Here is a 115,343-nt window from a genome sequence, read left to right as displayed (position 1 = left end):
GCCGAAACCGAACTGGCCGCCGTCGGTGAACCGGGTGGAGGCGTTGACCGCGACCGTCGTGGAGTCGACCAGCTGGGTGAATCGGCGGGCCGCCTGCTGCGAGGTCGTGACGATGGCCTCGGTGTGGCCGGAGGTCCACAGACGGATGTGCTCGACGGCCCTGTCGAGGGAGTCGACGACCGCCGCGGCGATGTCGTAGGACAGGTACTCCGTCTCCCAGTCCTCCGGGGTGGCCTCCACGACCGTCGCCTTGGAGTCCTTGGCGTACGCCAGAACCCGCTCGTCGGCGTGCACGGTCACTCCGGCCTCCGCGAGGGCGTCCAGGGCGCGCGGCAGGAACCGGGGGGCGATGTCCTGGTGGACGAGGAGCGTCTCGGCGGCGTTGCAGACGCTGACGCGGTGCGCCTTGGAGTTGATCAGGATGTCGATGGCCATGTCGAGGTCGGCGTTCGCGTCGACGTAGACGTGGCAGTTGCCGGTCCCGGTCTCGATGACCGGGACGATCGACTCGGTGACGACGGTCTGGATGAGGGAGGCGCCGCCGCGCGGGATGAGCACGTCGACCAGGCCGCGTGCCCGCATCAGCTCGCGCACGCTCTCGCGGCTCTCGCCGGGCACCAGCTGCACGGCGTCGGCGGGCAGCCCGGCCCCGCCCACGGCGTCGCGGAGCACCCGCACGAGCGCGCTGTTCGATTCGTACGCGGAGCCCGAGCCGCGCAGCAGCACCGCGTTGCCGGACTTCAGGCACAGCGCCGCCGCGTCCACCGTCACGTTCGGGCGGGCCTCGTAGATGATGCCGACCACGCCGAGCGGGACGCGGACCTGGCGCAGGTCGATGCCGTTCGGCAGGGTCGAGCCACGGACGATCTCGCCGACAGGGTCGGGCAGCGCGACGACGTCCCGCACGTCGGAGGCGATGGCCCGCACCCGCTCCGGCGTCAGCGTCAGCCGGTCGACGATGGCCTCGCTGGTGCCGGCCTCGCGGGCCTTGGCGATGTCCTTGGCGTTGGCCTCGACGATCTCGCTCGTACGGACCTCCAGGGCGTCCGCGATGGCGAGCAGCGCGTCGTCCTTCTCGGCCCGCGGCAGCGGGGCGAGGTCGGCGGCGGCGGCTTTGGCGCGGTAGGCGGCCTGGGTGACCGGGGACATGGCGTCGTACGGCGAAAGCGTGGTCATAAGGGAAGCGTAGTGCGCCGGACGGGTGCGTCCACCGGGCGTTCCACACCGCGAGACAGGGTCAAAAGGGATGAACCCCCACCGGCGTCGCCGGTGCCGGTCCGTAACCCTCGGCGATGCGCTGGTGGTAGGTCTCCCGGTCGATGACCTCCAGGCCGACGATCTCCCAGGGCGGGAGCTGGGCGGTCTGGCGGTGCTCGCCCCACAGGCGCAGGGCCACGGCGGCCGCGTCGTGCAGGTCGCGGGCCTCTTCCCAGTAGCGGATCTCCGCGTGGTCGTTGGCGTATCTGCTGGTCAGCAGAAAGGGGTGGTCGTGGGCCAGCTGTTCGAGGCCGCGCCGCACCTCCTTCAGCGGGGCCTCCTTGCCGGAGACGCTGAGGGTGACGTGCCACAGGCGCGGCAGGTCCTCCGGCTTCTCGTACCGGTCGCCGGCCGCGACGCTCGTCAGGGCACGCTCCTCGCCGGCCGCGCGCGAGGAGGTACCACCGGTACCGCCGCGGGCCGCCGACGCCCCAGGGCGCACTCGTCTCACGACGGCCTCCTTTACCCAATGGCCGAGCAGCGCTCGTGCTCGTGGTCTGCGGAACGTGTCCCTGAGACAAAGTTGAGCAGGCCGGGGGCGTCCGTGGGGCGGTTTTGCGGAACGTCCACCTGAGGGCGACGCCATTGCCGGGTCGTTCACCCCGTTTTCGGGTGAGCCGGGGCCCGACGGCGGGATTTTCAGGGGTGCAGGATCACCAGGTCGTCCCGGTGCACGACCTCGCGCTCGTACGCCGGTCCCAGCTCACGGGCGAGTTCCCGGGTGGAGCGGCCGATCAGCCGGGGGATCTCCTTGGCGTCGAAATTGACGAGTCCGCGGGCCACCGCGTTCCCCTCGCCGTCCCTCAGTTCGACCGGGTCGCCCGCGGTGAACTCGCCCTCGACGGAGGCGATTCCGGCCGGCAGCAGCGACTTGCGGCGGTCCACGACCGCCCGCACCGCCCCGTCGTCCAGGGTCAGCGAGCCCTGCGGGGTGGACGCGTGCTGGAGCCACAGCATCCGGTCGGCGGAGCGCTTGTCGGCGGGGTGGAAGTAGGTGCCGGTGTCGCCGCCGGTCAGCGCGTCGGCGGCGTGGATGGTGCTGGTGAGCACGACGGGGATGCCGGCGGCGGCCGCGATCCGGGCGGCCTCGACCTTGGTGACCATGCCGCCGGTGCCGACGCCGGCCTTGCCGGCGCTGCCGATGTCCACACCGGAGAGGTCGGCGGGCCCGCGCACCTCCGCTATCCGCGAGGTGCCCGGCTTGCTGGGGTCGCCGTCGTACACGCCGTCGATGTCGGAGAGCAGGACCAGCAGGTCGGCGTGGACGAGGTGGGCGACGAGCGCGGCGAGCCGGTCGTTGTCGCCGAAGCGGATCTCGTCCGTGGCGACGGTGTCGTTCTCGTTGACGATCGGGAGGGCGCCCATGGCGAGGAGTTTGTCGAGGGTGCGGGAGGCGTTGCGGTGGTGGGCGCGCCGGCTCATGTCGTCCGAGGTCAGCAGCACCTGGCCGACGCGGATGCCGTAGCGCGCGAAGGAGGCGGTGTAGCGGGCGACCAGCAGCCCTTGGCCGACGCTGGCGGCGGCCTGCTGCCGGGCCAGGTCCTTGGGGCGGCGGCGCAGCCCGAGCGGGGCGAGACCGGCGGCGATGGCACCGGAGGAGACGAGGACGATCTCCTTCTCCCCACCGCTGCGGCTCTTGGCGAGGACGTCGACGAGCGCGTCGACCCGGTCGGCGTCCAGTCCGCCGGAGGCCGTGGTCAGCGACGAGGAACCCACCTTGACGACGATCCTGCGGGCCTCGCTCACGGCCTGCCTTGCCCCTGCCACCTTGCGTTCCGTCCCCTCGCACCTCGGCTGCCTCGCAATCTACGCGAACGGGGTGGTGCGACGCGCGCCGGTCCACCCCCCGGACACGCTCCACGTCACTCTTTGCTCACGCTTCGCATACGGCAAAAAGGTTGTACGGGTTCCGTATAGAAATGAAACTCTGGCAAAACTTAGATTGACGTTCGTGTCGCACAACGTTCGCCCCTCAAAGCGCATCCTCCTCAGGTCGGGGAAGAGCCCCTACGACGTCGTCCCCATCGAGGAAGCCCTCCACCGGGACGTCATCGCCACCAACTCCGGCAACCTGATCTTCAGTGACGCCACCCACAAGATCCTTGAGACACCGGGGACCGAGATCGTCTCCAACAGGGTCAGGACCGAAGTGTCGGCGGCCGGGCAGATCAACGAGGAGTACGACGCCTTCGTCGTCCCGCTGGCGAACGCGTTCCGGCCGTCGTTCGAGACGGGGCTCAAGCGGCTCACCCGGCTGATCAACAAGCTGCGCATCCCGGTCGTGGTGGTCGGCGTCGGCGCGCAGTCCGGGCTCGACTACAACCCCGCGCGGCTCAAGCCCATGGAGCAGTCGGTACGCGAGTTCGTCTCGGCGGTGCTCGACCACAGCGCCTCGATCGGGGTGCGGGGCGAGTTCACCGAGAAGTACCTGAAGGACATGGGGTTCCGGGACGTCGAGGTGATCGGCTGCCCGTCGCTGTTCCTCTACGGCAAGGAACTCGCCGTGGAGAAGCGGGCGCCGGCGCTGACCGCGGAGTCCCGCATCGCGATCAACGGCTCGCACAACGCGGTGCAGAAACAGGGCCTGGACCGGATCATCCGCCGAACCCACGAGCGCTACCCATACCTGCGCTTCATAGGCCAGAACATCAGCGACGCACGGCAGTTGCACTGGCGGGACCTGTCGGACGCCAACGGCCGGGTCACGTCGATGCCCACGCACCCCGACCACCCGATGTACCGGGAGGACAAGGTCCGCGCCTACGTCGACCCGGTCACCTGGATCGACGACCTGCGCGCCTTCGACTTCTCCTTCGGCTCCCGCATCCACGGCAACATCGCCGCGCTGCTGGCGGGCACACCCGCGACCGTCCTGTGCGGCGACTCGCGGACGCTGGAACTGTGCCGCTACTTCGAGATCCCGCACCGCCTCATCAAGGGCCTGCCCGGCGACCTCGACCCGGCACAGCTGTACGAGGAGGCCGACTTCACCGGCCTGGTCAGCGGCCACCACGCGCGCTTCGAGCGGTTCACCGCCTTCCTCGACCGGAACGGCCTGGAGAACACCTTCACGCACGGCGACGGCGGCGCCGCCTTCGACGACCGCATGCGCGCCCTGTCCTTCCCGGCCGGCATCCGCCCCTGGAACGACACGGACCTGGCCTCGCTCACCTCCCGGTTCGGCTGGCTGAACGGCCGTATCGACGAACTGTCCAAGGACAACGCGAGGTTGGAGCGGGAGCTGGCCCGAACCGGTGTCAAGGTGACGGCGACCGCGGCCCCGGCCTCGGTGTACCGGCGGGCTCGGCGGATGGTGGGGCGGCCCATTCGGAAGGTGATGCAGTCGGGGCGGGGCTAGCGAGGGTCAGCGGTCACTCCAGGGGCTGCCGGACACGTGCGTGTCGTCCGGTGGTCGGCGGGCGTTAACCCGGGCGCACGACGTCCTGCGCCGACCTTGGAGTGACCGCAGTGTCTGAACCCCTCCCCCGCCGGCGGCTCGCCGGACTCTTCCTCGCCCGGTGGACGAACCCGACAGGGCTCCTGCTCCGCCGGCACGCGCCCCGCGCGCTGCTCACCGCCCTGTTCGCGGCCGCCTTCACCGTCCAGGCCGTCGGGGCGCTCCTGCCCCACCTGCCGCTGCTGCTCGCCGCGACCGTCGCCTCGGTGGCCGCGGAGGGCGTGCTGCACCGCTGGCAGCGCGGCATGGTGACGGTGCTCGCCAAGTCGCACGCCGACCTGACCGTGCGGCACGTCCTGCGCGACCTGCTGCTGGTCTTCGGGCTGCTGCGGCTGGGCGAGCAGGACCGGGAGACGGTCTACGCCCCGCTCGTCGCCGGTCTGCTCGCCTTCTACGCGCTGCACTGCGCGATCCAGGCGCTGTCCGTCCTGGTCCGCCGCACCCGCACCCTGCCGGTGGTCACCCGGAACATCGACGCCTCCGCGCTGCGCCTGTCCCCGGCCCCGCCCGTCCTGCTGCGCCGCCCCGGCCACCGCCTGCTGGTCTTCGGCCTGCCGTCCACGGCCGGCCTGCTGGCGACAGCCGCCACCGGCGACCTGCGCTGCGCGGCCCTGGGGATCGCGCTGTCCCTCGGGCTCGCGCTGATGGGCCTGTTCGACCTGCTCCTGTGGCTGCTGCCGAGCCGCCGTCCGGCGGGCGAGCAGGAGGTCCTCGACTGGTTCGACGCGTGGCTGGCCGAGTACAAGCCGACCGTCGGCCTCTACTTCTCCGGCGGCGCCTCCTCGGCGTACCAGGCGAACATGTGGCTGGAACCGCTCGCCGGGCTGGAGGGCCGTCCGCTGATCGTGCTGCGCGAACGCTTCATGGTGCAGAAGATCGCCGCGACCGACGTGCCGATCGTCTGCCTGCCGAAGGTGTCCACCCTGATGCGCCTGGAGCAGTCCACGCTCCAGGTCCTGATCCACCCCTCGAACTCCGGCAAGACCTCGCAGATCCTGCGCATCCCCACCCTCAAGCACACCTTCGTCAACCACGGCGAGAGCGACAAGCTGTCCTCCTGCAACCCCTACGCGAAGGCGTACGACGAGGTGTGGGTGGCCGGTCCGGCGGCGCGCGAGCGGTACGCGCTGGCCGAGGTCGGCGTCGAGGACAAGGACGTGGTGGAGATCGGCCGCCCGCAGCTGGACGCCGTACGGCCGTACGCGGGCCCGCCGACCGGGCCCCGCGGCGGAGCCGCTGATGGACACTTCACGACCGTGCTGTACGCGCCCACCTGGGAGGGCTGGGACGGCAACCCCGGCAACACCTCGGTGATCGAGGCCGGCGAGAACCTCGTGCGGGCGCTGCTGGCGGATCCGGGCGTACGGCTGCTCTACAAGCCGCACCCGCTGACGGGATCCGTCGACCCGCGCGCCGGCGAGGCGGACCTGCTCATCCGGGACCTGATCCGGGCGGCGAACCGGAGGCGAACCGGCGAGAGGCCCGCAGCGAACGGCGAACTCGTCGGCCTCACCAAGGAGTTGGACGCCCTCACCTCGATCGACTGCCGGTCCGGCGCCGACCAGGTCGAGCGGATGCTGCTGCAGTCCACGCCCGAGCCGGGGCGGGCCGAGGCGGTGGCGCGCGCGGCCAGGGCCTGGGACGAGGCGTACTGGGCCTCGCTGCCGGCGTGGGAGCACCAGGTCGTGACGGATGTCCGGCCCGCGCTGTACTCCTGCTTCAACCGGGCCGATCTGCTGATCAGCGATGTGTCGAGCGTGGTCAGCGACTTCCTGGCGAGCGGGAAGCCCTATGCGGTGGCCAACACCAGCGGGCTGCCTCAGGAGACGTTCCGGGAGATGTTCCCGACGGTGCGGGCGGCGACCGTGCTGGCGCCGGACGCGGGCGGGGTGCCGGGGCTGCTGGAGGCGGTACGGCATCCGGAGAAGGACGAACTGGTCGCGGCGCGGGCCGAGTTGAAGCGGCACCTGCTGGGGCCGGACGAACCGACGTCGCAGGAGCGGTTCAACGCGGCCGCGCAGGCACTGTGTGCGGCGGCGCGGGGGCATCGGATGCGGATGGCGGAACGGTCGGCGGCGGAACTTCCCGGGCAGCGGCTGGAAACGGCGACCCCCGTCACCGAGCCCAAGCGCAAGCCCGGATCCGAGCGCAGGCCCGAGACGGAGCCCGAGCCCGCCACACCGTCCCGGTGAGTTCCCCGCCGCGTCACGCCGCCGCGGCCCGCCCGCCCCGCGCCGCCCCGTCCCGCGCCGGCAGCGCCCGCCGTACCTTGCGCGCCGCCCGCTGCACGAACGTGCCGACGATGTCCTCGCGGTAACCCGGGAAGGTGCGGGCCTCGCGGGGGCCGGCGAGGTAGACCGAGTCGGGGATGCCGGCCGGGGCGTCGCGGAAGTGGGGGTAGGCGAGATAGAGGCGGCGGCCCTTCCTCTCCAGGACGGCCGACGCCTCCTTCTTCGCCCGGACGAACTCCACGACGTCCTCCAGGAGGTCCTGCCGCCCGGTGGCGACCAGGTGCAGCCGCAGCCGCTCGTGGACCCTGAGGCGGCGGGCGACGTCCTCGTTCCAGTACATCTGCGTCAGCGGCCGGGCCAGTTCCATCTTGTGCCGCCGGACCTCTTCGGTGTCCCTGAGGTACCTGGGGCCGAACTGCGGCAGCAGCGTGACGAGGAAGGGCCGGACCATCAGCACGTCCCGCTTCGGGCCGGGCGGGAGCAGGTCGGCTATCAGGGTCATCAGGGCGCGTGCGGAGTCGAAGCGCAGGACGTAACTCCCGCTCTTCGTCACGTGCTTGCCGTCCTCGCGGCCCACCAGGTAGTAGCAGGTGTGGTCGGCGACCACGGAGACGCCGTCGGCCCGCAGGTAGGCCTCCATCGTGAACAGCGCGTCCTCGCCCGTGAACAGGGACTCGTCGAAGCGCATGCTGTGGTGTTCCAGCAGGGAGCGGCGGAAGAGCTTCTGCGCGCTCAGCGTGAACTTGATGTTGGAGGAGAAGACGTCGGTACGGCCCACCGACGTGCCCCACATCGACTTCGGCGCGGACCGGTTGACGCCCTCGACCTTGCCGAGGACGACGTCCGTGCCGTTCTCGTCGGCCATGGCGACCATGCGCTGGAGCGCCTCGGGGCCGAGCCGGTCGTCGGCGTCGAGGAAGAAGACGTAGCGGCCTGCGGCCTTGCCGAGGCCGACGTTGCGCGGGCCGCTGGGGCCTCCGGAGTTGTCCTGCCGGATCACCGTGACCGGCATGGCCGCGCGGGCCGCGAACTCCTCCAGGTACTCCCCGGTGCCGTCCGTCGAACCGTCGTCGACCGCGATGACCTCGATGCGCGCGGGGTCGATGGTCTGGGCCTCGACGGACGCGAGGCAGTCGACCAGGTAGGGCATCGCTTCGTACGCCCCGATGATCACGCTCACATCAGGCTGCGTCAGGGTCACGCTTCCCCCTAGTCACTGACTATTTCCCCGTATCGCCTCATTGGCGACCTGATAGACGGACGGTCCGGGCAAGCGGTTGCCCTGGCACCCTGCTTTCGTGAGCCGAGTCACACGGTGAATCGACAGTAAGGAGAGGGAGAACAGCGAGTGGACGGAGGCGCACACCAGGGGATACGTAAAAGGGCCCGGTTTTCGAGGATCACTCCCTCGAAAACCGGGCCCCTTCCAGCGAAGGCGCTTCAGCCCACCGTCACGCCGTCAGCCCGTCCGCCTCGCCCGCCGGTGCCGCCCCGGGCGCCGGCACCGCGTTCGCGAGCTCCGCCTCGGCCTCCGCGGCCTCGGCGGCACCGGTCGCCGCCCGTGACTCCTGGCCGACGTTGCGCGTCTCGGCCTTGATGGCGAGGTTGGCCACCGCGGTGTTGAACTGCTCGATGGAGGTCGGCTCGTCCGGGCCCAGCAGGTACTGCTTCAGCTCGGTCCGGTCCGCGGCCAGCGGATCGGCGGCCGGGTCACGCACCGCGCCGAGGAGTTCGCCCAGCTCGGCCGCGCTGTTGGACAGGATCACCGCGGCGCGCACCGCCGTGTTCTGCCGCTTGAACTCCTCCACGCCCAGCTCGGCGGAGTCCGTGACCGCGTACGGCTTGCCGCTCGCGATGAAGTCGGAGACCACGCTGGAGATGTCGGAGACCATCGCGTCGGAGACGTTGAAGCAGTCGTACAGGCGCGGCTCGGCGCCGGTGACGACCCGGTGCTCCCAGGTGGGGAAGGAACGCCAGTACGCGTCGTTCCACTCGGCCCGCAGCCGGGCGATCTCCTCGTGCTTCTTGACGTCGACCAGGCCGTCACGGGTGGCCTCGGCCTCGTCGCCCTTCTCGCCGCCCTTGCCGACCAGCTCGGCGATCCGGGCCTCGATCCGGACCAGGTCCGCCTTGGCCTCGGCCTGTGCGGCCGCGTCGGTCGTGAAGCGCGGGTCGGCACCGCGCTGGGCGGCGGCCTTCGCCACCAGGGCGGTGATGCGCTGGTGGGCGGCCTTGGCCCGGGCGCTGACGGTGCCGGTGAAGGGGTGCGGCTTGTACAGCACACGGACCGGCGGGTCGGCCTTGACCAGCTTCTTCACGATGCTCTCGCCGGCCAGCAGGATGGAGGTGTTGCCGGGGTTGTCGTCCCAGCCCTCCCAGGTCGGCGCGTAGAGCACCGTGGGGCAGCGTCCGTCAGCGGCTCCGCCGCGGGGCCCCTCCGGCACGCCCTGCCAGGTCTGGATGGGCGCCAGCTGCGGGCGGCCGACCTCGACGATGTCCTCGTCGCGGACGCCGACGTCGGCGATGGCGTACCGGTCGCGGCCCGCGCGCCCCGCGGTCCACACCTCGTCGTACACCTTGCTGAACGGGTTGACGCTGGCCAGCTTGTCGCTGTCGCCGTGGCCGATGAAGACGTGCTTCATGGTCGGGACGCGCAGCAGGTGGATGTTCTTGCCGACGTTCGCCGCGTACAGCGCGACCCGCACGGTGGACAGGTCCATGTTCATCAGGTGCACCCCTCCGGGTACGCAGATGACGGGGACCGTACTGGGTGCCAGGTTCTGCAGTATGACGCGCTCGCGCAGGATGATCAGCGGCTTGGAGTCCAGCTGCTCCATGGTCTCCAGCCACATGTTGACCTGGTACGCCGAGTCCTTGGAGCCGGAGAAGTACAGCACCGTCTCCGGCCGGTACTCGCGCAGCCAGTCGTCGACCGCGTCCAGCACCTTCTCCGGGGTGGGAGGGGTCTGTCGGCCGCGGACGTACGGCAGCAGCGCGGCCACGTACAGGGAGCCCAGGACCAGGGTGACGCCGATGCCGATGAAACCGGCCAGGGCGGAGTCCAGGGCGGCGGAGACGAGTATGCCGACCACGGCCGCGAGGTCGAGGTGGAGCATCTTCTCGGCGGAGCGGTTCAGCAGGACCTGCGGCGGGGCGTCCGGGATGCGGATGCGCGAGGCCAGGTCGACGTTGCGGGTGGCGACCGGCATCCGGCGGCGGTTGCGGATCAGGGTGACCAGCGCGCCGTGCGGGGCCTGGAGGCCGTAGAACGCGATGAAGCAGGCGGTCGCCCCGTAGAAGACCAGGTCGTCCGAGAGGGACAGGCGGGCCAGCAGCAGGATCAGCAGAAGCTGTCTGATCAGGAAGCGGATCGACAGACCGGCCCGCACCTTGCTGAGGCGGTTGATCAGATAGCTGCCCTTGCGGTGCAGAAAGTGGTCCGCCAGGTACGTCACGGCGGTCGCGGCCGCGAAGGCGGGAACGCTCGGGACGAGCGCGGCCAGCATGAGGGTGGGGTAGCCCAGAATCATGAGGGCCGCCGCGGCCAGCTCTGCCGCGCTACCCACCCGGGCGACGCGAATAGCGGTGCTTATCACGGAGAAACCTGCTCTTGGAGGGGTGCCGGTTTGTGAAAGTCGAAAAAATCCGGAAAAAAGCTTGTGCACGGTCCGGTAATTTTACGGATTCAGGCCCCTGCGAATGCTCCGCGAACGAGCAGCCACAGAGGCCTGAATGACAGACGACTAATTGTCGGTGATTATGCCACGCCGTCCTGACGATCCAGGACACTGGCCAGCGCCTGCTCGAATCCGGAAGCCTGCCCGGCGGACGCCGTCGGGTCCTGCTGGCGGACGTCGATGACATGCCCGGTCAGCTCGGACAGCAGCACGTCGAGCGAGGTGCGGGCCACGGCCTCCGAGGAGAGCAGGCTGCCCGCGGGCTCCTGGCCGAAGGCCTTGGTGCGCATCGGCGTGGCGGTGCGCTCCGGGTTGACACAGTTGACGCGGATGCCCTCGCCGGCCCACTCGTCGGACAGGGCCTGGGTGAGGTTCACCATGGCGGCCTTGGTCGAGGAGTAGAGGCTGTACTCGGCGCGGCCGCGGGTGTAACTGCTGGAGGTGTAGAGCAGCAGCTGGCCCTTGGTCTCGGCGAGGTACTTGTACGACGAGCGGGCGATCTGCACCGGGGCCAGGTAGTTGACCTTCAGCGCTTCCTCGATGGTCGCGTTGTCGGTCTCCGCCAGCTTGCCGATGCGCAGCACGCCCGCGGTGTTGACGACGTAGTCGATGCGCCCGGTCTCGGCGTACGCCTTGGACAGCGCGTCGTCGACCTCCTCCGGGTTCTCGACGTGGGTGCCGGTGGTGGAGCGGCCCAGCGCGTACACCTTGGAGCCGTAGGACTCGGCGAGTTCGGCGATGTCCTTGCCGATGCCGTACGAACCGCCGAAGACGACGACGGTCTTGCCGGTGAGGAGTTCGCGGTAGAGCTCCTCACTCATCTGCTCGGGTGTGGCGGTGGAGGCCAGCTGGAACAGCTTGTCGGCGATGAAGACGTCGACCGGCTGAGTGACCTTCATGTTGTACTCGTCGCCCGCGACGACGTGGATCGGCACGTCGGGCAGGTACTTGAGCACCACCGAGCAGTCGTCCGTGGCCTGGAAGTTGGGGTCGCCGGCGGCGACCTCGTAGGCCCGGCGGATCGTGGACAGCTTGAAGGCCTGCGGGGTCTGGCCGCGGCGCAGTCGGGAGCGGTCCGGGATCTCCGTGATGAACTCGCCGTCCTCGCCGTGGGTGCGGGTCACGATGATGGTGTCCGCGGACGGGATGGCGACGTCGACGGCCTGGAAGCGCTCCAGGGCCGTGACGCAGTCGTCGATCACGCGCCGCGACAGCAGGGGGCGTACGGCGTCGTGGAACAGGACGTTCACGTCCTCGCCGTCGGCCAGCCCCTCGCCCAGGGCGGCGATGGCGCGCTCGGTCGTCTCGTTCCGCGTGGAGCCACCCTCGATGATCTTCGTGACCTTCCGGAATCCGGCCTTCGCGACGATCTTCTCGATGTCGGGCACGTAGCCCGGCGCCATCAGCACGATGATGTCGTCGATCGAGTCCGCCTTCTCGAAGGTGGTCAGGGTGTGCTCGATGACTGCCTTGCCGGCGATCTTCAGCAGCTGCTTGGGGATCGAAAGACCCACGCGCTGGCCGGTGCCACCGGCCAGGATCACTGCGGTGGTACGGGGCTTGGCTATGCGCTGTGACACAGGTGACCTACCTTGGGGCGACAGGGAACTTGGAAATGGTCCCACTTGTGGTTACCGCAGTGCAAGGTGAGCGCCGTCCACCGCATATGTGCGCGCAACCTGTCATTCACCTTGTACTCCCGGTGTTTGAGTGACACCCCTTCCGCGGAGCCCTCGAAATTGCTGTGAGTAACTCCACAGGGACTCAGCGGCGCCGTAGCCGCTTCAGACAACGATGCCCGAGTACCCGCACGAGTTCCTTCGACGACGTCTGGTGAACCGTACGCGCCTTGGCGGGCGCGCTGTGCCTGACCGGCGCCGCGGCGACCGCCGCGAGCGCACCGTACAGGGCCTGCGCCGCCACCTCGGGCGCGATCAACGGTTCCCCGGGCAGCACCTTGGCGGGCTGCGGCACGACGGACAACAGCGCAGGATCACCCAGGATGCGTACGCCCATTCCGCCGATCCGCCCCGCCATCTCGGCGCCGATCTCGGCGGCGGCCTCCACCGCCCACTGCGGAGTGCTGATCTTCACGTCCTGGGGACCGGGAGCGCACGCGTTCTTCATATGCATCACGGCGCCGTATCGGACGAGCTGCGAATAGAGCTCGTCCGGGAGGCCATTGCCGCGGAATTCCATATTAAGTTTCCGCAGCATTTCGGTCTCGGCGAGAGTAAGGGAACGGTTCGCCGCGTCCGGCACGGGCTGCAGGAGATTGTCGGGAAGTCCGAGGAGCTGCTCGAAGGTCCGCATCAGATGGCCCCGGTCGCGGTCGTCGACCACGACGACGGTGAGCCGCTCGGGGCCGGCCACCCGGGCCCAGCGTTCCACCAGCCGGTCGTGCCGGTGCCGGCGCCAGAAGCTGGGGTTGGGCTTCTCGTACGGGGCCTTCTTGAGCATGTGCTCGAGCCAGTTCTCGTAGCCCATGCGCAGGCCGTTCTGGACGTACTGCTGCCACTGCGAGGGCATGATCCTCGCCAGCGGGCGCAGGGTGATCAGGACGTGTACGCGCTCACCGCCGAGTTCCTCGACGACCCGGGCGATCGTCTCGTCGTCGGGCGCGTCGGCGAAGAACTCGCTGCTGATCACCGAGGTGCGTCTGCCGGTGGCCTTCACCTGGTCCACCAGGCGCTGCCAGTGCCGCTCGGTGGGCTGGGTGTTGCCGATCATGCCGGGGCGGGCGCACGCGGCCAGGACCGCTTCCATGGGGTGCCTGCTGTCGGCCGGGAAGACGACGCCGTGCTCGGGCATCGCGTCCTTGGCGGCGAACAGCGCGCCCTGGATCGAGGTCGTGCCGGTCTTGTGCGGGCCTATGTGCAGCAGCCGGGTGCCGGTGGGCAGCGGGGGGACTCCGGCGTTCACCGGAACGTCGTGTCTCGTACAGTCCGTCTCCATAGTCAGAGGACGGTAAGAGGGATTCCTGAGACTGCGCTGAGAGAGACCTGGGACCCGGATGAGTCCCCCGCGCCCCAGGCTCCCGTCCCGTTCGGGTCCAGGTCCAGGTCACACCAGCCGGACGCCGGGCCTGCCCGCCTCGACCCGCAGCTTGGCCAGCGTGCTGGGGGTGGCCTGCGGCTTCACCACCGTGTCGACGATTCTCACCTGCGCGTCGATGCCGTCGCGGCGGATGTCGAGCAGGTGGTAGCCGCGGTGGGCGTCGAGCAGCTTCCAGTGCGGGTTGTCCGCCATCCGCGGGTCCCACTCCTTGCGGAAGGCGGCCTGGTCCTGGTCGCCGTTGCTGGAGATGGAGGTGCCGACGAACTCGGCGCCGACGACCGCGGAGTCAGGGTTCGCGAAGTCCTCCTTGAGGTCGCTGATCATCGTCAGGTGCCGGTCGCCGGTGAGCACGACCGGGTTACTGACGCTCTTGAACTCCTTGAGGAACGCGTTGCGTTCGGCCTGGTAGCCGTCCCAGGCGTCGTAGAACCAGAGCTTGCCCTCGCCGACCTGGAGGTCGGTCTCGGCCATCATGATCTGCGAGGCGATCAGGTTCCAGCGGGCCGGCGAGTCGCGCAGCCCGTCGAGCAGCCACTGCTTCTGGTCGGCGCCGAGCATCGTCAGCGACGGGTCCTGGGCGCCGGCCTGGCTGGTGGCCTGGTCGCTGCGGAACTGCCGGGTGTCCAGCACGTTGAGCCGCGCCAGCCGCCCGAACTCCAGGCGGCGGTGCATCCGGATGTGCGGCCCGTTCGGTACGGCGCTCGCGCGCACCGGCATGTGCTCGTAGTACGCCTGGTAGGCCGCGGTCAGCCGGGCCACGAACGCGTCGTGCGGCTGCTTGGCCGGGTCCTGCGGGATCTCGCCGGCGAAGTCGTTGTCGACCTCGTGGTCGTCGAAGGTGACCACGAAGGGCGCGTTCGCGTGCATCTCGGCGAGGTCGGGGTCGGTGCGGTACTGGGCGTACCGGTTGCGGTACTGGGTGAGGCTGTACGGCTCGCCGGTGCCCTCGTGACGTCGTACGGCCGTCGCCGACGGCGTCGACTCGTAGATGTAGTCGCCGACGAAGAGGACCACGTCGGGGTCCTGGGCCAGCATGTCGGCGTACGGCGTGAAGTAGCCCTGCTGCCAGTTCTGGCAGGAGGCGAGCGCGATGCGCAGGGGGCCGCGGGAGGTGAGCGGGTGGGGCGCGGTGCGGGTGCGGCCGGTGGGCGAGAGCTGCGCACCGGCGCGGAAGCGGTACCAGTACGCCCGGCCCGGACGCAGACCTCGCACATCCACGTGAACGCTGTGCCCGTACTCGGGCCGGGCCTGGGCGGTACCCCGGCGTAGGACCTTTCTGAACCGGGCGTCCTCGGCGAGCTGCCACTCCACCGGCACCGCACGGTCCGGCATGCCGCCGCCGTTCAGCGGGTCCGGGGCGAGCCGCGTCCACAGCACGATGCCGCCCGGAAGCGGGTCGCCGGATGCCACACCGAGGCTGAACAGGCCGTCGGGCAGCGGCGTTTCGGCTGCTCGGGCGGTGTTCGGCAGCCACAGCTGGGCGGAGGCCGCGGCGCCGAGCACTGCGGCCCCGGCGGTCAGAAAGCGGCGTCGGTCGGGCGATACTGCTCCGGTCATCGGGCGAACTCCCCTGCCTCGCTGGCCTCTTGGACACTGGAAGCTCACGCCTTCGGTCGGTCCGCCCGCTGAACAGAGCCCTTCGCGTGCATGACAGGTGGGGAGACAACAGGAGACCCGTTACGACACGCAAACAACACGATGAACGCGGTCCGGTGGCAACGGGTCACGCCTGCCCTGGCGATGACGGTCGGTCAGTACGCGAACCCGGACCCGAGCCGCGCGTTCGCCGCCACCGTGCCGAGCGTGCCGGCGCCGAAGGTGAACGAACCGGTCGGCGTGATACCGGAGGACGTCGACCGGAACACCCACACCGATCCGGCGTTCGCGTTCTCGCCCGGCGCGCCGACGGCGAGTTCGGCCCGGCCGTCGTGGTTCGCGTCCACGAGACGAGTCGTACGGCCGAAGGCGTCGGAGTTCTCCGCCGCGCCCGGCACACCCGCCGTGTTCTGGCTGAACACCTGGGCGCCGGTGCCGGTCAGGCCCTTGGCGCCGCCGCGCAGGACGACCACGCTGCCGGCGCCGGTCAGCCCGCTGAAGTCCTCGCCGGGCACGCCCGCCGCGACGTCGTCGTAGCCGTCGCCGTCGACGTCGGCGATCGAGACGTCGGAGCCGAAGCCGTCGCCGAGTTCGGCGGCGCCCGGCACCGAGGCACTGTCCTGGTTGAGGTACGTCGGCCGCGTCCCGTCGGGGCCGGAGGCGGCGCCGGGGACGACGGCGACCCGGCCGCCCTTGGCGAGCGGGGTGGAGGCGTCGCTGTCGTAGCCGTCGAGGCGGCCCACGACGATGTCCTCGTACCCGTCGCCGTTCACGTCGCCGAGGTCGACGGACTCGCCGCCCTGCAGCCAGTGGCCGTTGCCGTCGAGGACCAGGGACGGCGGCGCGAGCCCGTCCGGGGTGCCCTGCCAGTAGGCGATGCGGCGGAAGTCGTACTCGTCGCCCTGGTTCGTGGTCCCCACGACGTCGTCGACGCCGTCGCCGTTCACGTCACCGGCGGCCAGGTCCAGGACGCGGGGGTCGGAGTCGTCGATCCGGACGAACTGCTCCCCGCCGTGCGAGGCGCCGTCCCGCCCGAAGGGGCCCTTGACGGCCCGGAGTCTCCAGTCGTTCGCCACGGCCACCACGTCGGACGCGCCATCGCCGTCGACATCGCCGACCGTCAGCGTCCCCCGGCTGCCGAGCCTGCCGTACGCGGCATCGCTGCTCGTGACCAGCGAGGAGCCCCCCGTCAGACCCTGGGCACTGCCCCACACGACCTGTACATAGCCGGAGTCGACGCCCCCGGTCGTCGTGTCCTCGCCGCCGACGCCGACGACCAGGTCCGCGTACCCGTCCTGGTCGAGGTCGGCGGTGGCCAGCGCGCTGCCGAACTCGTCGCCGGTCTCGGCGGCGCCCGGGATGCCGGTGGTGTTCTGGCTGAAGACCTGCCTGGACGAGGTGGTCAGGCCCTTCGCCGAGCCGTACAGCACGGCCACGTAGCCGGCCTTCGTCCTCCCGCCGACGCTCGCCTCGGGCGCGGCCACCGCGAGGTCCGGGTAGCCGTCGCCGTTGAAGTCGTCCCGCGACTCGGTGGTGGCGGGGCCGGCCGCCTGGGCCGTCGGGAGTGCGGTGCCGGTCGCGGCGAGCAGCGCGAGCGCGACCACAACGGTACGACGCAGGCTGCGCGGCAGGGGCTGGGGCACGGCGACTCCGGGAATCGAACGGGTAGTTGACTACCCGGTACGACTCGCCGGAGCGGACGTTGGTTGCCTCGCCTTGCCCTGCCGTTCGCCGGAACTTTCCCCGGAGTCACCCGTGCTGTGCACCGGCCGGGCGCCCAGGCGGGCCTAGAACGGCTCGAAGTCCTCGAACTCCTGCGTCGCCTCGTCCCGCTCCGCCTGCCGGTCCCGGCGCCGCTGCGCCGCGGGCCGCGGGGCCTCGAAGCGGTGGTCCTCACCGCGTCGGCCGAGCATCTCGGCACCGGCCATCGCCGTCGGCTCCCAGTCGAAGACGACCGCGTTGTCCTCGGGTCCGATGGCGACGCCGTCGCCGGACCGGGCCCCGGCCTTCATCAGCTGGTCCTCCACGCCGAGGCGGTTGAGCCGGTCCGCGAGATAGCCCACGGCCTCGTCGTTGCTGAAGTCGGTCTGCCGCACCCAGCGCTCGGGCTTCTCGCCCCGCACCCGGAACAGGCCGTCCTCCTCGAGCGTCACGGTGAAGCCGGCGTCGTCGACGGCCTTCGGCCGGATGACGATTCGCGTGGCCTCTTCCTTCGGCTTCGCGGCCCGGTGCGCGCCGACCATCTCCGCCAGCGCGAACGACAGCTCCTTCAGCCCCATGTGCGCCACCGCCGACACCGCGAAGACCCGGTAGCCCCGAGCCTCCAGGTCCGGCCGCACCATCTCGGCGAGGTCCTTGCCGTCCGGTACGTCGATCTTGTTGAGGACGACGATCCGCGGCCGGTTGTCGAGCCCGCCGTACTCCCGCAGCTCCGCCTCGATGATGTCGAGGTCGGAGATCGGGTCGCGGTCGGACTCCAGCGTCGCCGTGTCCAGCACGTGCACGAGCACGCTGCACCGCTCCACGTGCCGCAGGAACTCCAGGCCCAGGCCCTTGCCCTGGCTGGCGCCCGGGATGAGGCCCGGTACGTCGGCGACGGTGTAGACGGTCGAGCCGGCGGTGACCACGCCCAGGTTCGGCACCAGGGTGGTGAACGGGTAGTCCGCGATCTTCGGCTTGGCGGCCGACATCACGGAGATCAGCGAGGACTTCCCGGCGCTCGGGTAGCCGACCAGCGCCACGTCCGCGACGGTCTTCAGCTCCAGGACGATGTCCTGCATGTCCCCGGGCTCGCCGAGGAGCGCGAAACCGGGCGCCTTGCGCCGCGCGGACGCCAGCGCCGCGTTGCCGAGGCCGCCGCGGCCGCCCTGCGCGGCCACGTACGAGGTGCCGTGCCCGACCAGGTCGGCGAGCACGTTGCCCGCCCTGTCGAGGACGACGGTGCCGTCCGGCACCGGCAGGACCAGGTCCTGGCCGTCCTTGCCGGAACGGTTGCCGCCCTCGCCGGGCTTGCCGCTGGTGGCCTTGCGGTGCGGGGAGTGGTGGTAGTCGAGCAGCGTGGTCACGGACTGGTCGACGGTCAGGATGACGTCGCCGCCGCGCCCGCCGTTGCCGCCGTCCGGGCCGCCGAGCGGCTTGAACTTCTCCCGGTGTACGGAGGCACAGCCGTGACCTCCGCTACCCGCGGCGACGTGCAGCTCGACGCGGTCCACGAAGGTGGTCATTGGGGGTGCCTCCAGCACTTTGGAAATACGTACAGGTATGTCACTTGCGTAACAAGCGAAAGGCGGACCCGCTTCCCGTGAGGGAAGTGAGGTCCGCCTCGCGAAAGCTTCCGATCAGGCGACCGGAACGATGTTCACGACCTTGCGGCCACGGTGCGTACCGAACTCCACCGCACCGGGCTGCAGCGCGAACAGCGTGTCGTCGCCGCCACGGCCGACGCCCGCGCCGGGGTGGAAGTGGGTGCCGCGCTGGCGGACCAGGATCTCACCCGCGTTGACGACCTGACCGCCGAAGCGCTTCACGCCGAGCCGCTGGGCATTGGAGTCGCGCCCGTTCCGGGTGGACGATGCGCCCTTCTTGTGTGCCATGTCTCCTCAGTCCCTTACTTCGCAGCCGCGGGGATCTCAGTGACCTTGATCGCCGTGTACTGCTGGCGGTGGCCCTGACGACGGCGGTAGCCGGTCTTGTTCTTGTAGCGAAGGATGTCGATCTTCACACCCTTGTGGTGGTCCACGATCTCGGCCTGGACCTTGATGCCGGCCAGCACCCACGGGTCGCTGGTCACAGCTTCGCCGTCGACAACGAGCAGCGTAGAGAGCTCTACGGTGTCGCCAACCTTGGCGGTGGGAATCTTGTCAACCTCAACGATGTCGCCGACAGCAACCTTGTGCTGGCGACCACCGCTGCGCACGATGGCGTACACGCGGATCTCTCTCTCACTCGGGACGGACCCCCTGATGCCAGCCGCTCACACGGACCCGAAGGCCCGATGATCCGGATTGGACGAGCGGCCTCCCCTGCTCGGAGAGCAGGAGGTGGGGTGCTCAGGGGTGGGTGGGTACGGAGACACACCGAGGGTCAAGGTTACGGGCCGCCCCAGGCCCGGTCAAACCGGGCCCGCCCGCTCCAACGGGAGGAGCCACGCGGGTTTGCCGGAAACCCCTTCAGGTACCCAGAACCTCTGCGGATACTCTGTGACTCCGCCCATACACACAATGGCCACCGGCCATACACGCGACGGCCACCCCCTCAGGGCTTCCCGACAGGAGACAGGTAGCAGATGCCGACCAAGGTGAGCGTCATCATCCCGGTGTACAACCCGGGTAAGTACATAAAGCCTTGCATTGACTCACTTTTGAGGCAGACCCTGCCTGCCGACGAATTCGAAGTTCTCTTCGTCAATGACGGCTCGACCGATGACACTCCTGCAGAGCTGGACGCCCTCGCCAAGGAACATCCGCATTTCCGGGTGATTCACATACCGAATTCCGGCTGGCCCGGAAAACCGAGGAACATCGGCGTGGGCGAAGCCGCGGGTGAGTACGTCCAGTTCCTCGACCAGGACGACTACCTCGCCTCCGACGCGCTGCGCCGGATGTACGACATGGGCCACCGCAACGGCTCCGACATCGTCATCGGCAAGGTGGCCAGCAACTTCCGCGGTGTCCCGCACGGCGTCTTCCGCGTGGACCGGGAGAAGTGCAATCTCCAGAACGCCCCGCTGTACGACAGCCTCACCCCGCACAAGATGTTCCGTGCGGAATTCCTCCGCGAGAACAACATCGCCTATCCCGAGGGCAAGCGGCGCCTCGAGGACCAGCTGTACATGATGGAGGCGTATTTCCCCGCCAAGGTCGTCTCCATCCTCGGCAGCTACACCTGCTACTACTACTCGAAGCGCGACGACGGAAACAACGCGGGATCCGCCAAGATCGTCCCTTCCGGTTATTACGGAAACCTCCGCGAGGTTCTCGACGTCGTCGTCGCCAACACCGAGCCCGGGGAATTCCGGGACCTGCTGCTCCGCCGCTTCTACCGGGTCGAAATGCTCGGCCGACTCAGCGAGCCCTCGGTCCTCAAGTACGACGCGGCCTACCTCGACGAGATGGTCGACGCCGTGCAGCCGCTCGCCAAGGACTTCATGACGGACGGGGTGCACGACGGGCTCGGTGCGCTCAGCCGCATCCGGTCCACGCTGCTGCGCCGCGACGACCGTGAGGGTCTGGTGCGGATCGCCCGCTTCGCCACCTCCATCAAGGGCGCGGCCCGGCTGGAGGACGTCGCCTGGCGGCCCGACGGCAAGATGGACGTCACCGTCAGCGCCCGGCTGGTCCACGGCGAGAACGCCGAGCCGCTCAAGCTGCTGCGCCGCGACGACCGGCTCTTCCTGCACCCCGAGTACACCGAGGGCGTGCTGAAGGACGGCGAGCTCGTCGACGTCACGGACGAGATGGACGGCTTCAAGGGCGAGATGTCCCTGCGCAACCGCGAGACGGCCGTCGAGTGGCCCTGTCCCGCGGAGTACACCTCCACCGTCGAGGACCTGGGCGACGGCGCCTGCGAGGTCGTCCTGCGCGGCACCGGCCAGGTCAGCCCGCAGGGCGCCAAGGGCCGCGGGCCCGTCTCCCGCGGCTTCTGGGACATCTGGGTTCCGGTCCGCGGTCTCGGCGTGGTCCGCAAGGCCCGCCTGGGTGCCGACCGCGCCACGCACGTCGACGCCGACTGCCGCCCCGCGCTGCTCGGCTCCCCCGCCCGCCCGGTCATTCCGTACTTCACCGACCCGCACGGCAACCTCACCCTCGACGTCGCCCGCCGCGGCAAGAAGCTGGTGCCGTACCTCGAAGGCCACCCCGTGCTGCGGATGCCCGGCAGCCGGCCGGAACTGCGGCTCGACGTGTTCGCCCGCCCGAAGACCGCGCCGATGAAGACCCAGCTGATCCTGAGCTCCGGGGACGGCCGTACGTACACGCTGCCCGCCGAGGTCCGTCACGTGGCCGGCCGCGCCCACATAGCCCTCCCCCAGCGCCCGGTGGCCGTACCCGCCGGCCGCTGGAACCTTTCGGCCGCGCTGGACGGGGAGAAGAACCCGGCCCTTGCGCTCTGCGAGGTGACCGTCGACGGCAAGGGGCGGCTGCGGCTCGGCGACGACCTCCCCGTCGTGTCCCCCGAGGTCGTACAGCCGGAGCTGGCCAAGCGGCGCAAGGCGGCCCTGCGGCGCAGGCTGCGCGCCGTCGGTGGTCCGATCGTCCGCAGGCTTCCCTCGCCGGCCCGCAAGAAGATCCGCCGACTCGCGGCGAAGCTGGTCGGCTGACCGGCTCCGCACCCCGGACACTCAGTACGTACACGCACCACAGTAAGGATGTGATCACATGCGGGAGCTCGGCATCGCCGGCGCCTGGGTGCACGAACCGAAGGTCTTTCCAGACGCTCGCGGGAGCTTCCACGAGTGGTTCAAGGGGGCGGACTTCGCGGAGGCCACCGGCCACGGCCTGAACCTGGCCCAGGCCAACTGCTCGGTCTCCAGCCGCGGCACCCTGCGCGGCATCCACTTCGCCGACGTGCCGCCCAGCCAGGCCAAGTACGTCAAGTGCGTACGCGGCGCGGTCCTCGACGTCATCGTCGACATCCGCACGGGCTCGCCCACGTACAAGCAGTGGGAGGCCGTACGGCTGGACGACGTGGACCACCACTCCGTCTATCTCTCCGAGGGGCTCGGGCACGCCTTCATGGCGCTGACCGACGACGCGACCGTGGTCTACCTGTGCTCCGAGGGGTACGCCCCGCAGCGCGAGCACGGCATCCACCCGCTCGACCCCGACCTGGGCATCGAGTGGCCGGCGGGCATGACGCCCGTCCTGTCCGACAAGGACTCCGCGGCGCCGACGCTGGCCGAGGCCGAGGCTCAGGGCCTGCTGCCGTCGTACGAGGCGTGCCAGGCGTACGCGGCGCAGCTGCGCGGCTGAGAACGCCGAGCACGCTGAGCACGCTGAGCACGCTGAGAACAACGAGGAGGGGCCCCGCGGACGGATCCGCGGGGCCCCTGCTCGTGTCGTACGGAAAGATCAGCCGCCCAGCGACGCGATCTGGCCGCGCAGCTTCTCGAAGCCCGCGCGCGGGCGGCGCAGGTTCCGGGCGCGGACCAGGGCGGGCCAGAAGTCGGCCCCGAGCAGCGCCTCGGGCTGCACGGCGTTCTTGCGCACGAGCACCTCTTCGGGAACCGCCTGCGGGTCCGGGACGACGTACTCCTTGATGATGTCGTCGTAGTTCTGCTTGAGCACCGTGTTCTGCGGGTCGGCTCCGAAGACCACGGCGACACCGGTCGGCGCGGTGTCGATCTCGAGCACCGTCAGGTCGGGGCGGTACTTCCGCAGCACGGTCACCAGCTTGTAGACGTCGCCCGTCCAGAACTTGGTGTGCCGGTCGCGGGCCGCCTCGTCGACGTCGCGCGGCAGCATGTCGTCGAGGACGATCACGCTGGACCAGCGGGAGTGGCGCTCCACGTTCATGAAGTCGCGCAGCGCGTACTCGAAGAGGTGCATGCCGTCGATGAAGGACAGCTCGAGGGTGGGGTCGCCGCCCAGCATCCCCAGCGGGTCGCGGCGGGCGAGGGCGCGGAAGGGGTTGCGGCCGCGGCGCAGGTGGACCAGCGGGTCCTTGCGGGCGAAGAAGTCGTCACTGGTCGACTGGACCAGGTGGACGTCGCAGCTGATCGAGGTCACCACCTTGAAGGCGGGGTCGATCGCGACGGACGCGACGCGCGAAAGTGCCAGGCTGCGGCCGTCGTTGACGCCGATCTCCAGGTAGTTTCGCGGCCGGTAGATACGGTGCAGTCCACGCAGGAGTTCATGACGGTCCACTGAAGCGGCCTTTCGAGGGGTTGCGGCTGTCCTTGTTTCCCGCGAAGTTACTCATTCAAAGGCTCTGGCGTAAGCTTTCTCGGAAGTTCACCATAGGTTTACATACTCACCGGTAGGAAATCGGCCGTCATCCGACCAGCCTGAAGCCGTTCCCCCCGCCCGATATGTTCGGTCCGAGATCGACGTCGGCCTCCCTGAAGACCAGCGCCGGAGTGGGCTCGACCCCGTCCCGCCCGCCGAGCAGCACCCGGACCTCGCCCTCTCCCGGGCCCTCCACGGCGAGGTCGGCCGCTCGGTCCCCGTTCGTGTCCAGCATCGCGCCAAGGCCGCCGGGCAGGGACCGCGCCCCTTCGACCGTCAGGCCCCGGGCGCTCCCCTTCAGCAGGACGAGGCTGGTCGCGCCGTCCGGTTCCGTGCCGGTCACGACCGAGAACGCCATGTCCGCGTATCCGTCGGCATCCATGTCGCCGACCCCGACATCGAAGCCGAAGGTGCAGTAGGAGAAGGGGCCTTCAACCGGCAGTCCGGCGGTCTTCTCGGTGATGCGCGAGGGCTTGAGCTTCTCGCTCTGCCCCGAGGGGCCGCCGTACAGGACGCTCACGCGGCTGCCACCGTCCGGAGTCATCGGGTCGCCGCGCATCTCGCAGGCGAGTCCCGCCACGACGTCGGCGAAACCGTCCTTGTTCAGGTCCCCCGTCCGCAGCGGCGCGCCGTGGAAGTCCTTGCCCTGGTCGTCCTTCAGGCGCGGCCCCTTGGCCAGCTTCCCGTCGGCGGCGCCGCGGTACAGGAGGGTGGCGCCGGCGACGTACGACCCGTCCGCCAGGACGGCCCAGGTGACCAGGAGGTCGTCCTTGCCGTCCCCCGTGACGTCGCCCACGGCGGAGGGCATCGCGTCGGTGTACGCCGGGTCGCTCGGCCTCAGGTCGAGAGGAACCGTGCGGCGCGGTACGCCCTCGCGGCTGAACGGCCCCAGGAGGACCTGTGCGGTGTTGTCCTCGGTCCCGGTGACGACGAGGTCGGCCCGTTTGTCGCCGTCGAAGTCACCGGTGACGGGGGCGGCACCTGTCAGTCGGGCCCCTTCGGACAGCCCTTTGGCACTTCCCCAGACGACGAAGACCGTGCTTCTGCCCGCCTGGGTGACGAAGTCGGCCCGCCCGTCCCCGTCGAGGTCGGCGGTCACACCCTGGCTTGCGAACCCGCCCCCCTCGCCTGCCTTGCCGAGCCCCAAGTCGTCCTGGGTGACGACCCGTTGCCCTTCGAGTACCGGGCCCTCGGAGGATCCGCGGATCACGGCCGCGTACCCGGCGGCGTATTTCCCGTTGACGGTGGCCCTCCCGTCAGTGGCGACGAGATCCCCGTACCCGTCCCCGTCGAAGTCCGACCGGACGGCAGGCCGTCCCGTCCCTCCCTCCCCGTCCGAGTCCGACCCGCCCGACCCGCAGGCGGACAGCAGGAGAACCAGGACCGCGCCGACGACAAGCCTTTGCTTCATGGGAGTGGGACCACCGCCCCTCGCCTTCGGTTGCACGGAAGCCCCCCAAACACCGGTGGCCGGGCCCCGCCCGAAGGCAGGACCCGGCCACCGCGGTCGTCCGCGCAGTCGTCCGATCGGCTCCCGTCAGCCCCGCTCCGCCGCGAGCAGCGCGGGAAACGCCTCGGTCAGCGCCTCGCGCCAGTCCCGGATCGGCTCGATGCCCGCCGCCGCCCACCGGTCGTGGCCCAGCACGCTGTACGCGGGCCGGGGCGCCGGCCGCACGAAGGCCGCGCTGGTGGTGGGGCGGACCCGCTCCGGATCGGCGCCCAACTGCTCGAAGATGGCCCGCGTGAAGCCGTACCACGTCGTCTCGCCACCGCTGGTGCCGTGGTAGACGCCAGCCGGTGCGGTGCCCGCGAGGGCGCCCTGGCCGAGGCGGACCAGGCGGTCGGCGAGGTCGGCGGTCCAGGTGGGCTGGCCGCGCTGGTCGTCGACCACGTCGAGGGTGTCCTTGACTCCCTCCAGCTTGATCATCGTACGGACGAAGTTGCCGCCGCCCGCGCCGTACAGCCAGGCCGTGCGCACCACGTAGCCGGTCTCCGGGAGCGCGGTGAGGACCGCCTCCTCGCCCGCCAGCTTGGTACGCCCGTACGCGCTGCGCGGCCCGGTGGGCGCGTCCTCGGCGTACGGCTTCTCGGCGTCCCCGGGGAACACGTAGTCCGTGGACACCTGAAGGAGGACGGTCCCGCTCTCCGCGCACGCCTCGGCGAGGTGGCGTGCGCCGTCGCCGTTGATCCGCAGCGCCTCGTCCTCACGGGACTCGGCGTCGTCCACGGCCGTCCAGGCGGCGCAGTTGACGACCACGGCCGGGTGGTGGGCGGCCAGCGCCGCGCCCACCGAAGCCGGATCGGTGATGTCCAGCTCGGTGCGGGCGGCCGCGACGGCCGGGATCCCGGCGGCGGCGAGCCGCGCGAGGACGTCCTGCGCGAGCATCCCGCCCGCGCCGGTGACGAGCCAGGTCCGGTTGCCGGTCACAGCGCCGCCCGCTCCTTCAGCGGCTCCCACCAGGCGCGGTTCTCGCGGTACCACTCGACCGTCTCCGCCAGGCCCTGCTCGAAGCTCTTGCGGGGCTCGTAGCCGAGCTCCTCGCGGATCTTCGTGCAGTCCACGGAGTAGCGGCGGTCGTGGCCCTTGCGGTCCTCGACGTACTCGACGCTGGTCTCCCAGTCGGCACCGCACGCCTTGAGCAGCAGCTCGGTGAGTTCCCTGTTGGAGAGTTCGGTGCCGCCGCCGATGTTGTAGACCTCGCCCGCGCGGCCCTTGGTGCGGACCAGCTCGATGCCCTGGACGTGGTCGTCGATGTGCAGCCAGTCGCGGACGTTGCCGCCGTCGCCGTACAGCGGGACCTTCTTGCCGTCGAGGAGGTTGGTCACGAAGAGCGGGATGACCTTCTCGGGGAAGTGGTGGTGCCCGTAGTTGTTGGAGCAGCGGGTGACGCGGACGTCCAGGCCGTGGGTGCGGTGGTAGGACAGCGCGATCAGGTCGCTGGACGCCTTCGCCGAGGAGTAGGGCGAGTTGGGCTCCAGAGGGTGGGTCTCGGGCCAGGAGCCCTCGTCGATCGAGCCGTAGACCTCGTCGGTGGAGATGTGCACGAAGGTCTTGATGCCGGCCCGGTGCGCCGCGTCGATGAGCGTGTGCGTGCCGACCACGTTCGTACGGACGAACTCCGCGCCGCCGTCGATGGAACGGTCGACGTGCGACTCGGCCGCGAAGTGCACGACCTGGTCGTGCTCGGCCATCAGCTTGCCGACCAGCTCGGGGTCGCAGATGTCGCCCTGCACGAAGGCGAATCCGGGGTGCGCGCGCACCTCGTCCAGGTTGGCCGGGTTGCCCGCGTAGGTCAGCTTGTCCAGGACGGTGATCGCGACATCACCGGAGCCCTCCGGGCCGAGCAGCGTACGGACGTAGTGCGAGCCGATGAAACCGGCACCGCCGGTCACCAGGATCCGGGTAACGGGGGTCGTCATGAAGAGATCTGCACCTTGCTGTGATCACCGAGCACGAGCCGGTGGGCCGAAGGGTTACGGGGAGCCGGCGTGACCTCGACATCGCGCCCGATCAGCGAGGCCTCCACCCGGCGCACGCCCGTCACGGACGAGCCGCGCAGCACGATGGAGTACTCGATTTCGCTGTCCTCGATCCGGCAGTCCTCGGACACGGAGGTGAACGGACCGATGTACGCGTCGTTGACGACCGTGCCGGCTCCGATGATGGCAGGTCCGACGATCCGGCTGCCACTGACCCGGGCACCCGCCTCGATGCGGACCCGGCCGATGATCTCGCTGCCCTCGTCCACCGTGCCCGCGTTCACCGGCTCCACGGTCTCCAGGACGGACCGGTTGACCTCCAGCATGTCGGTGACGTTGCCGGTGTCCTTCCAGTAGCCGGAGATCGTGGTGGAGCGGACGTCACGCTTCTCGTCGATCAGCCACTGGATGGCGTGCGTGATCTCCAACTCGCCGCGCCAGGAAGGCTCGATGGAGCGGACGGCCTCGTGAATGGCCGGGGTGAACAGATAGACCCCGACGAGCGCCAGATCGCTCTTCGGCTCCTTCGGCTTCTCCTCCAGGCCCACCACCCGGCCGTCGCCGTCGAGTTCAGCGACGCCGAAGGAGGTGGGGTTGGGCACCTTGGTCAGCAGGATCTGCGCGTCGGGCCGCTCGGCCCGGAACCCCTCCACCAGACCGGTGATGCCACCGACGATGAAGTTGTCGCCGAGGTACATGACGAAGTCGTCGTCACCGAGGAAGTCCTGGGCGATGAGCACGGCATGGGCGAGGCCCAGCGGCGCTTCCTGCGGGATGTAGGTGACCTGGGTCCCGAAGCGGGACCCGTCGCCCACCGCCTCGCGGATCTCGTCCGCGGTGTCACCGACGACGATGCCGACTTCGCTGATCCCGGCTTCGGCGATCGCTTCCAGGCCGTAGAAGAGCACAGGCTTGTTGGCTACCGGCACCAGTTGCTTGGCCGAGGTGTGGGTGATCGGGCGGAGTCGGGTACCCGCTCCCCCGGAAAGCACGAGAGCCTTCACGTATTGCGCCCCAATACTGTGCACATACGGGAATCAAAATCCCTGTTTGTCTGAATTTTTAACATCAATCTCGGCTCACATCATAACCGCGCCGTCGAGACACTGATTCACTCATCGTTCACATACTCGATCATTGGATGCCTCCTCGGGGCCGGAAAACGAGATCCGCCCCCGATCGGTCGGACCGGGGGCGGATCACGTTCTTCTTCGTACGACGGAGCGTCAGGCCTCGTCGGCAGGGGCCGAGACGGACCGGAGCGACTGCTGCTCGGCCGCCGCCGTCTTCTTCGACGCCGCCTTCTTGGCGGTCGTCTTCTTGGCGGCGGTCTTCTTCGCAGCCGTCTTCTTGGCCGCCGTCTTCTTGGTGGCGGCCTTCTTCGCCGTGGCCTTCTTGGCCGTCTTACGGGCCGTCTTCTTGGCCGGGGCCGCTTCCTCGGCCTCGGTCACTTCCTCGGCCTCGGCCACGGCCGGCGCCTCCACCGGCTCCTCCGCGGCCGCCGGGACGACCACGACGGCCGCCTCCTCGGACGCGGTGGGCGCGGTGGCCTTGCGCACGGCACGGCGCCTCGGACGGGCCGGGGCGGCGCTCTCGGCGGGCGCCTCGGCGGCGGCAGCGGCCTCGGCGGCCGGCGCCTGGTCCGCCTGCGGCTCGGCCGCGGGCACCGTCTCCGAGACCGTCACCACGGCCGCCTCGGCGCCCGCGGGCGAACCGGCCGGCGCGGACACCTTGCGGGTCGCCCGGCGGCGCGTACGGCCCTTGGGCGCGGCCTCCTCGGCGACCGGCTCCGCGGCCGGCGCCTCGACGACCGGGTCCTCGGCGGCGACGGGCGCCGTCTGCGCGACGACGGCCTCCTCCGGCTGCACCGGACGCTCGACCTCTTCCTCGGCCGTGACGTCCTGAGCCGTGGGAACCTCGGCCTGCACCGCGGCCGGAGCCTCGGCCCTGGCCTCGTCCCGCCTCTCGGCGCGCCTGTCGTCCCGCCTCGGCGCGCCCGCCGGAGCCGACGCCCGCCGGCTCGTCCGGCGCCGCGAACGGCCCCGACCGGCCGCGGCCTCCGCCTCGGCGACGCTGCTGTACAGCTCCTCGTCCGGCTCGAACTCGGGCTCGGTCAGGACGAAGGGCTCGGCGACCTCGGCGGCCACCTCGGCCTCGATCTCCTCGGGAGCCTCGACGGTCTCCACGGCCGCCTCGTGCTCGTGCGTGTGCCCGTCACCGCCGCGCCCGCGCTTGCGGCGCTTGCCGCCGCCTCCGGCGGAGGTCGGCTGCTCCATGTGGACGATGACGCCACGGCCGTTGCAGTGGACGCAGGTCTCGGAGAACGACTCCAGCAGGCCCTGGCCGACCCGCTTGCGGGTCATCTGGACCAGGCCCAGCGAGGTCACCTCGGCGACCTGGTGCTTCGTACGGTCGCGGCCCAGGCACTCCAGCAGGCGCCGCAACACCAGGTCCCGGTTGGACTCCAGCACCATGTCGATGAAGTCGATGACGATGATGCCGCCGAGGTCGCGCAGCCTGAGCTGGCGCACGATCTCCTCGGCCGCCTCCAGGTTGTTCCTGGTGACCGTCTCCTCGAGGTTGCCGCCCTGACCGGTGAACTTGCCGGTGTTGACGTCGACCACGACCATCGCCTCAGTCCGGTCGATCACCAGCGAACCACCGCTCGGCAGCCAGACCTTGCGGTCCAGCGCCTTGGCGAGCTGCTCGTCGATCCGGTACGTGGCGAAGACGTCGACCTCGGAGGTCCACCTCTGCAGCCGCTCGGCCAGGTCGGGCGCGACGTGCGAGACGTACCCGTGGATGGTCTCCCACGCGTCGTCACCACTCACGATGACCTTGGTGAAGTCCTCGTTGAAGATGTCGCGGACGACCCGGACGGTCATGTCCGGCTCGCCGTACAGCAGCGTCGGCGCGTTCGAGCTGCCGCCGTTCTTCGACTTCTTCTGGATGTCCTCCCACTGGCCCTGCAGCCGCTCGACGTCCCGGCGCAGCTCGTCCTCGCTCGCGCCCTCGGCTGCGGTGCGCACGATGACGCCCGCGTCCTCGGGGACGATCTTCTTGAGGATGGTCTTCAGCCGGGCCCGCTCGGTGTCGGGCAGCTTGCGGCTGATGCCGGTCATGGAGCCCTCGGGCACGTACACGAGGTAGCGGCCCGGCAGCGAGACCTGGCTGGTCAGCCGCGCGCCCTTGTGACCGATCGGGTCCTTCGTCACCTGGACGAGCACCGGCTGCCCGGACTTGAGCGCGCTCTCGATGCGCCGCGGGCCGTTGCCCATGCCCAGCGCCTCGAAGTTGACCTCACCGGCGTACAGCACGGCGTTGCGGCCCTTGCCGATGTCGATGAAGGCGGCCTCCATCGACGGCAGCACGTTCTGCACCTTGCCGAGGTAGACGTTGCCGACGTACGAGGTCGACTGCTCCTTGTTGACGTAGTGCTCGACGAGCACGCCGTCCTCCAGGACGCCGATCTGCGTACGGTCGCCGTACTGGCGGACGACCATCACGCGCTCGACGGCCTCGCGGCGGGCCAGGAACTCCGCCTCGGTGATGATCGGAACGCGTCGGCGGCCCTGCTCACGGCCTTCCCGGCGGCGCTGCTTCTTGGCCTCCAGACGGGTGGAGCCCTTGATGGACTGCACCTCGTCGGACGGCTCGGCCTTGGGACGCGGCTCGCGGACCTTGACGACGGTGCGCTCCGGGTCGCCGTCACCGGGCTCGGCCTCGGCCTCGGTGGAGCTGTCGCCGGCACGACGACGCCGACGCCGGCGGCGACGACTGCTGCTGGACCCGGAGCCGCCCTCGCGGTCCTCCGCGTCCGCGGCGTCGTCCGCGTCCTCCTCGGCCTGTTCGGCGGTGTCCTCGGAGTCCTGCGCGGCCTGCTCGTCGGCGAACTCGTCGCCGTCGGAGTCCTGGCCCTCGCCCGACTCGGAGTCGGCGGAGTCGCCCCGGCGACGGCGACGGCCGCCGCGACGGCGGCGACGGCGCGAACCGGTGTCCTCGGACTCGTCGCCCTCGGCGGAGTCCTCGGCCTCCTCGGCCTCGTCAGGCTCCTCCTCCACGGCGGTCTCGGGGGCGGCGGCCCGCACGGCCTGGGCCTCGGGCTCCTGCGCGGGGGCGGAGCCACGGCGGCGGCGCCGACGCCGGCCGCCCTGCTCCTCCGAGGTCTCCTCGGTCTGCTCGGGCTCCTCGACCGCCGCGGGCTCGACCTCGGGCTCGGGCTCGGGCTCCGTCTCGGCCTCGGCGGCCGCGGCGGCAGCGGCCCGCTGCGGGGTCTGGAACTGCGGCTCGGTGAAGACGGGCGCCTGGAACACGGCGACGGCGGGCCGCGCCGGGCGGCGCGGAGCCTCCTCGTCCTGACCGGCGGCCGGCTGCGCGGGCGCGGCAAAGCCGGTGGCGGCCTTGCGGGCGACCCGACGACGCCGACGCGGGGAGGCGTCCTCGGCGGGCTCGCTCTCGACCGGCTCGTTTTCGACGCGCTCGCTCTCGGCGGCGGGGGCCTCGGGCTCGGAGGTGCTGGCCACCACGGCCTCCTCGGCCGACTCGGAGTCGCTGCCGGCGGGCGCGGTCACCCGGCGCGTGGCACGGCGACGCGTCCGACGCGGAGCGGCGTCCTCGACGGCCGGCTCGGTGTCGGTCTCGGTGGGGAGGTCCACGGCTTCGCCGACGGCCTCGGCCGTCTCGACGGCCTGCGCGGCCTCCAGGCTCTCGGCGGCGTCCTCCGCCTTCGGCGCCCCGGCGGGCGCGGAGGCCCGGCGCGTGGAGCGGCGACGCGTACGCGGAGCGGGCGCCTCGGCCGGAGCCTCGACGTCCTCGACGGCGGCGCTCTCGGCGACGGCCGGGGAAGCGGCGGGCACGACGACCTCGGCAGCCTCGGCTGCCTCGGCGGAATCCGGTGTCCCAGCGGGTGCGGACACCCGGCGGGTGGCACGCCGACGCGTACGAGGAGCGGGCGCGGCCTCTTCGGCCGCGGGGCTCTCGACAGCCTCGGCCGCCTGCGCCTCCTGCGCACCGGCGTCACCGGCAGCGCTCACGGGTACGACGGTCTCCGCGGCCTCGACAGTGGCGGAAGCCCCGGCGGGTGCGGACACCCGGCGGGTGGCACGCCGACGCGTACGAGGGGCGGGCGCGGCCTCTTCGACCGCGGGGCTCTCGACAGCCTCGGCCTCCACCGTCTCGGTGCTTTCGGCGCCCTCGGCGAGTTCTTCCTCGTCGGTTACGAGATCCTCGGCATCCGCGGCCGGTATGGCCGGCGCGACGGTCTCCTCCGGAGCCTCGGACGAGGCGACCGGCGGACCCGCCGGGCGGGAAGCGGCACGGCGCCGACGACGCGGCGGCAGGGTGTCGCTCGGAGTGTTGGGTTCGGAACCCTCAGTGGGTTCGGTCGGTTCGAGCATGCGGGCATTTCTCCCGTCAGGCTCCCGGGCGCCGCGCCTGGTCCGGCGATGTGCCGGTGACGTCCGCGGCTCGCGCGTTGCGCGGTGCCGCCGTCCGGGGCGCGGGCGCCGCACGGGAGCTCTCTGTGTCCTGTCTCACCGGTTCCGTACGCCGAATGCGTACGGCCTGGCGAAAGTCTTCTGGTAGGTGCGCTGCCCGACCCAGGTGGCTCCCGAGTACCAGGGCGGCGCTTACGACGTACGTCCCTACGCGGAACCTTCCGGCACCGGTGCCGTCGCGGCGGCAGCCAAAGCGGCCGTCGAGAGGGCCGCCGCTGCCTCGCGGTCGGGTGCGAGCGGGTCGGTCACCGTGCCGGTTTCCTCATCGAACAGCCCCTGCGCCAGCCTGGTCACCGCAGCGGGGACCGGCGGCGCCAGGTCGGCCACGGCGTGGAGACCGGACAGGACGTCGTCGGGTCGAACGGCAGGCGTCACGTGCCGAACAACCAGCCGCAGTATCGCACAGGGCTGGTCGGTCGGCCTATCAGCCTGCGGAGCGTGCGTTTCAAGGTGCGCGACCGCCGGGCGGGCGTCGAAGGTCCGTACGCCGTTCTTGGTCTTGCGCCGGACCTCGACGGACTCGGCGGTGTTGAAGGCCGCGATCGCGCGTTCGGCGTCCGCCGGGTCCACGCCGTCCAGCCGCAGCTCCCAGACGGAAGCGGTGAGCCGGTCGGCGAGGCCGGAGGTCCGGGCCTCGACCGCGTCGATGACGTCGAGCCCGGCGGGCAGTGACTCGTCGAGCAGCAGTCTGAGCTTGTCCGGGTCACGCGTCTCGGTGAGGGCGATCTCCAGGTATTCCGCCTCACTGCCCGTGCCGGTGGGTGCGGCATTGGCGTACGACACCTTCGGGTGCGGTGTGAACCCCGCCGAGTACGCCATCGGCACCTCGGCACGGCGCAACGCACGCTCGAAGGCGCGCTGGAAGTCACGGTGGCTGGTGAACCGGAGGCGGCCGCGCTTGGTGTAGCGCAGTCGGATGCGCTGCACCGCGGGTGCGGGCGGCGGGCCTTCGGGCTGTCGCTTGCCCAGTGTCGTTCAGTCCTTCGTGAGAGCGGTCGTACTACTACCAAGAGTACGTGTCTCGCGGGCCTCAGGTTCCCGCCGTTCCACCACCTGCGGCTGTCGCGGCTCCCCGAAGACCATCCGCCGGAAGTCGGCGCGCGCCTGCCGCACGGACTCGCGGGCGGCGGCGAGGGCCTGCCGGGTGGCGCGCCCCACACTGCGCGCGGCCTCGGCGGCGGGCCGCAGGACGGCGTCCCGGACGACATGCCCGACCGGCGTCAGGACGGTCCGGTACACCCACCGCACGGGCTCCACGAAGATCCACCGGAAGAGGGTGCCGAGGAACCGCCCGACGGCGAGCGAGATGTGTCCCGCGATCCGCCAGGCATGCCCGAGGGCCTCCCCGATCTCCCGCGCGACAACGGCGATCGCCCGCCCGACGGGCGCGAGGATCCAGCGCCAGACGGCGAGCGCGGGCAGGACGAGGAGCACCCGCGTGATCCAGTAGAGGGCAACGCCCACCCCGGTGACGAGCATGCTCAGGCACCACACGGCTCCCCTTGCACACCAGGCGATCGCCCGCCCGACAGGCGTCAGGATCCAACGCCAGACGGCGAGCGCGGGCAGGACGAGGAGCACCCGCGTGATCCAGTAGAGGGCAACGCCCACCCCGGTGACGAGCATGCTCAGACACCACACGAGTCCCTTGCCGCACCAGGCGATCGCCCGCCCGACAGGCGCGAGGACCCACTCGTACACCCGCACCGCGGGCACGACGAGGAGGTACCGCACCAGCCAGGCGACGACCGCGTAGGTGCCGGCCCCGAGGGCGGCGAACGCAGCTCCCACTCCCCTGAGCACCCACATCACGCCATGCCCGATCGGCGTCAGCACGCGCGCGTACACCCACGCCAGCGCGGCCCCGATCCCCCGCGTGCCCCAGGCGAGGGCATGCCCGAGAGGCGTCAGCAGGTACCGGTACAGCCAGACGAGCGGCACGACCACGAGCACGTGCCCGAGCCATCCGAGCCCCTTGGCGAGCGGCACGAGCAGGTACCGCCAGAGACCCACGAACGGCCAGACGAAAACAGCCCGCCCGATCCAGAGCAGCGCCCGGCCGAGCGGCCGCAGCACCACGTCGTTCAGGAACCGCCCCACGACAACCAGCGCGTCCCACAGCACCCGCACGGGCACGACCAGCACGAGCACGACGATTCGCACCGGAATGCGGATCGCGACAGCAAGACACCCCTCGGGGGGCTGCGGCTGCGGCTGCGGTGACGGCTTCTCCAGATCCATACCGAGACAGACGCATCAGCTGCCCGTCCGGATGCACTACCTGCGACTTTCCGCCCCTCTTGTCCTCGGACTCTCCACCGTCGACCTCGGTTACCTCGTCTACCTCGTCTACCTCGTCGCGCAGGCCATCAGCAGCCCCGCGATCAGTGCCGTACGCGCGGGGATGTGGGCGAGCAGGACGTGCTCGTGGCGGGCGTGGGCGCCGTCTCCCACGCCGCCGAGGCCGTCGAGGACGGGGCGGCCGAGGGCCGCGACGAAGTTGCCGTCGCTCGCTCCGCCGACGGAGGTCTCCCGGGCCGTCCAGCCCAGGTCGGCGGCGATCGTCTGCGCCTGCTTGAACAGGAGCTCGGAGGCCGGGCCCGGCACCATCGGCGGGCGGTTCCAGCCGCCGGTGAGGGTGGCCCTGACCCGGGTGTCGGTGGGCCGCAGGGCGGCCAGCGCGGTGTCGATCCGCTCCTCCTCGGCGGGCACGGCGATCCGTACGTCGATGCCGCAGTGGGCCTGCCCGGCCACGACGTTGCGTGCCGTACCGCCGCCGATCACCCCGACGTTGACCGTGGTGCCCAGCTCCGGCGAGCCCAGCGCGACGATCCGGGGGACGAGTTCGGCGAGGGCGTGCACGGCGCTCGCGCCTCGTTCCGGGTCGAGGCCGGCGTGCGACTCCACCCCGTCCACGGTCAGCTCGAAGATGCCGCCGCCCTTGCGGGCCGTCTTCAGCGCCCCCTCGGGCCCGGCCGCCGCCTCGCACACCAGCGTGGCCACCGTGTCCTCGCTCAGCCGCTCGACGTACGGGCGGGAGGCGGGGCTGCCGATCTCCTCGTCGCCGTTGAGGAACAGCCGTACCGCGGGCCGCGGCAGGTCCAGTTCGCGCAGCAGGCGCAACGCCCACACCGCCTGCATCAGGCCGGACTTCATGTCGAAGACGCCCGGCCCGCTCGCCCGGCCGTCCTCGGCGACGTGGAACGGCCACTTGGCGAGGGTGCCGGCCGGCCACACCGTGTCGTAGTGGCACAGCACCAGCACCGTCGCGGGCGAGGTGCCGCGGTACAGCAGTTCCAGCATGTCGCCGTGCGGGCCGCCGTCGTGGCGCCGCGCCTCGTCGGGCGGCCCGAGCCGTTCGTAGGCCCACGCCTCGACGGCCGCGAGACCGGCGTTCAGCAACTCCTTGTCGTCGCTGGGTGTTTCGTGCTCGACCAGCATCCGCAGGTCGTCGGTCATCTCGGGCAGGGCGGCGCGGGCGAGGGACTCGATGCGGTGGGGGGACACAGGGCAGTTCTCCTCCTACGTACGTACGTCGTCGTTCGTCGTCGTCGGCGGCCGCGGTCAGCGGACGGGCACCCCCGGCCCGAGCGGGATGCCCAGCGCCCACCAGGCGTAGAACAGCAGCGTCCAGGTCGCCAGCATGGTCAGGCACAGCGGCAGGGTCAGGGACAGCAGCGTGCCGATGCCGGCCGAGCGGCGGTAGCGCTGGACGACGCCCAGGGTCATCACGAAGTAGGCGCTCATGGGGGTGGCCGCGTTGGTGCACGAGTCGGCGATCCGGTAGACCGCCTGGGTCACCTCCGGCGGGATGTCGAGGAGCATGAACATCGGCACGAACACCGGGCCGACCAGGGCCCATTGGGCGGATCCGCTGGTGACCAGCAGGTTGATCACCGTGCACACGAGCAGGATGCCCAGGAAGGCCAGGGGCCCGGTGATTCCGGCCGTCTTGAGCAGGTCGGCGCCGTTGATCGCCAGGACCTCGCCGACGCCGGTCCACTTGAAGTAGGCGAGGAACTGGGAGATCGCGAAGAACAGCACCAGGATCGGCGCCATCTCGCGCAGCCCCTTGGCCATGTGGTCGGGGATGTCCCGGCCGGTGCGCACGGTGCCCACGGCCCGCCCGTACACGGCACCGACGATCAGGAACGCCACCGCCAGGACGACCGCGATGCCGGTGAGCACCGGCGACTGCACGATGCTGCCGCCCTCGCCCCTGAGCGGCGATCCGGAGGGGATCATCGCCGCCACGATCAGCGCCGCGTAGACCAGGAGCACGAGGCCCGCGTGGCGCAGTCCGCGCCGCTCCTCGTCGCGCAGGGTCAGCGTGTCCGCCTCGCCGGCCGGTCCCGACTCGGGCTCCGGCTCGTCCTCCTCCGGCATCGCCGCCACCCGACGGGCGATGACCTTCTCGGTGACGACGGTGACGACGAGGGCCAGGACCACCGAGGACCCGATGGAGAAGAAGTAGTTGGACAGCGGGGTGACCACGTAGCCCGGGTCGACGGTCTGGGCGGCCGCGGTGGTGAGCCCGGCGAGAATCGCGTCCGTCGGGGTGACCAGCGGACTCGCGTCGTACCCGGCGGACACCGACACGAACGCCACCACGGCGCCCAGCATCGGGCTGCGCCCGACGGCCCGGAACGCCATCGCGCCGAGCGGGACCAGGACGACGTACGCGGCATCGGACGCGACGTGCGCCACCATCGCGGTGAACGACAGCGTGAAGGTCAGCCAGCGGGCCGGGACCCGGGCGACCGCGGCTCTGAGCATCGCGGCGAGCAGCCCGGAGCGGTCGGCGACGGCCACGCCCAGCATGACCACGAGGATCGTGCCGAGCGGCGGGAACGTGGCGTAGTTGGTGACCGCGTCGTTGATCATCATCTGCAGGCCGGCGCCCGAGACGAGGCTCTGCACGGCCACGGTCTTGTCGGTGGCGGGGTTCAGCGCGGAGGCCCCGGCCGCGGACAGCGCCCAGCTGGCCAGCGCGAGGACGACGCTGAGCACGCCGAACAGCCAGAAGGGGTGGGGCAGTTTGTTGCCCATGCGCTCGATGCGCATGAGCACGGAGAGCAGTCGGGTCAGCTGCTTCGAAGGGGCGGGGGACGGCGGGGAGGAAGTGGCGGTCACCTCCCCATTGACGACCCGGCCGGTGAGATCATGCAAGTAAAAAGCTTGTTGCGCTCGTATCGTTCTCGTGAAGCCGCTGGTTGACGGATTCGTTCTATGGATGGATGTACGACATGGACACTCTGGACGACGACGATCTCGACCTGGTCGCCGCGCTCCAGTACGCCCCGCGGGCCCCGCTGAGCCTGCTGGCGGAGGTGCTGGGCGTCTCGGCGAGCACCGCGGGACGCCGGCTGACCCGGCTGGAGTCCGACCGGCTGCTGCGGGTGATCGGCCAGCAGGCCTGGTCGGTCTCGGGCGAAGGCAACCCCTGGCACGTCTGGGTGACGGCCGAGCCCGGGCGGGCCGCGGAGGTCGCCCGCCGGCTCGCCGACCTGCCCGAGGCGAGCCACGTCGCGGTCACCGCCGGACAGGCGGACGTCTACTGCACCGTCCAGCCGTCCCGGCGCGACCGCACCCGCGACCTGCTGACCCGGACCATCCCGGCCACCCCCGGCGTGCGCGCGGCCCGCTCCGAACTGGTCCTCTCCTCCGCCACCAAGTCCGACTCCTGGCGCCTGCCCCGACTGGACCCGGACCAGCTACGACGGCTCACCGAACACGCCGCACAGGACGAGGCCGTGAGCAGCCCGGGCCGCCACGGCACCCTCACCGACGACGAACTGCGCACGCTGCGCCTGCTCGCCGCCGACGGCCGGATGACCGCCGCCCAGGTGTCCAGAGAGCTCGGCATCGGACAGTCCACCGCCTACCGCACCACCCAGTCCCTGCTCCAGCGCGGCCTGGTCCGCCCCCGGGTGGAGATCGAACCGGGGCTGCTCGGCTACGCCCTGGAGGTCGTGATCCCCCTGACGGTGTCGCCGAGCGCGATGCGGGACGTGGCCCTCGCGCTCGCCCGGCACCCCTCGGCCCGCTACGTGTCCACCACCGCGGGCACCTCCTGCGTCGTCCACCACGGCGTCTTCCGCGACGAGGACGGCCTCACCGAGTTCCTCACCCGGGACCTGGCCGACCTGCCCGGGGTGACGTCCTTCGACGTCTCCGTCGTACTGGACGCCCTGCGGCGGCACTGGCTGGACCGCGAGGACGGCCGCCTGGCCGCCCACGACAAGCCGGAGAACGGAGGAGCATGACGACACGGGACACCGCCATCGACCGGGCGACCGCCTACTTCGACTCCGGGGCCTTCCTCGCCGACCTCAGCCGCAGAGTCGCGTACCCGACGGAGAGCCGGCCGCCCGCCGACACCACGAAGCTGCGCGCGTACCTCACCGACGAACTCGCCCCGGCCGCACGCCGCCTGGGCGCGACCCCCCGCATCATCGACAACCCGGTACCGACCGCCGGCCCCTTCCTCCTCGCCCACCGCCACGAGTCCGACGACCTGCCGACCGTCCTGGTCTACGGCCACGCCGACGTCGTCCCCGGCCAGGACGACCACTGGCGTACGGGCCTGTCCCCCTGGCACCTCGTCGTCGAGGGCGACCGCCTCTACGGCCGCGGCACCGCCGACAACAAGGGCCAGCACACGGTCAACCTGGCCGCGCTGGAACAGGTCATGGCCGCGCGAGGCGGCACCCTGGGCTTCAACCTCAAGCTGCTGATAGAGACAGGCGAGGAGTCCGGCTCCCCCGGCCTGCACGAGTTCTGCCACCGTTTCAAGGACGACCTCGCCGCCGACGTCCTGATCGCCTCCGACGGCCCCCGCCTCGCCGCCGACCGCCCGACCCTGTTCCTCGGCTCCCGCGGCGCCGCCAACCTCCGCCTGAGCGTGCCGCTGCGCGCCGGCGCCCACCACTCGGGCAACTGGGGCGGCGCCCTGCGCAACCCGGCCACCGTGCTGGCCGCCGCCCTGGCCACCATGGTCGACGCCCAGGGCCGCATCCTCGTCGAAGGCCTACGACCGCCCGCGATCCCCGAGCCGGTCAAGACGGCCCTCGCGGACCTCACGGTCGGCGGCGGCGAGGACGACCCCGCGGTCGACGCGGACTGGGGCGAGCCGGGCCTCACCCCGGCCGAGCGTGTCTTCGCCTGGAACACCCTCGAAGTCCTCGCCCTGTCCGCGGGGGACCCCGCCAAGCCGGTCGGCGCGATTCCGGGCACGGCCCACGCGGACGTCCAACTCCGCTTCGTCGTAGGCACGGACTGGCGGAAGCTGGCGGAGACGGTCCGCACCCACCTCGACGCCCATGCCCTCCCCCTCGTCGAGGTCGAACTCCTCCAAGCGGTCCCGGCCACCCGCCTCAGTCCCGACTCCCCCTGGGTGCGCTGGGCCACGACCTCCCTCCACCGCACCACCGGCAAGACCCCGGCCGTCCTCCCCAACCTCGGCGGCACCCTCCCCAACGACGCCTTCGCCGACATCCTGGGCCTCCCCACCGTCTGGGTCCCCCACTCCCACCCGTCCTGCGCCCAGCACGCCCCCGACGAACACCTGCTGGGCTCGGTGGCCCGAGAGTCTCTGGCCGTCATGGCGGGCCTGTTCTGGGACCTCGGCGAAAGCCCAGGCAGTATGAGCGCATGATTACGCTCACGAAGGAAGACGGCCCCGCGGATCTCGACGGGGTGACCCATCTGTCCATCGGGGTGTCCTGGGACCCCACCGCCGGCGCCAGCGGCGGAGTGCTCGGCAAACTGCGCCGGAAGACCGGCACCGACCTCGACCTCATCGCCATCGCCATGCACGACGGGGACCCGGTCCGCCTGGCGGGCATCGACTCCCTCGACCCCATCGGCAACGGCTCCCTGCTGCACAGCGGCGACAACCAGACCGGCCACGGAGACGGCGACGACGAGACCGTCACGGTCGAGTTCGCGAAGCTCCCGCCCCACATCACCTCGATCGTCTTCGTCGCCGCCGCCTACAAGAAGGGCAGCTCCTTCCAGAAGGCCCGCAACATCAGCTTCAAGGTCTACGACGCCACCGGCGGCAGCACCCAGCAGGTCGCCGACATCTGGCCCAGCATGCTCACCCAGGACAACGGCTGCGCCGTCGCCAAGGCCGTGCGCTCCGGCACCACCTGGAAGCTCCAGGTGATCAACACCACGGGAAAGATCAAGCAGGGCGACCAACTCGCCCTGATGCGCTTCGCCGCCAACCAGTAACACCCGATCGTCAACACCCGATCGTCGGCCGCCGCCGGTGCACGACACCGGCGGCAACCGCCGGCTGCCGACCGATGAGTTCCGGAGCCGGGTGGGGTCTGTCCCTGCACAAGCGAAAGCTGCGCACGAGTCTGTGAGGGACCATGACCACCCACGCACTACCACCCGTCGTCGACACCGCAACCTGGGAGCGCCGGCTCGAAGCCCTCCGTGCCCGGGAGAAGGCCGCGACGCGGGAGCTCGACGCCATCGCCGCCGAGCGTCGTCGCCTGCCGATGGTCGAGATGGCCGACTACACCCTCGAGGGCGAGGACGGCCCCGTTCGGCTGGCCGACGTCTTCGAAGGCAAGCGGCAACTGATCGTCTACAACCACATGTGGTTCGCCGGCAAGGAATGGCAGTGCCCGGGCTGCACGGGGTTCACCTCGCACTACACCCGCCTGGAGTTCCTGGACAACTACGACGCGCGATTCGTCATCGTCACCCAGGGCCCCATCGACGAGGCACTCGCCTACAAGGAACGGGTCGGCAACCGGATGACGTGGTACTCGACCGCGAACAGCTCGTTCGGGACCGACGTCGGCGCACCGCCCGACGGAGGATTCGCGGTCAACGTGTTCCTGCGCGACGGCGACACCGTCTACCGCACCTGGCACACGAACGGCCGGGGTACCGAGCAGCTCAGCCACACCTTCCCGCTGATCGACCTCCTGCCGTACGGCCGCCAGGAGGAATGGCAGGACTCCCCCGAGGGCTGGCCCCAGTCGCCCACCTACAGCCGGTGGACGACGTCCAAGGACATCGCCGCGCTCTACGGCCCGGGCTCGGGCTCGGTCGGCGGCTGAACTTCGCTCGCCGTCAGTGCGAGTGCCCGGTGGGCGCCGGCGCACCGTTCTTGACCGTCAGGGGCAGCAGCTTCTTGCCCGTCGGCCCGATCTGAATCTGCGTGTCCATCTGCGGACACACCCCGCAGTCGAAGCACGGCGTCCACCGGCAGTCCTCGACCTCGGTCTCGTCGAGGGAGTCCTGCCAGTCCTCCCAGAGCCAGTCCTTGTCGAGGCCGGAGTCGAGGTGGTCCCAGGGGAGGACCTCCTCGTAGGTGCGCTCGCGGGTGGTGTACCAGTCGACGTCCACGCCGAAGGGGACGAGAGCCTTCTCCGCGCACCGCATCCAGCGGTCGTAGGAGAAGTGCTCGCGCCAGCCGTCGAAGCGGCCGCCGTCCTCGTAGACCGCGCGGATGACCGCGCCGATGCGGCGGTCGCCCCTCGACAGGAGGCCTTCCACGATGCCGGGCTTGCCGTCGTGGTAGCGGAAGCCGATCGAGCGGCCGTACTTCTTGTCGCCGCGGATCTTGTCGCGGAGCTTTCCGAGACGGGCGTCCGTCTCCTCCGCCGACAGCTGCGGGGCCCACTGGAACGGGGTGTGGGGCTTGGGGACGAACCCGCCGATGGACACCGTGCAGCGGATGTCGTTCTGGCCGGAGACCTCGCGGCCCTTCTGGATCACGCTCATCGCCATGTCGGCGATCTGGAGGACGTCCTCGTCGGTCTCCGTCGGCAGGCCGCACATGAAGTACAGCTTCACCTGGCGCCAGCCGTTGCCGTAGGCGGTGGCGACCGTGCGGATCAGGTCCTCTTCCGAGACCATCTTGTTGATGACCTTGCGCATGCGCTCGGAGCCGCCCTCGGGGGCGAAGGTCAGGCCGGACCGGCGGCCGTTGCGCGTCAGCTCGTTGGCCAGGTCGACGTTGAACGCGTCCACGCGGGTCGACGGGAGGGACAGGCCGATCTTGTCCTCCTCGTAGCGGTCCGCCAGGCCCTTCGCGATGTCGCCGATCTCCGAGTGGTCCGCCGAGGACAGGGACAGCAGGCCGACCTCCTCGAAGCCCGTCGCCTTCAGGCCCTTCTCGACCATGTCGCCGATGCCGGTGATCGACCGCTCGCGCACCGGGCGCGTGATCATGCCCGCCTGGCAGAAACGGCAGCCGCGCGTGCAACCGCGGAAGATCTCCACCGACATGCGCTCGTGGACCGTCTCGGCGAGCGGGACCAGGGGCTGCTTGGGGTACGGCCACTCGTCCAGGTCCATCACCGTGTGCTTGGAGACGCGCCACGGGACACCGGACTTGTTCGGTACGACACGGGCGATACGGCCGTCCGCGAGGTACTCGACGTCGTAGAAGGCCGGGATGTACACCGAGCCCGTCTTCGCGAGGCGGAAGAGGACCTCCTCGCGGCCGCCCGGCTGCCCCTGCGCCTTCCACTCCCGGATGATCCGGGTCATGTCCAGCACGGCCTGCTCGCCGTCGCCGATGATCACCGCGTCGATGAAGTCGGCGATCGGCTCGGGGTTGAAGGCGGCGTGCCCGCCGGCCAGCACGATCGGGTCGTCGATCGTGCGGTCCCTGGATTCCAGGGGGATCCCGGCCAGGTCCAGCGCCGTCAGCATGTTCGTGTAGCCCAGCTCCGTGGAGAAGCTCAGCCCGAACACGTCGAAGGCGCGGACCGGGCGGTGGCTGTCCACCGTGAACTGCGGGACGTCGTGCTCCCGCATCAGCGCCTCGAGGTCCGGCCACACGCTGTAGGTGCGCTCGGCGAGGACGCCCTCCTGCTCGTTCAGCACCTCGTAGAGGATCATGACGCCCTGGTTGGGCAGACCGACCTCGTAGGCGTCCGGGTACATCAGCGCCCAGCGGACGTCCGTCGACTCCCACGGCTTGACAGTGGAGTTGAGCTCCCCGCCGACGTACTGGATCGGCTTCTGCACATGCGGGAGCAGAGCTTCGAGCTGCGGGAAGACCGACGCAGCGACTTCGGCAGGCATGTCGCGAACCTTCGTGAGCTGGGCTGAACTGACAGGGCTGAACGGACAGGACAGGGGTGAACGGACAGGAGTGACCATCTAGCCTAACGCGATCGCGGCCAACCCCCGCACGCCCGGAAACTCAGAGGTCCGCCGCCCCGTCCTTGATCCCCGCCCAGAACCCGGGCAGCCCGGCCTCCACGGCCGCCGCCCGCTGCTCCTCGCGCCCGTAGAGCAGCCCGTACGTGAAGGCGCTCTCGCCGGCCGCGTGCGCGACGGCGGACAGCTCACGCAGGGTCTGCCGGGCCATCACGCTGTCCTGGTGCTCCCCGAGCAGGTTCTGCAGGGACTTCATGGACTTGACCATGCTCTTGGCGGGCTTGCCGAGCGCGGGGCCCGCCGCCTCCGCCGCGTAGCGGGTGCGCTTGGTCTTCTTGCGGGCCTCGTGGATGGCGACGTCCCGGTCGGTACCGGGCTCCAGCTCCACCGCCTCCTCGACGAGCGCGGAGACCTTGCCGAAGTCCTTCTTCACGGCCTTGGCGATCACCTTGCCGGGCTTCTTCCCGGCGGCCTTCAGCAGCGGCGGGTCGGAGATCAGCGCGTCCAGGGTGTCGAGCAGGGCGAGGTAGCGGCGGGAGTCCAGGACGCCGATCAGCCGTCCGCTCGCCCCACCGGGCTTGTCGCCCGCCCAGATGCTCACCCGCTCGGCGACCGGCCCGGAGACCAGCGTGCCGGGCACGTCGTCGAGAGCCGACGTCAGCCGTTCGGTGAGCACCTCGCGGTCCCTGTCCACACCCAGCTCACCGGCCAGCCACTTCAGTTCCTCGCCGATCGGGTCGGTGACGGCCCGGTCGAGGACCTTGCCGTACGACTTGAAGGTGCTGCGCATCCGGCGGGTGGCGACCCGCATGCTGTGCACCGAGTCCTCGACGTCCTGGCGTACGGCCGGGTCGAGCTCCACGATCGCGTCCCGCTGGGCGCGGACGTACGCCAGCACATGGTCACCGGCGGTCACGGGGTCCTTGGCAGACCCGGCCCCGCGCTTCTTCCCGGGGGCCGTCTCGGCGAGGGCCCGAGCCAGCTTCGAGGCGGAGCCGGACGGCCTTACGCCCGCCTTGCGCAGCCGCTTCTCCACCTTGTCGAGGAAGTCCGGATCGCCGCCGTCGGCGAGCTCCACCTCGATCTCGGTCCACTGGGCGACGCCGGCGCCCCCGGTCAGCCGCTCGGCGTGGACGGCGTCCACGCTGACCTCGGCGAGCAGCCGCCCCTCGGTGTCGAGGAGGTCGCGGACGTCCCGGGCCGAGCGCAGTCGGACCACTGGCAGCAGTTCGGTGTCGCGGACCCGGGAGCGGACCAGCCCGGCGAGCTCGTCGGGGAGGGTGTCGGAGAGCGGGGCCCGGATCTCGTCACGCACGCCCGGGGCGACGGGCACCTTCAGGTGCCAGCCCGCGTCGGAGCCGCCGGTGCGGCGGCGCAGAGTGATCGAGGAGGCGGCGAGGCGCTCGTCGGCGGTGTCGTAGTAGGTGGCGTCCAGTTCCGCGACGCCCTTGTCGAGGACGGTCTCGACCCCGGCGACGCCGGTCAGATCTGGCAGCCCGCTGTCATCGGATTCGTACTTGCGCTCGATCTCGCGTTTCGTCTCCGCCATGACCTGAATCTAGTCGCAGTGCGGCGGGTACGACAGAGGGCACCTGTCGTCCATACAGGAGCCACCTGCCGTCTATGCCGACATCGGCCGTTGCACCCGGATCGACTGCAGCAGCCCCACCGCCACCCACACCGAGAACATCGATGAACCGCCGTACGACACGAACGGCAGCGGCAGGCCCGTGACCGGCATGATGCCGAGGGTCATGCCGATGTTCTCGAAGGCCTGGAAGGCGAACCAGGCCACGATGCCGGCGGCGACGATCGTGCCGTACAGCTCGGTCGTCTCGCGGGCGATGCGGCAGGCGCGCCACAGCACCACACCCAGCAGGACGATGATCAGGCCGCCGCCGAGGAAGCCCAGCTCCTCCCCCGCGACCGTGAACACGAAGTCGGTCTGCTGCTCCGGCACGAACTGGCCCGTGGTCTGCGAGCCTTGGAAGAGGCCCGAGCCGGTCAGACCGCCCGAACCGATCGCGATGCGTGCCTGGTTGGTGTTGTAGCCGACGCCCGCCGGGTCGAGGCTCGGGTTGGCGAAGGCGGCGAAGCGGGCGATCTGGTAGTCGTCCAGGATGTGCAGCTGCCAGCCGGCGATCGCGCCGGCCGCTCCCGCGCCCAGCAGCCCGAACACCCACCGGTTCGACGCGCCGGAGGCGAGCAGCACGCCCAGCACGATGATGACCATGACCATGACCGACCCGAGGTCGGGCATCAGCATCACGACGAGCATCGGTACGGCGGCCAGGCCGAGGGCCTGGAGCACGGTCCGGTGATCGGGGTACGCCTTGTCGCCCGCGTCCACACGGGCCGCCAGCAGCATCGCCATGCCCAGGATGATCGTGATCTTCACGAACTCGGAGGGCTGGAGCGAGAAGCCGCCGCCCAGCACGATCCAGGAGTGCGCGCCGTTGACCGTCGAGCCGAGCGGGGTCAGCACCATCAGGATCAGGAAGACGGAAGCGCCGTAGAGGATCGGGACCGCCGTGCGCAGGGTGCGGTGGCCGAGCCAGACCGTGCCGATCATCAGGGCGAACCCGATGCCGGTGTTCAGGATGTGCCGGAGCAGGAAGTAGTACGGGTCGCCCTGGTTGATCTCGGTGCGGTTGCGGGTCGCCGAGAAGACGAGGATCGCACCGATGCCCGAGAGGGCCAGTGCCGCCAGCAGTATCGGCCAGTCCAGCCGGCGGGCCAGCGAGTCGCGGGCGAGCAGGCGCGTCCAGCCCGCGCGTTCGGGCCCGTAGCCGGAGACCTGGAAGCTGTTCACTCCGGTCATGCGAGCATCCTCCGGCTTCCCCTGGCCCGCCGTCGCCGGCGCGCGTTCCGGTTGCCCGTGGTGGCTGTCGCCACCGTGGCCGCCAGCTGCTGTACGTCCGGCTCCTCCGTGCCCTTCTGGCTGATCTGCTGGTCCTTGGCCGGGTCCTTGGAGATCTTCGGGGAGGTGATCGAACCGTCCGCCTTGATCTTCGGCAGGCTCTTCTGCGGGGTGGGCAGCAGCGCGTTCTTGGGATTGATCGCGCCGTCCTCCGAGACGCCGTACAGCGCGTTGTAGATCTTGCGCACGGCGGGGCCGGAGGCGCCGGAGCCCGTACCACCCTGGGAGATGGTCATGACGACCGTGTAGTCCTTGGTGTACGTCGTGAACCACGAGGTGGTCTGCTTGCCGTAGACCTCGGCCGTACCCGTCTTGGCGTGCATCGGGATCTTGTCCTGCGGCCAGCCGCCGAACCGCCAGGCGGCGGTACCGCGGGTCGCGACTCCTTCGAGGGCACCGTCTATCTCGCTGAGGGTCTTCTGCGTCATCGGCAGCTTGCCGTGCGCCTTCGGCTCGATCTCCTGGACGGTCTTGCCGTCGGGGCTGATGATCGCCTTGCCGACGGTCGGGTCGTAGAGGGTGCCGCCGTTGGCGATCGCCCCGTAGATCGTCGCCATCTGGATCGGGGTGACGAGTGTGTCGCCCTGGCCGATCGAGTAGTTGACGGAGTCACCGGCGCGCAGCCTGTTGCCCTCCAGGCAGTTCTCGTACGCGATCTGCTCGGCGTACGTGCCGCCCTTCTTGCCGTACTTGCACCAGGCGTCCTTGTTGGCCTTCCAGTAGCTCTGCTTCCACTGGCGGTCGGGGATGCGGCCGGTGACCTCGTTCGGGAGGTCGATGCCGGTCTCCTTGCCGAGGCCGAACTGGTGGGCGGTCTTGTAGAACCAGTCGCCGGGGTTCTTCTTGGGCTTGTTGCCGCCGTCCTTCTGCCACTCCTGGTGCGAGAGGCGGTAGAAGACGGTGTCGCAGGAGACCTCCAGGGCGCGGCCGAGGCTGATCGGGCCGTATCCCTTGGACTCGAAGTTCTTGAAGACCTGGCCACCGATCGAGTACGAGCTGGAGCACTGGTAGGGGCCGTCGAAGGAGTAGCCCGCGTTGACCGCGGCGGCCGTCGGGACGACCTTGAAGACGGAGCCGGGAGCGGACTGCCCCTGGATCGCGCGGTTCAGCAGCGGGTAGTTGGACTTCTTGCCGGTGAGCTGGGCGTAGTCCTTGGCGGAGATGCCGCCGACCCAGGCATTCGGGTCGTACGTCGGGTTGGACGCCATGGCGACCACGCGGCCGGTCTTGGCCTCCATCACCACGACGGCGCCGGAGTCCGCCTTGTAGTTCTCGCCGGTGTTCTTGTCGTACGTCTTGCGGGCCTCCTTCATGGCGTCGTTCAGTTCGTACTCCGCGACGCGCTGCACGCGGGCGTCGATGCTGGTGACGAGGGAGGAGCCGGGCTGGGCGGGGTCGGCCTCGGCCTCGCCGATGACGCGGCCGAGGTTGTCGACCTCGTAGCGGGTGACACCGGCCTTGCCGCGCAGTTCCTTGTCGTACTCGCGCTCCAGGCCCGAGCGGCCGACCTGGTCGGAGCGCAGGTACGGCGAGTCGGTGTCCTGGGCCTTGGTGATCTCCTCGTCGGTGACGGGCGAGAGGTAGCCGAGGACCTGGGCGGTGTTGGCCTGGCCGGGGGCGGCGTAGCGGCGCACGGCCTCGGGCTCGGCGGTGATGCCGGGGAAGTCCTCGGCGCGCTCGCGGATCTGCAGGGCCTGTTTGGCGGTGGCCTCGTCGGTGATGGGGATCGGCTGGTACGGCGAGCCGTTCCAGCACGGCTGCGGCGTCTTGGAGTCGCACAGCCGGACCTTCTCCATGACCTCCTGGGGCGTCATGCCCAGCACGGCGGCCAGCCTGGTGAGGACGGCCTTGCCGTCGTCCTTCATCTTCAGCAGGTCGGTGCGGGAGGCGGAGACCACCAGCCGGGTCTCGTTGTCCGCGAGGGGCACTCCGCGCGCGTCCAGGATCGAGCCGCGTACGGCGGGCTCGACGACCTGCTGGACGTGGTTGCCGGACGCCTCCTTGGCGTATTCGTCGCCCTCGCGGATCTGGAGGTACCACAGGCGCCCGCCGAGGGTGCCGAGCAGGGAGAGGACGAGGATCTGGATGACGACGAGCCGGATCTGGACCCGTGGGGTCCGGCCGGTCTCGGGGATGTTGGTCACTGCGGCCGCCTCCCCCTCTCAGTGTGCGGACGTGTGTGCGGACGTGTGTGCCCGTACGAATGATGAACGACGGGCCTGTGAGGCCACGTTCCGCCGGAACGACCCCGTTCGGGTGAACTCGTACGGGTTCACAGCCGCTTGACCCCCTTGATGCGGCCGGCCCGCGCCGTGCGGGCCCGGGCGGCCTTCACCTTCAGCCCACCGAGGCCGTTGCGCTGGCCGCCGATCCGCAGGCCGGTGCCCGAGGAGAGCCAGCCGGAGGAGATGTCGGCGGCCTTGGCGGCGGAGTTGGTGTCCGCGAGGGGGTCGTTCTCCGCGCGCCGGGCCAGCGCCATGATGCCGGGGACGACGAACGGGGCGAGCAGCAGGTCGTACAGCGCGGCCGTGAACAGCAGGCTGCCGAGACCGACATGGCGGGCGGCGGTGTCACCGACGAGGGCGCCGACACCGGCGTACAGCAGGGTGGTGCCGACGGCGGCGGCGACCACGACGGCCATGGGGCCGGTGGCCGATTTCAGCCGGCCGTTCTCCGGTTTCGCCAGGCCCGCGAGGTAGCCGATGACGCACAGCACGAGGGCGTAGCGGCCGGCCGCGTGGTCGGCGGGCGGGGCGAGGTCGGCGAGCAGGCCGGCGCCGAAGCCGACGAGGGCGCCGCCGACATGGCCGTACACCATGGCGAGGCCCAGGACGGTGAGGAGCAGCAGGTCGGGGACGGCGCCCGGGAGGTGGAGGCGGGCGAGGACGCTCACCTGGAGGACCAGGGCGACGACGACCAGGGAGGTGGACAGCAGGATCCGGTTGACGCGCATGGGCTACAGCTCCTACTGCTCTTCTTGGATCTGGCCGTCGACCGGCGCGTTCGCGGACGGGGTGACGGTCACCGTCACGGTCGGCGTGGGGGTCGGCTTGGGCTTGGCGGGCAGCACCGTGTCGCGCGGGTCCTTCTTCGGGGCCTGGACGACGACGCCGACGATGTCGAGCTTGGTGAAGCTGACGTACGGCGTGACGTAGAGGGTGCGGGTGAGGTCGCCGGCGGAGGGGTCGACGCGGGAGACAACGCCGACCGGTACACCGGGCACGAAGGGCTTGTCGGCCTGCGAGCCGAAGGTGACCAGTCGGTCGCCGGTCTTGACCTCGGCCTTGCCGTTGAGGAGTTCGACGCGCAGCGGGCGGTCGCCCTGCCCGGAGGCGAAGCCGAGTTCGTCGCCGGCCTCCATGCGGGTGCCGACGGTGAAGTCGGGGTCGCTGGCGAGCAGCACGGTCGCGGTGTTGGGGCCGACGGTCGTCACGCGCCCCACCAGCCCGTCCCCGTTCAGGACGGTCATGTCGCGCGTGATGCCGTCGTTGGCACCGACGTCGATGGTGATGGTCCAGGAGAAGCCCTGGGCCGCTCCTATCGCGATGACCTGGGCGCCCTTGATGCCGTACTGGCCGGCGCCGGAGAGCTTCAGCATCTTGTCGAGCTGGGCGAGGCGGCTGCGGTTGCGGTCGTCGCTGCCGAGCCTCGCCTCCAGGGCCGCGTTCTCCTTCTCCAACTCGGCGAGCCGGTCGTGCCGTTCGCCGGAGTCACGGATGGCCGATACGGCGTTGCCGACCGGGTCGACCGCGGCCGACACACCGTTCTCGATCGGGCCGAAGACCGTGGCCGCGGCCTGGCGGGCACCGTCGACCGGTGAGTCCTCCCCGCCGCGGATGTCCACCGTGATCAGCGCGAACGCGACGGCGACCAGCAGCACCAGGAGCAGCCGGCTCTCTCGTGTGTCCCTCACGTGCGGCGGCCGTGCCCTTCCTCATAGGAATTCGTGTGCAGTGTTTACGTATATGGGCGCGTTTGTGTGTGCGGCACTTATGCGCGAGCTTATGCCTCTATATCAACGATCCGCCGTACGAGAGGAGATCATCTCGTACGGCGGAATCGAAGAGTTGCTTCATCTGCGCGGCTGGGCGTCCAGCACCTGCTGCAACGCCTCGAACTCCTCGACGCACTTTCCGGAACCGAGCGCCACGCTGTCCAGCGGGTCCTCGGCGATGTGGATCGGCATGCCGGTCTCGCGCCGCAGCCGCTCGTCCAGGCCGCGCAGCAGCGCGCCGCCACCGGTCAGAACGATTCCGCGGTCCATGATGTCGCCGGACAGCTCCGGCGGGCACTTGTCCAGGGTCGTCTTCACGGCGTCCACAATGGCGTTGACGGGCTCCTCGATCGCCTTGCGCACTTCGGCGGCCGAGATGACGACGGTCTTGGGCAGCCCGGAGACGAGATCCCGGCCGCGGATTTCGGTGTGCTCGTCAGCGTCGAGGTCGTACGCCGAACCGATCGTGATCTTGATCTGCTCGGCCGTCCGCTCACCCAGCAGGAGCGAGTACTCCTTCTTGATGTGCTGGATGATCGCGTTGTCCAGTTCGTCGCCCGCGACCCGGATGGACTGGGCGGTGACGATGCCGCCGAGGGAGATGACCGCGACCTCCGTGGTGCCGCCGCCGATGTCCACCACCATGTTGCCCGTGGCCTCGTGGACCGGCAGGCCGGAACCGATGGCGGCCGCCATGGGCTCCTCGATGATGTGCACCTGACGGGCGCCGGCCTGGGACGACGCCTCGATGACGGCGCGGCGCTCGACGCCCGTGATGCCCGACGGCACACAGACGACGACCCGCGGACGAGCCAGATACCGCCGCTTGTGGATCTTCAGGATGAAGTAGCGCAGCATCCGCTCGGTGATCTCGAAGTCGGCGATCACGCCGTCCTTCAGCGGACGCACGGCAACGATGTTGCCGGGCGTGCGCCCGATCATCTTCTTCGCTTCGGCGCCGACCGCGAGGATGCCACCGGTGTTGGTGTTGATCGCGACGACGGACGGCTCGTTGAGTACGATCCCGCGACCCCTGACGTACACCAGCGTGTTGGCGGTCCCGAGGTCGACAGCCATGTCACGGCCGATGAACGACATTGAGTTCCCCATCAGGATTCGACTGGCCTTCCCCATAGCTTTTGAGGGCTTTTCAGGTCGGCGGAGCGGGTGCGGTGACGTGAAGGCTTCCATCGTAGACGCGCCTTCGCGAACACTGCGTGAGGGTCTCCGCCATTGTCAGCAGATGCTGTGCGGGTTCGCTTCTGGAGACGGGCGTTCGGGGGCACTCGTTCCCTCGATCGCCACGCATATGCCAAAAGTCTGGGGACGAAAGCCCCCAGACTCTCACTCGGCCGTGTCGGACGCTACGCGCGACCGGGGAAGAAGATCTTCACCTCGCGCTCGGCGGACTCCTCGGAGTCGGAGGCGTGGATGAGATTCTCGCGCACGATCACGCCGTAGTCACCGCGGATGGAGCCGGGGGCCGCGGCGATCGGGTCCGTCGGACCGGCCAGCTGGCGCACGCCCTCGATGACCCGATCGCCCTCGACGATCAGTGCCACGACCGGGCCGGACGCCATGAACTCCACCAGCGGCTCGTAGAAGGGCTTGCCCTTGTGCTCGCCGTAGTGCTGTTCCAGCGTGTCCTGGTCCAGGGTGCGCAGTTCCAGCGCGGTGATCTGCCAGCCGGCCTTGCGCTCGATACGGCTGATGATCTCGCCGGTCAGGCCACGACGGACGGCGTCGGGCTTGAGGAGGACGAGGGTGCGCTGGCTCACGACGGGGCTCCTTCGGATCAAGGATTGTGCGGGATGCTGAGGTTACAGGGCGTGTCCGGCCCCTTGTTACGCAGCGTCAGGTGTAGAGGAGCCGGCCTGCGCGGCGAATCTCGCCTTCGCCTCGTCGATCTTCCGTCCGTAGTGCACGGACGCCCACCACAGGGCCGCGAAGATCGCGCCCAGGAAGAACATCGTCGGCACGACGACACCGGAGGCGATCAGGGCGATCTGCAGGGCCCAGCCGAGGGCGACGCCGCCGGGGCGGGTGACCATGCCGCACAGCAGCAGGCACAGGAACATGGCGATGCCGCTGACCGTCCACACCGTGGTCATGGACAGGTCGGGGTCCTTCATCGCGACCAGCGCGGCGAAGCCGATGATGAAGACCTCGCCGATCAGGGTCGAAGCACAGAGCGTACGCATGCGGAGTATCAGCCCTTCCCCAGCAGCAGCCGGGCCTCGCCGACGGTGATGACGGATCCGGTGACGAGCACACCGCCGCCCGCGAACTCGCCCTCCTCCTCGGCCAGCGTGATCGCGGCCTCCAGGGCGTCCGGCAGCCGCGGCTCGACCTGCACCCGCTCGTCGCCGAACACCTCGACGGCGATCGCGGCGAGCTCGTCGGCGTCCATCGCGCGGTGGCTGGAGTTCTGCGTGACGACGACCTCGGCGAAGATCGGCTCGAAGGCCTCCAGCAGCCCCCGCACGTTCTTGTCCCCGCTGGCCCCGACGATCCCGATCAGCCGGCTGAAGTCGAAGGCCTCCCCGACCGCCTCGGCGGTGGCGCGGGCGCCGGCCGGATTGTGCGCCGCGTCCAGGACGACGGTCGGCGACCGCCGTACGACCTCCATCCGGCCCGGCGAGGCCACCGCCGCGAAGGCCTTGCGGACCGTGTCGATGTCGAGCGGCTCGGGCCGCTGCGAGCCGACGCCGAAGAACGCCTCGACGGCGGCGAGGGCGACGGCCGCGTTGTGCGCCTGGTACGGGCCGTGGAGGGGGAGGTACACCTCGGTGTACTCGCCGCCCAGCCCGCGCAGGGTGAGCAACTGCCCGCCGACGGCGACCTGCCGCGCCACCACCCCGAACTCGAGCCCCTCGCGGGCCACGGTCGCGTCGACCTCGACGGCCTTCTTCAGCAGCACCTGCGCCGCGTCCACCGGCTGCTGCGCCAGGATGACCGTCGCGTCCTGCTTGACGATGCCGGCCTTCTCGGTGGCGATCGCCCCGGCGGTCTCGCCGAGCCGGTCGGTGTGGTCGAGGTCGATGGGGGTGACGACGGCGACGTCCCCGTCGATGACGTTGGTGGCGTCCCAGGACCCGCCCATGCCGACCTCGACGACGGCGACGTCCACGGGAGCGTCGGCGAAGGCGGCGTACGCCATCCCCGTGAGCACCTCGAAGAACGACAGCCGGTACTCCTGCTGGGAGTCGACCATCTCGACGTACGGCTTGATGTCCTCGTACGTCTCCACGAACCGCTCGGCGGAGATCGGCGCGCCGTCCAGGCTGATGCGCTCGGTGATCGACTGCACGTGGGGGCTCGTGTACCGGCCGGTGCGCAGGTCGAAGGCGCCGAGGAGGGCCTCGATCATGCGGGCGGTGGAGGTCTTGCCGTTGGTGCCGGTGATGTGGATGGAGGGGTACGACCGCTGCGGCTCGCCCAGTACGTCCATCAGCGCGGCGATCCGGCTGACGGAGGGCTCCAGCTTGGTCTCGCCCCAGCGGGTGGCGAGCTCCGTCTCGACCTCCCTCAGGGCCTTGTCGACCTCGGGGTCCGCCGGGCGCGTCGGCACGTCGGCCTGCGGCGAACCGCCCTGCGTGCGCAGGGTACGGCTGCCGGCCTCGATCACCGCGAGATCGGGGTCCCGTTCGGTCTCGGCCGCCATGATCTCGTCGAAGTCGCTGCTGTCGTGCGGGGGCTGCGGCTGCTCACTCACGGGGCCAGTCTACGGAGGCCGGGGGGTGGGTGCGGGCCGGCGGGGGTGCCTGCCCCTGGGGGCTCCGCCCCCAGACCCCCGACCTATGCCCACCCACCACCCGACTCGGTCGGACAAGAGGTGACCCTGGCCTGGGGGCTGCGCCCCCAGACCCCGCCGCCGTCACACTCGCGCGGCGGCGCACCTACGCCTGCGGCAACCGGTCCAGCTGCGCGGCGATCCGCGCGATGTCCGCGTCCGCCTTCGTCAACCGTGTCCGGATCTTCTCCACGACCTGGTCCGGAGCCTTCGCCAGGAACGCCTCGTTGCCGAGCTTCGCGTTCGCCTGGGCCTTCTCCTTCTCCGCGGCGGCGAGGTCCTTGGCCAGCCGCTTCCGCTCGGCCGCGATGTCGATCGTGCCGGACAGGTCGAGGGCCACCTCGGCCCCGCCGACCGGCAGGGTCGCCGTGGCGGTGAAGGCGTCGCCCTCCGGCTGGAGCCGCAGCAGCTGGCGGATGGCCGCCTCGTGCGGGGCGAGCGTCGTGCCGTCCAGCGACAGGCGGGCCGGGACGCGCTGCCCCGGCTGCAGGCCCTGGTCGGCACGGAAGCGGCGGACCTCCGTGATGACGGACTGGAGGGTCGCGATCTCCTTCTCCGCTCCCGGGTCGCGGAAGCCGCTGTCCGAGGGCCACTCGGCGATGACGAGCGACTCACCACCGGTCAGCGTGGTCCACAGCGTCTCCGTGACGAACGGGACGACCGGGTGGAGGAGGCGCAGCGTGACGTCCAGGACCTCACCGAGGACGCGCTTGCTGACCTCCGCCGCCGAACCGCCGGCGGCGAACGTGGTCTTGGACAGCTCGACGTACCAGTCGAACACCTCGTCCCACGCGAAGTGGAACAGCGCGTCGGAGAGCTTCGCGAACTGGTAGTCCTCGTAGAACGCGTCGACCTCGGCGACAACGGAGTTGAGCCGGGACAGGATCCACCGATCGGTCGCCGACATCGCCGACGGCTCCGGCAGCGGGCCGTCCACCGTCGCGCCGTTCATCAGCGCGAAGCGCGTCGCGTTCCAGATCTTGTTGGCGAAGTTGCGGGAACCCTGGACCCAGTCCTCGCCGATCGGAACGTCGACACCGGGGTTGGCGCCACGGGCGAGGGTGAACCGGAGCGCGTCGCTGCCGTACTTGTCCATCCAGTCCAGCGGGTTGACGACGTTCCCGAAGGACTTCGACATCTTCTTGCCGTTCTGGTCACGGACCATGCCGTGCAGGGCGATGGTGTGGAACGGCGGGGTGCCGTCCATCGCGTAGAGGCCGAACATCATCATCCGGGCGACCCAGAAGAAGAGGATGTCGTAGCCGGTGACCAGGACGGAGTTCGGGTAGAACTTCGCGAGGCTGTCGGTCTGTTCGGGCCAGCCGAGCGTGGAGAAGGGCCACAGGCCGGAGGAGAACCAGGTGTCGAGGACGTCGGTGTCCTGACGCCAGCCCTCACCGGTCGGAGCCTCGTCGTCGGGGCCGACGCAGACGACTTCGCCGTCCGGGCCGTACCAGACCGGGATCCGGTGTCCCCACCACAACTGGCGTGAAATACACCAGTCGTGGAGGTTGTCGACCCAGTCGAAGTACCGCTTCTCCATCTCCTGCGGATGGATCTTGACGCGCCCGTCCCGGACGGCGTCACCGGCGGCCTTGGCGAGCGGACCGACCTTGACCCACCACTGCATGGACAGCCGCGGCTCGATGGTCGTCTTGCAGCGCGAGCAGTGGCCGACCGAGTGGACGTACGGCCGCTTCTCGGCGACGATCCGGCCCTCGGCGCGCAGCGCGGCGACGATGGCCGAGCGGGCCTCCAGCCGGTCCTGGCCCTGGAAGGGGCCGTGGGCGGTGATGACCGCGTGCTCGTCCATGATCGTGATGGCCGGCAGGTCGTGGCGCTGGCCGATCTCGAAGTCGTTCGGGTCGTGGGCCGGGGTGACCTTGACGGCACCCGTGCCGAACTCGGGGTCGACGTGCTCGTCGGCGACGACCGGGATGGAACGGTCGGTCAGCGGCAGCCTGATGAGCTTGCCGACCAGGTGCTTGTACCGCTCGTCCTCGGGGTGGACGGCGACCGCCGTGTCACCGAGCATCGTCTCGGCACGGGTCGTGGCGACGACGATCGTCTCGTCCCCGTCGCCGTACTTCATGGAGACGAGCTCGCCGTCGTCGTCCTGGTACTCGACCTCGATGTCCGAGATGGCCGTCAGACAGCGCGGACACCAGTTGATGATGCGCTCGGCGCGGTAGATCAGCTCTTCGTCGTAGAGCCGCTTGAAGATGGTCTGGACGGCCTGGGACAGGCCCTCGTCCATGGTGAACCGCTCACGCGACCAGGCGACGCCGTCTCCCAGGCGCCGCATCTGTCCGCTGATCTGCCCGCCGGACTCGGCCTTCCACTGCCAGACCCGCTCGACGAAGGCCTCCCGGCCCAGGTCGTGCCGGGACTTGCCCTCCTTGCCCAGCTCGCGCTCGACGACGTTCTGCGTGGCGATACCGGCGTGGTCCATGCCGGGCTGCCACAGCGTCTCGTAGCCCTGCATCCGCTTGCGGCGCGTCAGGGTGTCGATGAGCGTGTGCTCGAAGGCGTGCCCCAGGTGGAGCGAGCCCGTGACGTTCGGCGGCGGGATGACGACGGTGTACGGAGGCTTGTCGCTCTTCGCGTCCGCCTCGAAGTAACCCCGCTCCACCCAGCGCTCGTACAGCGGCCCCTCTACATCGGCCGGCGCGTACTGGGTCGGCAGTTCGGTGTCGGGCGCGGGTGGCTGCTGCTGAGCGTTCTCGGTCACGGGCTCAGTTTAGGGGTGTCACCGCGCAGTCCCGAAACGCGATTCTTGTGTAACGGTGGGGCCCCCGCTGCCTTACGTGGCCTGTGACTGCGCCAGGATGTCAGGAACACATAAGCATCTGGAGGGGAACCCAGAAATGAGTCACAACCAGCCGGGCCCGTACGGCGGTCAGCCCCAGCAGCCTGGACCGTACGGTCAGCAGGGTGCCTACGGCCAGCCGGGTCCCTACGGCCAGCCGCCGCAGGCTCCGCCCGCCCAGCCCGGCTACGGGTACCCTCAGCAGACTCCGCCCGCCCAGCCGGGCTACGGCCAGCCGCCGCAGCCCCCGCAGGGCGTCCCGCCCCAGCAGCAGCCGTACGGCCAGCAGGCCCCCTACGGCCAGCAGCAGGCGCCGTACGGTCAGCAGCCGCCCTACGGCCAGGCGCCGTACGGGGTTCCGCAGCCGCCGGCCGCCGGGGGCGGCAAGAAGAAGACGGGCATCATCATCGGCGCGGTGGCCGTCGTGGCCGCCATAGGCGTGGGCGCGTACTTCGTCATCGGCGGCGGCGGGGGCGGCCTGGAGGACGACGGCGCGCACAAGCTGGACACTCCGGCGACCGTGGCGAGCGAGTACAAGCGGGTCGGCGACGGCGGCGAGAGCAGCGACTCGAAGACCACCCAGTACCTCGAGTCCAGCGGCATGAAGGACGGCAAGGCCGTCGTCGTGCAGTACTCGACGGCCGACTTCAGCGGCTACGACCCGAACGACCCGAGCACCTTGCCGCCCCAGTCCGAGCTGCTGGTCGCCAAGGGCGTCACGGTCGTGGGCGGTTACGGCAAGATCGCGGACCCCGAGAAGGCCCTGGACACGTACTTCGCCGCCATCACGAAGCAGATCGTGGACAGCTCCGCCAGCTCCTCCGGCAGCGGCGCCGAGCTGATCGGCCAGCCCGAGGAGGCCGACCTCGACGGGGCGCTCATGAAGTGCCAGTCGGCGAAGAGCACCAACAGCCTCACCAAGAAGGAGTCGACCGACTGGTTCTGCGTCTGGTCCGACTACAGCACGATCGCCATGGTCTCTCCCGGTGACAACACCAAGAGCACCACCAAGGACGTCGCGATCGACCTGACGGAGAAGATCCGCGGGGAGATCCGCGTCAAGGCCTGACGCCGAGGCTCGACTGCGCAGCCAAGGACTCAACTACGAAGGGGCCCCGGTCTGTTGACCGGGGCCCCTTCGGGTACGTGCGTCTGTGTCGCTACGCCGTCTTCTGCTCGCCCGGTCCCCGGCCGCGCGCGTCCCGCGGGATCAGCGTCGGGTTCACGTTCGAGTGGACGACGTCGGCCGTGATGACGACCCTCGCCACGTCCTTGCGGGAGGGGATCTCGTACATCACGCCCTGGAGGACTTCCTCCATGATGGCGCGCAGGCCGCGGGCGCCGGTCTGGCGCAGGATGGCCTGGTCGGCGATGGCCTCCAGGGCCTCGCGCTCGAAGTCCAGCTCCACACCGTCGAGTTCGAAGAGGCGCTCGTACTGCTTGACGAGCGCGTTGCGCGGCTCGACCAGGATCTGGAGGAGCGCCTCGCGGTCGAGGTTGTGGACCGAGGTGATGACCGGGAGCCGGCCGATGAACTCGGGGATCATGCCGAACTTGACCAGGTCCTCGGGCATGACGGACTCGAACTGGTCCTTGGCCTCCAGCTCGCGCTTGGAGCGGATCGTCGCGCCGAAGCCGATGCCCTTGGCGCCGGCCCTCGACTCGATGAGCTTCTCCAGGCCCGCGAAGGCGCCGCCCACGATGAACAGCACGTTCGTCGTGTCGATCTGGATGAACTCCTGGTGGGGGTGCTTGCGGCCGCCCTGGGGCGGGACCGAGGCGGTGGTGCCCTCCAGGATCTTCAGCAGGGCCTGCTGCACGCCCTCGCCGCTGACATCGCGGGTGATCGACGGGTTTTCGCTCTTACGGGCGACCTTGTCGATCTCGTCGATGTAGATGATCCCGGTCTCGGCCTTCTTGACGTCGTAGTCGGCCGCCTGGATCAACTTGAGCAGGATGTTCTCGACGTCCTCGCCGACGTAGCCGGCCTCCGTCAGCGCTGTCGCGTCGGCGATGGCGAACGGGACGTTCAGCATGCGGGCCAGGGTCTGGGCGAGGAGGGTCTTGCCGGAGCCCGTGGGGCCCAGCAGGAGGATGTTGGACTTCGCCAACTCGATGGCGTCGTCGCGGCCTTGGGCGCCGCCGTTCTCGCCGGCCTGGACCCGCTTGTAGTGGTTGTACACCGCGACCGAGAGGGCTTTCTTGGCCGGTTCCTGGCCGACGACGTACCCCTCGAGGAACTCGTAGATCTCGCGGGGTTTGGGGAGCTCCTCCCAGCGGACCTCGCTGGTCTCGGCCAGCTCCTCCTCGATGATCTCGTTGCAGAGATCGATGCACTCGTCGCAGATGTATACACCGGGACCTGCGATGAGCTTCTTGACCTGCTTCTGGCTCTTGCCGCAGAACGAGCACTTGAGCAGATCGCCGCCGTCACCGATGCGTGCCACGGTGTGCTTCCCCTTCGCCTGGGAGACGCCTAGGTCCAGCGGCTCCTGGTGCTGCCTTATGTCCGACGGTACCTTGCCGGGCCCCTCGTTCGGGCCCCCCTTGGCACGGTTCACTTTGACGTGCACGTTGTCGTGCACCGTCCTGAACCGTGCCAAGGAGCGGCAGACGATACAGCGTCCGCCGTCAGCGCACGCTCGCGTTGTTCATCTTCCGGGTGGAGATGATCTGGTCGATCAGGCCGTAGGACAGGGCGTCCTCGGCCGTGAGGATCTTGTCGCGCTCGATGTCCTCGCGGATCTTCTCGATCGGCGTGGTGGAGTGCTTGGCCAGCAGGTCTTCCAGCTGGGCACGCATCCGGAGGATCTCGTTCGCGGCGATCTCCAGGTCGGACACCTGGCCGCGGCCGGTCTCGCTGTAGGGCTGGTGGATCAGCACCCGGGCGTTCGGGAGCGCCATGCGCTTGCCCGGCGTACCGGCGGCCAGCAGGATGGCGGCGGCCGAGGCGGCCTGGCCCATGCAGACCGTCTGGACGTCGGGCTTCACGAACTGCATGGTGTCGTAGATCGCAGTCAGCGCCGTGAAGGAACCGCCGGGGCTGTTGATGTAGACCGAGATGTCCCGGTCGGGGTCCATCGACTCCAGGCACAGCAGCTGCGCCATGACGTCGTTGGCGGAGGCGTCGTCGATCTGGACACCGAGGAAGATCACGCGCTCTTCGAAGAGCTTCGCGTACGGGTCGTACTCGCGGATGCCCTGCGAGGTGCGCTCGACGAAGCGCGGGATCACGTACCGGGACTCGGCCACGGGCACCGTGCTCTCGGCGCGTGCGCGGTCGTACAGGCCGCTGCCGGGGAAGTCGTTCACTGTCTCTCTCCTAGGGGCTGTGGCGGTCGGCTGGGGGCTTGCAGGAGGGCCTCAGGCCCCGGTGCCGCCGCCGCCCGGCATGTTGGCGGCCGTGGTGATGACCTCGTCGATGAGGCCGTAGTCCCTGGCCTCGTCGGCGTCGAACCAGCGGTCCCGGTCGGAGTCGCGGGTGATCTGCTCCATGGTCTGACCGGTGTGGAAGGCCGTCAGCTCGGCCATGCGCCGCTTGGTGTGCAGCAGCCGCTCGGCGTGGATCTTGATGTCCGACGCCGAGCCGGCGAGGCCCGCGGACGGCTGGTGGATCAGGATCTCGGCGTTCGGCAGCGCGAAGCGCTTGCCGGGCGTGCCCGCGCTGAGCAGGAACTGGCCCATGGAGGCGGCGAGGCCCATGGCGATGGTCACCACGTCGTTCTTGATGTACTGCATGGTGTCGTAGATCGCCATGCCGGCCGTGATCGAGCCGCCGGGGCTGTTGATGTAGAGGTAGATGTCCTTGTCGGGGTCAGCGGCAAGGAGCAGGAGCTGTGCGGTGATCTTGTTGGCGATGTCGTCGTCGACCGCCTGGCCGAGGAAGATGATCCGCTCGCCGAGCAGCCGGTTGTAGACCTGGTCACCGAGGCCACCACCGATGGAGGGGTCGCCGGCGGCGGAGGGCATCAGATTCGTCACGTATCCACCTGCTCGTCTTACGACGGCGCCGGGCCGTCTCACGTTTCCCTGCGGGGCGGGAGCCGATTCGGGGACTCCCCTGCCCTCGTATTCATGGACCCTAACGCGCTGGTCCCTCCGGAGAATCCCGGAGAAGAGACTGTTCGCTGTCAGCGCATGTCGCTCCGCTGGGTGGGGCGGGTTCCTCGCCGTGGGGCCACTGGGCTGTGGGCGGGTGCGGGTCCGCTGTGGCTCGTCGCGCAGTTCCCCGCGCCCCTTTGCGGCGATGCCCAGCCGTATGCCGACAGGCCCCGAGGGGCGTGATGCCCCCCGGGGCCTGTCGTACGAGCGTCAGCGGTGCCGTGGGTGTCAGCCCTCGGTCTTCTCGGTCTCGGCCTCGGTGGTGGTCTCGGCCTCCGCCTCGGGCGTCTCGGTGGTGGCCTCGTCGGCCTCCTCCTCGTCGTCCAGGTCGATGACCTCGCCGTTGGTGTCCTTGACCGTGGCCTTCTCGACCACGACGGCCAGGGCCTTGCCGCGGGCGACCTCGCCGACGAGGAGCGGAACCTGGCCGCCCTCGACGACCGCCTGGGCGAACTGGTCGGGGGACATGTTGGAGGAGGCCGCGCGCCGCATGAGGTGCTCGGTGAGCTCCTCCTGGTTGACGTTGAGCTTCTCCTGCTTGACGAGCTCGTCGAGGACGAACTGGGTCTTGATGCCCTTGACCGCGGCTTCCTTGGTCTCGGCGTCGAACTCCTCGGCCGTCTTGCCCTGGATCTCGAGGTACTTCTCGAGGTCGAGACCCATCTGGCCGAGCTGGTGGTGCTCGAGGTTGTGCTTGCGGGTGTTGATCTCGTCCTCGAGCAGCTTCTCGGGGACCGGGACCTCGACCAGCTCGAGCAGCTTCTCCAGGACGCGCTCCTGGGCCTGCGTGGCCTGGTCGTACTGCTTCATGTTCTCGAGACGCTTGCGGCTGTCGGCCTTGAGCTCTTCGAGGGTGTCGAACTCGGAGGCGAGCTGCGCGAAGTCGTCGTCCAGCTCGGGCAGTTCGCGGGCCGCGACCTGGGTGACCTTGACGGTGACCTCGGCCGCCTGGCCGGCCGCCGAGCCGCCCTTGAGCTCGGAGGTGAAGGTGGCCTCGCCACCGGCCTCCAGGCCCTTCACGGCGTCGTCGATGCCTTCCAGCAGCTCGCCGGAGCCGATGGTGTAGGAGACGCCGCTGGCGACGCCGTCCTCGAGGATCTCGCCGTCGACCTTGGCCTCGAGGTCGATGGTGACGACGTCGCCGTCCTCGGCGGCGCGCTCGACGGGGGACGTCGAGGCGAAGCGCTCGCGGAGCTGCTCGACCGACTTGTCGATGTCCTCGTCGGTGACCTCGACGGCGTCGACCTCGACCTCGATGCCGGAGAAGTCCGGGATCTCGATGGCCGGGCGGACGTCGACCTCAGCGGTGAAGTTCAGCGTCTCGCCGTCCTTCAGCTCGGTGATGTCGACCTCGGGCTGGCCGAGGACGTCGATCTCCGCCTCGTTGACCGCCTCGGTGTAGAACTTCGGAAGCGCGTCGTTGACCGCCTCCTCCAGGACCGCACCGCGGCCGAACCGCTGGTCGATGACGCGGGCCGGGATCTTGCCCTTGCGGAAGCCCTTCACCGTGACCTGCTGGTTGATCTTCTTGTACGCCGCGTCGAGGCTGTCCTTGAGCTCCTCGAAGGGCACCTCAATGCTGAGCCGAACCCGAGTCGGGTTCAGGGTCTCCACGGCGCTCTTCACGGTTCGGTCTCCTTGGGGGCTGACTTCTTGGTTTCTGCCGGAGCCAGACCGGCCCCGGCGGATTCGCCGCCCGGAGGACTTCAGAGGAGAGAGACACACGGGCGTGCAGCTTGCATAGTAACGGCAGCGGCGACACGCCCCAAAGGCGATCACGTCAGGCGGTCACGCGAGGTGACCGCGCGGTGACCGGGTTGGCCGGTACATGGTCGGGGTGGCGGGATTTGAACCCACGGCCTTCCGCTCCCAAAGCGGACGCGCTACCAAGCTGCGCCACACCCCGTCTGGTGCGACACGTAGGCTACATGCCCGCAGGCAGCGGGGCCGCCGCATTTCACGAGCGGACCGCGACGCCGGGGCGGACGGAAACGCGGTGTGCGACGAACGGGGACGACCCGCTACGATGCCTTCAGTGCCGCGGTCACCTGACCTGCGGCGCGTGCTGTGCGGGCGTAGCTCAATGGTAGAGCACTAGTCTTCCAAACTAGCTACGCGGGTTCGATTCCCGTCGCCCGCTCCAACAGGCCTCCGGCCCGGTCCTTCGAGGATCGGGCCGGAGGTCTTTGCGCTGTCCGGGGGGTGTCGCCGGGAGTGTCGTTCGAGGTCTGCGGCGGTCGGGCGGCGGCGGACCGGCGGGCGCGGCTAGAACTGGATCGAGTTGATGGTCTCCGCTATCGAGTTCAGAAACCGCTGGATGTCGTCGGCCATGCCGGTCGAGGCGAGGAAGAAGCCGAAGAGCACCGCGACGACGGCTGGGCCGGCCTTCAGGGAACCTCCCCGGATCAACACCACCAGGATGATCGCCAACAGCAGCACCACTGACAGAGAAATGGCCACAACTGATCACACCCTTGGTCGGTCCGCTCTCCCGGCCCGGGGACGCGACCCCGCGCACCCCCGCCAGAACCATCGTGCCACCAAAGAGGCCCGCATATGCGGCGCGTGACTGAACGTTGGCTACTTCCGTGCCCGCGGCCGACCGCGGCCGGGCGTGCGGGCGGACCGACTCGGCCTGTCCGCACAGTAATTCGACCGTGCACCCACACAGGGAATTCAACGAGTTCGTTTCCGTGTCCACACAACGTGTTCGCAGGTAATTCGAATTGACGCCACAAGCGCGCCAACAGCCCTGCCAGGCAGGCCCTCAAAGGCGTCTTATGCCCTGTTTAGTCAGGATGAATTATGACAAGGAGGGCCCATGTGGTGCACACCGTTGAACCCCGGACAGTGTGTTGGTCATCACGTGGACGACGAGGTCAACTCCCGGAAAACGGGGGTACTCGCAGCAATTAACCAGGAATGACGTGGAGGGTTTTACGAATACCCACAGCCGAGGCTAGGGTGCCTCAGATGTTCCACGCCGCCTCGTCCCCCGCAAGCGCAGCGAGGTCACTGCGCCCGCACGGCCAGAACCGCGCGCCACTCCCCCCGGCACACCCGTCGACGGACGGAGTGCCGAGTCCGCGTTCGCCGCAGAACACCCGAGCCGCCGCGGGCGGCAAGGCCGCCCCGTCCGGCGACAAACCCGGCAAACAGCGCGACGCGTTCTTCGACAACGCCAAGTTCCTGGCGATCGTGCTGGTGGCGATCGGCCACTCCTGGGAGCCGATCAAGGGCGACAGCCGGATCCTGGAGGGCCTGTACACGTTCGTGTACGCCTTCCACATGCCAGCGTTCATCATCATCTCCGGCTTCTTCTCCCGCAGTTTCGACATGCGCGCCGACCGGCTGCAGCGGCTGGTCACCGGCGTCGTCGTGCCGTACGTCCTCTTCGAGACCGCCTACACCCTCTTCAACCGCTACGTCGGCGGCGAGCCGGACCAGGCGATCAGCCTGCTGGATCCCTGGTATCTGACCTGGTTCCTGATCGCGTTGTTCGTCTGGCGGCTGACCACGCCGATCTGGAAGCTGGTGCGGTGGCCGCTGCCGCTGGCGCTCGGCATCGCCATGCTGGCGTCCGTCACCCCGGAGATCGGCAACGACCTGGACCTCCAGCGGGTGCTGCAGTTCCTGCCGTTCTTCGTGCTCGGCCTGCTGATGAAGCCCGAGCACTTCCGGCTGGTGCGGCGGCGCTCGATGCGGATCCTGTCGGTGCCGGTGTTCGCCTGTGCGGTGGTCGTCGCCTGGTGGTCGGTGCCGCGCATGAACACGGGGTGGTTCTACCACCGTGACTCCGCACAGCAGTTGGGCGCGCCGTGGTGGACCGGACCGGTCATGGTCCTCGCCCTGTTCGGCTGCTCGCTGCTGCTGACCGCCTTCTTCTTCTCCTGGGTGCCGGGCCGCACGATGTGGTTCACCTCGCTCGGCGCGGGCACGCTGTTCGGCTATCTGCTGCACGGCTTCCTGGTCAAGGGCGGCGACTACGGGGGCTGGTTCGACCACGCCTGGCTGCACCGGCCGCTCGGCGAGATCTTCGTGAGCGTCTGCGCGGGCGTCGCCGTCACGCTGCTGTGCACCGCGCCGGTGCGCCGCGTCTTCCGGTTCGCGATGGAGCCGACGATGGACTGGGCCTTCAAGCGGGACGCCGCCGAGGTGGCCCGCGGCCGCGCGCAGCGCGAGCAGACCCCCGTACGGGAGAAGGAGAAGGAGAAGGTCTCGGCCGGCTGAGACTGAGACTGAGACGACGAACGACCGGGTCCCCGACTGCTGAGCAGCGGGGACCCGGTCGTTCCGCGGGGTGCTCTAGCTGCCCTTCAGATGCCTCATCAGGCGCTCGAAGTCCTGCCAGCCGGACAGGTCCGACGGGTCGCCCGGCAGCGGGTAGTACAGGGCCGGGCGGGTCTTCGGGCCCAGTTCGCGCGGGGACTCGGCGAGGGGCGTGCGGCGGGCGCGGTCGCCGGGCAGCTGACGGACCTCCTCGGCGCCCAGGACGAACGCGAACGGCACGCCGGGGCCCTCGAAGTGCGGCGGGACGGACAGGTCCCGTCGGGCGCGGCGGATCTGGACCAGCATGGACTGCAGGTCGTGCCGGGTGGCGAGGGCCTCGGCCGCGGCCTGGACGGCGTCCGTCGGCGGCTGCTCGCCGGGGCCGTAGCCGAACGCCATGGTGACGTCCTCCTCCACACCGCCCTTGGTGCGGGTGATGCGGACGGTCGCGATACCCGGGCGCTCCGGGGTGCCGACAACGACCAGCCAGGTCGGCGCGGGCGAGCGTTCGTGCGCCACGTCGGTCAACTGCCGCAGGGACCACGGGAGGTTGGCGGGTTCCTCGGTGCCCCAGCCGGCCGGTGGTTCACCGGTGATCTCCCGCCATACGGCTTCCACGGCGCCGCCGAGGACGAGGCGGTCGTCGGCCGGGTGGACGGTGCGGAAGGAGATGGCCAGCTGGCGTTCGCCGGTGTCGCCCTTGGCGGCGAGGCCCTCCTTGAAGGTGGCGGCGACCGGGGTGCGCGGGTCCTCCCGGGTCGCGTCCGGGGGCACGACGGTGGCGAAGAGGCCGTTGTTCCACTCCAGGACGGCTCCGGACAGGCCGTCGTAGTAGCCGTCCCGCTCGTCCTGCACCACCCAGCGCGAGGGCCAGCCCGGCAGGCTGCCGCGGACCGCCGGGGAGAGGCGGGTGCCGGCGGGGGTGACGATCTGGAGGCCGAGCTCGGCGTTCGCGGCGGCTCGGAAGGCGTCCGAGAGCCAGGCGGTCATCGCGACCACCGGGCGGTCCTGGATGATGACCGCGACCTTGTCGGTGAGGACGTCCACGGCGGGCTGGGCGGCGGCCGGGACCGGCGCCGCGCTCATCCCCTCCGTGTTGACCACGGCCAGCGACCAGGCGACCTCGGGCGGCCAGGCGGTGCCGCCGACCAGGGTGGCGAGCCGGGCGGCGAAGGTGCCGGCGAGCTGCTCGGCCTCCTTGACGCCGGTGGTGGCGCGGGCCTCGGTCCACCAGTACGGCACCTCGGGCGCACTCGCTCCGAGCAGCCGCTCGGCCTCGCCCCTGACCTGCACCAGCAGCGGCGCCTCCACGGAGACCAGCGGGCGGCCCTGCTGGTCGCAGAGCTGCACCACCGCGCCCTCTCCCTCGGTGCCCACCAGCTGGTCCGGGCCTCCGGAGAGGAGCCCGGCGATCACGCTCAGCGGATCGGGCATCTTCTTCGTCAGGGTGACGACGTCCTTCGTCATGGATTCACCTGGTCCCCGTGTAGACGGTCTGGATCAGCCGGCTCGGCTGTCCCCTGCGGACCAGCACCCCGCGGCCGGGCGGCTGCGCGCTGGCGTACACGCCGGGGAAGAGCTGGCCCTCGCTGCGGTCGCCCGACATCACCAGCGCCGAGGAACCGGACTCGCGCAGGCCCTGCAGCATCGGCTCGTACAGGCCGCGGGAGGCGCCCGCGACCCGTCGGGTGAGGATGAAGTGCAGGCCGATGTCGACGGCCGAGGGGATGTACGGCACGAAGGGCGCGAGCGGCTGCTGGCCTGCGGTGCTGAGGACGTCGTAGTCGTCGACGAGGATCACGATCCGGGGGCCGGAGAAGCTGCCCGGCTCCAGGTCCTCGCTGTCCGCGCTCTCGTCGGGCAGCCGCTTCTCCAGTTCGCCGGCGATGCCCGCGGCGAGGCCGGCGGCGAGCTTGGCGTTGTAGGCGTAGCCGCCCCGGTACTCCTCGGGGATGGCTCCGCGCAGGCCGCGCCGAGGGTCGAAGACGCCGAAGACGAGTTCGTCGTCGCCGTAGCGCTCGATCAGGCCCTGGCTGATCGCCCTGAGCAGGTTGGTCTTGCCGCACTCGCTGTCGCCCATGATCATCAGGTGCTGGTCGTGCTCGAACAGGTCGAGCAGGACGGGGGCCAGCTGGGTCTGGTCGAGGCCGATCGGAACCCGTCGCGGCTCGGTCTGCGGGCCGGGCAGCAGCTCGGGCTCCAGGACGTGCGGCAGTACGCGCACCGGCTGGGCGACCTCGCCGGTCCAGGTGGCGCGGAGCTGGCGGGCGGTGCGCTCCAGGACCGCGCCGAGGTCGGCGGTGTCGGCGAGGCCGTCGGTGCGGGGCAGGGCGACCTGGGCGAAGAGCTTGCCGTCGGTGAGGACGCGGCCCTTCTCCTCCGGGGAGAGGGTCTGGGCGAGCTTGCGCTCGATGCTGGACTCGCTCGGGTCGTTCAGGCGCAGCTCGACGCGGGTGCCGAACTGCGACTGGGTGGCGATGCGCACGTCGTTCCAGCGGAGCATGCCGGCGACGACGTGGATGCCGTAGCCGCCGCCGCGCTTGAGGATGTCGATGACGGCGTCGTCGAGGTTCTCGAAGTCGTCGCGCAGGGCGCCGAAGCCGTCGATGAGCAGCACGATCTCGGTGGAGGCCAGCTCGGGCACCTGGCCGGCCGCGCGCAGGGTGCGCAGTTGCTCCAGCGAGTCGATGTTGTGGATGCGGAAGAGCTCCTCACGCTGGTCGAGCATGGCGCGTACGGAGTCGATGGTGCGGGCGGCGCGCTCGCGGTCGGCGCGGCCGGCGACTCCGCCGACGTGCGGCAGCCCGGACAGGGCCTGGAGGCCGCCGCCGACCAGGTCGAGGCCGTAGATGCCGACTTCCTGCGGGGTGTGCGTCAGGGCCAGCGAGAGGGCCAGGGAGCGCAGCAGGGTGGTCTTGCCGGACTGCGGGCCGCCGATGACCGCCGCGTGGCCGCCGGACAGCGTGAGGTCCAGGTACCACTGGCCCTGCTGCTGCTTGGTCGGGTCGTCGATGATGCCGAGCGGCACCTGGAGGGGGCCGCGTCGCTTGGCGAGCTGCATGCCGCGGGCGCCCACTTCGACGGGCCCCGCGACCTTGTCGAGGGGGACGGCGGCGGGCAGCGGCGGCAGCCAGATCTGGCGTACCGGGCGGGCTCCGGCGTTCTCCAACTGGTCGATGAGCACGCCGAGTTGGGTGGGGCCGGTCTCCCGGCGCCGCATCTTCGGCTCCTCGGGCGCGCTGCTCCCGTCCTCGCCGAGGGTGTTGTACGCCTCGTACTTCAGGGCCAGCGGACCGGTGTCCTCCTCGTCGCGCTGCACGGGGCCGCTGTAGGCGCCGGAGACATAGCTGGCCTTGAACCGCTCGTAGTGGCTGGTGTCGACCTTGAGGTAGCCGAAACCGGGCAGCGGGGGCAGGTGGAAGGCGTCCGTGGTGTCCAGGACCGTACGGGACTCGTCGGCGGAGAAGGTGCGCAGGCCGAGCCGGTACGACAGGTAGGTGTCCAGGCCCTTGAGCTTGCCGCCCTCGATGCGCTGGCTGGACAGCAGCAGGTGGACGCCGATGGAGCGGCCGATGCGGCCGATGGACAGGAACAGGTCGATGAAGTCCGGCTTGGCGGTGAGGAGTTCGCCGAACTCGTCGATCACTACGAACAGGTGCGGCAGCGGGTCCAGGTCGGGGCGCTTCTCGGCGCGCAGGGCGGCGTAGTGGCCGATGTCGGCGACGTTGCCCGCGTTCTTGAGGACCTGCTGGCGGCGCTTGACCTCGCCGGCGAGCGAGGCGTGGACGCGTTCGACCAGGCCGGCCTGGTTCTCCAGGTTGGTGATGACGCCGGCGACGTGCGGGAGGTCCGCGAAGGGGGCGAAGGTGGCGCCGCCCTTGTAGTCGACGAGGACGAGGGAGAGGTCCTCCGGCGGGTGGGTGGCGACCAGGGCGAGGACCAGGGTGCGCAGCAGCTCCGACTTGCCGGAGCCGGTGGCGCCGACACACAGTCCGTGCGGGCCCATGCCCAGCTCGGAGGACTCCTTCAGGTCGAGGAGTACGGGCTCGTGGGAGTCGCTGATGCCGATGGGCACGCGCAGGAAGGCGCGTTCGCCGCGCGGCGCCCACATCTGGTTCAGGTCGAGGCCGGCGACGTCGTCGATGCCGAGCAGTTCGGCGAAGTCGACCGGGCCGGTGAGCGGGGCGTCGACCATCGACTCGGCGGACAGCCTGAGCGGGGCGAGCATCCGGGCGAGGCCCTCGGCGAAGGGGATGCCGATCTCGTCGACGGTGCCGTGGGCGCTGATCGGCTCCGGCATGCGCAGGTCCTCGATGACGACCCGCTCGCCGTCGACGGTGATGCGCACGCCCACGCTGCCGGGCTCCTGGATCCGCTGGTCCAGAAGGTGCAGGACGGTGACGCTCATGTCGCGCAGGCCGACCGCGTCGTCGGGGCGCGGCAGGTCGACGGCGTCCTCGCCGTGCCCGTCGGCGACGACCAGCAGCCGGGAGGTCATGCCGAGGGCGTCCTTGCCGGACAGGCCGCGGCGCACCTCGGCCGCGTAGGAGGCGCGGCGGCGCAGCTCGGGGCCGATCTGGCGGGCCAGTTGGGGCAGTGAGGGCGCGATGCGGCGGGCGGAGACGGGGCCGTCGAACTGCTCGCTGTCGAGCAGGTGCGGCAGCCACTTGGCCCACTCCCAGTCGGCGATGCGGTCGCCGGGGGCGGCGAGCGCCATGGCCACGTCGTCGGGCGCGTGGGTGGCGGCGGCCTGCACGATCAGCGCGCGGGCGACGCGGAGGGTGTCCTCGCGGCTGCCGATGACGGTGATGTTGCCGACCCGGTCGAGCGGGACGGTGAGCGGGAGTTCGGTGCCGATGCTGAAGCGGGACACCAGCGCGGACGCCTCGTTCAGCATGAACTGGTCGGGCGGGGTCAGCACATTGGACGTCTGCTGGCCCACCTTCAGATCGCGCACGGGCATCTCGCCGGTGCCGACCCGGACCCGCAGGAAGTCGGCGTCCGTCCGGCGCCGCTCCCACAGCCGGGCGGGGTCGCGCACGATGTCGTACAGCGCGTCCGGCGGCGGGTTGAGCACCCCCGTGCTCTCGCGCCGTTCCCGCTCCTCCTTGGACAGCTCCTCGCGCGTGTCCTCCAGGTAGGAGAGGTAGGCCTCGCGCTGGGTGCGGCGGGTGCGCTGGGCCTTCCCGCGCTGGGAGAAGAGCAGGACCATCGAGCCGACGATCGTGACGACGAGGATGATCGCGCCCAGCCCGGCGAACTGGCTGTTGCGCACGACGGTCATCATCACGACCGACGACATCACGCCGGCGACGGGCAGCAGCGAGGTCGCGATCGAACCCGACTTGCCGTCGGGCAGGTTGGGCGGCGCCTCTATGGTGCGCGACTCCGGGGAGGCCGGGGGCCGGGTGGTGCGGGCCGGCCGGTGGATCAGTCGGGTGCTCATCGTCCTTGTCCTCGGTTGTCCGCAGGTTCCCTTCGTGCAGGGGACGGTTCAGCGGCTCTTCTGGGAGAGCTGGAAGACCTCCGCGGCCAGTCGCGTGGCGGCCTCCCGGGTGTCGCGCGCGAGCAGGTCGGTGCGGATGGTGCCGCCGGCCGCCAGATGCCGGTCGTACGGGAGGATCCGCACGCTCGCCCCGGTCGTCTTCAGCTGCTCGGCGGCCTTCTCGACGTCGACGCCGGTGTGCGGGACGGTCTCGGTGAGCACGACGACGGTCGAGGTGGTGATGTCCCGGGGCAGCCCGCGCATCCACTGCAGGACGGCGTGCGTGCTGGCGACGCCCTCCAGCGTGGCGGGCACGGTGAGGATGCGGGCCTGGGCGGCGGAGAGCGCGGTGCGGGCGACCTCGGCGGGCATCGTCTCGCAGTCGACGACGGTCACCCCGAAGTAGCGGCGCAGCGACACCATGACCCGCTCGTAGGCCTTGGTGTCGAGCATGGCCCCGACCTGCCCCTGGCTGCCGGGCAACAGCCAGGCGTTGTCGGGCAGTTGGACCAGGTAGCCGGTGACTTCGAGGAGCGTCATCTGCGGCTGGACGACGTCGGCGAGGTCACCGGTGGTCCAGCGCAGCGTCTCCGCGCCGAGCCTGAGCGGCAGCGAGCCGAGCGCCGGATCGGCCTCGATGACGAGAGTCGGGTCCTGGCGGTAGTGGGCGTACGTGGTGCCGAGCAGGGCGGCGATCGTCGTCTTGCCGGAGCCGCCGCGGATGGAGGTCACCGCGATCTGCCGCCCGGTGGTGACCGGCTGCTGCAGTATCTCGGCGGTGGCGGTGGTCTCGGCGACCTCGCGCGCGGCCGAGGAGGACACGGTACGGCGTACGGCCCGCAGGGCGCGCGCGCTGAACGGTTCCCCGCGGCGCGGCCCACGACCGGCGGCGGCGAGCTTCTTGTCCACGACCGGGCGGGAGTCGGGGGTGGCACGGGGGGAGCGGGCGCGGGGGGCGGGGGCCTGCTGGGGGTGAGCCTGCTGGGGCTGCGGCTGGGAGTACGCCTGCTGCGGTTGCTGCGGCTGGGCGGGGTAGCCCGGCTGCGGATACGCGGCGGCCTGGTCGCCGTGTCCCTGCTGCGGGTAACCGTACGGCTGCTGCGGCTGGGCAGGGGCTGCCTGCTGCGGGTAACCGTACGGCTGCCGCGGCTGGGCGGGGTCGGCCTGTTGCGGATAGGCGTACGCCTGAGGTTGGGCCTGCGGCTGGGGCTGAGCCTGGCCCTGGCCCTGCGGCGGGATGTTCTGCGCGCCCGGCGGTTCTTCCGGCTGCTGGCCCGCCGCCTGCTGTGGCTGCGCGCCCGGTTGTGGGGCACGCTGCTGGGCCGCGCCGCCCTTCAGGTCGCGCAGCACGTCGCTCTGCCAGTTGTCCCCGCTCGGCATGTCGCCCTTCTCTCCTGCTACGCCGCCGCCTCGCCGCCCGCCCGGAGCGACGGCGCGGCGGCGTCTGGTCTTCGAAGCCTCAGAACTTGTTGAGCAGTTGCCCATAGATGCCGAACGCCCCGATGGCGAGCGGGAACAGCCCGATCACCCCGAGGGACTCGATCAGGTCGGCGAACCGCCGCAGCCGTACCTGGACGTGCTCCGGCGGCTCCACGGCGAGGACCAGCAGCGGCAGCAGTGCCGCCGCGGCCAGCAGCACGAGCGCACCGGCACCTCCCGCGTGGTCCAGCCACAGCACCGCGAGCCGTACGACCAGCAGCGCCGCCGCCCCGAACAGCGCCACGACCTCGGCGACCAGCGGGAAGGCCCGCGCCCGCGACAGCAGGACGACGGCTGTGAGCGAGGCGAGGGACACCGTCCAGACGGTCGGCTCCTTCGCGGTGGTCAGCAGCCAGCCGCCCGCGGCGGCCGACGCGGCGGTGACGACGGTGGCCAGGGCCAGCCCGCGGTGGGTGGCGGCGAGGGCGTTGGCGACCTCGTGCCGGCTCACCGAGGTGCCCGAGGAACGCTTGTCGTCGAGCGCGGTGAGTCCCGAGGCCATCAGCGCGAACCGCGGCAGCAGCCCGAGCAGGATGACGGAGACCACGGCCATCACGGCGCCGATCCGGTCCGCCCGGTCCTGTACGAGGGCGACGGCCTCCCACATGGCGGCCACACCGACGACCGCCCCGGCCCCGATCAGTCCGCCACGGCCGAGCGGCGAACAGTAGGCGAGCAGCACGAGCGTGAGCACCAGCGCGGCGGCGACACCGGCCAGCCGGGCCGTCCCGGACCAGTCGTAGGCGTCGGCGGCGGTCGTCGCGGTGAGCAGGCCGAGCCCGCCGGACGCGAGCAACAGCGCGGTGGCCAGGGCCCGGTTGCCCTCGCCGATCTTCGCGATCGCCGCACCGGCGACCAGGAACACCGCGGTGACGGCCGCGAGTCCGGCGGCGACCGACTCCAGCGCGAACTCGCGCCGGGCCAGCAGCGCCGCGGTCACGGCGAACACGATGGTGGCCACACCGGCGGCGGTACGGCGTACGGCCGGACGCCAGCGCCAGGCGCGCAGGTCGAGATCGTCGGCGACCTGGTCGGTGACGTCGTGCACGACCGGCGCCGGCGGTGCGGCGTGGGCGCGGACGAGACGCAGTACGGCGCCGTCGGGGACCTCCGCCGACGACAGCGTGGCGTCGTGCGGCAGCGCGGAGCCGTCGGAGGTGATCAGCTGCCGGGTGGTCGGCCGGGACGCGGCCCGGTCGTCGAGCAACTGCAGTATGTCGGGGAGCAGTTGGCCGATCGGAGTGTCCGACGGCAGCACGATGTCGGCGCGTCGCCGCTCACCGATCAGAGTGACCCTGCTCAGCTGGGTCCGGAACGTCGTTGCTGTGCTCACCACTCACCGGAACCTATCATCGCGTCGTTTCGGCCATCGGCGTTCGCTGACATGAGCACGCCCGGCCATGCACACCGTGTTCACTGCTTCTCCGCGTTCCTGCTTTTCCGCGCTCACTGCTTCTCCGCGCCCTGGCCGTCGGCGCCGCTGGGAGAGGCGCTGGGGGTCGGGTCGTACAACTGCTGTTGCTGCTGTTGCTGCTTGTCCTCCTCGGCCTTCTGCTTCGCCAAGGTGGACTGGATGAAGGACCAGCCGATGCACCCGGCGCACAGCACGGCCGCGATCGCGATGCCCGCGAACATCTTGCCGAACCGCTCGTCCGCCGTCCGCCGGGCGCGCTGCGCGCCGAACAGCAGCGCGTCGCGCATCCGGCGCCGGCGCACCGCCACCGACTCCAGCAGCTGGCTGTCGTAGTCCCGTGCCATTCAGTCGTCCTGTGTAGGGGTGTGTGTACGTGGGGGTGTGTGTACGTGGGGGTCAGTCGCCCGGGGCCAGGCCGAGACGCTGCCGCATGGCGGCGTACTTCTGCGTGAGCCGCCGGGCGGTGTGCTCGTCGAGTACGGCGAGACGGACCGGGTCGGCGTTGTGCGCGAGGTCGGCCGCCTTGACGAGCCGGGCGCCGGGGGTGTCCAGGATCCGTTGCGCGTACCCTTCCGGCTCCTCGTCCGGCCGCTTGGTCATGGCCCGTACGACGTCCTTGGTGCGCTGCGGGACCGCGGCGGCGTCGAGCCACTCCTCGCTGAGCACGCCGTCCTCCAGGGCGTCGTGCAGCCAGGCGGCGGCCACGAGTTCCTCGCCGCCACCCCGGGCACGCACGCCCTCCGCGACGGCCGACAGATGCTCGGCGTAAGGCCGTCCGGCCTTGTCCGTCTGCCCGGCGTGCGCGGCACGGGCCACGGCCTCGACCTCGCTGAGACTCATCTCCTGCGGCATGCGGATCCCCCCTACTTCGCTTCCGCAACATAAGACATGGACGCGCCACGCGTACAGCCGGGGTACGGCCGCCTCTCGGGCTCTGTCACACCCCTCCCGACAATCCCGTCACGATCATGAAGAGCACCCAGAGGACGGGGACGAGGGCGACGTAGGCGCGCGGGCGGCGGTGAACGGGCAGGCCGGGGTCGTACCGCGGCCCGAGCGTTCCCGGCCCCGGAGCCGGGAGCCTGTTCACCTTGCGTACGGCGAGGAGGTTCCGGACCAGCGTCAACGGGGCGAAGAGGAACAGGGAGAGAGGGCTCCACCAGCCCCAGGCGAGCGTGTGGGCCGTCAACGCCCGGTGCACGGCCAGTCCGCAGGTCATGCACATCGGGCCGTCCGTCTTCCTGAAGCCCATGAGGATGACGAGGCCTCGGTGGGCGCGGAAGGTGACGTCCGCCGCGGGGGAACCTCCGCAGAATCTGCACATGGGTGGGGCGAGGGGTTGAGGGTGCGCGGGGGGTTGAGGGTGCGCGGCGGCGGAGGTGCCCGGGTCGGCATGGGGCCGGTCGGTGGGCGGGGCGTCGGACTGGAGGTGCTCCTCGGCGGACGGATCGGCGTACCAGGCGCGGAGCGAGGTGGCGATGGCGTCCAGGAGGCCGTTCGCCACGGCCTCGGCGATCTCCCCGTCGCTCATGCGCTCCGCGCTCACGACCGCGGTGGCGGCACGCATGGCGTCGGCGGGCCGCAACCCTCCTTCCGGCGGAGCCTGGGGCAACGGACTGTGCCTCCACCGGTACTCGGGGGTCACGGCGCCGACGCCGCGCAGGGCGTGAACAGCACGCTGGAGCGCCTCGCTGTAGCGGGGGAACGGCACGTGAATGGCACCGCTCGGTGACTTGGTCCCGCCGCCCCACTGCACGTCCCGGTCCTCGTCCGTGAGCGCGTCGAAGGCGTCGGCGAGCTCCTGCCACGCCTCCGCGTCGTCACGGTCGAGCTGGGCGAGCAGGCGCCGGTCGTCGGCCGGGGTGACGACACGGGCCAGTTCTTCGAGCGCTGCGACATCGGGGGCCTCGGTGACCGGCCCGACACCGGGTTCGTGGCTGAGCAGGCCAAGGACGCCGAGGGGGGTGAGGCCACGTTCGTGAGCCTCACGGACCTTGGTGTACCACTCCAACCCCGCCTTGTAGGCACTGGGGCTGCTGGCCTTCCGGTGCATCCACTCGACCTCGGTGGCATCACCCCAGGCGTATCCGACGACTTCGCCGTCGGGGGCGGTGACGGTGACGTAGTGCACGGGGCTGGTCATGCTGGTCAGGCCTGGGGGCCTGTTCCTCCACGGGTAATCGTTTGGTCAGGGGTTCACTGATCGGCTCGGGCGAGGGCCTTGACCGCGTCGGCGTTCGGGGCGTCGGTGAGGGAGCCTGGGAGGGGGCGGCCCCTGCCCGGCGGCTCTGGGCCGACCAGGAAATCGGTGAGGGCCTGGGACGGTCGGATTCCCCGTGCCTTGGCTTCACGCAGCCGGCTGACCCAGGAGATGCCCTCGTTGATCCCCCGGCCCCCGGCGGCCTGCCGCGGTTGATACGCGGCGGCGTCGTCCTCGTCACTCGCCCACACATATCCGAGGGCCGCGCCGCCCTCCTTGTCGACCACCGTGAAGTACCGCACCGGCTTGTCCGTCCGGTCCCGGTAGCGCGGCGCACCGCCCGGCGCCTCCCCGAACCACATGTCCTCGGCAAGGCGCGGGTTGACCGGCTGTCCGTCATTCACCCTTGGCAAGGGACTTGACCGCGTCGGCGTTCGGGGCGTCGGTGAGGGAGCCGGGCAGGGCCCGTCCGCGGTTGCCTTCCGGGTTGGACAGCATCTCCGCGAGGGCCTGGGACGGCAGGATGCCCCGCCCCTTGGCCTCTTGCAGCCGGGCGTGCCAATGACCGCCCTCGGCGAGGGCCCGGCCCCCGGCGGCGTTGCGTGGCACCCACGCGGCGGCGTCGTCCTCGTCACTTGCCCACACATATCCGAGGGCCGCGCCGCCCTCCTTGTCGACCACTGTGAAGTACCGCACCGGCTTGTCGGTCCGGGTGCGGTACCTCGACGGACCCGGCGCCACGAGGTCGAAGTGCACGTCCTCGGCGAAGCGCGGGTTGATCGGTCGTTCGCTGCTCATGAAGTCCACGTTCCCTTAACTCTGCCTGATCCTCAACGCGGCCACTGCTACGGCTTCGGCCTCGGCAGGACCTCTCCGTAGATGTGCCACTTGCCGTGTGCCTCGTCGAAGAAGACACGCGTCACCTTGTAGTCGGAGCCCCGGGCCAGCAGCAGCTCACGTTCTCCGGGGTACTTGGAGAGGTGGTCGATCCAGAGGGCGGGGGTGTCCTTCGCCACCCGCAAGTGCATCCACACGGGATTCTGGTCGAACGGGGGTGGCGGCGACTTGCCGAGTGCCGTGGAAGTGAACGCCTTGTCGTCGAAGGTCCCGCCGAGCATGTCGAGCGGTGAATCGATCGGGAGGCCGTCGACCTTGACGTGGTCGACCCCGGTGCCGCGGACGACCATGATGTCCTCGGGCACGGGGCGCATGTCCATGACCTTGTCCATCTCGTCGATGGTGTGCAGGAGCGAGGGGTCCACGTCGTTGCCGAAGCGCAGATGTCCATTGATCAGGGTGTACTCATTACCGCTGTACGTCTTCAGCGCCTGCTGCGACTCGGCGGGCAGGTCGTCCAGGAAGTCGTTCCAGTACGCATTGCCGTACGCCAGCCCGGCCTCGTTGGTGGCGCTGGGCGCGGGGTTCGTGCCGCGCGCCAGTTCCGCCTCGGCCACCGCGTGCTTCTCGGCGTCGCTGAGGGCGTCGAAGGCCGCGTCCGACATCGTCGGCTTGTACTCGAACGGCTCCCCGGCCCCGCTCCCCGGCACATCCGCGCCCTGGTGCCCCGGAGCGACCGGACCATCCGTGCCGTGGTGCGCGGCGGCGTCCTCGGCGTCCACATGGTCGCCGGCGTGCGCGGCGTCGTCCGCGTGACCGACACCGTCGTCACCGTGTCCGGCACCGTGCGAGGCGTCGTCGACGTGACCGGCGCCGGGAACGTCGTGACCTGTGCCGTGCGGGGCGACGGGGGCGTCGGGGTGCGGCGTGGTGGTCGGGACGTCGTGCGCGGGGGTCGCCGTGCCCTGGTGGTACCACGGGGTCGTGCCGCCGGGAACGTCATGACCGCCCGTGTGCGGCGTGGTGGTCGGCGTCTGGTCGTACGCGGACGGGTTCGGCCCGTAGTCGTAGCCGGACGGCGACGGCGCATGACCGTACGGCGCCCCCGACGGGGTCTGGGCGTACGGGTTCGTCCCCGGCGTCTGGTCGTACGCGGACGGCGAAGGCGCGTGGTCGTACGGGGATCCCGAGGGGGCCTGTCCGTACGAACTCGGCGGCGGTGCATGGTCGTACGCGCTCGGCGACGGCGTCGCGTCGAAGGCGCCGCCCGGGGTGTGGCTCGCGGCGGTGGCCGGCGGCGCGTTGTACTGCCCAGCGTTGTCGACCGTGTGCGCGGCCGCGTCGGCGCCCGTGTGAACCCCGGCGGACACCGGCGGCTGGGCGCCCTGGGTCGTCCAGTGGGCCGGCAGCGTCGGCGTGGTCCCGGCGCCGTGCGGAACCGTCGGGGTGTTGGTCTCGTAGTGGACCGGCGTCGTGTCGATGGTGCCGTTCGGCGAGATGAGGTTGCCGTTCGGGTCCATGAGGCGGCCGTCGGGCAGGCTGATGGCGCCGTCGGGGAGGGTGGGGATGTCGATGTTGCCGACACCCTTCAGACTCGTGGCGATGTCCCCGATCTTCGACAGGCCCGCACCCGCGCCCTTGGCGATGTAGGTCATCGGGTCGATGACCCGGCCCGCCTTGCCAGCCGCCGACAGCACCTTGGCGACCGCGCCGGCCTTGCCCGCACCCGCCACACCGGCACCCGCGCCGCCCGTGAAGACGGTGGTCACCACGTTGAAGGTGACCGCTCCGGCCGCACGGCCGGGGTTCTTCCCCCACTCGTCCCAGGCGACCAGCGCCTTGCCGGTCTCCTTCATCGCGGTACGCGAATCACGGATCCAGGACGGCAACTTGTCGTCAGGCAGCGTCCAGAACAACGCCCCCGCACCCGGGATCGAGGAGATCACCAGACCGGTCGCCAGCTGCGCGAGGCCCTTCCAGGCCTGGCCCATCGCATCCCAGCCGCCGAAGCCCACCAGCATGCCCAGGCCCTTGATGGTGCCCCAGATACCGTCCACGATCAGGCCGTCCCACACGAACGACTTCACCCAGTGGCCGACCTCGTACCAGTGATGCTTCTCCTCCACCGGGTCACCCCAGGGAAGCTTCGCGTTCTTCATGTCCTCGGCGTTGAACCCGTACTGGTCCTTACGCTCCGAACCGTCACCGGCGACCATCTGCGTGCCGCCCCACAACGCGGTGATCTTGTTGTGGGCCGTCCGTTCCGCCGCCCAGAACGCCGCCACCGTCGCGGTGATGTCGTCCCGGATCTGGTTGTGCTCCTCGACCTTGTCCCCGTCGTACTCCCACTCGTCGTCATCCTTCACGGAGTCGACGAACGTCGTGGCCTTGGTCTTCAGTTCCTTCAACTTGTCGACGAGAGGCCGGATTTCGGTGGCGTACGACGACAACGCCCCGGAAACGGTCTCCAGATCGTCTCCGAACTCGTCCGCGCGCTCCTGGACCGGCTTCGTCGTCGCGAAGAGCTGCTCCGCCTCCGGAGCCGTGTAATACGCCGAAAGGCCCTGGAACTGGGAGTGCACGTCCCCGCCGGTCTTACGGACATGGCCCGCGTCCTTCTTCAGGTCCGCGTAGTCCGTCTCCAGCTGGGCCAAGTCGCCCGTGTACTGGGGAATCTGGTCCGGCTGGATCATGCCTTGCCCGCCCCCGGCATATCCAGCTTCGGCTCGGACAACGCAGCGCGCTGCGCCTCCGCCGCCATCTCCTGATCACCGTTGAGATAGGCCGTCGTGGCATCCACGGCACCCTGCAACGACTTGCCGGCCCGGGCGGCGACGTACTGAAGATCCTTCGACGCACGCTCCGCGAACTGCGACAACGCGAGGGCCACCAAGCCACCCGCCGCCTTCTCGCCACCCTCGCCGCCACCGCCACCCTCGGCGGAGATCGTGCCCGCGCTGGTCGCCGCCGACGTCAGGTGCTCACCGAACGCCTTCGCGTACTTCTCCAGGTCCGACGCGGTCTCCCCCGTCGTCTTCAACACACTGGAAATGCCTTGTGGTTTCAGATCCCAGCCGGGCACCGAAAACCCCCGTTTTCCTAAACTTCCGATACCGATACCGAACAAGCGGCCCTGGAGCGAAGAGAGGATGCGCCCCAGGACGGATGGTTACGGCAGACGAACCCGTCTGTCAGCCGATGTTGTCGACCGCGGCCTTCGCCCGCTGGGCCGTCGACTGCGCCGTGCTGTCGTTCTTCTCCAGCGTCGACTTCAGCAGCGCGATGATGCTCTTCACCTCGTTGGAGGCGTTGTTCCAACGCTGTTCCTTGCCGTGGTACTCGTCCGACACACCGTCCGCCGTGAAGTCGGCCATCGCAGCCTTCACCTGACTGTCACGGTTCCCGATCACCGTCTCAAGGCGACCGATCACCGCCTGGATGTTGGACTGCGCGTCCGCCGACGCACCCGTGTCGTACGACCGACGATCCGCACCTGAAGGCGCCATCACACACCACTCCCCGAGAAACCAAGCAGACTGTTGGAGAAAAACGATGAAACCGGGGCAACTACGCCCCGGCGAGCACTACTCAGCGAAAGCGCGCCGCGTCGAAGTTCGCGGCACCCATCTGCTGCTTGGCGTTGTCGCCCTGCTCCTGGTCACCGGAGCTGAACGCCGAGTCCATCCCGGACTGACCGCCGAGAATCGCCGCCAGCGAGGCGTTGAGCTCCTTGGCGATGCCGTCCGCACGGTTCTTGAAGTCGTCGAACATCACGCGACCCGTACCGTTGAACTTACCCTCGAGCGGCGCCGCCGCCTGCACCAACTGCCCGATCAGCGCGCCGAGATCGTCACTCGACCCCCGCGAATCACGCTGCAGCTGCGACAGCGTCTGCGCACCCATGTCGAACTTCATTAGGCCTCCCCCGTCGGGCTGCTACGGCGGACCGTGCCCGATCCACCTCATACCTCTGTCTCTCCTCAATCTCTATCAACCCGCTGCTCGCCTGTGCAATCGAGGTCCCCAGCACGCACAGAAGCACCACAAGTCGGCCGGGATGTCGTTACCCGAACGAACAACTACGCCTGCAGAGTCTCCGGAATCGCGTCGTGCAACTCCGTCACGGCGCGTTCGCCGGGCTTGACGGCGATGAGCCGGCGGGCGGCATCCAGGCCCCACGTCGCGTCTACGCGGTGAGCCGCCGCGATCATCAGCGCCAGTTGCAGGCCGAGGTCGTACGACGGCTGCTCCTCGGCGAGCCTCGCGATGCCGCGCTCCACCCCGGCCGTGACCGCGGGCAGAAGAACAGCGACGAGTTCTCGACGCAGCAGCGCACTGATGTGCCGGTCGAACTGCACCTGGCCCGCGAGGTTCAGCAGGGCCTCGGCCGCCTGCAGTCGCTCGGTCGCCGTGCCGCGCTCCTCGACCATGTCGGCACTGTCCCCCACGGCGTCGGCGAGCACCCCGAAGGTGTCGTCCTGGCCGTGCAGCCGGTCGTACGAGGCTCCACGCCATACGGCGGATTCCGGCGACCGCGCTGCCCGGACCACCGCTTCGTACCCGACCGTGTCTGCCCACCGGGTGAGCGCGACACAGGCCAGGAAGCGCCCTGCCGGATCCTCGTCCGGATCCCGCAGGACTTCCTTCAATGCCTCGGAACGCTCCCGATAGCCACCGTCGAGCCCTTCGCTGATGACGTCATCGGGATCGGCGGCAGCCGTGCCGTCGAAGTCCGTGAAGAGCAGTTCGGCGACTCTGGCGCTCGGCTCCCACGAACCATGGCTGTCGGACACTCGGTACTCCTGTGCTCAGGTCGGCTCGCTGGATCACGTTATCCGGCTCGTCACGGCGTCTTGGTCGTCGGGTAGGGCCCCGTCACGTAGTCCTTCGGGACGATCCCACTGATCAACCATTCGCCGTCGCGTCGGGTGTTGAGCAGCGCCATGACCCTTCGGTGCACCTTGCTGGTCTTGCCCTTGCTCAGACCGAGGTCGTTGACGAACTTGGTCACGGCGTCGGTGTCCGTCGGCTTGAGTGTCGGCGGCACCTCCACGTCCTTGCCCGCGGTCTTGGTGATGTCGTCGCTGATGCTCTGCTGGATCTGCTCGGGCCGCAGGATCTCCACGTTCTGGACCTTGCCGGCGTCGATGTCCGCCTGCAGCCGCCGGTAGTCGATGCTGACTTCCTGGGCGCCGTAGACCTTTCCGGTGCCGTCCTTCGGCGCGAAGGAAGTGAACTGGCTGGATTCCTTGGCCTTGGGGTTCGCGCCGCCCAGCACGTGCTCGAGGGGCGTGATCTTTCCGTCCGGATTGGCCGGCACGATGCCGGTGTCCGGATCGAACCGCGACTTGCGCAAGCCGTACTGGTTGTGGGTGGCGCTGAAGTCGTCGTCCTGCCGGATGATGGGCGGTTCGTCTCCGCCCGGGGCCTTGGGTGGAGCCTCGTCCGTGGCCGGGGCCACGCCGTCGTCGGCGTGGGGTTCGGTGGGATTGTCCGCGCCGTCACCGTGCGGGGGTGCGTCATCGCCACGTGCAGGTACGTCATCGCCATGCGGGGGCACGTCGTCACCGTGGCCGCCGGCCGGCGAGTCCCCGGCGTGTGAGCCACCGGGCGAGCCGTCGCCGGCCTGCGACGGTACGCCCTCGCTGCCCGCGGAGTGCCCCGCGCTGCTCGCCGCGTTGTCACCAGCGCCTGCGCCGACCAGAGCCGGTTCCTTGAGCGGGGCATCGACCTGCGACGCCCCGGCACTTGGCGTCGGCGTGGCCTCGTCGGCCGTGTCGACAACCGTCTCCACGGGCGCTTGGTCGGCATGCTGGACAACACTCCCCTGGCTGTCCAGGAGGTTGCCGTCACCGTCCAGGTACTGGGCGGGAGCGCCTTCGGGCGTCCCCAGGTCGATCGTGCCCTCCGGCAGCGTCACCGCCCCCTCCGGCAGCCGCACGCTCCCGTCGGGGAGTGTGGTGGCCCCCTCGGGGACGGCCGCGCCCTCCGGAAGCCGCACCGTGCCGTCCGGGAGCGTCACCGAGCCCTCCGGCAGGGTGACAGCGTTGTCCGGAAGGGTGGGGATCTCGACGTGGCCGACGCCCCTGAGACCCCTGATGATGTCGCCGATCTTCGACAGACCCGCGCCCGCGCCCTTGGCGATGTAGGTCATCGGGTCGATGATCCGGCCCGCCCTGCCCGCCACCGACAGCACCTTGGCCACCGCGCCGGCCCTGGTCACGCCAGCTGCGGCGGCACCCGCACCGCCGGTGAAGACGGTGGTGAGCACGTTGAAGGTGACCAGGCCTGCCGCACGGGCAGGGTTCTCGCCCCACTGGTCCCATGCCACCAGCGCCTTGCCGGTCTCCTTCATCGCCGTACGCGAATCACGCAGCCACGACGGCAACTTGTCGTCCGGCAACGTCCAGAACAGCGCGCCCGCACCGGGAATGACGGAGACCACCAGACCCGTGACCAGCTGCCCAAGGCCCTTCCATGCCTGGCCCATCGCCTCCAGGCCGTTGAACCCGAGCAGGGTGCCGATGCCCTTGATGGTGCCCCAGATGCCGTCGACGATCAGGCCGTCCCAGAAGAACGACTTCAGCCAGTAGCCGATCTCCCACCAGTGGTGCTTCTCCTCCACCGGGTCGCCCCAGGGAAGCTGCGCGTCCTTCATGTCCTCGGCGGCGAACCCGTACTGGTCCTCGCGCTCGGAGCCGTCCCCGGCAACCATCTGCGTGCCGCCCCACAACGCCGTGATCTTGTTGTGGGCCGTCCGCTCGGCCGCCCAGAACGCCGCCACCGTCGCGGTGATGTCGTCCCGGATCTGGTTGTGCTCGTCGACCTTGTCGCCGTCGTACTGCCACTCGTCGTCTTCCGCGGCCATTGCGAGGAACGCGGTCGCGTCCGCCTTGAGCTGCTTCAGCTTGTCGACAAGGGGACGAATCTCCGTCGCGTACGACGACAGCGCGCCGGACACCGTCTCCAGGTCGTCGGCGAACCCATCCGCCCGCTCCTGCACCGGCTTGGTCGTCGCGAACAGCTGCTCCGCCTCGGGCGCGGTGTAGTACGCCGACAGCCCCTGGAACTGCGAGTGCACACCTCCGCCGGCCGTACGGACGTTGGCCGCGTCCTTCTTCAGGTCCGCGTGGTCCGTCTCCAACTGTGCCAAGTCACCCGTGAACTGGGGTATCTGATCCGGCTTCAGCACGCCTTGCCCACTCCCGGCCGATCCACCGCCGACGCGGACGACGCGGTGCGCTGCGCCCTCGCGGCTGTCGCCTCATCGCCCGGCACACATCTACTGCTTCGCGTTGTCACCCTGCTCCTGGTCACCCGAGCCGAACGCCGGGTCCATCCCCGACCCACCCCGTAACTCGCCCTATCTCTATCAACCCGATAGTTGTCTGTGCAATCAAGGTCCCCAGCACGCACAGAAGCACCACGACTCGGCCGAATATCGTTGCTGGGCAGGTGAGTTGTGTCACCGTCACCTTCGAGCACGACGCCCGTTCGTGCATCCGAGGGCGGGTGCGCAGCGACCTGAAACACGGGCTGGTCCCACTCACTCCCCCGTCAGCCGCCCGCTCTCGTCCCACGCCCGGTGCGACAGGACGGCCTGCCCGTCCTCGCTGAACGTCTTCTCGTGGGCCAGCACGCCGTTCGGATGCCATCGCCTCCAGACGCCGACAGGACGCGACCCGTAGACCGTCCCCTCGGCCTCGAGCGTGCCGTCGCGATACCACTCCCAGGACGGACCATGCGGCAGCCCGTCCACGTACGACTGCAGGCTCACGACATCGCCACCGAGCCGTTCCTCGACCTCGCCGGTGAGCAGCTCCCCGCGGTACAGCAGCCGTGCGCCCAGATCGAAGTCGACGTCGGGGCCGTCGATGTCGATGCGAGGCGTGCGCTCGTCACGTCCCAGCCCCTCGCGGATGTCGTGCCGGTTCACTCGGAAGCAGCCTCCTCGACCTGGGTGCGGCTCGTGAGGTTCCAGCCCTTCGCCTCCTTGGATTACCGGCCACCGCTCGCCAATTCCCGCAACGAGTCGAGACCGACGATCCGGGGTTCGGACGCCGGATCCACTCGTCCCGCGCCTTGCTCGTCCGGCATCGCGGACAACTCGGCCAGCGCCGCCGACGGGGACAACCCCCGGTCGTGCGCAGCCCTCAGACGCTCCAGCCAGACCAACCCGGCACGGTACGTAACGTCGTCGCCGACATTCCGTGGCTCGAAGCTCGCCGCATTCTCGGAGTCGGAGGCCCACAAATAGCCGAGCACTGCAGCACGCCCACCCTGAACCGGCACGTACCGAACGTCTCCCTCGGCCGTACGCCGATATCCGATGCGCCCGAACCCGGGAGCGTGCCTGAAGACGCCGTACCGGGTCAGTTCCTCGAAGCTGCCCCATACGTCCCACGCAGTACCGTCGGCATGGAAGAAGTTCTCGGCGCCAGTCTCGGTCGGCTTCGCGAAGTACGTCGGATCGTCCGGGTCCGTTTCCGACTCCAGGGCCTCGGAGAATTCACGCAGCAGCGCGGCCAGCCGAGGACCGTTCGCCGCGTACACGTCCGGCTGGGGCCGTCCCTTCAGGTCGTACGGCAGCCATACATCGGACTTCGTCACCAGATCGACCACGACATAGTCGGCGAACGACGAGGCTCCCAGCCGGACTGCACCAGAGCACTCGACGAACGCATCCACGGATCCGATCTCGCCGGCTCGCATTCCCGCCCTGACCCGGCCGACCAATTGGGCCACCGATTCTGTCGAGCTCGACGCGTCGACAGGGACCGTGAACTCCCCTTCGAAAAGGGGTTTCCGCGGTTTGCCGCCCGCTTCCGTGACGGAGACGCGCACCGCGTGTTGCCCCACAGCGAACCCGTTCGCGGAGAGCACCCCATACGCGGCCAGCAGATCGCGCATACAGAGCACCAGTGCATCGGCGGACTCGTCGTCCCGTCCCCATGTCCAACGGGCGACGTTCGTACTGGCGATCACACGCCAGAGTTGGGCTTGAGGGCATCGACGAAGGTGGCGAAGGCTTCGGTCGGGAAGAGGAGGGTGCCGTAGGCGGGGTTCTTGGAGTCTCGTATCGCCACTCGGGCGAAGTCACTCGCGATCTCTACGCAGGCATTGCCGTCGCCGCTGCCGGAGTAGGACGACTTCCGCCAGTTCTCGGGGGTGGTCACCGGGCGCCTCACAGTTCCTTGGCCAGACTGTGGATGAGGTCACGCGACCGATCGGGGTCGAGTGACACCGCCTCCACTCTACGGAAGAGTGTTCGGAAGACGCGGAGTTGAGCTTCGGAATCGATGAAGAGCGTGCCGTGAGGGCCATCGCGGACAACAGTGTCCAGCCTTGGGACGACGCCACCGGCGTACACCATGGCCGCTGTGATGTCGGCGAAGTTTTCCAGGTCAAAGGGGATGACACGTACGGTGACGTGGTCGGCTTCGGAGAATTCCAGGATGTGGGCAAGCTGAGCACGTGAGGTGGCCCTGCCGCCGACCCTGATCCGCAGCGCTGCCTCGTGGACCAACGCCTCGTACGTGATCGGCTGCGGCTTCTCAAGGATGACCCGCCGCTGCATTCGATGGCGGACGCGCAACTCCAGCTCCTCAGTGAGGAGTTCGGGGACGCGGCGCGAAAAGAGGGCACGGCCGTAGTCCTCCGTCTGAAGGAGTCCTGGGACGTGCAGGAAGTCCACATCCCATCGGTAGGTGGCATGGTGCTCCAGCTCGGACAGATCCAGGAATGAGGTGGGCAGGAGGCCTCGGTACTCCTCCCACCAGCAGCGTGTCCGGTCGGTCGCCATCGCGGCCAAGGCGTCGACAAACGTCTCGTCCGGGCACGCGTAGTGGGCCGCAAGACGGCGAAGCCGCTCCTCGCTCACTCCAGTAACGCCGGACTCGATCTGGCTGATCTGGACGGAGTTCACTCCAAGCAGCCCTGCCGCCTCGCGGGCGCTGAGTCCTGCCGCATCCCGGAGCCTGCGCATTTCGACCGCCAGACGCATCTGTCGTGCTGTTGGTTCGCGCCTGGTCCCCATCGACCGCTCCTTCGTTTCAACGCCCCTGGAAAATCGACTCGTTCGGGCGTCAGATTACGCGACCGACTTGCCTCAGGTTAAATCTAAGGTCTACCTTCGGTGACGCGACGCACACGCTGCGGAACCCCCGGGGGACCGGAAGCGCACCGCCCCGTCCTGCCATGACGGCCGCGGCACTGCCACCGCCCGGCGAGCTCACCCCCTCCACCTCCCGAACGGAGTTCACCCATGCCCGAAAACGAAGCCAAACCCTGGGAGTACAGCCTCTACATCCCCAACGACCTGCGCGCCGTCACCGTCAGCCGCCGCACCCTCCGCCTGATCCTGACGATGCACGGCCTGATCGGCCTGGTCGACGTCGCGGAGCTGCTCGCGACCGAACTGGTCTCCAACGCCGTACGCCACACCAAGGGGCCCGCTGCCCTGCGCGTGCGCTGGTCGGCGGGTGTACTGCGGATTGGGGCGTGGGATGCGGATCCCGAACCGCCTGAGCCACCGCGAACGTTGGACCAGGTCGCCGATCACGAGGACGGACGTGGACTGGCCCTCGTCCGGTCCTGCGCCGACACCTGGGGCTGGCAGCCGCTGAGCAGACACGGCAACCGGGGCAAGTACGTGTGGTGCGAGTTGAAGGCGGCCTAGCAGCAGCTCAACGATCTCGCGGCCAGGGAACGAACCATTCGACGTGAGCCAGTCAGGGACTCTCTGGTCAGCCCTAGCGTGGTCAGGTGTCGTTGTCCGATCGCGCGCCATTCCTTCGTCGGGTTCCCGTCTGCGTCCCATTCAGACCGTGCCAGTTGATGGGATGCCACCGCTTGAATTCGTCTACGGGGAACGCGTCACGCATCAGGCCGCCCGCCTGAGGGTGCCATCCACATAGCACTCGCGTAGGGGTCCGTCCTCGATGCCGTCTGTGAAGTCGATGCTGAGCGTGTGATCTGTGGCGCCCCTCCCCCTCCCGAGGTGAATACCCAGTCACGCGAGCGCCTCCCTGATCTGGGCCCGTACCGCACCGTCGCCGAGAGCGGACAGGTAGTCGGCGAACCGGCGAGTCTCGAGCGTCTTCGCGCGCTGCACGATCGCCACCGCGTGGTTGAGCGGACGGTGACCGGCGTCATGGCTCAGTACATCTTGCGCGAGGCTCACGGCCGTGGCCGCATCCACCGTTGCCATCGCCGCGGCCAGATCGACGAGTTGGGTCGCCAGATCGAACCTCTGCGGCCGGCGTGCGGCGAGTTCCGCGGTTCCTCGCGCCACGACTTCCCGGATGTCGGGAAGAACATCGGCAACAGTCCGCACGTCGAGCAGATCTCCGAGTTTCTCGTCGAAGTACTCCCTGTCCGCGATCCTCACCAGCGCCCGAAAGGCCTCCGTCCGCTGCTCCCAGGTGCCCTTCTCCAGCGCCAGATGGTCGCTGTCGCTCACAGCCGATGACAGTTGCGCGAAGGTGTTGTCGACGGAGAACTTGCGGTCGATGAGGGCGTCGTACCAGGGCACCCGTTCAGGATCGCGGGAAGCTTCCATCACCGCGTCGAACCCGGCCGGTTCCGCCCAGGTCGTCAGCGCGACGCACGCCAGGAAGCGGTCACGGATCTCGGCCGAATGGTCGTTCAAGAGGTCGACCAGGCCCGGAACGCGTTCGCGGTGCCGGGGATCGTCGAGCGCCTCGTAAATGACGTCGTCCACATCCGACACCGGCTGCCCGTCGAAATCCGTACCGAGCAATACGTCGAAGCGGCTCACGGGTATCTCCAGGGGATGTCTCGTGCGTCTCCCACAGTTTCTCAGGGCTCGTCGCCGGGCTCTACGGCGAGTGAGGCGGCGGGCGGTCTCCGAAGCCCATGTCACTTTGGCGCCTTGGGCCGCGTCGATCATCAGCACCAGTTCCAGGCCGAGGTGTACGAGAGCTACTCCTTCGCCGGCCTCTCGATGCCGCGGGCCACCGCCGTCTGGATGTTCGGAGGGGCCGACGGCCACGAGCTCGGGACACAGCAGGGCTTCGATGTGATGGCCGTCGTCCAACACCTCGCTGATGAGGTCGTCAGGATCAGAGGGCCTACCGTCCAAGTCCACGTAGAGCAGGGCAGCGACTCTGCCAGTCGGCTCCTAGGGATCCCTTTCTACTGGACCGGCAGTCATCCCTGCGGAGTCGTGTTCTCCCAAGCGCGGGTCGGGCGTCCTTCCTCATCCCACTCATGGTGGGACAGCGGAGGCTCGCCGTCCGTGCCGTGGAGCTTCCTCTGGCCTAGCACTCCGTTTTCGTGCCAGCTCTTGTACTTCCTGGAGGAGGCCTCCATCCGCATCGCCCCCTCTGCGCGAAGGACTCCGCTCTTGTACCACTCACGGAACGGGCCGTCGCGGTAACCGTCCGTGTAGGTCACCAGACTCACACGATGTCCTGCGAGGTACTCCTCCACCTCCCCGGTGAAGAGTTCACCCCGGTAGAAGAGTCGCTGGGAATAGTCGAGGTCCACCTCGGGATCATCCAGGTCGATTCGTTTCAAAGTCGAGCTCGGATGTCCTTGGCGATTTCCATGAGTCTCGACAAGTCCTCAGCCGGCATGACGTGGTTGAAACCCCTGACCCGCTCCAGGAATTCAGTCGGCAGGGCGACGTGATGTGTTCTCACGTAGAACCTGAGGTCTCCTCGCCATACCCACTCTCCGTCCGAGTGGATGGAGTCGCCGCCCAGGATGGTCTGGCCGGAACCCAGAACATCCTCGGAGGAACCCATGACGCTGAAGAGGCCATGCCCGGCCAGCAAATACTGGGCGATCTCTCGCTCATCGTCATATGCGGAGTCGGCGAGGAAATCTCGCATACTCCCTCTTGGCACCCCAAAAACAGGCGGCCACAGCTCTTGGAAATGATCAGCGATCTTCATGAAAGGTAATACCCTCCGCCCCGCTCGTACACGAGTAGCAGCGACTCGTGGGGTCTCCCGGAAGTCCCACCGGTTCGGTGGCGACGTCCGACGCTGTCTCGACGTCGGGAGCGACCAGCTGGGTGACGTCCAGCCAGAGCAGCCTTCCCGTGCTGCGTCTATCCGTACAGCAATTTCTGGATACCGTCTGCCGCTTCCTGCACTTCCCCGTCAGTCAACTCTGCTGGGGTGAACGCACGAGTTCGCGCATGCTCCAGGAAATCGTGTGGCACCACGGCGCCGTATTCGCGGACGAAGTACGCCCAGTATGTCGGCCACGCCCACTCGCCGTCGATGGAAAATCCGAAGGGGACGATGGGACCCTTGTCCGCGTCGAGAGGATCCGCAACGTTTCCGGCAGACATCAGGACCGTAGACCCGTCGAGATACTGAGCCAACGGCTCACGCAAGGAGTCCGCGAGCCGTCCCACCTGCTGGTGCAGGGATACCTGCTCAAACCAAGCCGCATCCGCTGTCTCGATTTCCGTAAAAGCTGGGAGTATGCGCATGGGGTCCCTGTCTCTACATCCCGAACGACCTGCACGCGGCCACCGTCGGCCACCGCACCCTCCGCCTGATCATGGCCATGCACGGACCGATCGGCCTGGTCGACGTCGCGGAGCTGTTCGCGGCGGAGCCGGTCTCCAACGCCGTACGCCACACCGGGCCCACTGCCCTGCAATTGTGCTGGTCGGCCGGCACCCTGCGGAGCGCCGCCCTGCGGGCGTCCGCGTCGGACTCTCGGACAGGGGCGTCACCCCTGCGGACCCGTGTTCTCCCACGCCTGGGTCGGGTTCCCCTCCTCGTCCCACTCATAGTGGGAGAGCGGGGTCCCACCGTCGGCGCTGTGAAGCTTCTTCATGGCGAGAACGCCATTCTCGTGCCAGCTCTTGTACTCCCCGGACAAGCTGCCCATCCGCATCGTTCCCTCTGCGCGAAAGACTCCGCTCTTGAACCACTCACGGAACGGTCCGTCCCGGTAACCATCCGTGTAGGCCACGAGACTTACACGATGTTCTGCGAGGTACTCCTCGACCTCCCCGGTGAAGAGTTCACCCCGGTACAGGAGTCGCTGGGAGTAGTCGAGGTCCACGTCAGGGTCATCCAGGTCAATGCACTGCATAACCAATGCCACACCTGCAATCGGGATGGCGCGTCATCCCTGCGTAGTGGTGTTCTCCCAAGTCCGGGTGGGGCGGCCCTCCTCGTCCCACTCGAATTCGGCGAGGGGGGTCTTGCCGTCCTGGCTGTTGATCATACGCTTGGCGAGGACACCATTCGGATGCCAGCGCTTGAATTCTCCGGACACGAATCCCATGCGCATGACGCCCTCGGCGCTGAGCGTACCGTCCTTGTACCACTCGCGGTAGGGACCGTCCTTGAACCCGTCCGTGTAAGTCACGCGGCTCACAAGACGTCCCGCCAGGTATTCCTCTGCCTCCCCGGTATAGGGATCCCCGGCATAGAGCAGTCGGTGATCGAAGCCGATGTCGACCTCGTCGTCGTCAATATCAATTCGTCGCATATTCACTACCACGGGAGCTTGTTCTCAGCGTTCGGAGGCCAACCGGTGAATCGCCCGAAAGAGCTCGGCACTTCGTGCAGCATGTGGGCGCAGTTGGCGCAGAACGGTGCCGCTTTCGGCGGGACAGGTACTTCCAAGTCGAAATCCTTCTTGAAGGGGAACCAGACGGAGGCGCGCAGCTCCCCGAGAGCAGTCGCGTCATCCGGCAGGCCCAGTTTCCGACGCTCCCACAATAGCCGGTTCGCAGCCTTCACCTCGGCGTGCTGCAGGACCGGGGCAGGGTGAGGCGGATCGGCGCTGATTGCTGCGTAACGCTCAGCGAGCGTCGGATGAAGGTCATCAAGCGGAATCGTCGCGTCGGCGGGCCCATTGAGCCCCTCGTACACAAGACCCGTGCGCCTGTCGATCACTGAGCCGACGCACGCGCCAGTTTGCGTCTTCGGGAAGGATCCATCGTTCTTGGCCTGGACGTAGAGGTCGACTCGGTCCCTGGAAAGGGTCTGGATGAATTCCTCGACCGGGCGACCATCTACATGGGTGATGAGCCCATTTGAGGTCTCGACCCTGGCCGGGTCCAATTGCCCCAACAGCTTGTCTCCGGGGCCGGCTCCAGGCAGGTTCCCCTGGCGTACCAGTGCCTCCGTCGGGTCGTACCCGTCCGGGTAGCCCGGGCTGTGAGGCGCGTCCGACGTGCCGTGATCGTGGTTCCCAGCGCCATCGCCGCTTCCGTGACCCGCAGAGGGGCTGTCACCGGGATGTCCCCCATCGTGACTGTCGCCATGGCCCTCGCGATGATCGCCGGCTTCGTGGCCGTTGGGCGAAGTGTCGCCGTGGTGAGGCGGGTTGTTGCCGTCGTGGCCAGTTCCGTTGGGGCCGTCCGAATGACCATCCGTGTGACCGGATGGCGGTTCGTGGCTGGCGGACGGGCCATGCGCGATGTCGTCGGCCCTGCCCACGGGCAGGCCGTCGCCCACGTGACCACCCGGGAGATGATCCCCGGCCCGGCCGACGGGGACGTCGCCGCCCACGCCACCACCGGGGAGGTCGCCCCCGGCATGCACCGTCGGGACGTTGTCCCCGCCCGCGTGAACCGCGGCGTTGTCGGGCACGCGGCCGACGTCGCCTAGGTTGTCGCCCACGCTGTCGCCCAGGCGGACGGGCTGGCCTGCCTGTTCGGCGGTATGGGCCCCCGCGCCCACCAACGCCGGTTCCTTCACCGGGGAGTCCACTCGCGGCACGTCCGCGCCATCGGCCGGGTTGCCCGACGCCGGCCTGTCCACCACGTCCGTGGGCGCGTTGTCGACGTTGTCGACCACGTTGCCCTGGTTGTCGAGGAGGTTGCCGTTCGGGTCCATGTACTGGGCCGGGGAGCCGTCCACGCTCGGCAGTCTCGTCGTGCCCGCGGGAAGGACCGGGGTGTCGTCCGGGAGTTTGATGTTGCCGTCGGGCAGCCGGGTCGCGCCGTCCGGGATCGTGGCGCCCTCGGGCAGGTTCACCGTGCCGTCGGGGAGCTTGACCGCGCCTTCGGGGAGAGTGAACGCGTTCTCCGGGAGGGTGGGGATGTCGATGTTGCCGACGCCCTTCAGCGCCGCGCTGATGTCGCCGATCTTCGACAGCCCCGCACCCGCGCCCTTGGCGATGTACGTCATCGGGTCGAGGACCCGGCCCGCCTTGCCCGCCACGGACAGGACCTTCGCGACCGCGCCCGCCTTGCCCGCGGCGGCCACGCCGGCACCCGCACCGCCCGTGAACACGGTCGTCACCACGTTGAACGTGACCGCACCGGCCGCACGACCGGGGTTCTTCCCCCACTCGTCCCACGCCACCAGCGCCTTGCCCGTCTCCTTCATCGCGGTACGCGAATCACGGATCCAAGAGGGAAGTTTGTCGTCCGGCAGCGCCCAGAACAGCACCTGCGCGCCTGGCATCATGCTGAGCGTCAGGCCGGTCGCCAGCTGGGCCAAGCCCTTCCAGGCCTGGCCCATCGCATCCCAGCCGCCGAAGCCCACCAGCATGCCCAGGCCCTTGATCGTGCCCCAGACGCCGTCCACGATCAGGCCGTCCCACACGAACGACTTCACCCAGTGGCCGACCTCGTACCAGTGATGCTTCTCCTCCACCGGGTCACCCCAGGGAAGCTGCGCGTTCTTCATGTCCTCGGCGTTGAACCCGTACTGGTCCTTACGCTCCGAACCATCACCGGCGACCATCTGGGTGCCGCCCCACAACGCCGTGATCTTGTTGTGGGCCGTCCGCTCAGCAGCCCAGAACGCCGCCACCGTCGCCGTGATGTCGTCCCGGAGCTGGTTGTGCTCGTCGACCTTGTCGCCGTCGTACTCCCACTCGTCGTCATCCTTCACGGACGAGACGAACGTCGTCGCGTCCGTCTTCAGCTGCTTCAGCTTGTCGACGAGGGGGCGGATCTCCGTCGCGTACGACGACAGGGCGGACGACACCGTCTCGAGGTCGTCGGCGAACGCGTCCGCCCGGTCCTGCACCGGCTTCGTCGTCGCGAAGAGCTGCTCCGCCTCCGGAGCCGTGTAGTACGCCGACAGGCCCTGGAACTGGGAGTGCACGTCCCCGCCGGTCTTGCGGACATGGCCCGCGTCCTTCCTCAGGTCCGCGTGGTCGATCTCCAGCTGGGCCAGGTCACCGGTGTACTGGGGAATCTGGTCCGGCTGGATCATGCCTTGCCCGCCCCCGGCATATCCAGCTTCGGCTCGGACAACGCAGCGCGCTGCGCCTCCGCCGCCATCTCCTGATCACCGTTGAGATAGGCCGTGGTCGCGTCCACCGCACCCTGCAACGACTTGCCGGCCCGGGCGGCGACGTACTGAAGATCCTTCGACGCACGCTCCGCGAACTGCGACAACGCGAGGGCCACCAAGCCACCCGCCGCCTTCTCGCCACCCTCGCCGCCACCGCCACCCTCGGCGGAGATCGTGCCCGCGCTGGTCGCCGCCGACGTCAGGTGCTCACCGAACGCCTTCGCGTACTTCTCCAGGTCCGACGCGGTCTCCCCCGTCGTCTTCAACACACTGGAAATGCCTTGCGGCTTCAGATCCCAGCCCGGCACAACAGCCCCCGTATCCCCGAAGTTCCCTCTGTCCTACAAAGCCCTCAGCCGATGTTGTCGACTGCGGCCTTCGCCCGCTGGGCCGTCGACTGCGCCGTGCTGTCGTTCTTCTCCAGCGTCGACTTCAGCAGCGCGATGATGCTCTTCACCTCGTTGGAGGCGTTGTTCCAACGCTGCTCCTTGCCGTGGTACTCGTCCGACACACCGTCCGCCGTGAAGTCGGCCATCGCCGCCTTCACCTGACTGTCACGGTTCGCGATCACCGTCTCAAGGCGACCGATCACCGCCTGGATGTTCGACTGCGCATCCGCCGACGCACCCGTGTCGTACGACCGACGATCCGCACCTGAAGGCGCCATCACACACCACTCCCCGAGAAACCAAGCAAACAGTTGAGAAACCGACGAACCGAAGAAACCGGGGCCATCGACACCCCGGCAAGCACTACTCAGCGAAAGCGCGCCGCGTCGAAGTTCGCGGCACCCATCTGCTGCTTGGCGTTGTCGCCCTGCTCCTGGTCACCCGAGCTGAACGCCGAGTCCATCCCGGACTGACCGCCGAGAATCGCCGCCAGCGAGGCGTTGAGCTCCTTGGCGATGCCGTCCGCACGGTTCTTGAAGTCGTCGAACATCACGCGACCCGTACCGTTGAACTTACCCTCGAGCGGCGCCGCCGCCTGCACCAACTGCCCGATCAGCGCGCCGAGATCGTCACTCGACCCCCGCGAATCACGCTGCAGCTGCGACAGCGTCTGCGCACCCATGTCGAACTTCATCACGCCACCCCCGTTGGGTCCTGACCACCACATCGTGTGCATTACATCTCTACCAACTCCCTGATTGCCCATGCAATCGGGTACCGGCGGTAGTTACAGAGGCAGCACAAACCCATGACCAAAGCATGGGAGCGTATGCGGACAAACACCCACATGCTCACATGGTCAATGGGTGGACGATGCAGCCGCCGCCGTCGGGCCCTCCCGACAGATCAGCAGCAGCGCCCGGTCGTCGTTGACGTCCTTCGCCACCGCCTCGATCAAGTGCCACGCCGCTCCGTGGAAGCCGCCGGCGACATAGCGGTCGGCCTCGCCGGTGAGGCGGTCGATGCCCTCGACGATGTCGCGTTCTGACGTTTCCACCAGACCGTCCGTGAACAGCATCAACACGTCGCCCGGGCGCAGCGAGCCCTTCACGGGGTCGAACTGCGCACCGTCGTACACACCGAGCAGCGGGCCCTCCGCGGCCTTCTCCTCCCAGCGGCCGCTGCCCGCACTGAGCTGGAGCCCCGGCGGGTGGCCCGCGGAGTACAGCTCGTAGTCACCCGAGTCCAGGTCGAGGACCAGGTGGATCGAGGTCGCGAAGCCCTCGTCCCAGTCCTGGCGGAGCAGGTAGCCGTTGGCGGCCGGCAGGAACGCGTGCGGGGGGAGCGAGCCGAGCAGCCCGCCGAAGGCGCCCGACAGGAGCAGGGCGCGCGATCCCGCGTCCATGCCCTTGCCCGACACGTCCGTCAGGACGACCTCCATCGTGCGGCCGCCGTTGGTGCGGGCCGCGACAACGAAGTCACCGGAGAACGACTGACCGCCCGCCGGGCGCAGCGCCATCTCCCGGTGCCAGCCCTGCGGCAGCTGCGGCAGCTTGCTCTGCACGCGGATGCGTTCGCGCAGGTCGAAGAGCATGGTGCCGCCGCGCCGCCAGGGCACGCCGACCCGGCTGCGGAACTGGGCGATGAGGAGGCCGAAGAAGCCGCAGGCGGCGACCACCAGGACGACGCCCGGGGTGACCCTGGACGGTCCCTCCGTGTACGGGCCCAGCTGCACCGACTCCACGATCAGCGCCGTCGCCGCAGCCGCGTACAGGCCGAGCAGGCTCGCCGGGCGCAGCAGCAGGCCGCCCGCGACGATCGGCAGGACCAGCGCGGCCGGGGAGCACCACACCGAGTTGGCCAGTGTCGTGGCCGCGATCAGCGGGACGGTGATGAGCAGGCCGACCATCGCGACCCAGTCCGAGCCGTCGCCGCGGAAGTAGTCGACGGCGCTTCTGCGCATGCCGACGCGGGCCCGGTGCCACTGCATCTTCCACCGGGCCGTGAACGTCTCGGCTTCCGCGCGCCGCTCTCGTCCTGCTGCCATTAGTTCGGGACCCTATCCATCGGACCAGGCGCTTGGCACGGGAGGTCCCACTTGTCCCCCGTCCGAGGCTCAACTTCACAGTGAACTTCACAGAAAGCCATCGTGGCGCCATCAAGGCGAAATTCCCTGGCCCGTCCCGCAATGCCCTGGTAGGCATGGTTCATGGGGACTGACATGCGGGTACTTCAGCGGGACGACTGGGACCAGTGGTACGACAACCTGATCCGCGCCTTCGGCGGGGTTCCGGAGTCGGCCGAGGAGCGGGAGCTGTGGAACTCGCTCACCGAGACCGACCGTTCCATCGGGGCCTGGGACGGCGACGTGTGCGTGGGCACGGCGGGGGCGTTCAGCTTCCGGCTGTCCGTGCCGGGCGGCGCAGCGGTGCCGGCCGCCGGCGTGACCATGGTCAGCGTGGCCGCCACGCACCGGCGGCGCGGGGTGCTGCGCTCCATGATGCGGCGGCAGCTGGACGACGTACGGGAATGGGGCTGGCCGCTCGCCGTGCTGACGGCCTCGGAGCCCCCGATCTACGGGCGGTTCGGGTACGCCGCGGCGACGCACTGCGTGAACGTCGAGGTCGACACGACGCGCGTACGGCTGTCCGTGCCGCCCGGCACCGATGACGTACGCCTGCGGTACGCCGCGCCGGCCGACGTCCTCGACGCCTGCGAGGCGGTGTACGCGCGCAAGGTGCCCGGTCGGCCGGGGATGTTGGCGAGGCTGCCCGGGTGGGAGCGGCTCGGGGTGCTCGACCCGGAGAGCGAGCGGGGCGGGGCGTCGCCGCTGCAGTGCGTGGTGGCCGAGCGGGGCGGCGAGGTCGTGGGGTACGCGCGCTTCCGGATCAAGCCGGAGTGGGACGCCGCCGGGCCCAAGGGCGTGGTGGTCCTGCGCGACACGGAGGCGCTGGACGCGGCGGCGCACGCCGCGCTGTGGCGGTTCCTGTTCGAGATCGACCTGACGTCGAAGGTCACCGCGCTGGGGCGGCCGTCGGACGAGCCGTGGCTATCCATGGTGTCCGACATCCGGCGGTGCGGGTTGCGGGTGCGGGACTCCTTGTACGTCCGGCTGGTGGAGGTCGGCGCCGCGCTGGAGGCGCGGACCTATCAGGCGCCGGTGGACGTGGTGTTCGAGGTCGAGGACGACTTCTGCCCCTGGAACGCGGGGCGTTGGCGGCTCACCGGGGACGCGAAGGGCGCGTCGTGCGCTCGTACGACGGATGCGGCTGACCTTGCCCTGTCGGTACGGGAGTTGGGGGCCGCGTACCTCGGCGGTGTGAGCCTGGTCTCGCTGGGCGCGGCCGGTCGCGTGCGGGAGCTGCGGCAGGGGGCGCTGACGGAGGCGGCCGTGGCGTTCGGGTCGACGGTCGCGCCCTGGCTGCCCCACGGGTTCTAGGGCCTGTCCGGCGGATCAGGTCGCAGGAAATCGGCGGCGCCTCATCGACGCAGGTGAGCGGGGGCGATGGGGGTCCCCCCGCGCGAGGTTGTTCGAGCGTGGGGGAGCGTCGAGCTGCAAGGCGGAGGAGGGCGTCGATGCGATGGGGGTCCCCCCGCTCGAGCGAAGTCGAGAGTGGGGGAATCGGCAACCGACGACAACGCCGCAGATCGGCGCCCGCCGCGGAGCGGCTGATGTCACTGCTGCCCCGCGTCTGCGGCATGATCCGCCGGACAGGCCCTAGGCCGGTTCCGGACCTGCCTCAGGGCTTCTGGCAGGCCGGGCACCAGAAGAGGTTGCGGGCGGCGAGATCGGCGGTGCGGATCTCGCCGCCACAGATGTGGCAGGGCAGGTTGGCCCTGCGGTACACGTAGACCTCGCCGCCGTGGTCGTCGACGCGCGGCGGGCGGCCCATCGCCTCCGGGGTGTGTTCGGGGCGGACGGTGTCGATGCGGTTGTTGCGGACGCCCTCGCGCATGAGGTCGACGAGGTCGTGCCAGATCGCGTCCCACTCTGCGGGCGTCAGGCTCTGGCCGGTGCGGTACGGGTCGACGCGGTGCCGGAAGAGGACCTCGGCGCGGTAGACGTTGCCGACGCCGGCGACGACCTTCTGGTCCATGAGCAGGGCGGCGATCGTCGTACGGCTGCGGGAGATCCGTCGGTACGCGGTGTCCGGGTCGGCGTCCTCGCGGAGGGGGTCGGGGCCGAGGCGGTCGTGTATCGCGTCCTTCTCGGTGTCCGTGATCAGGGCGCAGGTCGTGGGGCCGCGGAGATCGACGTACGACGTGCTGTTCGCGAGCCGGAGACGGACGGTGTCCGTGGGCGGGGGCGCGGGGGCGTGGCCGAAGGTGACCTTGCCGAAGAGGCCGAGGTGGATGTGGATCCACTCACTGTCGCGGAAGCCCAGGAAGAGGTGCTTGCCGTGGGCCTCGGTGGCGGTGAGTTCCGTGCCGGTGAGGAGGGCGGCGGAGTCGGTGAACTTGCCCTGGGGGCTGGTCACCTGGGGTGCGGTGTTTTTGAAGGCCGCGGCGTAGTCCTGGGCCAGCCGGTGAATCGTGTGCCCTTCCGGCACGGTGCTGTTTCCTTTCCGCGACCCCTGGGGCTCCGCCCCAGACCCCGCCAGGGGGCTCCGCCCCCTGGACCCCCCTACCTATGCCCACCCACCGCCCGACTCGGTGGGTCGAAAGGTGCCGTAGCGCCTACTGCTGCGGGTGGTGTGCCGGGATCGGCGGCAGGTCGCCCGTCGTCTCGTAGTCGGCCAGCATCTCGATGCGGCGGATGTGACGCTCGTCACCGGAGAACGGCGTGTTCAGGAAGGTCTCGACGAACTTGGTCGCCTCCTCCTGGGTGTGCATACGCGCGCCCACCGCGACGACGTTCGCGTTGTTGTGCTGGCGGCCGAGGGACGCCGTCTCCTCGCTCCAGGCGAGGGCCGAGCGCACGCCCTTCACCTTGTTCGCGGCGATCTGCTCGCCGTTGCCGGAGCCGCCGATCACGACGCCGAGGGCCTCGGGGTCCGCGGCCGTCCGCTCGGCGGCGCGGAGGCAGAACGGCGGGTAGTCGTCCTGGGCGTCGTAGATGTGGGGACCGCAGTCGACCGGGTCGTGGCCCGCCGCCCTGAGCCACTCGACGAGGTGGTTCTTGAGTTCGAAGCCGGCATGGTCGGAGCCGAGATACACGCGCATGGGACGAGTGTGACACGGGCGTTTCAGGGCAGCAGCCCGGGGGGCCGATCCAGAAAACTGTGGGCAACACTACAGAACCTCAGGAAAAGCTCAAGTAACGATCCGGAATCAAAGGTTCACCAATCCCTTCGCCTCCGATTCACTGGACCGACCCGTACGCCGCTCGTACGGGAACCCGCACCTCCCCCCGTGCGGGATGAGCTCACCCGGCGCAAAGGAACCCCCTCCTATGACTTCGCAGCCGACCCTTCCCAAGGCCGGACAAGACCCCGGAGCCTCAGGCCGACCCGGCGAACCCGGCAACGGCCTCCAGGCGGGACTCAAGAACCGTCATCTCTCGATGATCGCCATCGGGGGTGTCATCGGGGCCGGACTGTTCGTCGGGTCCAGCTCCGGTATCGCCACCGCGGGCCCCGGCATCCTCCTGTCGTACGCGCTCGTCGGCACGCTCGTGGTGCTGGTGATGCGGATGCTCGGCGAGATGTCCGCCGCCAACCCGACCTCGGGTTCGTTCTCCGCGCACGCCGACCGGGCGCTCGGGCCATGGGCCGGGTTCTCCATCGGCTGGCTGTACTGGTTCTTCTGGGTGGTGGTACTGGCCATCGAGGCGACCGCCGGAGCCAAGATCCTCGAAGGGTGGATACCCGCCGTACCGCAGTGGGGATGGGCCCTCCTCGTGATGGTGGTCCTCACCGCCACCAACCTCATCTCCGTCGGCTCCTACGGCGAGTTCGAGTTCTGGTTCGCCGGGATCAAGGTCGTGGCGATCGGCGCGTTCATCGTCATCGGCGGGCTGGCCGTCTTCGGGGTGCTGCCGGGTGTCGACAGCGACCAGGCCGGCCTCGGCAACCTCACCGACCACGGCGGGTTCCTGCCGAACGGGCCCGGCGCCATCCTCACCGGCATCCTGCTCGTCGTCTTCTCCTTCATGGGCAGCGAGATCGCGACCCTCGCGGCCGGCGAGTCCGAGGACCCGCAGCGGGCCGTCACCAAGTCGACGAACAGCATCATCTGGCGTATCGGCGTCTTCTACCTCGGCTCGATCTTCGTCGTCGTGACGCTGCTGCCGTGGGACGCCCAGTCCATCCAGGACGACGGCTCCTACGTCGCCGCCCTCGACTCCCTCGGTATCGCGCACGCCGGTCAGATCATGAACTTCATCGTGCTGACCTCGGTGCTGTCCTGTCTCAACTCCGGCCTCTACACCGCCTCCCGGATGGCCTTCTCGCTCGGCCAGCGCGGGGACGCGCCGAAGGCGTTCGCGCGGACGACCAGTCGGGGTGTGCCCCTCGCGGCGATCATGGCCTCCGTGGCGTTCGGGTTCGTGGCCGTGTTCTTCAACTACAAGTTCCCGGACTCCGTCTTCCTCTTCCTGGTCAACTCCAGTGGTGCGGTCGCCCTGTTCGTGTGGCTGGTGATCTGTTTCTCGCAGCTGCGGATGCGGAAGATCATCCAGGCCGAGGCGCCGGAGAAGCTGGTCGTGAAGATGTGGCTGTACCCGTACCTGACCTGGGCGACGGCCGCGCTGATCGTCTTCGTCCTCGGCTACATGCTGACCGACACAGAGCACGACGGCCGCGAGACCGTGCTGCTGTCGCTGCTGGTCGCGGCGGGCGTTCTCGTCATCGCCCTCGTGAAGGAGAAGGTCAAGGGCGGGCGCGCGGTCACGGAGGTCTGATCGCAGTGCGGTGAACGACGGAGGGGCCCGTACGGTACGGGCCCCTCCGTCGTGTCTCACGACACCTCTCACAACACCGTAAAGCTGTCCCTCACCTTGCCGTACGTCTTGAGGGCCTGCGCCTCGATGTCCGGCTGGTACCAGGTGTTGATCTGGTACGACTTCCCGTTCTCGTTGAAGCCCAGCAGCTGGGCGTGCCAGGGGACGCCCTCCAGGGTGAAGGTGTACTCCCAGACGACCGCGGGGTTGCCGCGGAACGTCGTCTCCTCCAGGCGGATCTTCTGGTAGTCCCTGCCCTTGCGGGCGTTCTGTTCGGATGTCCGCCAGCTCTCCATCAGGTCGCCGCGGGCGAGGGAGGACTTGGCGGCCAGCTCCTGCTTGCCGTCCGGGGACGTGTAGTGCACCTCGGCGCCCGTCTTGATGTCCCGCCGCCAGCCGGCCGGCGTCGCCCACGCGAACCCGCCCGCCTCCGCGCGCACCCCCGGCGGCAGGCTCTGCGGCCTCGACGTGCCCTCGACGGTGGGCGACGGGCTGTCGCTCGGGGTGGTGGACGGGGCCTGTGACGAGACCTGTGAGGAGGAGGCCGACGGGGACCCTCCCGCCCGGTTGTCGTCCGGCGAGCCGCTCGTCGCCGCCAGGACGATCGCGACGACCGCACCGGCGGTGACCACGCCCACGGCGGCGACCAGGCCCGTACGACGTCCCGCGCGCCGCCTGTGCCGGGGGTCCGCCGGGACGGCGGGGCCGGGGAGTTCGCCCGGCGGCATGGGGAGCGGGGCGGGGGTGGCGGGTGCGGGGCGGCGTTCTGTCTGCGCCTGGGCGCGGAGGAGTGAGACGCCGGTGACGGTGGGGGCGGCCGCTCCGGCCGCTCCGGCCGCTGCGGTGCCCACGGAGTTGCCGGACGGGGTCCGGGAGCGGGTGTCCGAACGCAGCTCGGAGGCGGCTTCGGTGGAGGCGCTGGCCGGTCGGGGAGCGGGGACAGGGGTGGAATCGGGAGTGGATTCGGGTGTGGATTCGGGTGCGGGCGCCGGTCCCGACCGCGATACGGGTGTGGCCTCCGGCGTCGGTGCCGGTGTCCTGGGGTCGCGCAGCGTGCGCAGATGCCGGGTGTTCACGAACGGCGGCGTGGGCGACTCCTCGGGTGCCGAGGGGAGGGGTGGCGTCGCGTCCTGGATGTCCGGCGCCTCCGGTTCGGCCGCCGGCCCGGGTACTGGTTCGAGTTCTGGTTCCGGCTCCTCGTCCCGGCCCTGGACCGGCCGGTCCTCAACCGGCCGCTCCTCGGCCAAGAGTTCTTCTGGAGGCGCCGGAGCTTCCGGGGGCGCCGGAGCCGCCGGAGCCGCCCCCTCCCGAGAAACGCCCCCCGCCTCTCCCCCGCCCACCGGCACGGTCGGCATCGTCGGCGGCGCCGGATACGCGAGCGGCCGTAGGGACGCCTCCAGTTCCTCCAGCCCCGGCCGTACCGTCGGCTCCTTCTCCAGCAGGGCGGCCAGGATGTCCCGCAACGGGCCTTGGGCGGCGGGGAGTTCGGGCTCCTCGTACAGGACGGCGTGCAGCGTCGCCAGTGTCGTGTCGCGGGAGAAGGGGGAGCGGCCGCCCATGGCCGCGCACAGGGTCGCGCCGAGGGACCACACGTCGGACGGCGGGCCCTGCGGGCGGCCGGAGACCCGCTCGGGGGCCATGTAGTCGGGCGAGCCGACCAGCATGCCGACCATGGTGAGCGCCTTGGCGTCCTGGATGGCGGCGATGCCGAAGTCCGTGAGAACGATGCGCCCTGCGCGGTTCTCCACCAGGACGTTGCCGGGTTTGATGTCCCGGTGCAGGACGCCCCGGTCGTGCACCTGGCGCAGCGCCTCCACCAGGCCGAGTCCGAGCCGTGCCGTCTCGCGCGGGCCGAGCGGGCCGTCCTCGTCCATGATGCGTTCGAGGGAGCGGCCGGCGACCAACTCCATGACGATCCACAGGCGTTCGCCCTCGTCGACGACGTCATACACGCGAACGACGTTGGGGTGGTCGATCCTCGCGGTGGCCCGGGCCTCGCGCAGGGTCCGTTCTCGGCGGGTGCGGGCGTCCTCGGCGTCGAGACCGTCTATACGCATCTCCTTGACGGCGACCTGTCGGTCGAGTATTTCGTCGGCGGCTCGCCACACCCGCCCCATTCCCCCCTGGCCGATACTTTCGACCAGGCGATAGCGCCCTGTCACCAGAAGCCCTGGAACTCCGCCGCTCCTCGTATTTCCCGTATTCCCCGGCAATCCGCTGCACCCCCTCACATACCTCCGGACGTTCCCGACTGGAACACAATGGTCACACTTCGCGCCGTACCAGCATAGTGCGGAGAAATCTTGTGGTACCTCTTCAAGTACTGCGAATTCAGGCGCAGCCAAGGGGGACGAACATGAGTTCTCGTCGTGCGACGACCATCGCGGGATCGCTGGTCACGGCATCTTTCTCGGCCGTGTTGATCCTTTCCGGAACCGCCGGTGCGGATGACCAGGGACCCGGGAGCAGCAAGGGGGGAAAGGCCGTTGACGAGGCGCCGGCGGGCGTGAAGCTGACCACGCTGCTGCCGGAGAAGATCTCGGTCGACAACAGCTCGCAGGAAACGGACGTCACCGCCACGGTGAAGAACGAGGGGACCAAGGACAGCGGCGAGATCAGGCTTTTGGTCGTCGGTTTCGACGGACTCACGGTCAAAAACGTTCAAGGCTGCTCTCCGATTGACGAAAAAGACCTTCCGGAGGGCTCGAACAGCGGTTTCAGCTGCCCCATCGACAATCTGGCGGCGGGTAAGTCGGAGTCGTACGCCGTCGACGCGACATTCGATCTCGGCAAGACCGGAAAGATCTGTCTGCCGGTGCAGACCAGCGACGGGAAGAAGACGTTCTGGCAGCAGGGCCCGGTTCCGTTCGGTACGACGAACCCGTCGCCGAACGCCCCGGCCACCCCGCTGCTGCTCGGCACCGACAACAAGCCGGTCGGGCCGGGCGGCGACGAGCTGCCGAACACCGGTTTCGAGCGTGACGTCCTGCCGCTGGGGGCGGCGGGCACGGCACTGCTGGCCGTCGGCGCGGCCGGGCTGTGGTGGTCGCAGCGGCGGCCGCGGCAGCGGGAGAACTGACCCCGCGGATCCTCAAGGACGAGGCATAACCTGACGGCACCTGTCAGGTTATGCCTCCACCATCGGCCGTATGAATCACCTGACCGACACGACAGACCCGCACGCTCTGCCCGTCCTGCGCCCCGGCGACCCCGGCTACGACGCCGAACTCGCCGGTTTCCAGACCGGGTTCGTGCCACGCCCCGCCCTCGTGGTCGCCGCCCGCTCCCCGGGTGACGTGGTCGCCGCCGTGCGGTACGCGGCCGACCGGAAGCTACCGGTAGGCGTCCAGGCCACCGGGCACGGCATGCCGGGCCCCTCGGAGGGCGGCGTCCTCGTCACGACCGCACGCATGGACGCGGTCCGTATCGACCCCGAAGCGCGCACCGCCCGCCTCCAGGCCGGCGTCCGTTGGGGCCGGGTCGTCGAGGCCGCCGAGCCGTACGGACTCGCGCCGCTCAACGGCTCGGCGCCGTCCGTCGGTGCCGTCTCCTACACGCTGGGCGGCGGACTGGGCATCCTGGCCCGCGAGTTCGGTTACGCGGCCGACCATGTGCGCGGGCTGGACGTCGTCACCGGCGACGGCGAGCCGCGGCACGTGACCCGCGCGTCCGACCCCGACCTGTACTGGGCGCTGCTCGGTGGCGGAGCCGCCCTCGGCATCGGCATCGTCACGGAGCTGGAGATCGGCCTCGTCCCCGTCCGCACGCTCTACGGCGGCTCGCTCGCCTTCGACGGCCGCGAGGTCGGTCCGGCGGTCGTGCTGCGGGCGTACGAGGAGTGGACGCGGACCGTGCCCGACGGGCTGACCTCGTCCTTCGCCGCCGTACCGTATCCGGACCTGCCGGCGTTGCCGCCGCACCTGCGCGGGCGGTACGTGGTGTCCGTACGGGTCGCCCACACCGGCGCCGACGGCGATCAGGACGGCGATCAACTCGTCGCCCCGCTGCGGAAGATCGGGCCGGTGCTCGCCGACTCGCTGCGCGAGATGCCGTACGCCGAGAGCCACACCATCCACAGCGACCCGGACTTCCCGCACGCCTACTACGGGGACAGCGCGGTGCTGAGCGAGCTGGACGTCGACGGGGCCGCCGAGCTGCTCGCGCGCACCGGGCCGGACGCGGGCGCCATGTGCGTCGTCCAGGTCAATCACCTGGGCGGGGCACTCGCACGGCCGGCGCCGAACTCGGTGCCGTACCGCGAAGGGCGTTTCCTGGTGCGGTTGTTGACCATGGGCGACCGGGAGGCGGCCCGCCGGATCCTGGACCCCGCCTTCGCGCTGCTCGCGCCCGTCACGCTCGGGCGGGCGGTCAACTTCGCGTTCGGGGCGGGCGATCGGGCCGGGGATCTGTACGACGCGGAGACGCGGAAGAGGCTCGCCGCAGTGAAGTCGCAGTACGACCCGGCGAACCTCTTCCGGAACAGCTACCGGGTCAGCGCTTGACGAGCTTCCAGGCGGAGGGCAGCAGGCCCATCGCCAGGGCCGCCTTCACGGCGTCGCCGATCAGGAACGGGGTGAGGCCGGCCGCGATCGCGGCGGACGCCGAGAGGCCGGCCGCGTAGGCGAGGTACGGGACGCCGACGGCGTAGATGATCGCCTCGCCCACCAGCATCGTGCCCGCCATGCGGAGCATCGAGCGGTCGGCGCCGCGGCGGGCCAGGGCGCCCACGGCGGCGGACGCGAGCAGCATGCCGAGGATGTAGCCGAAGGAGACGGAGACTCCTGAGGTGCCGTTCGCGAACCACGGCACACCGGCGAGACCGGCCAGCGCGTAGACGACGAGCGCGGAGAGGCCGCGGCTCGCGCCGAGCGTCGTGCCGACGAGCAGCGCGGCGAAGGTCTGGCCGGTCACCGGCACCGGGGAGCCCGGCACGGGCACCGCGATCTGGGCGGCGAGGCCGGTGAGCGCGGCGCCGCCGACCACGAGGGCCACGTCCCGGACACGGGAGGCGGGGAGCAGGTCGGCGAGGACCTGCCCCGGGCGAGCGGGGGCGACGGCAGCGGTGCTCATGGGGACTCCGCGGGGTGAAGGGCACGGGGGACACGGCGACGCTATCCCAGCGCCCTCGCGCCGATCACCGTCAGCGCTCGACAAAGGGTGGAGCGCGGGCTTGGTGGGCTCCGGACAAAAGGTGGGGGTTACACGGTGTTCGGGGTGATGCTGGTCACTGAGGTGACGTGGTGTGGGATACGGAGGCGCCGTGGGCTGGATCTGTCGGATTCCGCCAATGAGCTCGCGGCGTGGATCGCGGCGTGGACACCCGCTGTCTCGCCCGTCGGTCGCCGTCTGGGCAGCGCGGGACCGTTTTGCTAGCTTCGGGCGCATGGTTGCCCAGGCCCGGAACTTCTCGTCGCGTCGCCACGTCGATCTGCGACGCGTGGGCACGGCCGTCTGTCGCCTCCGGTAGGTCGGGGCGGGCGGAGCGGATCCGGTGCGCCTCGACTCATGAGTCGGCGCACCGTCGGAACCGTTCCTGAGGATGATCTCCATGCCCCGTACCGCGACAGCACACCTTCCTGCCTCCCCGTCTCCTCCTTCTTCCCTTCCGCCTGCTTCCCTTCCGCCTGCTTCCCTTCCGCGCGCCGCCGATCCCGACCGGCGCCGGACCAGCGCCAGCGCCGTGCTGCGTTCCGTGCTGGAGCACGGGCCGGTCGCGCGCAGCACCATCGCGCGGCTGACCGGGCTGTCCCCGGCCTCGGTGACCGACTACTGCGCGCGGTTCACGCGGGCCGGTCTGATCCGTGAGGCCGCCGCGCCCCGGCAGTCCAAGGGTGTGGGCCGGCCCCATGTGCCCGTCGACCTGGACGATTCACGGTTCGTAGTGGGCGGCGTCCATGTGGCCGTGCCCTACACCACGGTCGCGCTGCTGGATCTGCGCGGCCGGGTGGTCGCCGAGCGGCGGCTGAAGCACCCGGCCGGGGCTGTCGAGTCCCGGCAGGTGCTGGCGCGGGCCGCCGACGGGCTGGCCGCGCTCCTCGCACGGGCTCCGGAGCGCCGGCCGCTGGGTGTCGGTGTGGCGGTCGGCGGCTGGGTGGACCGGGACTCCGGGACCGTGGTGGCGCACCCGCTGCTGGACTGGCGGGATGTGCCGGTGCGGGATGTGGTCGCCGCACACACCGGGCTGCCGGTGCATGTGGACGGACATGCGCGGGCCTTGGTCAACGCGGAGCGTCTGTTCGGGCGGGCCCGTGGCAGCGGGAGCATGCTGCACCTGTTCGTCGGCAACGTCGTCGACGCGGCGTTCGCCACCCACGACGAGGTGCACCACGGTCCGCGCAGCCAGGCGGGTGCCATCGCCCATCTGCCCGTGCCGGGCGGCACGGAGACGTGCGCGTGCGGGCGCACCGGCTGCCTCCAGGCCGAGTTGAGTGAGCGCACCCTGTGTCGGCGGGCGCGGGAGGCGGGTGTCACCGACGGCGTGAACCCGATGCACGTGGTCGCCGCGGCGGCCGGCGGCGACCGGGCCGCCGTACGGCTGTTGGTGGACCGTGCGCGTCAGGTCGGGCGGGCGGTCGGGCTGCTGCTCGACGTGCTCAACCCGGAGATCGTCGTCGTCACCGAGATCGGTGCCCTGCACCGGGAGGACTGCCTCTCCGCGCTGCGGGAGGCGGTCGGGGCGGAGCGGGCGGCGGCCGTGGTGCCGACGAGTTTCGCGGATTCCGTGCTTGCTGTGGCGGGCGGATCGGTGGCTCTCGACGTGCTGTACCGGGATCCGTTGGGTGCCTCACCTGAGGCGAATTAATTCAGAAATGCGGAATGTTGACAGGCCCGGCCCGAGGGAAGGAACATCCTGGTCATGAGCTGTCGCACCCTCTGTTGCTGACGCGTTGCCGCGCTTGAAGCGCGCGCCCACCTCTCTTTCCTGCGTGAATTCCCTTGCCGGGCTCTCTCCCGCCCGGAATTCCGCACGCACGCGTTCCTTTCACTTCGGCTCACGGAGTCCTCCCATGCCCTCTCCACTCGTACCCGGTATCGACCGACGGCTCTTTCTCACCTCCCTGCTCGGCGTCTCGGCCGCCGCGGCCGGGCTCAGCGGTTGCGCGGGCAGCAGCGCCGCGGCCTCGAAGTCGTCCCTCTCCGAGCCGCTGGCGAAGACGGTCCCGGCCGGCACCAGCCTGAAGATCGCCTCGTACCAGAACGTCCAGCAACTCCAGTTCAGGCTCGCGAAGTTCGGCGAGCTTCCTTTCAAGGTGAGCAGCTGGGCGAACATCGGCGCCGGCCCCGACGTCATCAACGCATTCCGCTCGGGATCCCTGGACGTCGCCAACAACGCGGGCATTCCGCCGATCCAGGCGCAGTTCCAGGGCTACGACGCGAAAATCGTCGCCATCAACATCACCCGCAAACCGAACTACCTCTTCGCCACCAAGCCCGGCAGCGACATCCGCTCGGTCGCGGACTTCGCGGGGAAGAAGCTCGCCTTCTCGCAGGGCCAGGCGCAAGGCGTCGTACTCCTGCGGGCGTTGAAGAAGGCCGGGCTCGCCTACGACGACGTGAAGCTCGTGCCGCTGACCAGCAACCAGTTCCTCACGGCGCTGCAGTCGGGCCAGGTGGACATCGCGCCGCTCGCCAACCAGCAGGCGCCCGCCTATCTCCAGCAGTACGAGTCCAAGGGCGCCCGTGCCATCACCACGGACGTCGTGGACCTGCTCAACCTGCTGTGGGCGCCGACCTCGGTGCTGTCCGACCCCGCGAAGGCCGCCGCGGTCGCCGCGTACATCCCGTACTGGGCGAAGGGCCAGGTGTGGCAGTACGAGCATCCGGACGTCTGGAACGAGGAGTTCTACGTCAAGACGCAGAACCTGAGCCTCGCGCAGGCGCGGTCGATCACCGAGCTCGCCAACAAGCCGCTGTTCCCGCCCAGTTGGGACGAGGCCGTGAAGTGGGAGCAGGAGACCGCCGATCTGCTGGCGGAGGGCGGCTTCGTGAAGGGGTTCAAGGTCGACTCGCTCTTCGACCGGCGCTTCGAGGGCATCGCGGCGAAGTCCGTACCCGCGGAGTACCGGAGGTGAGCGCCACCGTGACCACGACCGCCACCGCGCCCGTCACGCCGGCCGAGGACAGCAGTCCTCAGGTCCGCCGGCGCCGCCGCCTCTCCCCCGGCCACCGGCTGCCCGCCACCCGCCTGCTCGGCCCCGCCCTCATCCTCGCCCTGTGGGCCGCCGCCTCCGCCGCCGGACAGCTCGACCCGGGTGCGATCCCGGCGCCCTGGACGGTGCTGGAGACCGGCGTCCGGCTGTGGACCGACGGCACGCTGCCCACCGACATCCTGACCTCGCTGCGCCGTGCGGCATCCGGCTTCGCGATCGGCCTGACCGCGGGCATCGCCCTGGCTCTCGCGTCCGGGCTCAGCCGCGTCGGCGAGGCCCTGATCGACGGATCCGTGCAGCTCAACCGGGCCATCCCGACGCTCGGCCTGATCCCGCTGTTCATCCTCTGGCTGGGCATCGGCGAGACCTTCAAGGTGGCGATCATCGCGATCGTCGTCTACATCCCGATCTACCTGAACACGCACTCCGCGCTGTCAGGCATCGACCACCGGTACGTCGAACTCGCCGAGGTCCAGGGCCTGTCGCGGTACGCCTTCATCCGGCGGATCGTGGTCCCCGGCGCCTTGCCCGGCTTCTTCGTCGGGCTGCGGCTCGGCGTGACCGGATCCTGGCTGGGCCTGGTCGTGCTGGAGCAGATCAACGCCACCAGCGGACTCGGCTACATGATGTTCCAGGCCCAGAACTACGGCCAGACGGACGTCATCCTCGTCGGCCTGGTCGTCTACGGCATCTTCGGCCTGATCTCCGACAGCGCGGTCCGTCTCATCGAACGGAGGGTGCTGTCATGGCGCCGCACGCTGAGCAACTGACCCGCCCGGCCGTCCAGCTCCGGGGCCTGACCAGGTCGTTCGACGGACGTACGGTCCTCGACGACATCGACCTCGACCTCCCCGCCGGACAGTTCACCGCCCTGCTCGGGCACAGCGGCTCCGGCAAGAGCACCCTGCTGCGGGCGGTCGCCGGACTCGACCACGAGGTGGCGGGGAGTGGCCGGCTGACCGCGCCGGAAAGGGTGTCGGTCGTCTTCCAGGACTCCCGGCTGCTGCCCTGGCAGCGCGTCCTCGACAACGTCCTCCTCGGCCTCGACGGCAAGGAGGCGGACCGCAAGGGCCGCGAGGCCCTCGCCGAGGTGGGCCTGAAGGGCCGCGAACGGGCCTGGCCGAACGAGCTGTCCGGCGGCGAGGCCCAGCGCGCCGCCCTGGCCCGCTCCCTCGTCCGCGAGCCGGAACTCCTGCTGGCCGACGAGCCGTTCGGCGCCCTCGACGCCCTCACCCGGATCCGGATGCACGTCCTGCTGAGGCAGCTGTGGGAACGCCACCGGCCCTCCGTCCTGCTCGTCACCCACGACGTGGACGAGGCGATCGTGCTCGCCGACCGGGTCCTCGTCCTCGACCAGGGCCGTATCGGCCTCGACCTGACCATCGACCGCCCGCATCCGCGCTCGTACCGCGATCCGCTGCTCGGCGAGTACCGGGAGCGGCTGCTGGCCGCGCTCGGCGTGACGGAGGACCACCAGTGACCACCAGACAGCTGCACCTGAACGCGTTCCTGATGAACACCGGCCACCACGAGGCGTCGTGGCGGCTGCCGGAGAGCGACCCGTACGCCCACGTGGACCTCGCGCACTACGTCCGCCTCGCCCGGATCGCCGAACGCGGCACCTTCGACTCGCTGTTCCTCGCCGACGGACCGCAGCTCTGGGGAAGCGTGGCCCAGCGCCCCGCCGGCGCCCTGGAGCCGCTCACCCTGCTGACCGCGCTGGCGACGGCCACCGAGCACATCGGCCTCATCGCCACGGCCTCCACCTCCTACAACTCCCCCTACAACCTGGCCCGCAAATTCGCCTCGCTCGACATCATCAGTGGCGGCCGGGCGGGCTGGAACATCGTCACCACGGCGGGTGCCGAGGCCGCCCGCAACTTCGGTCTCGCCGCCGAGCCCGCGCACGCCGAGCGGTACGCCCGCGCCACCGAGTTCCTCGACGTGGCGCTGAAGCTCTGGGACAGCTGGGAGGACGACGCGATCGTCGCCGACAAGGCGTCCGGTGTCTGGGGTGACGACACGAGGATCCATCCGCCCCGGCACCAGGGGACGTACTTCAGCGTCGAGGGCGCCCTCAACGTGCCGCGCACCCCGCAGGGTTACCCGCTGCTCGTGCAGGCGGGGTCGAGCGAGGACGGGAAGCGCTTCGCGGCGCGGTACGCGGAGGCGGTGTTCACCGCCCAGCAGACCATCGAGGACGCGCAGGCCTTCTACGCCGACCTCAAGTCCCGTACGGCGGCGGCCGGTCGCGACCCCGACCACCTCAAGGTGCTGCCCGGCATCGTCCCGGTGATCGGGTCGACGCAGGCCGAGGCCCGTGCCAAGGAGCGGCTCCTCGAAGACCACATCGTGTACACGCACGGCGTGGCCCGGCTGGAGAGCCTGCTGCAACTGGAGCCGGGCACCCTGGAGTTGGACGCCCAGCTCCCCGCCGACCTGCCGCCGGAGAGTGCGATCGAGGGCGCCAAGAGCCGCTACACGCTCATCGTGGAGCTCGCTCGGCGCGAAGGCCTCACCGTGCGGCAGCTGGTCGGGCGCCTCGGCGGCGGCCGCGGGCACCTCACCTTCGCGGGCACGCCCGAGCAGGTCGCCGACGCGATCGAGACGTGGTTCACGCACGGCGCCGCCGACGGCTTCAACATCATGCCCGCGGTCCTGCCCTCCGGCCTCGACACCTTCGTCGACCACGTCGTCCCGATCCTGCGCACCCGCGGCCTGCTCCGTACGGAGTACGGCCCGCGCCGGACCCTGCGGGAGCGATACGGCCTTCCACGCCCCGCCAACCAGTACGTCAGCCCCGTCGAGGAATCCGCCCCGGAAACCGCCCCGGAATCCGCACTCGCCCGAGTCTGAAAGGACCCGCACATGTCCGACATCCAGATCCGCAAGGTCACAGCGAACATCGGTGCCCGGATCTCCGGCGTCGACCTCGCCAAGCCCCTCGACGAGGAGACGGTCGTCGCCCTCCGCGACGCGCTGAACACCCACAAGGCCCTGGTCTTCGACGACGTGAACCTCGACGACGAGGGCCAGCAGGCCTTCGTCCGGCACTTCGGGGACATCACCACCGCCCACCCGACCGTGCCGTCCGTCGAGGGCGTACCGAACGTGCTGCCCGTCGACAGCGAGCGGGGCCGCGCCGCCAACAACTGGCACACGGACGTCACCTTCGTCCTCAACCCGCCCCAGGCCAGCACCCTGCGCAGCATCACGATCCCGCCGTACGGCGGCGAGACCCTGATCGCCAGCTCCGCGGCCGCCTACCGCGACCTGCCGCAGCCGCTGCGACTGCTGGCCGACACCCTGTGGGCCGAGCACACCAACGACTACGACTACGCCGTACCGGAGGAGACGGTCGACGAGGCACAGGCCGCCGCCCGCGCCCAGTTCACCTCGATCAAGTACCGCACGGCCCACCCGGTGGTCCGGGTCCACCCGCTGACCGGCGAACGCGGCCTGTTCATCGGCGGGTTCGCGCAGCGTCTGGTGGGGCTGTCGGTGGGCGAGTCCCGCAAGATCCTCGACCTGCTCCAGTCGTACGTCACCCGGCCGGAGAACGTCCTGCGCCACCGCTGGTCGGAGAACCAGCTGGTCCTCTTCGACAACCGCATCACCCAGCACTACGCCATCGACAACTACGACGGCCTGCCGCGCCGCCTGCACCGGGTGACCGTCGCCGGTGACGTGCCGGTGGGCGTGGAGGGCAAGGAGAGCTATGTGATCGAGGGGGACGCCTCGCACTACACCTCCGTGGCGGCGTAACCGCCCCCGCGCCGGCAGAAGGCCCTCACGTGCGACACGTGGGGGCCTTCTTCTTGCCCCTCCGCTCCCCGCCCGCCTCTTCTTGTTGATACCGTGCAGTTGCAAGTAACTTGCAATAAGAGGTTCGGAGGGGACCCCGACATGCCCGTGTACACGCTGCCTGAACTGCCCTACGACTACTCCGCGCTCGCCCCCGTGATCAGCCCCGAGATCATCGAGCTGCACCACGACAAGCACCACGCCGCCTATGTGAAGGGCGCGAACGACACGCTGGAGCAGCTCGCGGAGGCGCGGGACAAGGAGTCGTGGGGCTCGGTCAACGGCCTGGAGAAGAACCTGGCCTTTCATCTGTCCGGGCACATCCTGCACAGCATCTACTGGCAGAACATGACGGGCGAGGGCGGCGGCGAGCCCCTCGCGGTGGACGGTGTGGGCGAGCTGGCGGACGCGATCACCGAGTCCTTCGGCTCCTTCGCCGGCTTCAAGGCCCAGCTGACCAAGGCGTCCGCCACGACCCAGGGCTCCGGCTGGGGCGTCCTCGCCTACGAGCCCCTCAGCGGCCGCCTCGTCGTCGAGCAGGTCTACGACCACCAGGGCAACGTCGGCCAGGGTTCGGTGCCGATCCTCGTCTTCGACGCCTGGGAGCACGCCTTCTACCTCCAGTACAGGAACCAGAAGGTCGACTTCATCGAGGCGATGTGGCAGGTCGTCAACTGGCAGGACGTGGCCCGGCGCTACGAGGCCGCGAAGTCCCGCCCGGATGTGCTGCTGCTGGCGCCCTGACGCCTCCGTGGAGCGTCCTGCCTCGTGATCGTCTTCTCACCCTTCACCTGGCAGGCGGAAAGAGGGGAAGCCCCCGCGAGGACGTGACTCGTGGGGGCTTCCTCAGCTCGACGGCGGATGCTGATCAGGGCTTGCGGGCCAGGCCGCCGTGCTGGCCGATCGGGTCGGGGGCGGTTCCCTCGGGGCGCCACAGGGGCACCGACACGACACCCGGGTCCACCAGTTCCAGGCCCTCGAAGAAGGCGGCGATCCGGTCGACCGGGCGCAGGAAGTAGGGGACCGCACCGGTCTCGTTGTAGGCGTCCTGGGCCTGCTCGTAGTCGGGGTCGGTGCCGCGGGAGCCGTCGTTGACGGAGAGGTAGCTGCCGGAGGGGAGGCCCGCAAGGAGGCGGCGGACGATGTCGCGGGCCGCGTCGTAGTCGGCGACGTGGCCGAGGATGCCGCTGAGGATCAGCGCGGTGGGCCGGGTGGGGTCGAGGGTCTTCGCGGCGGCCCGCAGGATCTGCTCCGGCTCGAAGAGACTGATGTCCTCGTACGCCGTCGCGCCCTCCGGTGTGGACGTGAGCAGGGCGCGGGCGTGGGCGAGGACCAACGGGTCGTTGTCGACGTAGACGATCCTCGACTCGGGGGCGAGGCGCTGGGCGACCTCGTGGGTGTTGTCGACGGTGGGAAGGCCGGTGCCGACGTCGAGGAACTGGCGTACGCCCGCCTCCTGCACCAGGTACCGGATGCTGCGGCCGAGAAAGGCGCGGCTGCTGCGGGCGATGGTCACGATGCCGGGGAAGACAGCGGTGTACGCGTCGCCGGCCAACTCGTCGACCGGGTAGTTGTCCTTGCCGCCGAGCCAGTAATTCCAGATCCGGGCCGAATGCGGCACCGACGTGTCGATCTCCGTCATGTGCCCATGGTGCTACGGCGCGTCCGGGTTCGCACGGCTAATCGAGTGAGAGAAGTGCGGCAGAACCGTCGGACTTCGCTGCCCCCGTGAACACGCGGCTCACGGGGGCAGCGGAATGCGAGGTTTCGCGCGATCGTGGCGGGATGCCCAAGGAGAAGATGCTGCCCTGCCACACCTGCGGGACCTACCAGCCGCACCGGCAGCCGAAGGACGACCGGGAGCGGCAGGTCATCCGCACGCTGAAACAGCTGAAGCCCCACACGTACGTCGAGGACTACTGGATCTGCGTCAGCGACGAACGGGACTGCCGCAACATCCGCCACCGGTGGAACGTCAAACCGCTCGACCCTCCGGAGAAGATGCCCGAGCCGGAGTGAGCCCCGGCGGGGAGGCCGCTCACAGGTTGCTGAAGTCCGGGCCCTTGGTCCGGGTGCGCTTGATCTCGTAGAAACCGGGGACCGAGGCCACCGCGAGCGTGCCGTCCCACAGCCTGGCGGCCGCCTCGCCCTTGGGTGCCGGGGTGACGACCGGGCCGAAGAAGGCGATCTGCTCGCCGTCGGCGCCGGGGACGGCGATGACCGGGGTGCCGACCT

General features: G+C 69.8%; 97 protein-coding genes and 2 tRNA genes (2 of these 99 cut by a window edge). 24 read left to right on the top strand and 75 right to left on the bottom strand.

Going from position 1 to position 115,343, the window contains the following annotated elements; translation table 11 throughout:
- From OG252_RS33035 to proB, 3 genes are all read right to left on the bottom strand, one after another.
- Positions 1–1,176, bottom strand: partial view of a glutamate-5-semialdehyde dehydrogenase gene (locus OG252_RS33035; protein WP_266439603.1) — the 5' portion only. 111 nt of this gene lie to the left of the window's left edge; the window shows 1,176 of its 1,287 coding nt (coding positions 1–1,176); the start codon lies at positions 1,174–1,176; its stop codon lies off the left edge, out of view.
- Positions 1,177–1,237: 61 nt separating this feature from the next.
- Complete coding sequence (locus tag OG252_RS33030) at positions 1,238–1,699, bottom strand: hypothetical protein (protein WP_266448511.1); 462 nt, start codon at positions 1,697–1,699, stop codon at positions 1,238–1,240.
- Between the two features lie 197 nt (positions 1,700–1,896).
- Positions 1,897–3,003, bottom strand: coding sequence for a glutamate 5-kinase (proB, locus tag OG252_RS33025; RefSeq protein WP_266448508.1), 1,107 nt, complete (start codon positions 3,001–3,003; stop codon positions 1,897–1,899).
- Positions 3,004–3,208: 205 nt separating this feature from the next.
- On the opposite strand from proB, the gene OG252_RS33020 reads away from it, so the two are divergent.
- Both OG252_RS33020 and OG252_RS33015 read left to right on the top strand, forming a co-directional pair.
- Entirely contained in the window at positions 3,209–4,615 is a 1,407-nt protein-coding gene (locus tag OG252_RS33020) for a polysaccharide pyruvyl transferase family protein (protein WP_329340665.1), read from the top strand.
- 101 nt (positions 4,616–4,716) lie between these two features.
- Positions 4,717–6,906 (top strand): hypothetical protein, encoded by a 2,190-nt coding sequence (locus OG252_RS33015; protein ID WP_443068440.1) that lies wholly within the window; start codon positions 4,717–4,719, stop codon positions 6,904–6,906.
- 13 nt (positions 6,907–6,919) lie between these two features.
- On the opposite strand, the gene OG252_RS33010 is transcribed toward OG252_RS33015, so the two are convergent.
- From OG252_RS33010 to rplU, 9 genes are all read right to left on the bottom strand, one after another.
- The gene (locus OG252_RS33010; RefSeq protein ID WP_266439599.1) at positions 6,920–8,146 is read right to left on the bottom strand and encodes a glycosyltransferase family 2 protein; all 1,227 of its coding nucleotides are present in this window, start codon (positions 8,144–8,146) and stop codon (positions 6,920–6,922) included.
- 250 nt (positions 8,147–8,396) lie between these two features.
- On the bottom strand, positions 8,397–10,511 hold the full coding sequence (locus OG252_RS33005) for a hypothetical protein (protein WP_329340662.1): 2,115 nt from the start codon (positions 10,509–10,511) through the stop codon (positions 8,397–8,399).
- A gap of 191 nt (positions 10,512–10,702) precedes the next feature.
- On the bottom strand, positions 10,703–12,202 hold the full coding sequence (locus OG252_RS33000; protein ID WP_266439596.1) for a bifunctional cytidylyltransferase/SDR family oxidoreductase: 1,500 nt from the start codon (positions 12,200–12,202) through the stop codon (positions 10,703–10,705).
- A 184-nt stretch (positions 12,203–12,386) separates the two neighbouring features.
- On the bottom strand, positions 12,387–13,577 hold the full coding sequence (locus tag OG252_RS32995) for a hypothetical protein (RefSeq protein WP_329340660.1): 1,191 nt from the start codon (positions 13,575–13,577) through the stop codon (positions 12,387–12,389).
- Positions 13,578–13,685: 108 nt separating this feature from the next.
- The gene (locus OG252_RS32990) at positions 13,686–15,236 is read right to left on the bottom strand and encodes an alkaline phosphatase D family protein (RefSeq protein ID WP_329340658.1); all 1,551 of its coding nucleotides are present in this window, start codon (positions 15,234–15,236) and stop codon (positions 13,686–13,688) included.
- 194 nt (positions 15,237–15,430) lie between these two features.
- Positions 15,431–16,918 carry an FG-GAP-like repeat-containing protein gene (locus OG252_RS32985; RefSeq protein WP_329340656.1) on the bottom strand — a complete coding sequence of 496 codons (1,488 nt, stop codon included), beginning with the start codon at positions 16,916–16,918 and terminating at the stop codon, positions 15,431–15,433.
- Positions 16,919–17,062: 144 nt separating this feature from the next.
- Positions 17,063–18,499: a GTPase ObgE gene (obgE, locus tag OG252_RS32980; RefSeq protein WP_266439588.1), complete on the bottom strand. Its 1,437-nt coding sequence runs from the start codon at positions 18,497–18,499 to the stop codon at positions 17,063–17,065.
- A gap of 114 nt (positions 18,500–18,613) precedes the next feature.
- Positions 18,614–18,868: a 50S ribosomal protein L27 gene (rpmA, locus tag OG252_RS32975; protein WP_020940020.1), complete on the bottom strand. Its 255-nt coding sequence runs from the start codon at positions 18,866–18,868 to the stop codon at positions 18,614–18,616.
- Between the two features lie 14 nt (positions 18,869–18,882).
- Positions 18,883–19,203: a 50S ribosomal protein L21 gene (gene rplU, locus OG252_RS32970; RefSeq protein WP_164320786.1), complete on the bottom strand. Its 321-nt coding sequence runs from the start codon at positions 19,201–19,203 to the stop codon at positions 18,883–18,885.
- 357 nt (positions 19,204–19,560) lie between these two features.
- Here rplU and OG252_RS32965 point away from each other — a divergent pair, with 357 nt between their 5' ends.
- Positions 19,561–21,591, top strand: a complete 2,031-nt coding sequence (locus tag OG252_RS32965) for a glycosyltransferase family 2 protein (RefSeq protein WP_329340650.1) — start codon at positions 19,561–19,563, stop codon at positions 21,589–21,591.
- A 58-nt stretch (positions 21,592–21,649) separates the two neighbouring features.
- Positions 21,650–22,243: a dTDP-4-dehydrorhamnose 3,5-epimerase gene (rfbC, locus tag OG252_RS32960; protein WP_266439580.1), complete on the top strand. Its 594-nt coding sequence runs from the start codon at positions 21,650–21,652 to the stop codon at positions 22,241–22,243.
- Between the two features lie 99 nt (positions 22,244–22,342).
- Here rfbC and OG252_RS32955 read toward each other — a convergent pair whose 3' ends face one another.
- The 10 genes from OG252_RS32955 to OG252_RS32910 all read right to left on the bottom strand — a co-directional run bounded on the left by OG252_RS32955 (position 22,343) and on the right by OG252_RS32910 (position 37,326).
- Positions 22,343–23,137, bottom strand: coding sequence for a class I SAM-dependent methyltransferase (locus OG252_RS32955; RefSeq protein WP_266439578.1), 795 nt, complete (start codon positions 23,135–23,137; stop codon positions 22,343–22,345).
- 127 nt (positions 23,138–23,264) lie between these two features.
- Positions 23,265–24,629 carry an FG-GAP repeat domain-containing protein gene (locus OG252_RS32950; RefSeq protein WP_329340647.1) on the bottom strand — a complete coding sequence of 455 codons (1,365 nt, stop codon included), beginning with the start codon at positions 24,627–24,629 and terminating at the stop codon, positions 23,265–23,267.
- Positions 24,630–24,755: 126 nt separating this feature from the next.
- Complete coding sequence (gene rfbD, locus OG252_RS32945) at positions 24,756–25,646, bottom strand: dTDP-4-dehydrorhamnose reductase (RefSeq protein WP_329340645.1); 891 nt, start codon at positions 25,644–25,646, stop codon at positions 24,756–24,758.
- A complete protein-coding gene (gene rfbB / locus OG252_RS32940; protein ID WP_329340644.1) occupies positions 25,643–26,638 on the bottom strand; it encodes a dTDP-glucose 4,6-dehydratase in 996 nt (331 codons plus the stop codon). The genes rfbD and rfbB overlap by 4 nt, the downstream gene beginning before the upstream one ends.
- On the bottom strand, positions 26,635–27,702 hold the full coding sequence (locus tag OG252_RS32935; RefSeq protein ID WP_329340642.1) for a glucose-1-phosphate thymidylyltransferase: 1,068 nt from the start codon (positions 27,700–27,702) through the stop codon (positions 26,635–26,637). The genes rfbB and OG252_RS32935 overlap by 4 nt, the downstream gene beginning before the upstream one ends.
- A gap of 222 nt (positions 27,703–27,924) precedes the next feature.
- The gene (locus OG252_RS32930) at positions 27,925–32,094 is read right to left on the bottom strand and encodes an Rne/Rng family ribonuclease (RefSeq protein ID WP_329340640.1); all 4,170 of its coding nucleotides are present in this window, start codon (positions 32,092–32,094) and stop codon (positions 27,925–27,927) included.
- Between the two features lie 246 nt (positions 32,095–32,340).
- Positions 32,341–33,120 carry a TIGR03936 family radical SAM-associated protein gene (locus OG252_RS32925; RefSeq protein ID WP_266439568.1) on the bottom strand — a complete coding sequence of 260 codons (780 nt, stop codon included), beginning with the start codon at positions 33,118–33,120 and terminating at the stop codon, positions 32,341–32,343.
- A gap of 48 nt (positions 33,121–33,168) precedes the next feature.
- Complete coding sequence (locus OG252_RS32920) at positions 33,169–34,434, bottom strand: hypothetical protein (protein WP_329340638.1); 1,266 nt, start codon at positions 34,432–34,434, stop codon at positions 33,169–33,171.
- A 108-nt stretch (positions 34,435–34,542) separates the two neighbouring features.
- Complete coding sequence (locus tag OG252_RS32915; protein ID WP_329340636.1) at positions 34,543–35,700, bottom strand: M20 family metallopeptidase; 1,158 nt, start codon at positions 35,698–35,700, stop codon at positions 34,543–34,545.
- A gap of 57 nt (positions 35,701–35,757) precedes the next feature.
- On the bottom strand, positions 35,758–37,326 hold the full coding sequence (locus tag OG252_RS32910) for an AbgT family transporter (RefSeq protein WP_266439562.1): 1,569 nt from the start codon (positions 37,324–37,326) through the stop codon (positions 35,758–35,760).
- Between the two features lie 113 nt (positions 37,327–37,439).
- Here OG252_RS32910 and OG252_RS32905 point away from each other — a divergent pair, with 113 nt between their 5' ends.
- From OG252_RS32905 to OG252_RS32890, 4 genes are all read left to right on the top strand, one after another.
- Entirely contained in the window at positions 37,440–38,459 is a 1,020-nt protein-coding gene (locus OG252_RS32905; RefSeq protein ID WP_266439561.1) for an Lrp/AsnC family transcriptional regulator, read from the top strand.
- Complete coding sequence (locus tag OG252_RS32900) at positions 38,456–39,850, top strand: M20 family metallopeptidase (protein WP_266439560.1); 1,395 nt, start codon at positions 38,456–38,458, stop codon at positions 39,848–39,850. The genes OG252_RS32905 and OG252_RS32900 overlap by 4 nt, the downstream gene beginning before the upstream one ends.
- Positions 39,847–40,431 carry a TerD family protein gene (locus OG252_RS32895; protein ID WP_266439559.1) on the top strand — a complete coding sequence of 195 codons (585 nt, stop codon included), beginning with the start codon at positions 39,847–39,849 and terminating at the stop codon, positions 40,429–40,431. The genes OG252_RS32900 and OG252_RS32895 overlap by 4 nt, the downstream gene beginning before the upstream one ends.
- A gap of 143 nt (positions 40,432–40,574) precedes the next feature.
- The gene (locus OG252_RS32890) at positions 40,575–41,276 is read left to right on the top strand and encodes a DUF899 domain-containing protein (protein WP_266439558.1); all 702 of its coding nucleotides are present in this window, start codon (positions 40,575–40,577) and stop codon (positions 41,274–41,276) included.
- A 13-nt stretch (positions 41,277–41,289) separates the two neighbouring features.
- On the opposite strand, the gene OG252_RS32885 is transcribed toward OG252_RS32890, so the two are convergent.
- The 11 genes from OG252_RS32885 to OG252_RS32835 all read right to left on the bottom strand — a co-directional run bounded on the left by OG252_RS32885 (position 41,290) and on the right by OG252_RS32835 (position 56,770).
- Positions 41,290–43,254, bottom strand: a complete 1,965-nt coding sequence (locus OG252_RS32885; protein ID WP_266439557.1) for a TIGR03960 family B12-binding radical SAM protein — start codon at positions 43,252–43,254, stop codon at positions 41,290–41,292.
- Positions 43,255–43,375: 121 nt separating this feature from the next.
- Positions 43,376–44,881 (bottom strand): CYTH and CHAD domain-containing protein, encoded by a 1,506-nt coding sequence (locus tag OG252_RS32880; RefSeq protein ID WP_329340631.1) that lies wholly within the window; start codon positions 44,879–44,881, stop codon positions 43,376–43,378.
- A gap of 72 nt (positions 44,882–44,953) precedes the next feature.
- A complete protein-coding gene (gene rodA / locus OG252_RS32875) occupies positions 44,954–46,153 on the bottom strand; it encodes a rod shape-determining protein RodA (RefSeq protein WP_266439555.1) in 1,200 nt (399 codons plus the stop codon).
- A complete protein-coding gene (gene mrdA / locus OG252_RS32870) occupies positions 46,150–48,396 on the bottom strand; it encodes a penicillin-binding protein 2 (RefSeq protein WP_329340628.1) in 2,247 nt (748 codons plus the stop codon). Before mrdA ends, rodA begins: the two co-directional genes overlap by 4 nt.
- Before the next feature lie 128 nt (positions 48,397–48,524).
- Positions 48,525–49,205, bottom strand: coding sequence for a rod shape-determining protein MreD (gene mreD, locus OG252_RS32865; RefSeq protein WP_266439551.1), 681 nt, complete (start codon positions 49,203–49,205; stop codon positions 48,525–48,527).
- Positions 49,206–49,217: 12 nt separating this feature from the next.
- Entirely contained in the window at positions 49,218–50,165 is a 948-nt protein-coding gene (mreC, locus tag OG252_RS32860) for a rod shape-determining protein MreC (protein WP_266439549.1), read from the bottom strand.
- Positions 50,166–50,324: 159 nt separating this feature from the next.
- Entirely contained in the window at positions 50,325–51,344 is a 1,020-nt protein-coding gene (locus tag OG252_RS32855; RefSeq protein ID WP_004931372.1) for a rod shape-determining protein, read from the bottom strand.
- A gap of 266 nt (positions 51,345–51,610) precedes the next feature.
- Entirely contained in the window at positions 51,611–52,024 is a 414-nt protein-coding gene (gene ndk / locus OG252_RS32850; protein ID WP_266439546.1) for a nucleoside-diphosphate kinase, read from the bottom strand.
- 66 nt (positions 52,025–52,090) lie between these two features.
- Entirely contained in the window at positions 52,091–52,447 is a 357-nt protein-coding gene (locus tag OG252_RS32845; RefSeq protein ID WP_307674843.1) for a DUF4233 domain-containing protein, read from the bottom strand.
- 8 nt (positions 52,448–52,455) lie between these two features.
- Complete coding sequence (gene folC, locus OG252_RS32840) at positions 52,456–53,910, bottom strand: bifunctional tetrahydrofolate synthase/dihydrofolate synthase (protein WP_329345236.1); 1,455 nt, start codon at positions 53,908–53,910, stop codon at positions 52,456–52,458.
- Positions 53,911–54,145: 235 nt separating this feature from the next.
- On the bottom strand, positions 54,146–56,770 hold the full coding sequence (locus tag OG252_RS32835; RefSeq protein ID WP_329340621.1) for a valine--tRNA ligase: 2,625 nt from the start codon (positions 56,768–56,770) through the stop codon (positions 54,146–54,148).
- A gap of 136 nt (positions 56,771–56,906) precedes the next feature.
- Here OG252_RS32835 and OG252_RS32830 point away from each other — a divergent pair, with 136 nt between their 5' ends.
- Complete coding sequence (locus OG252_RS32830; RefSeq protein WP_329340619.1) at positions 56,907–57,917, top strand: hypothetical protein; 1,011 nt, start codon at positions 56,907–56,909, stop codon at positions 57,915–57,917.
- Between the two features lie 91 nt (positions 57,918–58,008).
- On the opposite strand, the gene clpX is transcribed toward OG252_RS32830, so the two are convergent.
- From clpX to OG252_RS32805, 5 genes are all read right to left on the bottom strand, one after another.
- Positions 58,009–59,295: an ATP-dependent Clp protease ATP-binding subunit ClpX gene (gene clpX / locus OG252_RS32825; RefSeq protein WP_217239967.1), complete on the bottom strand. Its 1,287-nt coding sequence runs from the start codon at positions 59,293–59,295 to the stop codon at positions 58,009–58,011.
- A gap of 184 nt (positions 59,296–59,479) precedes the next feature.
- On the bottom strand, positions 59,480–60,160 hold the full coding sequence (locus OG252_RS32820) for an ATP-dependent Clp protease proteolytic subunit (protein ID WP_323186068.1): 681 nt from the start codon (positions 60,158–60,160) through the stop codon (positions 59,480–59,482).
- Between the two features lie 51 nt (positions 60,161–60,211).
- Positions 60,212–60,817, bottom strand: coding sequence for an ATP-dependent Clp protease proteolytic subunit (locus OG252_RS32815; protein WP_266448498.1), 606 nt, complete (start codon positions 60,815–60,817; stop codon positions 60,212–60,214).
- A 360-nt stretch (positions 60,818–61,177) separates the two neighbouring features.
- Positions 61,178–62,575 (bottom strand): trigger factor, encoded by a 1,398-nt coding sequence (tig, locus tag OG252_RS32810; protein WP_329340616.1) that lies wholly within the window; start codon positions 62,573–62,575, stop codon positions 61,178–61,180.
- Between the two features lie 203 nt (positions 62,576–62,778).
- Positions 62,779–62,855 (bottom strand) — tRNA-Pro (locus OG252_RS32805).
- A 163-nt stretch (positions 62,856–63,018) separates the two neighbouring features.
- Here OG252_RS32805 and OG252_RS32800 point away from each other — a divergent pair.
- Positions 63,019–63,092 (top strand) — tRNA-Gly (locus tag OG252_RS32800).
- A 122-nt stretch (positions 63,093–63,214) separates the two neighbouring features.
- On the opposite strand, the gene OG252_RS32795 is transcribed toward OG252_RS32800, so the two are convergent.
- Positions 63,215–63,409, bottom strand: coding sequence for a hypothetical protein (locus OG252_RS32795; protein ID WP_030044846.1), 195 nt, complete (start codon positions 63,407–63,409; stop codon positions 63,215–63,217).
- A gap of 615 nt (positions 63,410–64,024) precedes the next feature.
- Here OG252_RS32795 and OG252_RS32790 point away from each other — a divergent pair.
- Complete coding sequence (locus OG252_RS32790) at positions 64,025–65,179, top strand: acyltransferase family protein (protein WP_425587720.1); 1,155 nt, start codon at positions 64,025–64,027, stop codon at positions 65,177–65,179.
- Positions 65,180–65,254: 75 nt separating this feature from the next.
- Here OG252_RS32790 and OG252_RS32785 read toward each other — a convergent pair whose 3' ends face one another.
- The 19 genes from OG252_RS32785 to OG252_RS32695 form a co-directional block, all read right to left on the bottom strand.
- Positions 65,255–66,685, bottom strand: coding sequence for a DUF6177 family protein (locus OG252_RS32785; RefSeq protein WP_329340614.1), 1,431 nt, complete (start codon positions 66,683–66,685; stop codon positions 65,255–65,257).
- 4 nt (positions 66,686–66,689) lie between these two features.
- Positions 66,690–70,664 (bottom strand): type VII secretion protein EccCa, encoded by a 3,975-nt coding sequence (gene eccCa / locus OG252_RS32780; protein ID WP_329340612.1) that lies wholly within the window; start codon positions 70,662–70,664, stop codon positions 66,690–66,692.
- Between the two features lie 48 nt (positions 70,665–70,712).
- Positions 70,713–72,083 (bottom strand): MinD/ParA family ATP-binding protein, encoded by a 1,371-nt coding sequence (locus tag OG252_RS32775; RefSeq protein ID WP_266439532.1) that lies wholly within the window; start codon positions 72,081–72,083, stop codon positions 70,713–70,715.
- A gap of 79 nt (positions 72,084–72,162) precedes the next feature.
- Positions 72,163–73,518, bottom strand: a complete 1,356-nt coding sequence (gene eccD / locus OG252_RS32770; RefSeq protein ID WP_266439531.1) for a type VII secretion integral membrane protein EccD — start codon at positions 73,516–73,518, stop codon at positions 72,163–72,165.
- A gap of 110 nt (positions 73,519–73,628) precedes the next feature.
- Positions 73,629–73,940 carry a hypothetical protein gene (locus tag OG252_RS32765; RefSeq protein ID WP_266439530.1) on the bottom strand — a complete coding sequence of 104 codons (312 nt, stop codon included), beginning with the start codon at positions 73,938–73,940 and terminating at the stop codon, positions 73,629–73,631.
- Positions 73,941–73,992: 52 nt separating this feature from the next.
- The gene (locus tag OG252_RS32760) at positions 73,993–74,448 is read right to left on the bottom strand and encodes an HD domain-containing protein (protein ID WP_266439529.1); all 456 of its coding nucleotides are present in this window, start codon (positions 74,446–74,448) and stop codon (positions 73,993–73,995) included.
- A gap of 85 nt (positions 74,449–74,533) precedes the next feature.
- Complete coding sequence (locus OG252_RS32755) at positions 74,534–75,739, bottom strand: DUF6508 domain-containing protein (protein ID WP_329340608.1); 1,206 nt, start codon at positions 75,737–75,739, stop codon at positions 74,534–74,536.
- A gap of 53 nt (positions 75,740–75,792) precedes the next feature.
- Entirely contained in the window at positions 75,793–76,200 is a 408-nt protein-coding gene (locus OG252_RS32750; RefSeq protein ID WP_329340606.1) for a hypothetical protein, read from the bottom strand.
- Entirely contained in the window at positions 76,193–76,594 is a 402-nt protein-coding gene (locus OG252_RS32745; protein ID WP_053747726.1) for a hypothetical protein, read from the bottom strand. The genes OG252_RS32750 and OG252_RS32745 overlap by 8 nt, the downstream gene beginning before the upstream one ends.
- Before the next feature lie 47 nt (positions 76,595–76,641).
- Positions 76,642–79,326, bottom strand: coding sequence for an ADP-ribosyltransferase (locus tag OG252_RS32740; protein ID WP_329340602.1), 2,685 nt, complete (start codon positions 79,324–79,326; stop codon positions 76,642–76,644).
- The gene (locus tag OG252_RS32735) at positions 79,323–79,715 is read right to left on the bottom strand and encodes a DUF6507 family protein (RefSeq protein ID WP_329340572.1); all 393 of its coding nucleotides are present in this window, start codon (positions 79,713–79,715) and stop codon (positions 79,323–79,325) included. The genes OG252_RS32740 and OG252_RS32735 overlap by 4 nt, the downstream gene beginning before the upstream one ends.
- 109 nt (positions 79,716–79,824) lie before the next feature.
- Positions 79,825–80,139, bottom strand: coding sequence for a pore-forming ESAT-6 family protein (locus OG252_RS32730; RefSeq protein ID WP_266439520.1), 315 nt, complete (start codon positions 80,137–80,139; stop codon positions 79,825–79,827).
- Positions 80,140–80,221: 82 nt separating this feature from the next.
- Positions 80,222–80,548 carry a hypothetical protein gene (locus OG252_RS32725; protein WP_266439509.1) on the bottom strand — a complete coding sequence of 109 codons (327 nt, stop codon included), beginning with the start codon at positions 80,546–80,548 and terminating at the stop codon, positions 80,222–80,224.
- 164 nt (positions 80,549–80,712) lie between these two features.
- Positions 80,713–81,426, bottom strand: coding sequence for a hypothetical protein (locus OG252_RS32720; protein ID WP_329340599.1), 714 nt, complete (start codon positions 81,424–81,426; stop codon positions 80,713–80,715).
- Positions 81,427–81,476: 50 nt separating this feature from the next.
- A complete protein-coding gene (locus OG252_RS32715) occupies positions 81,477–83,825 on the bottom strand; it encodes a hypothetical protein (protein ID WP_329340598.1) in 2,349 nt (782 codons plus the stop codon).
- Positions 83,826–84,179: 354 nt separating this feature from the next.
- Positions 84,180–84,569, bottom strand: a complete 390-nt coding sequence (locus OG252_RS32710; protein ID WP_329340596.1) for a toxin-antitoxin system YwqK family antitoxin — start codon at positions 84,567–84,569, stop codon at positions 84,180–84,182.
- 62 nt (positions 84,570–84,631) lie between these two features.
- Complete coding sequence (locus OG252_RS32705; RefSeq protein ID WP_329340594.1) at positions 84,632–85,618, bottom strand: hypothetical protein; 987 nt, start codon at positions 85,616–85,618, stop codon at positions 84,632–84,634.
- Positions 85,615–85,809, bottom strand: a complete 195-nt coding sequence (locus OG252_RS32700) for a DUF397 domain-containing protein (RefSeq protein WP_329340592.1) — start codon at positions 85,807–85,809, stop codon at positions 85,615–85,617. The genes OG252_RS32705 and OG252_RS32700 overlap by 4 nt, the downstream gene beginning before the upstream one ends.
- An 8-nt stretch (positions 85,810–85,817) precedes the next feature.
- Entirely contained in the window at positions 85,818–86,669 is an 852-nt protein-coding gene (locus OG252_RS32695) for a helix-turn-helix domain-containing protein (protein WP_329340590.1), read from the bottom strand.
- A 228-nt stretch (positions 86,670–86,897) separates the two neighbouring features.
- On the opposite strand from OG252_RS32695, the gene OG252_RS32690 reads away from it, so the two are divergent.
- The gene (locus tag OG252_RS32690) at positions 86,898–87,311 is read left to right on the top strand and encodes an ATP-binding protein (protein WP_329340588.1); all 414 of its coding nucleotides are present in this window, start codon (positions 86,898–86,900) and stop codon (positions 87,309–87,311) included.
- 333 nt (positions 87,312–87,644) lie between these two features.
- On the opposite strand, the gene OG252_RS32685 is transcribed toward OG252_RS32690, so the two are convergent.
- The 11 genes from OG252_RS32685 to OG252_RS32630 all read right to left on the bottom strand — a co-directional run bounded on the left by OG252_RS32685 (position 87,645) and on the right by OG252_RS32630 (position 96,321).
- Positions 87,645–88,412 carry a hypothetical protein gene (locus OG252_RS32685; RefSeq protein ID WP_329340586.1) on the bottom strand — a complete coding sequence of 256 codons (768 nt, stop codon included), beginning with the start codon at positions 88,410–88,412 and terminating at the stop codon, positions 87,645–87,647.
- Between the two features lie 392 nt (positions 88,413–88,804).
- On the bottom strand, positions 88,805–89,143 hold the full coding sequence (locus tag OG252_RS32680; protein WP_329340584.1) for a hypothetical protein: 339 nt from the start codon (positions 89,141–89,143) through the stop codon (positions 88,805–88,807).
- Between the two features lie 26 nt (positions 89,144–89,169).
- Positions 89,170–89,553, bottom strand: a complete 384-nt coding sequence (locus OG252_RS32675; protein ID WP_329340582.1) for a hypothetical protein — start codon at positions 89,551–89,553, stop codon at positions 89,170–89,172.
- Between the two features lie 158 nt (positions 89,554–89,711).
- Complete coding sequence (locus tag OG252_RS32670; protein ID WP_329340580.1) at positions 89,712–90,101, bottom strand: hypothetical protein; 390 nt, start codon at positions 90,099–90,101, stop codon at positions 89,712–89,714.
- A 245-nt stretch (positions 90,102–90,346) separates the two neighbouring features.
- Positions 90,347–90,685 (bottom strand): hypothetical protein, encoded by a 339-nt coding sequence (locus OG252_RS32660; protein ID WP_329340578.1) that lies wholly within the window; start codon positions 90,683–90,685, stop codon positions 90,347–90,349.
- A 63-nt stretch (positions 90,686–90,748) separates the two neighbouring features.
- Positions 90,749–91,117, bottom strand: a complete 369-nt coding sequence (locus OG252_RS32655; protein WP_329340576.1) for a toxin-antitoxin system YwqK family antitoxin — start codon at positions 91,115–91,117, stop codon at positions 90,749–90,751.
- Positions 91,118–91,122: 5 nt separating this feature from the next.
- Positions 91,123–93,804 carry a hypothetical protein gene (locus tag OG252_RS32650; RefSeq protein WP_329340574.1) on the bottom strand — a complete coding sequence of 894 codons (2,682 nt, stop codon included), beginning with the start codon at positions 93,802–93,804 and terminating at the stop codon, positions 91,123–91,125.
- On the bottom strand, positions 93,801–94,193 hold the full coding sequence (locus tag OG252_RS32645) for a DUF6507 family protein (protein WP_329340572.1): 393 nt from the start codon (positions 94,191–94,193) through the stop codon (positions 93,801–93,803). Before OG252_RS32645 ends, OG252_RS32650 begins: the two co-directional genes overlap by 4 nt.
- Before the next feature lie 44 nt (positions 94,194–94,237).
- Entirely contained in the window at positions 94,238–94,552 is a 315-nt protein-coding gene (locus OG252_RS32640; protein WP_266439510.1) for a pore-forming ESAT-6 family protein, read from the bottom strand.
- A gap of 89 nt (positions 94,553–94,641) precedes the next feature.
- Positions 94,642–94,968: a hypothetical protein gene (locus OG252_RS32635; RefSeq protein WP_266439509.1), complete on the bottom strand. Its 327-nt coding sequence runs from the start codon at positions 94,966–94,968 to the stop codon at positions 94,642–94,644.
- Between the two features lie 165 nt (positions 94,969–95,133).
- Positions 95,134–96,321 carry a PP2C family protein-serine/threonine phosphatase gene (locus OG252_RS32630; protein ID WP_266439508.1) on the bottom strand — a complete coding sequence of 396 codons (1,188 nt, stop codon included), beginning with the start codon at positions 96,319–96,321 and terminating at the stop codon, positions 95,134–95,136.
- Positions 96,322–96,483: 162 nt separating this feature from the next.
- Between OG252_RS32630 and OG252_RS32625 the strand changes: the two genes are divergently transcribed.
- Complete coding sequence (locus OG252_RS32625) at positions 96,484–97,713, top strand: GNAT family N-acetyltransferase (protein WP_329340569.1); 1,230 nt, start codon at positions 96,484–96,486, stop codon at positions 97,711–97,713.
- 301 nt (positions 97,714–98,014) lie between these two features.
- Here the strand turns inward: OG252_RS32625 and OG252_RS32620 are convergent, their stop codons facing one another.
- Together OG252_RS32620 and OG252_RS32615 are read right to left on the bottom strand one after the other, a co-directional pair.
- Positions 98,015–98,824 carry an Fpg/Nei family DNA glycosylase gene (locus tag OG252_RS32620; protein WP_329340567.1) on the bottom strand — a complete coding sequence of 270 codons (810 nt, stop codon included), beginning with the start codon at positions 98,822–98,824 and terminating at the stop codon, positions 98,015–98,017.
- A gap of 127 nt (positions 98,825–98,951) precedes the next feature.
- Positions 98,952–99,437, bottom strand: a complete 486-nt coding sequence (locus tag OG252_RS32615) for a ribose-5-phosphate isomerase (protein ID WP_266439505.1) — start codon at positions 99,435–99,437, stop codon at positions 98,952–98,954.
- Between the two features lie 229 nt (positions 99,438–99,666).
- Between OG252_RS32615 and OG252_RS32610 the strand changes: the two genes are divergently transcribed.
- Positions 99,667–101,115 carry an amino acid permease gene (locus OG252_RS32610; RefSeq protein WP_329340564.1) on the top strand — a complete coding sequence of 483 codons (1,449 nt, stop codon included), beginning with the start codon at positions 99,667–99,669 and terminating at the stop codon, positions 101,113–101,115.
- 68 nt (positions 101,116–101,183) lie between these two features.
- On the opposite strand, the gene OG252_RS32605 is transcribed toward OG252_RS32610, so the two are convergent.
- Complete coding sequence (locus tag OG252_RS32605; RefSeq protein ID WP_329345235.1) at positions 101,184–103,319, bottom strand: serine/threonine-protein kinase; 2,136 nt, start codon at positions 103,317–103,319, stop codon at positions 101,184–101,186.
- A 191-nt stretch (positions 103,320–103,510) separates the two neighbouring features.
- On the opposite strand from OG252_RS32605, the gene OG252_RS32600 reads away from it, so the two are divergent.
- Both OG252_RS32600 and OG252_RS32595 read left to right on the top strand, forming a co-directional pair.
- Positions 103,511–104,233: an LPXTG cell wall anchor domain-containing protein gene (locus tag OG252_RS32600; protein WP_329345234.1), complete on the top strand. Its 723-nt coding sequence runs from the start codon at positions 103,511–103,513 to the stop codon at positions 104,231–104,233.
- 70 nt (positions 104,234–104,303) lie between these two features.
- Positions 104,304–105,656: an FAD-binding oxidoreductase gene (locus OG252_RS32595; protein WP_329340562.1), complete on the top strand. Its 1,353-nt coding sequence runs from the start codon at positions 104,304–104,306 to the stop codon at positions 105,654–105,656.
- On the opposite strand, the gene OG252_RS32590 is transcribed toward OG252_RS32595, so the two are convergent.
- Complete coding sequence (locus OG252_RS32590; RefSeq protein ID WP_266439502.1) at positions 105,646–106,224, bottom strand: biotin transporter BioY; 579 nt, start codon at positions 106,222–106,224, stop codon at positions 105,646–105,648. The two genes, OG252_RS32595 and OG252_RS32590, sit on opposite strands and share 11 nt — an antisense overlap.
- A gap of 478 nt (positions 106,225–106,702) precedes the next feature.
- On the opposite strand from OG252_RS32590, the gene OG252_RS32585 reads away from it, so the two are divergent.
- The 7 genes from OG252_RS32585 (at position 106,703) to OG252_RS32555 (ending at position 113,852) form a co-directional block, all read left to right on the top strand.
- On the top strand, positions 106,703–107,956 hold the full coding sequence (locus OG252_RS32585; RefSeq protein WP_329340559.1) for an ROK family transcriptional regulator: 1,254 nt from the start codon (positions 106,703–106,705) through the stop codon (positions 107,954–107,956).
- Positions 107,957–108,161: 205 nt separating this feature from the next.
- Positions 108,162–109,226 (top strand): ABC transporter substrate-binding protein, encoded by a 1,065-nt coding sequence (locus OG252_RS32580; protein WP_329340557.1) that lies wholly within the window; start codon positions 108,162–108,164, stop codon positions 109,224–109,226.
- Positions 109,223–110,074 (top strand): ABC transporter permease, encoded by an 852-nt coding sequence (locus OG252_RS32575; RefSeq protein WP_443068439.1) that lies wholly within the window; start codon positions 109,223–109,225, stop codon positions 110,072–110,074. The genes OG252_RS32580 and OG252_RS32575 overlap by 4 nt, the downstream gene beginning before the upstream one ends.
- Positions 110,050–110,784, top strand: coding sequence for an ABC transporter ATP-binding protein (locus OG252_RS32570; RefSeq protein WP_329340555.1), 735 nt, complete (start codon positions 110,050–110,052; stop codon positions 110,782–110,784). The genes OG252_RS32575 and OG252_RS32570 overlap by 25 nt, the downstream gene beginning before the upstream one ends.
- Positions 110,781–112,160 carry an LLM class flavin-dependent oxidoreductase gene (locus OG252_RS32565; protein WP_329340553.1) on the top strand — a complete coding sequence of 460 codons (1,380 nt, stop codon included), beginning with the start codon at positions 110,781–110,783 and terminating at the stop codon, positions 112,158–112,160. Before OG252_RS32570 ends, OG252_RS32565 begins: the two co-directional genes overlap by 4 nt.
- Positions 112,161–112,172: 12 nt before the next feature.
- On the top strand, positions 112,173–113,069 hold the full coding sequence (locus OG252_RS32560) for a TauD/TfdA dioxygenase family protein (protein WP_266439496.1): 897 nt from the start codon (positions 112,173–112,175) through the stop codon (positions 113,067–113,069).
- Positions 113,070–113,210: 141 nt separating this feature from the next.
- Complete coding sequence (locus OG252_RS32555; RefSeq protein ID WP_266439494.1) at positions 113,211–113,852, top strand: superoxide dismutase; 642 nt, start codon at positions 113,211–113,213, stop codon at positions 113,850–113,852.
- Between the two features lie 124 nt (positions 113,853–113,976).
- Here OG252_RS32555 and OG252_RS32550 read toward each other — a convergent pair whose 3' ends face one another.
- Positions 113,977–114,750, bottom strand: a complete 774-nt coding sequence (locus OG252_RS32550; RefSeq protein ID WP_329340550.1) for an SAM-dependent methyltransferase — start codon at positions 114,748–114,750, stop codon at positions 113,977–113,979.
- A 143-nt stretch (positions 114,751–114,893) separates the two neighbouring features.
- Here OG252_RS32550 and OG252_RS32545 point away from each other — a divergent pair, with 143 nt between their 5' ends.
- Positions 114,894–115,127 (top strand): hypothetical protein, encoded by a 234-nt coding sequence (locus OG252_RS32545; RefSeq protein WP_266439490.1) that lies wholly within the window; start codon positions 114,894–114,896, stop codon positions 115,125–115,127.
- 19 nt (positions 115,128–115,146) lie between these two features.
- Here the strand turns inward: OG252_RS32545 and OG252_RS32540 are convergent, their stop codons facing one another.
- Positions 115,147–115,343, bottom strand: partial view of a DsbA family protein gene (locus OG252_RS32540; protein ID WP_266439488.1) — the end only. The gene runs 466 nt beyond the window's last position; 197 of the gene's 663 nt are visible here — the last part of the coding sequence; the start codon falls outside the window, past its right edge — the gene reads right to left on this strand; the stop codon is at positions 115,147–115,149.

The organism is Streptomyces sp. NBC_01352, assembly GCF_036237295.1.
Taxonomy (GTDB): domain Bacteria; phylum Actinomycetota; class Actinomycetes; order Streptomycetales; family Streptomycetaceae; genus Streptomyces; species Streptomyces plumbiresistens.
Note: the sequence above shows the minus strand (reverse complement) of the source record. Positions and strands in the feature narration are given on the sequence as shown.

What these genes read in the sequence shown, in the direction of transcription:
- OG252_RS32995 (WP_329340660.1), bottom strand. Translation starts at nt 13,577, where the DNA reads ATGGAGACGGACTGTACGAGACACGACGTTCCGGTGAACGCCGGAGTC.
- OG252_RS32990 (WP_329340658.1), bottom strand. Translation starts at nt 15,236, where the DNA reads ATGACCGGAGCAGTATCGCCCGACCGACGCCGCTTTCTGACCGCCGGG.
- obgE (WP_266439588.1), bottom strand. Translation starts at nt 18,499, where the DNA reads ATGACCACCTTCGTGGACCGCGTCGAGCTGCACGTCGCCGCGGGTAGC.
- rpmA (WP_020940020.1), bottom strand. Translation starts at nt 18,868, where the DNA reads ATGGCACACAAGAAGGGCGCATCGTCCACCCGGAACGGGCGCGACTCC.
- OG252_RS32965 (WP_329340650.1), top strand. Translation starts at nt 19,561, where the DNA reads ATGCCGACCAAGGTGAGCGTCATCATCCCGGTGTACAACCCGGGTAAG.
- rfbC (WP_266439580.1), top strand. Translation starts at nt 21,650, where the DNA reads ATGCGGGAGCTCGGCATCGCCGGCGCCTGGGTGCACGAACCGAAGGTC.
- OG252_RS32950 (WP_329340647.1), bottom strand. Translation starts at nt 24,629, where the DNA reads ATGAAGCAAAGGCTTGTCGTCGGCGCGGTCCTGGTTCTCCTGCTGTCC.
- rfbB (WP_329340644.1), bottom strand. Translation starts at nt 26,638, where the DNA reads ATGACGACCCCCGTTACCCGGATCCTGGTGACCGGCGGTGCCGGTTTC.
- OG252_RS32930 (WP_329340640.1), bottom strand. Translation starts at nt 32,094, where the DNA reads ATGCTCGAACCGACCGAACCCACTGAGGGTTCCGAACCCAACACTCCG.
- OG252_RS32920 (WP_329340638.1), bottom strand. Translation starts at nt 34,434, where the DNA reads ATGGATCTGGAGAAGCCGTCACCGCAGCCGCAGCCGCAGCCCCCCGAG.
- OG252_RS32905 (WP_266439561.1), top strand. Translation starts at nt 37,440, where the DNA reads ATGGACACTCTGGACGACGACGATCTCGACCTGGTCGCCGCGCTCCAG.
- OG252_RS32900 (WP_266439560.1), top strand. Translation starts at nt 38,456, where the DNA reads ATGACGACACGGGACACCGCCATCGACCGGGCGACCGCCTACTTCGAC.
- OG252_RS32895 (WP_266439559.1), top strand. Translation starts at nt 39,847, where the DNA reads ATGATTACGCTCACGAAGGAAGACGGCCCCGCGGATCTCGACGGGGTG.
- OG252_RS32890 (WP_266439558.1), top strand. Translation starts at nt 40,575, where the DNA reads ATGACCACCCACGCACTACCACCCGTCGTCGACACCGCAACCTGGGAG.
- OG252_RS32885 (WP_266439557.1), bottom strand. Translation starts at nt 43,254, where the DNA reads ATGCCTGCCGAAGTCGCTGCGTCGGTCTTCCCGCAGCTCGAAGCTCTG.
- OG252_RS32880 (WP_329340631.1), bottom strand. Translation starts at nt 44,881, where the DNA reads ATGGCGGAGACGAAACGCGAGATCGAGCGCAAGTACGAATCCGATGAC.
- rodA (WP_266439555.1), bottom strand. Translation starts at nt 46,153, where the DNA reads ATGACCGGAGTGAACAGCTTCCAGGTCTCCGGCTACGGGCCCGAACGC.
- mreD (WP_266439551.1), bottom strand. Translation starts at nt 49,205, where the DNA reads ATGCGCGTCAACCGGATCCTGCTGTCCACCTCCCTGGTCGTCGTCGCC.
- OG252_RS32855 (WP_004931372.1), bottom strand. Translation starts at nt 51,344, where the DNA reads ATGTCGTTCATCGGCCGTGACATGGCTGTCGACCTCGGGACCGCCAAC.
- OG252_RS32845 (WP_307674843.1), bottom strand. Translation starts at nt 52,447, where the DNA reads ATGCGTACGCTCTGTGCTTCGACCCTGATCGGCGAGGTCTTCATCATC.
- folC (WP_329345236.1), bottom strand. Translation starts at nt 53,910, where the DNA reads ATGGCGGCCGAGACCGAACGGGACCCCGATCTCGCGGTGATCGAGGCC.
- OG252_RS32830 (WP_329340619.1), top strand. Translation starts at nt 56,907, where the DNA reads ATGAGTCACAACCAGCCGGGCCCGTACGGCGGTCAGCCCCAGCAGCCT.
- OG252_RS32815 (WP_266448498.1), bottom strand. Translation starts at nt 60,817, where the DNA reads ATGCCCTCCGCCGCCGGCGACCCCTCCATCGGTGGTGGCCTCGGTGAC.
- OG252_RS32785 (WP_329340614.1), bottom strand. Translation starts at nt 66,685, where the DNA reads ATGACGAAGGACGTCGTCACCCTGACGAAGAAGATGCCCGATCCGCTG.
- eccCa (WP_329340612.1), bottom strand. Translation starts at nt 70,664, where the DNA reads ATGAGCACCCGACTGATCCACCGGCCGGCCCGCACCACCCGGCCCCCG.
- OG252_RS32775 (WP_266439532.1), bottom strand. Translation starts at nt 72,083, where the DNA reads ATGCCGAGCGGGGACAACTGGCAGAGCGACGTGCTGCGCGACCTGAAG.
- OG252_RS32765 (WP_266439530.1), bottom strand. Translation starts at nt 73,940, where the DNA reads ATGGCACGGGACTACGACAGCCAGCTGCTGGAGTCGGTGGCGGTGCGC.
- OG252_RS32760 (WP_266439529.1), bottom strand. Translation starts at nt 74,448, where the DNA reads ATGCCGCAGGAGATGAGTCTCAGCGAGGTCGAGGCCGTGGCCCGTGCC.
- OG252_RS32755 (WP_329340608.1), bottom strand. Translation starts at nt 75,739, where the DNA reads ATGACCAGCCCCGTGCACTACGTCACCGTCACCGCCCCCGACGGCGAA.
- OG252_RS32745 (WP_053747726.1), bottom strand. Translation starts at nt 76,594, where the DNA reads ATGAGCAGCGAACGACCGATCAACCCGCGCTTCGCCGAGGACGTGCAC.
- OG252_RS32740 (WP_329340602.1), bottom strand. Translation starts at nt 79,326, where the DNA reads ATGATCCAGCCGGACCAGATTCCCCAGTACACGGGCGACTTGGCCCAG.
- OG252_RS32730 (WP_266439520.1), bottom strand. Translation starts at nt 80,139, where the DNA reads ATGGCGCCTTCAGGTGCGGATCGTCGGTCGTACGACACGGGTGCGTCG.
- OG252_RS32725 (WP_266439509.1), bottom strand. Translation starts at nt 80,548, where the DNA reads ATGAAGTTCGACATGGGTGCGCAGACGCTGTCGCAGCTGCAGCGTGAT.
- OG252_RS32695 (WP_329340590.1), bottom strand. Translation starts at nt 86,669, where the DNA reads ATGGGGACCAGGCGCGAACCAACAGCACGACAGATGCGTCTGGCGGTC.
- OG252_RS32690 (WP_329340588.1), top strand. Translation starts at nt 86,898, where the DNA reads ATGCCCGAAAACGAAGCCAAACCCTGGGAGTACAGCCTCTACATCCCC.
- OG252_RS32675 (WP_329340582.1), bottom strand. Translation starts at nt 89,553, where the DNA reads ATGAAGATCGCTGATCATTTCCAAGAGCTGTGGCCGCCTGTTTTTGGG.
- OG252_RS32670 (WP_329340580.1), bottom strand. Translation starts at nt 90,101, where the DNA reads ATGCGCATACTCCCAGCTTTTACGGAAATCGAGACAGCGGATGCGGCT.
- OG252_RS32655 (WP_329340576.1), bottom strand. Translation starts at nt 91,117, where the DNA reads ATGCGACGAATTGATATTGACGACGACGAGGTCGACATCGGCTTCGAT.
- OG252_RS32650 (WP_329340574.1), bottom strand. Translation starts at nt 93,804, where the DNA reads ATGATCCAGCCGGACCAGATTCCCCAGTACACCGGTGACCTGGCCCAG.
- OG252_RS32640 (WP_266439510.1), bottom strand. Translation starts at nt 94,552, where the DNA reads ATGGCGCCTTCAGGTGCGGATCGTCGGTCGTACGACACGGGTGCGTCG.
- OG252_RS32635 (WP_266439509.1), bottom strand. Translation starts at nt 94,968, where the DNA reads ATGAAGTTCGACATGGGTGCGCAGACGCTGTCGCAGCTGCAGCGTGAT.
- OG252_RS32630 (WP_266439508.1), bottom strand. Translation starts at nt 96,321, where the DNA reads ATGGCAGCAGGACGAGAGCGGCGCGCGGAAGCCGAGACGTTCACGGCC.
- OG252_RS32625 (WP_329340569.1), top strand. Translation starts at nt 96,484, where the DNA reads ATGGGGACTGACATGCGGGTACTTCAGCGGGACGACTGGGACCAGTGG.
- OG252_RS32615 (WP_266439505.1), bottom strand. Translation starts at nt 99,437, where the DNA reads ATGCGCGTGTATCTCGGCTCCGACCATGCCGGCTTCGAACTCAAGAAC.
- OG252_RS32610 (WP_329340564.1), top strand. Translation starts at nt 99,667, where the DNA reads ATGACTTCGCAGCCGACCCTTCCCAAGGCCGGACAAGACCCCGGAGCC.
- OG252_RS32600 (WP_329345234.1), top strand. Translation starts at nt 103,511, where the DNA reads ATGAGTTCTCGTCGTGCGACGACCATCGCGGGATCGCTGGTCACGGCA.
- OG252_RS32595 (WP_329340562.1), top strand. Translation starts at nt 104,304, where the DNA reads ATGAATCACCTGACCGACACGACAGACCCGCACGCTCTGCCCGTCCTG.
- OG252_RS32590 (WP_266439502.1), bottom strand. Translation starts at nt 106,224, where the DNA reads ATGAGCACCGCTGCCGTCGCCCCCGCTCGCCCGGGGCAGGTCCTCGCC.
- OG252_RS32585 (WP_329340559.1), top strand. Translation starts at nt 106,703, where the DNA reads ATGCCCCGTACCGCGACAGCACACCTTCCTGCCTCCCCGTCTCCTCCT.
- OG252_RS32580 (WP_329340557.1), top strand. Translation starts at nt 108,162, where the DNA reads ATGCCCTCTCCACTCGTACCCGGTATCGACCGACGGCTCTTTCTCACC.
- OG252_RS32570 (WP_329340555.1), top strand. Translation starts at nt 110,050, where the DNA reads ATGGCGCCGCACGCTGAGCAACTGACCCGCCCGGCCGTCCAGCTCCGG.
- OG252_RS32560 (WP_266439496.1), top strand. Translation starts at nt 112,173, where the DNA reads ATGTCCGACATCCAGATCCGCAAGGTCACAGCGAACATCGGTGCCCGG.
- OG252_RS32555 (WP_266439494.1), top strand. Translation starts at nt 113,211, where the DNA reads ATGCCCGTGTACACGCTGCCTGAACTGCCCTACGACTACTCCGCGCTC.
- OG252_RS32550 (WP_329340550.1), bottom strand. Translation starts at nt 114,750, where the DNA reads ATGACGGAGATCGACACGTCGGTGCCGCATTCGGCCCGGATCTGGAAT.
- OG252_RS32545 (WP_266439490.1), top strand. Translation starts at nt 114,894, where the DNA reads ATGCCCAAGGAGAAGATGCTGCCCTGCCACACCTGCGGGACCTACCAG.